Origin of the sequence: Streptomyces cylindrosporus (assembly GCF_022698165.1) — a bacterium.
Classification (GTDB): domain Bacteria; phylum Actinomycetota; class Actinomycetes; order Streptomycetales; family Streptomycetaceae; genus Streptomyces; species Streptomyces cylindrosporus.
Map to the genome: position 1 here is coordinate 449805 of NZ_JALDAY010000007.1, position 111043 is coordinate 560847.

Here is a 111043-nt window from a genome sequence, read left to right on the forward strand (position 1 = left end):
CGGGCTGATCGCGCTGCTGTGCAAGACCGACCCGGCCGCCGAGCCGCGCCACGCGGGCATCTCCGTACTGCTGGCCGAGCACGGGCCGGGCCTGGTCGTCTCCCGCGACCTGCCCAAGCTCGGCTACAAGGGCGTGGAGAGCTGCGAGTTGTCCTTCGAGGACTACCGCGTGCCGCTCGACGCACTGCTGGGCGGCGCGGAGGGCCAGGGCTTCGCCCAGATGATGAAGGGGCTGGAGACCGGGCGGCTCCAGGTCGCCGCCCGGGCCCTGGGTGTCGGGCGCGCGGCCCTCGACGACTCCCTGCGCTACGCCCAGGAGCGCGAGAGCTTCGGCAAGCCGATCTGGCGCCACCAGGCCATCGGCAACTACCTCGCCGACATGGCGACCAAGCTCACGGCGGCCCGCCAACTCGTGCTGTACGCGGCCCGCGAGGCCGACGCCGGGCGCCGGGTCGACATGGAGGCCGGCATGGCCAAGCTGTTCGCCTCGGAGACGGCCATGGAGATCGCGCTCAACGCCGTCCGCATTCACGGCGGTTACGGCTACTCGACCGAGTTCGACGTCGAGCGGTACTTCCGGGACGCGCCGCTGATGATCGTCGGCGAGGGCACGAACGAGATCCAACGGAACGTGATCGCGGCCCAGTTGGTGGCAAGAGGCGGTCTCGATGCCTGAGCAGGCACAGCGGGAGAGCACGTACTTCCGGCTCGCCCGGGAGCTGCGGGCGGCGATCCTGCGGCAGGACTACCCGGACGGGGTGCGGCTGCCGACCGAGGCCGAGCTGGCCGAGCGGTACGCGGTGAGCCGGCAGACCGTGCGGCGGGCGTTCCAGGATCTGGTCGCCGAGGGACTGGTCTACCGGGTGCCGGGGCGCGGCACCTTCGCCACGCCCCGCGAGGAGCAGTATCTGCGCCAGTTCGGCTCGGTGGACGACCTCATGGGGCTGTCCATCGACACCCGCATGGACGTCGTCACCCCGCTGCACCGGCGGGTCGACGTCGACGCGGCCGGGCGGCTCGGCCTGCACACCGACCGGGTGCACAAGCTGGCCTTCCTGCGGCTGCACGAGGACGTGGCGTTCTGCCACACGTCGGTGTGGCTCCCGCCCACCGTCGGCCGACTGCTCGAATCCGTCCAGGAGTTGATGCTGCCCGGCACGCCCAACGCCTTCACCGTCATCGGGCTCCTCGACCAGCGGCTGCCCGAGCCGATCGCCGAGGCCGAGCAGAGCATCACCGTCGCCGAGGCCACCCCGGAACTCGCCAAACACCTGGGCTGCGAACCTGGCCGTGCGCTGCTGCGCATCGACCGCGTCTACCAGACGGTCTCCGGACAGCTCGTCGAGCTGGCCATCAGCCACTTCCTGCCCGAGCACTACTCGTATCGCGTGCGGCTCCGGCGCAGCGGCCAGTGATCGCACGTAGTGATTTCCATGAACTCATGTAAGGAGAAAGAGTCTTGAGCTTGAGGATCGTTGTCACTGTGAAGTACGTGCCCGACGCCACTGGCGACCGGCACTTCGCCGATGACCTGACCGTCGACCGGGACGACGTGGACGGTCTGCTCTCCGAGCTCGACGAGTACGCGGTCGAGCAGGCGCTGCAGATCGCCGAGAACTCCGACGACGACGTCGAGGTCACGGTGCTGACCGTCGGCCCGGAGGACGCCAAGGACGCGCTGCGCAAGGCGCTGTCGATGGGCGCCGACAAGGCGATCCACGTGGAGGACGACGAGCTGCACGGCACGGACGCCATCGGCACCTCGCTGGTGTTGGCGAAGGCGGTCGAGAAGGCCGGCTTCGACCTGGTGGTCTCCGGGATGGCCTCCACCGACGGCACGATGGGTGTGGTGCCGGCGCTGCTGGCGGAGCGGCTGGGGGTGCCGCAGGTCACGCTGCTGTCCGAGGTCTCCGTCGAGGACGGCACCGTGAAGGGCCGCCGGGACGGGGACGCCGCCTCCGAGCAGTTGGAAGCCTCGCTGCCGGCGGTGGTGTCGGTGACCGACCAGTCGGGTGAGGCGCGGTATCCGTCGTTCAAGGGGATCATGGCGGCCAAGAAGAAGCCGGTGGAGTCCTGGGACCTGTCGGACCTGGAGATCGACGCCGACGAGGTCGGTCTGGCCGGTGCCTGGACGGCCGTGGACTCGGCGGCCGAGCGTCCGGCGCGTACCGCGGGCACGATCGTCAAGGACGAGGGCGAGGGCGGCAAGCAGCTCGCCGAGTTCCTCGCGAGCCAGAAGTTCATCTGAGAAAGGGTGCATGGAGTCATGGCTGAAGTTCTCGTCTTCGTCGATCACGTGGACGGTGCCGTCCGCAAGCCCACCCTGGAGCTGCTGACCCTCGCCCGCCGTATCGGTGAGCCGGTCGCCGTGGCGCTGGGCAACGGCGCCGGTGACACCGCCGCCACGCTGGCCGAGCACGGTGCGACCCGTGTGCTGACGCACGAGGCCGCCGAGTACGCCGACTACCTGGTCGTGCCGAAGGTGGACGCCCTGCAGGCCGCCGTGTCCGCCGTGTCCCCGGCCGCGGTGCTGGTGCCGTCCTCCGCGGAGGGCAAGGAGATCGCCGCCCGTCTCGCGCTGCGCATCGGCTCCGGCATCATCACCGACGCCGTCGACCTGGAGGCCGGCGAGGAGGGCCCCATCGCGACCCAGTCGGTGTTCGCCGCGTCCTTCACCACCAAGACCCGCGTGTCCCAGGGAACCCCGGTCATCACCGTCAAGCCCAACTCCGCGGCCGTGGAGGCCGCCCCGGCCGCCGGCGCCGTCGAGGCGCTGAGCGTCGCGTTCTCCGCGGCGGCGACCGGCACCAAGGTGACCGCGCGTACCCCGCGCGAGTCGACCGGGCGTCCGGAGCTGACGGAGGCGGCGATCGTGGTCTCCGGCGGCCGCGGGGTCAACGGCTCGGAGAACTTCGCGATCATCGAGGCTCTCGCCGACTCCCTGGGCGCGGCCGTGGGTGCCTCGCGGGCGGCGGTGGACGCGGGCTGGTACCCGCACACCAACCAGGTCGGCCAGACCGGCAAGTCCGTCTCGCCGCAGCTGTACATCGCCAACGGCATCTCCGGCGCCATCCAGCACCGCGCGGGCATGCAGACCTCCAAGACCATCGTCGCGGTCAACAAGGACGCCGAGGCCCCCATCTTCGACCTCGTCGACTACGGCGTCGTCGGCGACCTCTTCGACGTCGTCCCCCAGCTCACCGAGGAGATCAACACCCGCAAGGGATAGGTGTGTTGCCGGGCTGCTCAGTACGACCTGGGCAGCCCCAGCACATGCTGGGACACGTAGTTCAGCACCATCTCCTGGCTGATCGGCGCGAGCCGCAGCAGCCGTGACTCGCGGAAGTACCGTTCCACGTGGTACTCGCGGGCGTATCCCATGCCGCCCAGCGTCTGCACGGCCCGGTCCGCGGCCTGGAAACCGGCGTCGGCGCACAGGAACTTGGCCATGTTGGCCTCGCGGCCGCACTCCAGCCCCCGGTCGTAGCGCCAGGCGGCGTTGCGGGCCATCAGCCGGGCGGCGTCGAGGCGGGTGAGGGCCTCGGCGAGCGGGAAGGCAACGCCCTGGTTCTGGCCGATGGGGCGGCCGAAGACGACGCGGTCGCGGGCGTAGCGGGTGGCCGCGTCGAGGGCGGCCCGGCCCAGGCCCAGTGCCTCGTGGGCGAGGAGGATGCGCTCGGGGTTGAGGCCGTCGAGGAGGTAGCGGAAGCCCTCGCCCTCCGCGCCGATCCGGGCGCTCGCCGGGACGCGCAGGCCGTCGATGAAGATCTCGTTGGACGCGACGGCGTTGCGGCCCATCTTGGGGATCGGCCGGATGTCCATCGCCGTGCGGTCGACGTCGACCAGGAAGACCGAGATGCCCTTGGTGGGCCTGTCGACCTGGTCGCGGGGGGTCGTACGGGCGAGGAGGACCATCTTCTGGGAGTCGCCGGCCTTGGTGATCCAGATCTTGCGGCCGTCGATGACGTAGTGGTCGCCGTCGCGGCGGGCGAAGGTGGAGATGCTGGTGGTGTCGGTGCCCGCGTCGGGTTCGGTGACGCCGAAGCAGACGTGCAGGTCGCCGGAGGCGGCGTGCGGGAGGACCTCGCGGCGCAGTTCCTCGCTGCCGTGCCGGGCCAGGACGTTGAGGCCGAAGATGGTCAGGTGCATGGTGCTGCACCCGTTCATGCCGGCGCCCGAGGCGGCGACCTCCTCCAGCAGGAGCGAGGCCTCCAGCACGCCCAGTCCGCCGCCGCCGTACTCCTCGGGGACGGCGATGCCCAGCCAGCCGGCCTTGGCGAAGGCGTCGTAGAAGCTCCACGGGAACTCGGCCTTCTCGTCCTGTTCGGCCCAGTACTCGGGGCCGAAGGAGGACGCCAGCTCGCGGACGCCCCGGCGGATGTCCTGCTGCTGCTCGGTCAACTCGAAATCCACGGCGCCTCCCTGGAGAATGAGGTTTCCCTGTACGTAGAATAGCGTTCGCGTACGTCGAGAAAGGAAGACCGCCTTGAACATCGCGACGCTGCTCGACATGGCCGCGGCCGGTGACCCCGACCGGGTGGCGATCGGCCCACGCGCCTCCGGTACGACCTGTGCGCTGCTGCGCCGGACGGCGGCCGGGGTCGCCGCCGTCGTCCACGCCTCCGGTGCGCGGGAGTTGGTGTTCGCCGGGCTCAACGGTCCGGCGTTCCCCGTGATGTTGTTCGGCGCGGCCCTGGCCGGTGTGCCCCTGGTGCCGGTCAACTACCGCCTGTCGGCGGAGGCGTTGGCCGCGCTGCTGGCGCACACCGAGAAGCCGTTGGTGGTGGCCGACCAGGCCTTCGCGGACGGATTCGAGGGGTTCGACGTGCGCACGCCCGAGGCACTGCTGGCGGAAGCCGGGTCCGTCGAGCCGGCGTCCGGCCTGGAGGCGTCGCCGGACGATCCCGCGGTGCTGCTGTTCACCAGCGGGACGACGGCGGCCCCCAAGGCGGCCGTGCTGCGTCACCGGCATCTGGCCAGCTACATCCTCCAGACCGTGGAGTTCGCCTCCGCGGACCCCGCCGACGCGGTCCTCACCAGCGTGCCGCCGTACCACGTCGCCGGTGTCGGGTCGGTGCTCAGCAATGTGTACGCCGGGCGCCGCATGGTGCATCTCGGCGCCTTCACTCCGGAGGCGTGGCTGGAGCTGGTGCGTGCCGAGGAGGTCACCTCGGCGATGGTGGTGCCGACGATGCTGGCGCGGATCGTGGAGCACCTGGACGGGCGGCCCGCCGAGGTGCCGACGCTGCGGGCGCTGGCGTACGGGGGCGCGCGGATGCCGCGGACCGTGCTGGAGGCGGCGCTGCGGGCGTTCCCGGACACCGGGTTCACCAACGCGTACGGGCTGACGGAGACCAGTTCCACGATCGCGTTGCTCGGGCCGGAGGACCATCGGGCGGCGCTGGCCTCGGAGGATCCGGAGGTGCGGGCGCGGCTGGGCTCGGCCGGACGGATGGTCCCCGGGGTCGAGGCGGAGATCCGGAACGCACACGCACCGGGAGCGCCGGGTGAGCTGTGGGTGCGCGGGCCGCAGGTGTCCGGCGAGTACAAGGGCGCCGCCACGCTGCTGGACGCGGACGGCTGGTTCCACACCCGCGATCTGGCCCACTTCGACTCCGAGGGCTATCTGTTCATCGCCGGCCGGGCCGACGACACGATCATCCGCGGCGGGGAGAACATCGCCCCCGCGGAGGTGGAGGACGTGCTGCTGCGGCATGCCGCGGTGCGCGAGGCCGCGGTGGTGGGGGTGCCGGACGAGGAGTGGGGCGAGCGGATCGCCGCGTTCGTGGTCACCCACGAGGGCAGTGCCGTGGACGCCGAGTCGCTGCGTGGCTGGGTGCGCGGTCATCTGCGCGGTTCCAGGACGCCGGACGTGGTCGTCTTCCGGGACGAACTGCCGTACACGCCGACGGGAAAGCTGCTGCGGCGCGAGCTGCTGACGACGATACGGAAAGGCTGACGCAGGTGACGTCCTTCGCGGAGCTTCACGATCTGACGGGCAAGGTGGCCGTGGTCACCGGCGGTTCGCGCGGTATCGGGCGGGCCATCGTGCGGACGCTGGCCGAGGCCGGCGCCGATGTGGTGATCGCCTCGCGGAAGGCGGAGGCGTGCGCGGCGGTGGCCGAGGAGGTACGTGCGTCGACCGGCCGGCGGGCGGTGGGCATCGCCTGCCATGTCGGCCGCTGGGCCGACTGCGAGCGGCTGGTCGCGGAGACGGTGGAGCGGCTCGGCGGGCTGGACGTGCTGGTCAACAACGCGGGCATGTCACCGACTTACGAGAGTCTCGACGCGGTGAGCGAGGAGCTCTACGACAAGACACTCGCCGTGAACCTCAAGGGCCCCTTCCGCCTTGCAGTCCTGGCCGCCAAGCACATGGCGGACCACGGCGGCGGCTCGATCATCAACATCGGCACCGCGGGCTCCCTGATGGCCAGCGTCCACGAACTCCCGTACGCCTGCGCCAAGGCGGGCCTGAACGCCCTCACGGTGGGCCTCGCGGAGGCGTACGCGCCGAAGGTGCGGGTGAACGCGATCCTCCCGGGCCCGGTCCTGACGGACGCTCACCAGGCGTGGGCGGCCGAGGACTTCGACGCGTCGTTCGTCCCGCTGGGCCGGATCGGCCGCCCCGACGACGTGGGTCCCCTCGCCCTGCACTTCGCGAGCGAGGCGTCCAGCTTCACCACCGGCGCCATCGTCCGGGTGGACGGCGGGATCACGCGCAAGGTGTGAGCACGCACGAAAGGGCCCTCCCGGTGGAGGGCCCCTTTTCCGCTGTTCAGCCGGTCTCGTGCCGGTACACCTCTCCGCCCTTCATCACGAACCGCACGTCCTGCGTGACCCCGATGTCCGTCAGCGGGTCGCCGGGGACGGCGATGATGTCGGCCAGCAGGCCCGGTTCCAGGCGGGCCCGGTCGGCGGTGTCGATCAGGTCGGCGGCGACCACGGTCGCGGCGCGCAGCGCGTCGATCGGTCGCATGCCGCGGTCGACGAGGGCCAGCAGCTCCTTGGCGCCCCGGCCGTGCGGGATGGCGGGCGCGTCGGTGCCGAGGGCGACCTTGACGCCGCGCCGGATCGCGCGGGCGGTGGACTCGCGGGCTCGTGGGAAGACCTCGGCGGCCTTGGCCTGGAGTTCCGGGTCCGCGTGGGCGGTGTTCATGCCCTCGGTGAGATAGGTCGTCGCGACGAGGAACGTGCCTCGTTCGGCCATCAGGTCGAGCGTGGCGTCGCCTGCGAGGAAGCCGTGCTCGATGCAGTCGATGCCCGCCTCGACGGCCGCCCGGATCGCGCTGTCCCCCATGCAGTGCGCGGCGACCTTGACTCCGGCCCGGTGCGCCTCGTCCACGATGGCCCGCAGCTCCTCGTCCGAGTACTGCTGGGCGCCGGCCGGCCCGGTGTGCGACATGACCCCGTTGGAGGCGCACACCTTGATCACCCGGGCGCCGTACTTGAGCTGGTATCGGACCGCTTTGCGCACCTCGGCCACGCCGTTGGCGATGCCCTCCTCGACGGTGAGGGGCAGCACGCCCGGCGCGAACGCCTGGAACATCGTCGGGTCGAGGTGGCCGCCGGTGGGTGCTATGGCGTGTCCGGCGGGCACGATCCGCGGGCCGTCGACCCAGCCGAGGTCGATCGCCTTCTTCAGCGCCACGTCGAGCAGCACGCCCCCGGTCTGCACGAACAGACCGAGGTTGCGTACGGTCGTCCAGCCGTACCGGAGGGTGCGGCCGGCGTTGGCGACCGCGCGCAGGGTCCGCACCGCCGGGTCCTCCTGGACGGGGATGAGCGGACTGCGGTGGTCGGGCCCGCCCAGGAAGAGGTTGACCTCCATGTCCATCAGCCCCGGCAACAGGGTCACGTCGCCGAGGTCGATCACCACCGCGTCGGAAGGGACGGTGGCCGGGCCGACCGCGGCGATGCGCTCGCCCTCGATCAACAGGTCGCCCGGCTCGACCAGTTCGCCCTTGTCGATGTCGAGCAGCCGGGCGGCACGGAGGTGGACGGGGGGTTTCGGGGTGCGGGGACGCGGCATCAGACGGCCGGTTCGAAGACGGCGTCGATACTCGCCGCCCCCGTGTCCGGGACCCTGGGCTGACGCCAGGCCTCGACCGAGAAGGCGACGGTCACCAGCGCGCAGAACAGCCACAGCAGATGCTTGTCGGGTTCCGAGATGTCCGCCATGGACACGCCCTGGAGGTACTCCGTGCCGTCCCTCAGCAGCGGGAACGCCGTGTTGTAGAAGGCGTCGAGCTCGTCCATGGTCGAGGCGATCCGCTTGGCGTAGCGGGCCTTCTCGGTGGGCACCGCCCAGTCGGCGAACGGCTCCAGGGCGGCGAACTCGGGGGGAAAGACAGTGGCCATGCTCGGGTCCTCCTAGGCCGTGCGCTGCTCGTGGTCGCGGACGTACTGGCGGGCGGTCTGGTGCAGATGGCGCAGCAGGACCTCCTGGTCGTTGAGCGGGAACTCCCCCACCGCCCGCGACTCCAGCATGGCCTGCGTCGCCTCCAGGGTGTTGCCGTCCTGCAGGCCGTACTCCTTGAACGACACGACGGCCAGCTCCTGCTGGAGCCGCTGGAAGGCGTTCTCCGGCGGCACGAAGTAGCAGGTCGCCTCGAAGACGTGCGTGTTGTACGAGGTGGGCCAGTAGTGGTACGTCAGCACCCAGTTGGGCCGCCAGATCAGCAGCATGAAGTTGGGGAAGAACACGAAGGAGTCCATGCCCCAGCGCTTGTCGCGGGTCGGGTTGATGGCCGGCGGCAGGTCGTCGGTGGACACGCCGATGTCCGGGAACTCCCAGGGGCCGAACAGGCCGCTGCGCAGGGCGCCTTCGATGGGCTTGACCATCGAGCGGTCGTGCGGCGGGGCGATGCCGCCCCAGGAGGAGACCATGCTGTGCGGGCCGTCGATGTCGTAGTGCAGCGCCTCGTACCCGTACTTCTGGATCTTGCGGGCCTCGTCGGAGACGTACTGGCCGGCGTGCAGGATCGGCGCGTGGTAGAACTCGGCGAACGCGTCGATGAACAGCTTCCAGTTGGCGCCGATCTCCGCACGGTACTTGTGCGCCTGGGTCATCTTGTGGAACGGGTAGCCCTCGATGCCCTTGGCGAACTCGCCCAGGTACTCCCGCAGCGGGACGGTGTTCTCGTCGTCGAGGTTCACGAAGACGAACCCCTCCCAGACGTCGGTCTGCACGCCCTTGAGGCCGTACCGCTCCTTGTCCAGGTCGAAGAACTCCTGCTCCTGCTGTACGAAGGTGAGCTTGCCCTCCAGGTCGTAGCGCCAGGCGTGGTACTTGCAGGTGAACTGGCGGCAGACCCCGCCGGTCTCCTCGCGCGGGAAGTCGTTCCACACCAGCTTGTTGCCGCGGTGCCGGCACACGTTGTGGAAGGCGCGCACCTCGTCGTCCATGCCGCGCGCCACGATGATCGAGGTGCCCGCCGCGTCCAGCTCCTTGGTGAAGTAGCTGCCCCGCTTGGGGAGTTGCTCGACGCGGCCGACGTTCAGCCAGGTCCGCCGGAAGATCGCGTCCCGCTCCCGTTCGTAGTGCCCGGGGGAGATCGAGTCCTCGTACGACACCGGTTCCGTGCCGATCTTGAGGTGTTCGGTCCAGCTGCCCGCCTCGGGCTTCTTGAAGTGCGCCATGGGGTCTGGCCTCCAGTCGCTTGTACGGAGGGCACTCACGATAATCTCAGTCTCTCCGAATGAGAATGCTATTCTCGCGGAAGTTCGGCCGTCAAGGCGGTGGTTGGGTCAGGAGCCGCGCACGAAGGGGAAGATCCGGGTGAAGTCGACCCCCGGCTCGGCCGCGGCGAACCGCTGCCACAGGTCGCCGATCACCTCGCCGACCGACACCGGCCCACCGTGCTCACCGGCCTCGCGCAGATAGAGCCGTACGTCCTTGTCCATCAGGGAGTTGGTGAATCCGGCGGCGTAGCGGCCGGTCAGGACATGCTGCGGGAACTTGTCGGCGGTCGCCGCGCTGCGGCCGCTGGACTCGTCGAGCACGGCGAGCATGGTGGCCATGTCGAGTCCGGCGGCGAGCCCGAAGGCGACGGCCTCACTGGTGGCCGCGAGGGTGGTCGCGGACAGGAAGTTGTTGGCCAGCTTGAGGGCCTGAGCCAGGCCGGGGCGGTCACCGACCCGGCGGCGCCGGTCGCTGAGGCCGGCCAGCACCGGTTCGACGCGAGCGCAGGCCTCGTCGTCCCCGGCGTACATGACGGTGAGGGTACGGGCGCGGGCTCCGGCGACACCGCCGGACACGGGGGCGTCGACGTATCCGACCTTGCCGTCGGCCAGGAGTCCGGCGACCGTCCGGGCGGCGTCCACGCCGATCGTCGAGGTGTCGACGACGCAGCGGACGCTCCGGTCGGGGGCGTCCAGGACGGCGCGGGCCACCTGCTCGGACGCGGTCCCGTCGGGGAGGCTGAGCACCAGCACCTCGGTGCGGCGCGCGACTTCGGCGACCTCGGGGACGTGCACGGCGCCCGCGGGCGACCTCTCCGGACCGGCGACGTCGTGCGTGACGACCTCATGTCCCGCTCCCACGAGGTTGGCGGCGAGGACACTGCCCATATTGCCGAGCCCGACGAATCCGACGCTCCCGGCGCTCACCGCCCCGCCTCCCGCTCGGTACGCACGCTCTGCACGGCGCGCCGGGCCGCGCTGCCGGCGGGGACCCCGCAGTAGGCGGCGATCTGGAAGAGCAGCTCGTCGATCTCGGCGTCGGTGACACCGGTGCGGGGCGTGGTGCCCGCATGGATGCGGAACTCGTCCATGCGGCCGAGCGCGGCGGTCATCGCGAGCACCAGGAGGCTGCGGTCGCGGGGGCTGAGGGCGCCCTCGCGGGCCCAGACGCCCCAGGCCGTCGCGGTGAGGTAGTCCTGGAACTCGACGGCGGCGGGGGCGGGGTCGGCGGTCGCGGCGTCGACGTAGGCGTCGCCGAGGATCCGGCGGCGGACACCGCGCGCGGCGCGGAGCTGTTCTGTCTCTTCCATGGGTCTCCCTGGACGGTCGACTGCTGGCCACATGAGGTGAGAATGCCCCTCTCCAGCAGGCAAGCCAGCATTCCAGCAGCGGGAGAATTGTGCTACCGTCCCTGATCGTCGGGGCGCTGACCGAGAGGGAGCCGAGCAGACCGTGGACGACTTCGAGGCGATCGACTTCTTCCGGGACGAGGCCCTCGTCGCGGACCCCTACCCCTACTTCGAGGCCCTGCGCGGACGGTGCCCGGTGCAGCGCGAGAACCATCACGACGTGATGATGGTGACGGGCTACGACGAGGCGGTGCAGGTCTACAACGACACCGACGCGTTCTCCTCCTGCATCTCGGTCACCGGCCCCTTCCCCGGGTTCCCGGTGCCCCTGGAGGGCGACGACGTCAGCGAGTTGATCGCGCTGCACCGCGACGAGCTGCCGATGAGCGACCAGTTGCCCACGATGGACCCGCCGACGCACACGGACCACCGCGCGCTGCTGATGCGGCTGATCACGCCGAAGCGCCTCAAGGAGAACGAGGCGTCCATGTGGCACCTCGCGGACGGGCTGCTGGACGACTATCTCGCCCCGGGCGAGGGGGAGTTCATCGGCGGGTTCGCCGGGCCCTTCACCCTGCTCGTCATCGCCGACCTGCTCGGCGTGCCCGAGGAGGACCGCCAGGAGTTCATGGACACGCTCCAGCGCCGACCCGCGGCCGAGGCCGGCGTCGGCAGCACCGGCGACGACACGCTGCACCACTCGCCGCTGGAGTACCTGTACGGCCGCTTCACCACGTACATCGAGGAGCGGCGGCGCGAGCCGCGCGAGGACGTGCTGACGGGCCTGGCGACCGCGACCTTCCCCGACGGGTCGCCCCCCGAGGTCATCGACGTCGTGCGCGTCGCCGCCAACCTCTTCGCCGCCGGCCAGGAGACCACCGTCCGGCTGCTGAGCTCCGCGCTCAAGATCCTCGCCGAACAGCCGGAACTCCAGCGCCTGTTGCGCACCGAGCGGGACCGCATCCCGAACTTCATCGAGGAGACACTGCGCGCCGAGAGCCCCGTCAAGGGCGACTTCCGGCTGTCGAAGGTGGCGACCTCGGTGGGCGGCGTCGACATCCCGCCCGGGACCACGGTGATGGTGCTGAACAGCGCGGCCAACCGCGACCCCCGCCAGTTCGAGGACCCGGCGGCCTTCGACGTCGGCCGCGCGAACGTCCGCCGCCACCTCGCCTTCGGCCGCGGCGTGCACACCTGCCCGGGCGCCCCGCTGGCCCGCGCCGAGGCCCGCGTGACCCTGGAACGCCTCCTGGAGCGCACCTCGGACATCCGCATCGCCGAGCGGGCGCACGGCCCCGCCGGTGCCCGCCGCTATGACTACGTCCCCACCTTCATCCTCCGCGGGCTCACCAACCTCAACCTGGAGTGGAGCGAGGCCCGGTGAAGGTCACCGTCGACGACGACCGCTGCCGCGGGCACGGCGTGTGCTGCACGTACTGCCCCGAGGTCTTCGACCTGGGCGACGATGGCTACGCTGTGGTCGAGACGCCGGACGTCCCCGCCGAGTACGAGGACGCGGTGCGCCAGGCCGCCGCCATGTGCCCCGAGCGCGCCATCACCGTGAGCTGAACGACGAGGAGAACCATGCCCAAGGGGTACGTCATCCTGACCGAGGCCATCAACGACCCGGACGGTATGGCCGCTTACGGCAAGGCGGCCGGGCTCTCGATCGCGGAGAGCGGTGCGTCCATCCTCGCCGTCGATCCCAACCCGCAGCTCCTGGAAGGTGATTGGCACGGCAGCCAGACCGTCGTCCTCGAATTCGAGTCGGTCGAGGCGGCGCGCACCTGGTACGAGTCGGCCGCCTACGAGAAGGCCAAGCCGCTGCGGCAGGCGGCGGCCGAGACGAACGCCGTGATCGTGTCGGGCTTCGAGATGCCGTCGGTGTCCGAGTGAGCGCCGTGGAGCTGTCCTGCGGCCTGCCGCCCGGCCCGGACTTCACCGAACTGACCGTGCTGGCGGAGGAGTTGGGCTACAGCCGGGTCTGGATCCACGACTCGGCCCCGCTGTGGGAGGACCCGTTCGTCCACCTCGCCCTGGCCGCGGCGCGCACGACCCGTATCGGTCTGTCCACCGCCGTCCTGATCCCCCAGCAGCGGTCGCCCATGGCCATGGCCTCCGGCATCGCGACGCTCGCCCGCCTCTCCGAGGGGCGTTTCCGCGCCTGCTTCGGCACGGGCTTCACCGCCCGGGTGACCATGGGGCAGCGCCCGATGACGCTGAGCGCGCTCGCCACGTACATGACCGCCGTACGCCGGCTACTGGCCGGTGAAACGGTGTCGGTCGACGGCAGTCCGGCCCGGATGCTGCACGCGGACGGCCTGACCGCCGCGCGGCCGGTGGACGCACCGCTGTGGCTGAGCGCGTTCGGGCCGAAGGGTGCCGCGCTGGCCGGGGAGCTCGCGGACGGGATCGTAGGACTGCCGCATCCTTCCCTGCCGACCGCCACCATGGTCTCCGGCACGGTGCTCGACGACGGCGAGGATCCGGGCTCGCAGCGGGTGCGGGAGGCGATCGGGCCGTGGCGGGTGGTCGACTGGCACACCGCGTACGCGGGCGGGGGCGCGGCGGCCGTCGACGCGCTGCCCGGCGGGAAGGAGTGGCGGGCGACGGTGGAGGCCCTGGCGCCGGAGGGCGAGCGGCACCTGGTGGCCTTCGAAGGACACGTCACCCATCTCCCGGAACGTGACCGCCAGTTGCTCGACCACATCGACGTCAAGACGATGGTCGGCGACGCGGCCACCATCGGCACCGGGCTCGCGCACCTCGGCGGCCTCGGGTACCGGGAGGTCATCTACACCCCCAGCGGGCCGGACGTGGCACGTGAACTGCGGACGTTCGCGGCGGCGCACCGACAGCACGCGTGACGGTGCTGTCGGCACGGCCGGCCGCCGTCACGCCCGCGCGGCCAGCCCCGCCCGCACCCCGCCGTCGACCAGGACGTCCACGCCGGTGAGGAAGGACGCCTCGTCCGACAGCAGGAAGGCGACCACGGCCGCGAGTTCCTCGGGTCGGCCCTCGCGGCCGAGCGCCGACCGCTCCACGAGCGCCTTCATGGACGGGTGGTGCTCGGCCTCCTGCTTCCCCTGCGGGGTGGCGACGATGCCGGGCGAGACCGAGCAGACCCGGGCGCCGACGGGACCCACCCGGACGGCCTCCCGCTGAACGAAGCGGTGGACGCCACGCTTGGCCCAGGTGTACGCGATGCCCTGGTCCTCGATCTCCGGTCCGACGGCCTCACGGATGCGCTCCACGAAGTGCCCGTCGAGGGGATCGGCCAGGACCGCCTCCACCTCGGGCCGTGGCTCGGTGTCCCCGAACATCGCCGCCATCGAGGCGAAGCACACCATCGCCGTCCCCCGGGTCGCGAGCGGCCGCAACGCCTCGGCCAGCAGCGCCGTACCGACGAGGTCGACCGTGAGGATGCGGCGCCAGCCGGCCATGGTCGGCGAGATACCGGCGGCATGGGCCACGGCGCGCAGGGTGCCCAGCTCGCGGGCGCGGGCGGCGAGCCGGGCCAGTCCGTCGCGGTCGGTGATGTCGAGCACGAACGGCTCGACGAGCGCCCCGCGTCCGGCGAGTTCCCCGGCGGCCCCGGTCACCGTCCTCTCGTCGAGGTCGACCAGCAGCAGCCGGTCCACCCTTCCGACCAGGCTGCGCGCACACTCCAGCCCCATCCCGCGCCCGGCGCCCGTCACGATCCCCACGGTCGTCACGAGGGCCTCTTCCCGGTCGCCCAGTACTGCTCCAGGAGCGGCTGCAGCGCCCGCGCCACCAGTTCGATCCGGGGGCCCGTGCCGCTGCGGTGGAAGGCCCAGTACGGCGTCCCGTCCGGCCGCTTGCCGAGTGCCTCGACCTCGTGGCCGCGGCGGGCCAGTTCGGCGGAATCGGCGGCCACGTCGTCGGACCAGTAACCGAGGTGGTGGACGCCGGAGCCGGCGGCCGGTTCCCAGAGGGTGCCGGGGACGCGCTTGACGAGTTCGAGGCGGGGCACGGACATTGAGTACGTCGACCGCAGATCGAGCACGGCGTCGCCGCCGGGCAGGGTCACCCGGGCCGGCGCGCCGAGTTCCTCGCACCACTGGTAGCCGAACACCGCCGACAGCTCGGCCGCGGCAGCCGCGATGTCGACGACGACGAGCCCGACGTGGAACTGATCACTGCTCTTCACTGGTCCCCTCCCTGGGTGTGACCGTGCGCAGACAGAACCGGGTGACGTGCTCGACGTCGGCGCCCGTCGGGGGCACCCGCCGCCACAGGTGGTCGGCGAGCTTCCCGACCGTCGCGTGGGCGGCGAGGGAGGCGTCCGACTCCGCGTCCGCGCTGCCGAGTTCGGCGTACGGCGCGCGCAGCAGGTCCGCCAGCAGGCCGGCGATGGTGGGCGGCCCGGCCAGGAACCCCTCCCCCACGCTCTGCGCGTTCCACATGACGGCCAGCGTGGTCGCCGCCGTGTCCTCGTCCATGGCCTGGGCGAGGACCCCCTCGACCCAGCGCCGCACCTTGCCCTCGGGCGTCGGCTCCTTGGCCATCTGGTGGGCGAGGTAGCCGCACAGCCGCCCGGCGCCGTCCTCCATGATCGCGGCGACCAGGGCGTCCTTCGACCGGAAGTGCCGGTAGAAGGCCTCGTTCGAGAGTCCCGCCGCCGTGACGATGTCGGCGACGCGCGGGCGTGAGCCGGTCCCGCAGCGGCGCATGACCTCGCGTGCGGCGTCGAGGAGCGCGCGTACCTCGCTCGCGTAGTGGGCGCCGCGGCGGGCGAGCGCACGCCGGGCGATGCGGTCGGCGACCTCGTCCGGCGGCTTCCCGGGAGGCCGGTCGGAAACATCGTTCCGAGACTGGGGAATTGTGTTCTCTTTCATGAGAACGCTATTCTGGCAGGCGCCGGAAGGAGACACAATGCCGTGGGACTTCGAGACCGAGCCGGACTACCAAGCACAGTTGGACTGGGCGGACCAGTTCGTGCGGGAGGAGGTCGAACCCCTCGACCTGCTGTGGGACGGCCTGCAGTTCACCCCGCCCGACGCGAACCTCCGCCGCGTCCTCGACCCGCTCAAGAAGGAGGTGCGGGCCCACGGGCTGTGGGCGACCCACCTCGGGCCCGAGCTGGGCGGTGAGGGGCACGGACAGGTCAAGCTGTGCCTGCTGAACGAGATCCTGGGCCGCTCCTCCTGGGCCCCGATCGTCTTCGGCTGCCAGGCCCCGGACACGGGCAACGCCGAGATCCTCGCCCACTACGGGACCGAGGCGCAGAAGGAGCGGTACCTGCGCCCGCTCCTGGAGGGCGAGATCTTCTCCTGCTACTCGATGACCGAGCCCCAGGCCGGCTCCGACCCCAAGGAGTTCACCACCCGGGCGGTCCGGGACGGGGACGAGTGGGTGATCAACGGCTGGAAGTACTTCTCGTCCAACGCCAAGACGGCCGCCTTCTTCATCGTGATGGCCGTGACCGACCCGGACGGGGACCCGTACAAGAGCATGTCGATGCTCCTGGTCCCGGCCGAGACGCCCGGCATCCGCATCGAGCGGAACGTGGCTCTCGCCGGTGAGCCGGAGGAGAAGGGCACGCACGCGCTGGTGCACTACGAGGACGTCCGGGTGCCCGCGGACGCGCTGCTCGGCGGTGAGGGCCAGGCGTTCGTGATCGCGCAGACCCGGCTGGGCGGCGGGCGCATCCACCACGCGATGCGCACGATCGGCCTGGCGACCAAGGCCTTCGACATGATGTGCGAGCGGGCGCTGAGCCGGCACACGCAGGGCACGGTCCTCGCCGACAAGCAGTTCGTGCAGGGGCACATCGCCGACTCGTGGGCGCAGATCCAGCAGTTCCGGCTGGCCGTGCTGCACACCGCGTGGAAGATCGACAAGTACAACGACTACCGCAAGGTCCGCAAGGACATCGCGATGATCAAGGTCGTGCTGCCGAGCGTGCTGCACGACGTCGCCCACCGCGCGATCCAGGTGCACGGCGCGCTCGGCGTGAGCGGCGACATGCCGCTGTTCCGGATGCTGCTGGGCGCCAGCGTCCTCGGCATCGCCGACGGCCCGACCGAGGCGCACAAGGTGACCGTCGCCCGGCAGGTGCTGCGCGACCACAAGGCAAGCGACGACCTGTGGCCGAGCGGCTATCTGCCCAAGCGGCGCGCGGCGGCACGCGCCAAGTACGCGGAGTTCCTGGAGCCGGAGGCGGAGGCCCGATGATCGACGTCGAACGGCTGGCGGGCTGGCTGGACGAGTCCGGACTGCCGGGGAAGGGCGAGCCGATCGAGCACCGATACGTCTCCGGCGGCGCCCAGAACGAGATCTACGAGGTCCGGCGCGGCGAGCTCCACTGCGCGCTGCGGATACCGCCGCCCACCGCGCCGGCCGCCCGCGACGAGGGCATTCTGCGCGAGTGGCGGATCACCGAGGCGCTGAACGGCACGGACGTCCCGCACACCGAGGCGATCGCCGTGTGCACGGACACGGCCGTACTGGGCCGGACGTTCTATCTGATGGAGTTCGTCGACGGCTGGTCGCCCATGGCCCACACGGGCGAGGGCGGCTGGCCGGCCCCCTTCGGCACGGACCTGGAGGCCCGCGCGGGGCTCGCCTACCAGCTGACCGAGGGGGTGGCCCTGCTCGGCCGGGTGGACTGGAAGGCGAAGGGACTGCGGGACCTCGGGCGCCCCGACGGCTTCCACGAGCGACAGGTCGACCGCTGGACCCGCTACCTGGAGCGGGTGAAGACCCGTGAGCTGCCCGGCTTCGAGGTCGCGGCGGACTGGCTGCGCACCCACCGGCCGCTCGACTACGTCCCGGGTCTCATGCACGGCGACTACCAGTTCGCCAACGTCATGTTCCGGCACGGCGCCCCGGCGCGGCTCGCGGCGATCGTCGACTGGGAGATGGGCACGGTCGGCGACCCCAAGCTGGACCTGGCCTGGATGCTCCGCGGCTGGCCCGAGGACACCGCGGCGCCGGAGGCGGCCACCGCCTCCTATGTCGACCTGCGCGGCATGCCCTCGCGGGAGGCGCTCATCCAGCACTACGCCGAGGTGTCGGGCCGCCAGGTCGACGACATGGACTACTACGACGTGCTCGCCCAGTGGAAGCTGGGCGTCGTCCTGGAACAGGGCTTCCAACGGGCCGGGGACAACGAGAAGCTCCAGGCCTTCGGGCCCATGGTCCTCCAACTCATGAAGAGCGCCGCCGAGTTGGCGGAGACGACCCGGTACGGGACCTGACCCGCCTCACAGCCCGAGCGACTTGGCGATGATCACCTTCATCACCTCGCTCGTGCCGGCGTAGATCCGGGTGATCCGCGCGTCGGCGTACAGCCGGGCTATCGGGTACTCCGCCATGTACCCGTAGCCTCCGAAGAGTTGCAGGCACCGGTCCACGGCCCGGGCCTGCATCTCGGTGCAGAACAGCTTCACCTTCGCGGCGTCGGCGCCGGAGAGCTCGCCGTCCACCAGATCGAGGACCGCGCGGTCCAGCATGGTCTGCGCGGCCTCGATCTCGGCCGCCACGGCGGCCAGTTCGAACTTGGTGTTCTGAAAGGACGCCACCGTCTGGCCGAACACCTCGCGCTCCTTGACGTAGGCGACGGTCGTCTCCAGGGCGGCCCGCGCCTGTGCGACCGAGCCGACGGCCACCGTCATCCGTTCCTGCGGGAGGTTGTGGCCGAGGTAGCCGAAGGCGGCGCCCTCCTCCCCCAGCCGGTTCGGCACCGGCACGCGCACGTCGTCGAAGGCCAGCTCGACGGTGTCCTGCACCTTGATGCCCATCTTGTCGAGCACCCGCCCCCGGGTGAACCCGGGCATGCCGTCCTCCACGACCAGCAGCGTGAGGCCCGCGCGCCGGTCGTCGGGGTCGCTGGAGGTGCGGGCCACCACGATCACCAGGTCGGCGAGCAGACCGCCGGTGATGAAGGTCTTGGCGCCGTTGAGGATGTAGGTGCCCCCGTCACGCACGGCCGTGGTGCGGATGCCCGCGAGGTCGGAGCCCGTGCCGGGTTCGGTCATGGCGACGGCGGTGAGCAGCTTGCCGGCCGCGAGGCCGGGGAACCAGCGCTGCCGCTGGTCCTCGTCGGCGTATGCGAGGAAGTACGGGAGCACGACGTCGAGTTGGGTGCGTACGGTGCCCAGCGTGACCAGCGCCCTGGCCGCCTCCTCCTGGAGGACGACGTTGTAGCGGTAGTCGGCGAGGCCGGCACCGCCGTACTCCTCGGGGATCGCCATGCCCAACAGGCCCAGTGAGCCCAGCTGTTCGAAGATCTCGCGGGGCAGGCGGCCCGCCTTCTCCCAGTCGCCGTAGTTCGGGACGACTTCCTTGGCGACGAACTCCCGTGCCAGCTTGCGGAATTCCTCGTGGTCGGCGGTGAAGATCTGTCGGCGCAAGGCAACCCCCGGTCAGGAGATGAGTTCGACGAGGGTGGCGTTGGCCGTGCCGCCGCCCTCGCACATGGTCTGCAGGCCGTAGCGGATCCCGTGGTCGCGCATGTGGTGGATCATGCGGGTGGTCAGGACCGCGCCGGACGCCCCGAGCGGATGGCCCAGGGCGATCGCGCCGCCCAGGGGGTTGAGCAGCGCCGGGTCGGCTCCGGTCTCCGCGAGCCAGGCGAGCGGGATCGGCGCGAAGGCCTCGTTGACCTCGAAGACACCGATCTCGGGGAGGCCGACGCCGGCCTTGGCGAGCACCTTCTCGGTCGCCGGGATCGGGCCGGTCAGCATCAGCACGGGGTCGGCGCCGACCACCGCACCGGCGCGGTGGCGCACGATCGGCGTCAGGCCCAGCTCGCGCGCCTTCTCCGGTGTCGTCACCAGCAGGGCGGCCGCGCCGTCGGAGATCTGGGAGGAGTTGCCGGCGTGGATCATCCCGTCGTCGAGGAAGGCGGGCTCGAGCGCGGCCAGCTTCTCGACCGTGCTGGTCCGCCGTACGCCCTCGTCTTCCGTCACCGCACCCACGGGCACGATCTGCGCGTCGAAGGCGCCGACGTCCTGCGCGGCGGCGGCCCGCTCGTGCGAGAGCACCGCGAACTCGTCCAACTCCCCCCGCGTGAAACCCCACTTCTGCGCGATCTTCTCGGCGGAGATCCCCTGGTTGAAGGAGAAGCCGTCGTAGCGGGCGAGCACCTTCGGCCCGTACGGCATTCCGGTCGCCCGTGCCGAGCCGAGCGGCACCCGGCTCATCACCTCGACGCCGCCCGCGACGACGACGTCCTGCCGGCCCGACATGACCGCCTGGGCGGCGAAGTCGAGGGCCTGCTGGCTCGATCCGCAGGCGCGGTTCACCGTGGTCCCCGGGATCGTCTCGGGCCAGCCCGCGGCGAGGACGGCGTAGCGGCCGATGTTGCTGGACTGGTCGCCGACCTGGGAGACGCAGCCCCACACGACGTCGTCGACGAGCGCAGGGTCGATGCCGGTGCGCTCGGCGAGTGCGCCGAGCACGACGGCTGACAGGTCGGCCGCGTGCATGTCGGACAGGCCGCCGCCGCGTCTGCCCACCGGGGTCCGGACGGCCTCGACGATCACTGCTTCGCGCATGAAGGGTCCTCCCCGGGGGCCTGTCGGTACCAGCGGCCGGTGAAGCGCGGCTCGCGCTTCTCGGCGAAGGCGGCGTACGCCTCCGTCACGTCCGTCGAGGCGAAGTTGACGCTCTGGGCGCGGGCCTCACCGGCGAGGGCCTCGCGCAGGGTGCTGCCTGTGCCCTCGTTGAGGAGCGCCTTGGTCTGGGCGAGGGCGACCGGTGGGCCCGCTGCGAGCCGGTCGGCCAGGTCGGTGACGTACTTGTCGATCTCCTCGGCGGGCACCACCCAGGTCACGAGGCCCAGCGACCGCGCCTCCTCGGCGTCGACGGTCTCGGCCAACAGGGCGAGCCGCTTGGCCTGTTGGAGTCCGGCGAGCCTGGGCAGCAGCCAGCTGCCGCCGCAGTCCGGGGAGAGTCCGCGCCGGGTGAAGATCTGCGAGAAGCGGGCCTGCGGGGTGGCCACGACCAGGTCGCAGCCGAGGGCGAGGTTCCAGCCGGCGCCGACCGCGACACCGGTGACCTTGGCGATGGTCGGGACGGGCAACTCGTGCAGGAGCAGGGCGACTTCGTTGAGGTCGCGCACCTTGTCCAGGGGGTGCCGGGTGTCGTCCACGGCGGCGGTGAGGTCGGCGCCCGAGGAGAACGCTCCACCGGCGCCGGTGAGGACGAGGGCCCGTACCCCGTCGTGGGCGGCCTGGGTGAGCGCGTCCCGCAGCGCCGACCACAGCGCTCGGTCGACCGCGTTCCTCCGGTGCGGCCTGTTCAGGGTCAGGGTCCGTACGCCGCCCCGGTCGTGGGTCAGCAGTGCGGGGCCGTCGGTCACGCGTCACCCCGCAACTCCGGCTCGGTGACACCGAGTTCGGCCAGGACCCGCGCCGTGTGCTCGCCCAGTCCGGGTACGGCGCCCATCGGGGGGTCGTAGCCGGAGATGACCGGCGGCGGCAGCAGCGCCGGTACCGGTCCGGCCGGTGTGTCGACGCTGCGCCAGCGGTCGCGGGCCGCGAGGTGGGGGTGGGCGAGGACGTCCTTCGGGGTGTTGTAGCGGGAGTTGCCGATGCCGGTCTCGTCGGCGCGCCGCTGGATGTGCGCCAGGTCGTGCCGGGCGCACCAGGCCCCGATCTCGGCGTCGAGGAGGGCCCGGTGCTCGACGCGTTCGGGGTTGGTCCGGAAGCGTTCGTCGGCGGCGAGGTCGGGGCGGTTCAGCAACTCCCTTGCCAGGCGCTGCCATTCGCGGTCGTTGATGGTGCCGAGGACGACGGTGTGCCCGTCGGCGGTGCGGTAGGCGCCGTAAGGGGCGACGGCGGGTGAGCTCATGCCGATCGGGTCCGGCTCCTCACCCGAGTGCCGGGTGTACGTCAGGGGATAGCCCATGAGCTCGGTCATGGTGTCGAACAGACTCACCGCGACGGCACCGCCGCGCGCGCCCCGGCGCTCACCGGCGTACAGCAGCGCCACGATGGACAGCGCGGTGTACAGGCCGGTGCTCGCGTCCGCGATGGGCGGGCCCGGTTTGGCCGGGGCGCCGGGGTGGCCGGTGATGGCGCAGACCCCGGACTCGGCCTGGACGAGGAGGTCGTAGGCGCGTTTGTGGGAGAGCGGGCCGCCCTGTCCGTAGCCGTCGATCTCCACCGCGATCAGGTCCGGGTGACGGGTCGTCAGGTCGTCGGGGGCGATGCCGAGTTTGGCCGTCGTGCCCGGGGTGAGGTTGGAGACCAGGACGTCGGCGCGGTCGAGGAGGCGGTGCAGGATCGCCATCCCCGTCTCGGTCTTGAGGTCGAGGGCGACGGACTCCTTGCCGCGGTTGGTCCACACGAAGTGGGCGGCGAGGCCGTTCACCACGTCGTCGATGTGCCGGGCGGAGTCGCCGCCGTCCGGGTTCTCCACCTTGACGACCCTGGCGCCCAGGTCGCACAGGACCCGGGTGCACAGGGGCGCGGAGACGGCCTGTTCCAGGGCCACCACCGTCACTCCGGAAAGGGGTCCCGGCCGGTTCGAGGGGGTCATCAGATCACCAGGCCGCCGTCGACCGGCAGCACCTGGCCGGTGACGAAGGAGGCCGCGTCCGAGGCGAGGAAGACGAAGGCGCCGGCGACCTCCTCGGGCTCGGCCCAGCGGCCGAGGGGGATGCGGGCGAGCATGGTGGCGGCGAACTTCTCGTTGGTGCGGATGGTCTCGGTCATCGGGGTCGCGGCCAGCGGTGCCAGGGCGTTGACCTTGATCTGCTTGCGGGCGAACTCGCGGGCCATCGACTTGGTCATGCCGATGACCGCGGCCTTGGCGGCCGAGTAGTTGACCTGGCCGAGCGTGCCGGTGAGGCCCGCCGAGGAGGTGACGTTGATGATGCGTCCGGTGCCGTCGGTGGGCAGGAACGGCAGGGCGGCCTGCGAGCAGGTGAAGGTGCCCAGGACGTGGATGTCGAGCAGCCGGCGGAAGGTGTCCTCGTCCAGGTCGGCGAACATGGCCGGCGCGGTGACGCCGGCGTTGTTCACCAGGACGTGCAGCGTCCCGTCGGCCAGGGCGGCGGCCCGGGACACCGCGGCCTCGGCGGCGCCCCGGTCCCGTACGTCGAGCCCGGCGCTGTCGGCGATGCCCCCGGCCGCGCCGATCTTGCCGGCGACGGCCGCGGCTGCCGTCGCGTCGACGTCCGTGACCAGGACGGCCGCGCCGGCCCGCGCGAGGGCGTGCGCGACGGCGGCGCCGATGCCGCCCGCGGCCCCGGTGACCAGCGCGGACCGTCCCGTCAGGTCGAACAGCCCGTTGTCGTGGACCACTACTTGCTCGCCGCCGCTACGGCCGCGCGGGCCCGCTGCCGGAAGGCCTCCAGCTTGTCGACGGGCTCGGTGAGCTGACGGCTGCGCGGGCGGATGCTGACGTCGTGGCCCGCGGCGGCCTTGCGCAGGGCGCCGACCGTGGCCTGCTCGCGCGGGATGTGCGAGAACGGGTCGAAGGAGTACCAGCGCATCGCGTTCTCGTGGGTCATCTTCACGATGTCGGCGTCCGGGACCTCGCACTCGGTCAGCACCCCGTGCAGCTGCTCGGGGGCGTCCGGCCACAGCGAGTCGCTGTGCGGGTAGTCGCCCTCCCAGCAGATGTTGTCGATGCCGATGTCGTTGCGCAGCTTCACGCCGAGTTTGTCGGTGATGAAGCAGGTCAGGAAGTGCTCGCGGAAGACCTCGGAAGGCAGCTTGCCGCCGAAGTCCTGGAGGGTCCAGGCGGCGTGCATCTCGAAGGTGCGGTCCACGCGCTCCAGGAAGTACGGGATCCAGCCGGTGCCGCCCTCGGACAGGGCGATCTTCAGGTCGGGGTACTCCTTGATGGTGCGCGACCACAGCAGGTCGGCGGCGGCCTGGACGAGGTTGATGGGCTGGAGGGTGATCATCACGTCGGGCGGCGAGTCGACGGCCGGGATGGCGAGCCGGCCGGAGGAGCCGATGTGCACCGACAGCACGGTGCCCGTGTCGCAGGCGGCCTGCCACACCGGGTTCCAGTACGGGTCATGGAAGCTCGGGTAGCCGAGGGCCGCCGGGTTCTCCGGGAAGGTCATGGAGTGGCAGCCCTTGGCGGCGACGCGGCGGATCTCGGCGGCGGTGAGCTCGGCGCTCCAGATGGCGGGCAGGGCCATGGGGATGAAGCGGCCCGGGTAGGCGCCGCACCACTCGTCGATGTGCCAGTCGTTGTACGCCCGTACCAGCGCGAGGGAGAAGTCGGAGTCCTCGGTGGCGAACATACGGGCCGAGAAGCCCGGGAAGGACGGGAAGTTCATCTGGGCGAGGACGCCGCCCGCGTTCATGTCCTTGACGCGCTCGTGGACGTCGTAGCAGCCGGGCCGGATCTCGTCCATGCCCTGCGGGTCGAGGCCGTACTCCTCCTTGGGCCGTCCGGCGACCGCGTTGAGCGCGGCGTTGCCGACGCTGTTGTCGCGGAAGTGCCAGCGGTCGCTGCCGTCCTCGCGGTGGACGAGTTTGGGCGCGTCGTCCAGGTACTTCTTCGGCAGGTGGTTCACGAAGATGTCCGGCGGCTCGATGATGTGGTCGTCGACGCTGATGAGGATCAAGTCGTCCTTGTTCATGCGAGGTCCCTTTCGCTGAGGGGGGTCAGTCGGAGGCCGGGAGGGGTTTGGCGGCCTTGATGGTCATGGGGACGCCGTCGCAGGCGAGTTCGCCGGCTCCGGGACTGGTGCAGAGCAGCTCCAGGGCACCCTCGGCGTCGACGTAGCGCTTGCCGAGGAGGGTGACCGGGTCCGCGCCCGTGGCGGGTGCGGGCGGTGCGGTGGCGGCGGGCACCATGGGGGCGCCGCCGCAGGTCAGGGCGGGCTGCCGGCCGGCCGGGGCGCGCACCACGACCACACGGGTGGTGCACACCGTACTGGCGAGCTGGTCACCGGGGCGCGGCGTCGGTGCTGGTGAGGTCATGGTTCAGGTCCCTTTCCGACAGGCGGTCGGCGAGCACGGCGAGGTCGTAGGACTGGCGGGCCATCCAGAAGCGGAGGAAGCCGGTGAGCGAGTAGCGCAGGAAGAGGGCCGCGCCGACGACCGTCCCCGCGATGCCGCCGAGGCCTAGCGCGAGCCCGTCGCGCTGGTCGAGCGGGTTCTGGGTGTTGTGCGAGACGAAGTACGCCGACACCGCGAGGACCAGGCCGACGACCATCAGGGCGGCGCCGAGGCGCAGCCAGAGTCCGGCCCGGGCGGCGGCCGGGTCGGGGATCTTCAGGTCGGCGAGCTCACGGACGAAGCGGTCAGCGCGGGAGTCCGGGAGGCGCCCGCCGGCTGTCGTGTCCGGCTCGCGCGCGTCCGTGTGCGGCTCGGTCGGTGTCATGCGGAACTCCCCAGATAGAGGGCGGACAGTTCGTCGCGCAGCCCGCCGTCGGGGCGGCCCTGGCGTTCGATGCGGCCGCGCACGAGGACGGCCGCGTGGTCGGCGATGCCGAGGACGGCCGCCGCGAACTGCTCGACGACGAGGACCGCGACGCCCTGCCGGGCGATCTCGGCGACCTGCTCGTAGAGCCGGGAGACCACCAACGGGGCGAGTCCCATGGACAGTTCGTCGAGGAGCAGTACGGCGGGGTCGGTGGCCAGGCCGCGGGCGAGGGCGAGCATCTGCTGCTCGCCGCCGGAGAGGGTGCCCGCGATCTGTCCGGCGCGCCTGCCCAGCACCGGGAAGCGGTCGAAGGCGAGCTCCTCGATCTCCTCGCGGGTGCGGCCCGTGAAGGTCATCATCAGGAGGTTGTCGCGCACCGAGAGGTTGGGGAACACCCCGCGCCCCTCGGGGATCAGGCAGACGCCGGCCCGGGCCAGGGCGCGGGGGTCGGCGCCGGTCATCTCCCGCCCGCCGAGCACGAGTCGGCCCGACTGGACCGGATGCAGTCCGGCCGCGACGTGCAAAGTGGTCGTCTTCCCGGCGCCGTTGGGGCCGAGCAGCGCGACGACCTGCCCGGCGCCGACGCGGAGGTCGACGCCGTGCAGGACGGTGATGCCCTCGTGGGCCGCGCGCACGGCGCGCAGTTCGAGCAGAGCGTTCACACGTCCCCCAGGTAGGCCGCCAGCACCGTCTCGTCGTTCCGGATGACCTCGGGCGGTCCCACGGCGATGACCTTCCCGAGGTCGAGCACGTACACCTCGTCGCACACGCCCATCACCAGGCCCATGTCGTGCTCGACCAGGACGACCGCGGTGCCGTCCGCCGCGAGGGAGCGCAGCAGCGCCGCGAACCGCTCGGTCTCCTCCCCGTCCTGTCCGGCCGCGGGCTCGTCGAGCAGCAGCAGTTCGGGGCGTACGGCCATGGCGCGGCCGACCTCGACGAGGCGGGCGACGCCGGTGGGCAGGTTGTCGGCGCGGGTGTCGGCGATGCCGGTCAGTTCGAGCCGGTCGAGGAGGCCGTCGGCCATCTGTCGCGCCCTGCGCCGCTCGGGGCCGAGTTCCGCGGCGACCAGGAGGTTGTCGCGGACGCTCAACCGGCCGAAGAGCTCCAGGCGTTGGAAGGTGCGCGCGAGCCCGTGCCGGCAGCGCCGGGCGGGCCCGAGCCGGGTGACGTCCCGGCCGCCGAGCACCACCCGCCCGGCCTGCGGCCTGCGCAGCCCCGACACGACGTCGAACAGGGTGCTCTTGCCGGCCCCGTTGGGTCCGATGAGGCCGGTGACCGCGCCGCGCTCGGCGCTCATCCCGACGCCGTCCAGGGCACGGTTGCCGCCGTAGGAGACGGTCACCGCGCTAACTTCCAGCAGTGGCACGGACCAGCACCTCCCCGTCCTCAGGACGCCATGGGCGCCGTACACCCCACCACTCGACAGGAACGTCCGGCTCGGTCCTCGGGGCCTCGCGTGCGGCGGCCCAGGCGCGGAGCGCGAACGCGGCCACCAGGGAACCGATCAGGAAGGTCCAGCCGTTGATCGCGTCCGTCAGCCGCAGCACCCAGCCCAGGGCGAGCAGGCCCAGCAGGGCGGGCAGGGCGATCAGGTCGCGGCCGAGCGGCTCCCATTCGCGGCGGAAGCGGGCGACGATGCCCTCGGGGCTGTGGCCGAGCCCCATGCCCGCGAGGGCGGGCAGGACGGTGACGATGTTCTGGGTCCAGGAGGCCACGCCGATCAGGATGTTCGGGCCGAGGTAGGCGGTCCCGGCGAACAGGCCGTTGCCGACCGCGCCGAGACCGCCGATGACGGCGACCAGGAAGATCGGCAGTCCCGCGACCAGGTTGAACTGCTCGGCGGTGATGGTGCGTTGCTGCATGCCGTAGAGGGCGCCGCCGAGTCCGGCGATGCCCGCCGACAGGGCGAACACCAGCACCTTGGTCACCAGCAGGTTCCCGCCGAGCGTGGCGTACGCCGCCTCGCTGTCCCGCAGGGCGATCAGCCGCCGTCCGAAGCCGCCGCGCCGCAGCCAGGCGACGGACAGCGAGGCGAGGCCGAGGAACACGGCGGCGAGAACGGTCAGTTCGGCGGTGGAGTCCAGGTGCAGTCCGAACAGGTTCGGCCCGGTCATCTCCACCGAGCCCTGGTCGAAGAGGGAGACGCGGACGCCGAACAGGTGGAAGGAGGGCAGCGTGAAGATCCACCGGTCGAGGATCACCGCGAACGCCGCCGTGCCGAGGGCCAGGTACACGCCGGAGAACCGCAGCGCGGGCACCGCGATCAGCGCCCCTGCCGCCCCGGACACGGCGACCGCGGCGAGCAGCGCCCACAGCTCGCCGTGCGCGCCGAGGTGTCCCCACACGACGGCACCGATACCGGCCATGCTGAGCTGGCACAGGGAGATCTGCCCGGCGTACCCGGCGAGCGGGACGTACGACAGGGCGACGATGCCCAGAGAGAAGATGGGCCCGTAGGTGACCAGGTCGGCCTCGTCCAGCACCGTGGCCAGGACCACGCCGAACAGGACGGTCGACGCGGCGAAGACGGCCGTGCCGCGCAGACTGGGCGCCGGGACCTGCACCAGCCGCCGGTCGCGGCCGCGCAGGCGCGGGTGGCGGAACAGCAGCAGGGCGAGGAAGAGGAGCAGGGCGGGGGCAGCCAGGCGCAGACCGGGCAGGTACTGGTTCTGCGGGAGGTAGCCGGTCAGGTAGCTCTCCAGGCAGCCGACCACGATCGCGCCGGCGAAGGTGAGCGGCAGGCTGCGCAGCCGGCCGAAGACGGCGGCGGTGTAGGCGCTGACGATCAGCAGGGAGAGCTGGGAGGCGTCGAGGGCGACGGTCGGGGCGATGAGGATGCCGCCGATCGCGGCGAGCTGCGTGCCGAGGATCCAGGCGACGCGTCCGGCCCGGACCGGGTCGGCGCCGGTGAGCCGGACCAGGGCGCGGTCGTCGACGGTGGCCCGCATCTCGGCGCCCGTACGGGTGCGGTTGAGCAGGAACCACAGGCCGGCCGCGACCGCCACCGCGACCGTCATGGTGATCGCCTGGTGCCAGGTGATCGTGGCCGGGCCGAGGTGGAAGGGCTTCTTGTCGGCGAGGAACACGGAGAGCGGGCGGGGGACGTCGGGGTCCCAGATCCAGCGGGCGGCGGCGATGGCGCCGCTGAGCAGCGCCACCGTCATCACCAGCCGTTCGGCCTCGCCGAGCCGCTGCACGGGCCGCATGAGGACCCGTTCGACGACGAGGCCGAACCCCGGCGCGATTACCAGGAGCACCACCGCCAGGGCCACCGGGACCGGCCAGCCCCAGCCGACGGTGAACTGCCAGTAGCAGAACGCCGCCAGCATGCCCGCCGCGCCGTGCGCGAAGTTGAACACGCCGGTGGTGACGTAGGTGAGCACCAGGCCACTGCCGATGACCGCGTAGATGGCGGCGGTGCTCAGGCCGACGATCCCGAAGGTCAGGAACTGCTCCATCTACTTCACATCGCTCATGCTCTTGCCGACGTCGGCGAGGGTGAGGGGCTTGCCGTAGTTCCCCTTGAACTTGTACGGGGACTCGTTGCAGCGGTAGGCGCCGTCATTGGGCTGGAAGTCGGCCGGCACCCACCCCTTCGAGGTCGCCTTCTCGACGTTGAAGCAGGTCAGCGGGGCGTCGGCCTTGGACAGGTCGACGGGGGCGAGCAGTCCGCCGCCGGTCCACGCGGTCTCCTTGCGGGCCGCGTTGTACAGGCAGGTGCGGGTCAGCTGGTCGCCGCAGGAGGAGGCGGCCTTGGCGAAGAGCAGCCAGGACGCGAAGCCCCGTACGCCGGGCAGCGTCGGCTGGGCGTTGGGCGCGTACTTCTTGAAGAGGGTGACGAGTTGCTCGGTCGCCGGGTTGTCGGCGGCCTTCTCCAGCGGGTACACGCCGCTGAGGTCGGCGAAGTTGTTCTGGTAGTCGAGGGACTTGCCGGCCAGCTGGAGGAAGGCGGGACCGTACGCGTTGTTGTTGGCGTCGATCCAGTCCAGCTTGTAGTTCATGCCGGTCAGCACCTGCTCCAGCTTGGACAGACTCGCGAAGTCCCCGAGGAAGACCAGGCCCTTGACGCCCTTGCTCTTGATGGACTGCGCGTACGGCGTCCAGTCGGAGACTCCGGCGGCCGGGTAGAGATCGTGGTACGTGATCTTGGCGCCGGCGGCCTTGAGGCTCTCCTGGGCGCGCGCGTCGATGACCTTGCTGACCGCGGCGTCGCCCGCGATGGTGCCGACGGCTGAGGCGGACTTGGGGTAGGCGGTCTTCAGGAGCCACTGGTAGTAGCCGGGGTAGCGGTCGTACGAGGCGCCGCCGGTGGCGTTGAGCTGCAGGTCGGAGCCCTGGTTCTGGATCTGGCTGACCTGGGCCGGGAAGTCGGGCAGCAGACACTTCAGCCGGTCCTGGACGCCCAGGGCGTCAAGGGCGGAGCCGCCGCCGACCAGCGCGAAGTCCGACTTGCAGGCCTCCAGCATCCGCTGGCGGACCTCCATCAGCTTGGAGTCGTGGACGGTGGCCTCGATCTTGCGGCCGTTGATGCCGCCGGCCGCGTTGCACCAGGAGGTGAACACCTTGGCGGTGTCGCCGAATTCGGAGTTCTTGGTGAAGCCGACGTCGGACATGACACCGAGCTTGATCGTGTCGGCGGTGACGCCCTGGGCGGTCGCGCTCTTCGCGTCCCCCGGTCCGCAGACCTTCTTCAGGTCGCCGAAGTCGCCGCTCGTGGCCTGCTGTGCGGCCTTGGTGGGGGACGCGTCGCCGTCGCTCGCGTCACCCGCGCTGTCGTGACCGCCGCATCCGGCGACGGCCAGCAGCGCGGCCGCCGCCAGGGCGGCCGGTATTGCCTGGACTCTCACGGGGTGCCTCCTCGGTGGTGTTCCCCGGACTGCCGCGCGCTCGGTCAGCCGACCGGCACGGCAAAGGTCTTGAGCTCGAGGAACTCCTCCAGCCCCGCCACACCCATCTCGCGTCCGATACCGGACTCCTTGAACCCGCCGAACGGGGCGTCGGCGGCGAAGTAGTTGCCCCCGTTGATGCTGAACGTGCCGCTGCGGATCCGCCGGGCCACCGCGGTCGCCCGCTCCTCGTCGGCGCCCATCACCCCGCCGGACAGCCCGTACGCGGTGCCGTTGGCGATCCGGACGGCGTCGTCATCGTCGTCGTACGCGATGACGGCGAGCACCGGCCCGAAGACCTCCTCCTGGGCGATCTCGGAGTCCGGGTCGACGCCCGCGAGCAGCGTCGGCTCGTAGAAGAAGCCCTCGCGCTCGGCGGGCCGCCCGCCGGTCACCAGGCGGGCCCCGGCGGCGACCGCCCGCTCGACCATGCCGTGCACCTTGGCGCGCTGCTTCTCGCTGATCAGCGGGCCCATGTTGGTCTTCGGGTCGGCCGGGTCGCCGTAGCGCACCTTGCCGAGCATCGCCGCGACCAGGCCGACGATCTCGTCGTGCTTGTCGCGCGGGACCAGCAGCCGTGAGGTGAGCGCGCAGCCTTGTCCGGAGTGGGAGCAGATGGTGAACGCGGTGAACATGGCGGCGGTCGCGAAGTCGGCGTCGTCCAGGACGATCATCGCGGACTTGCCGCCGAGCTCCAGGAACACCCGCTTCAGGCTCGCCGAGGCCGCCGCCATGATCGCCTTGCCGACCGGGGTCGACCCGGTGAAGGTGATCATGTCGATGCCGGGATGCGTGGTGAGCAGCTGCCCGGTCTCCGGTCCCGCGGAGGTGAGGATGTTGACGACCCCTGCGGGGATGTCGGTCTCCTCGGCGATGATCCGGCCGAGCGCGAGGGTCGTCCACGGCGTGTCGGGGGCGCCCTTGAGCACCACCGTGCAGCCGGCGGCGAGCGCGGGGGCGAGCTTGGCGATGGCCAGCTGGTTGGGGAAGTTGTACGGCAGGATGGCCGCGACGACCCCGGAGGCCTCCTTCTCCACCCAGCGGCGGTGGGTCAGGCCCCGGCTCTCCAGCTCGGGCAACTCCTCGCGGAACTCGTAGCGTTCGAGCAGGGAGGCGTAGTACTTGACCATCTCGATCGGCTCGTCGAGCTGGGGACCGTGGGTGAGCTGACGGGGCGCGCCCACCTCGGCGATGGTCAACTCCCGCAGTTCCTCGCGGTGTTCGTGCAGCGCGTCGTAGAACTGGCGCAGGCAGCGCAGCCGCAGTTCGCGGTCGCGCATCCAGTCGGTCGTGTCGAAGGCCCGGCGGGCGGCCGCGACGGCCGCCTCGACATGGCCGGCCTCCGCGTCGGACGCCGTCCCCAGCACCTTCCCGGTGGACGGATCGACGGTCTCGAAGCTGCGCCCCGCAGCCACGAGCTCCCCGTCGATCAACAGCCGGTCCTCATGGAAAAGACTCACGGCTCCCCATCTCTTCTGGGTGTCACAGGCTCTGCTTGCCATGGCCCTGCCTGCGGTGGAAAGTAGCTTCTCACTAGATGAGAAGCAACCTGTCGCGCAGGAGAATTAGGCATTCACACGAGAGCGGGAGGAATCATGCCCGGTCAACGCAGGGGTACCGCCATCGCCATGTCCGGCGAAGAACAGGACACTTTTCTGCGCAGCCGACCCATCTGCCGCGTGGCCACCGTCGGCCCCGGCGGGCATCCGCATGCCGGCGCGCTCTGGTTCGTCTGGGACGGAACCGCGCTCTGGCTCAACTCCCTCACCCGCAGCCAGCGTTGGACCGACCTGGGGCGCGATCCGCGGCTCAGCGTGCTGGTCGACGACGGGGGGTTCGAGTTCCTCCAGCTGCGGGGCGTCGAGCTGCTCGGGAGCGCGGAGGTGGTCGGGGAGGTGCCGCGGAAGGGTGCGGCGGTGACGGAGCTCGCCGAGCCGGAGCGGCTCTTCGCCGAGAAGTACATGGGCGGCGGCGACTTCCGGTACGACGGCCGGCACGGGTGGCTGCGACTGCGGCCGGAGAAGGTCGTCAGCTGGGACTTCGGGAAGCTGCGGGCGTGATGGTTGACGGGGTGGCGGCGGGGGTGAAAATCTGACAGTCGGAAATGAGAATGCCATTCTCAGTGCTATGTGACATAGCACTGATCCACACCGAGGGAGCCCGCATGCCGCCCCGCCTCCCCCCACTCCCGGCCGACCAGTGGACCGACCGCACCCGTGACGTCCTCTCCGCCCTGCTCCCCCGCAGCATGCGCAACGCCGAGGCGGCTGGCAGCATGCTCTCCACGCTGGTCCGCCATCCCGACCTGACCGGGGCGTTCCTCCCGTTCAGTACGTACTTCCTGGTCCACTCGACGCTGCCGGACCGCCTGCGCGAGCTGGTGGTCCTGCGGGTCGCCAGGCGCCGCGACTGCGCCTACGAGTGGACCCACCACTTCCACGCGGCCCAGCAGCTGGGCCTGACCGAGGCGGAGATCGAGGCGGCCGGGCAGGGCAAGGCGGCGGATCCGCTGGAGAGCCTGGTCCTGGGCGCCGTCGACGAGCTGGAGGACGGCCACGACGTCTCGGACGCCACCTGGGCCGCCCTCGCCGAGCGGCTGTCCGAGCACCAGCTGATGGACCTGGTGTTCACCGTGGGGGCGTACGGCCTGATGGCGACGGCCTTCAACACCTTCGGCATCCGGCCCGAACACGACGCGCGCGAGCGTGCGGAGAGAAGGAGTGCCCGTGGCAAGTGACGCCACCACCGACGACCTCGTGGAGATCCAGCAGCTCCTCGCCCGTTACGCGGTGACCATCACCCGGGGCGACATCGACGGGCTCCTCACGGTCTTCACCCCGGACGGAACGTACAGCGCGTTCGGCGACACCTATCCGCTCACCGACTTCCCCGACCTGGTGGCCGCCGCCCCCAAGGGCCTGTTCCTCACCGGCACACCGCTCGTCGAGCTGTCCGGGGACACCGCGAGCGGCACCCAGCCGCTGTGCTTCGTCGACCACGCCACGCACGACATGCGCATCGGCTACTACGACGACACCTACGTCCGCACCGCCGACGGCTGGCGGCTGCGCACACGGGCCATGACCTTCATCCGCCGCAGCGGCGCGCACGACTCGGGGCGCCCGCACGCGTTCGAACTCCCCGGCGTATGAGCGCCTTCACCACGGCGGCGGAGTTCCGCACCGCCGTCCAGGCCTGGCTCGACGAGCACGACCTCGCCCCGGGCCCCGATCGCTCGCTGGACGCGCAGGTCGCCCAACTGGCCCGGGTGCGCCGGGCGTTGTTCGACGCGGACTGGATGCGGTACGGCTGGCCGGAGCGGGTCGGCGGGCTCGGCGGCCCCGCCGTCCTCCGGGCGGTGCTCGGCGAGGAGGTCGCCACCCGCGGCCTCGCGGAGCCCGGCATATACTCCATGGTCGAGGTCCTCACCCCGACGCTCATCTCCTACGCCAGTCCCGATCTGGCCGCCGAAATGGTCCCGTTGCTGCTGAGCGGCCGGGAGCAGTGGTGCCAGGGCTTCTCCGAGCCGGGCTCGGGCAGCGATCTCGCCTCCCTCACCACCCGCGCCGTCCCGCAGGGCGACCACTGGGTGGTCAACGGCCAGAAGGTGTGGACGAGCCTCGCCCAGTACGCGGCCCGCTGCGTCCTGCTCACCCGCACCGCGCCCGGGCACGACGGCATCACCGCCTTCTTCGTCGACATGGACACCCCGGGCATCACCGTCCGTCCGCTGCGCACGATGCACGGCGTGGACGAGTTCGCCGAGGTCTTCTTCGACGACGTGATCGTGCCCGCCGACCGGATGCTCGGCCGCCCCGGCGACGGCTGGCGCCTGGCGATGGACCTGCTTCCGCACGAGCGCTCCACCTGCTTCTGGCACCGCGTCGCCCACCTCTACACCCGCCTCGACCGCCTGCTCGACCAGACCGAGGCCCCGGACGACGCGGCCCTCGGCGCCGCCTACCTCGCCCTGCACACGGTCCGCTGCCGCTCGCACGCGACCCAGCGGCGGCTGGCGGACGGGGCCGCGCTGGGCCCGGAGACCTCCGTCGACAAGGTGCTGCTGGCCACCGCGGAGCAACAACTCTTCGAGACGGTACGGGACTTGCTGCCCGGGGTCGTGGAGCTGACCGGGTCGCCCTGGCGCTCGGAGTACCTCTACGCGCGGGCGGCCACCATCTACGGCGGCACCGCCGAGATCCAGCGCAACATCATCGCCCGCCGCCTGCTCGACCTGGGGAGGGACTGACCATGGACCCCGCCGAGGTGGAGCTCCTCACCGAGACGCTCCGCAAGACGATGACCACGGTGGCCTCCGGCCCCGCCCTGGACACCGCCCTCCTGGAGCTGGGATGGCGGGAGCTGCTCGCCGAGTATCCGGAGGTGGCGGTACCGACCGTGTTCCGGCTGCTCGGCGAGACGGGAGCGCATGCCTCGGTGCTCACCGATGTGGTCGGCGCGGTGCCCCTGCCGTATGCGGGCGGCCGGTGGGTGGAGTGGGGACAGGGCGCTACGGCGCCCGGCGCCGGGCTGGACGAGGAGCTGCCCCTGCGGCTCCTGCCGGCCGGCCGTCCCGTGCCCGTGGCCGCGGGCCGCCGTGCCGTCGGCTGGTGGCTCCTCGGCACCGGGCGGGCCATGCTGACGCTCGCCCGCGGGCACGCCCTGGACCGCGTCCAGTTCGGCCGGCCCCTCGCCTCGTTCCAGGCGGTACGGCACCGGCTCGCGGAGACCCTTGTGGCGCTGGAGGGCGCCGAGGCCGTCCTCGCGGTCGCCGAGGACGGCCTGGGTTCGCTGCTGGCCAAGGCGGCGGCCGGGCAGGCGGCGCTGACGGCGGCCCGGCACTGCCAGCAGGTGCTGGGCGGGATCGGGTTCACCGCCGAGCACCCGCTGCACCGGCATGTGCGCCGGGCCGTCGTACTGGACGGACTGCTGGGCAGCGCACGGGAGTTGACGCGGGAGGCCGGGGCGCTGCTGCGCGCGGAGGGCGCGGCGCCCCGGCTGGTCCAGCTGTGAGTCACCAGGGCAGCGGGCCGTTGATGTCGAAGAAGCCGCCGGTCGGGCCGTCGGGCGCGACCTGCGCCATCCGGACGATGATCTCGGCGGCCTCCTCGACGGTCTGGGTGCCTGTGTTGCCGTTCAGGTCCGTCCTGGTGAAGCCGGGCTCGACGGAGTTGATCCGCATGCCCGGGAAGGCCTTGGCGTACTGCACGGTGAGCATGTTGACCGCGGCCTTCGAGGTCGGGTAGGCGATGCCCGGGTAGAAGTGCGCGGGGTGGTCGGGGTCGGAGAGGTGGGTCAGCGAGGCGAGGCCGCTGCTGACGTTGACCACGACGGGCGCGGCCGAGCGCTCCAGCAGGGGCAGGAAGGCGTGCAGCACGCGGACGACGCCGAAGACGTTCGTCTCGAAGGTGTTCCGCATCTGGTCGCCGGTGACGGTCGCGGCGACCGGCACGCCGTTGTCCTCGGTCCTGGTCTCGATGCCGGCGTTGTTGATCAGTACGTCGAGGCCGCCGGCGGCCTCGACGGTCTTGGCCGCGGCCTCGACGGTGGCGTCGTCGGTGACGTCGAGGAGGACGAACCGTGCGCCCAGTTCCTCGGCGGCCCGCCGTCCGCGTTCGGCGTCGCGGGCGCCGACGTACACGGTGTGACCTGCTTCGACGAGTCGGCGGGCGGTCTCGCGGCCGATGCCCTTGTTCGCTCCGGTGATCAGTGTTGTCGTCATGCGTCCAGCCTGCGTCGCGCCGCCGCGGGCAGCCAGAAGTCCCTTCTTCCTGGGACCGGCGGTACCAGGCACCGGGGCGGCCGGCGGTGTTCACTGGAGGCATGGCTGCCACGGAACTGGGACAGGCGCTGCGGCGCTGGCGCGACCGGGTCTCCCCGGACGCGGCGGGGCTGCCCTCGGGCGGTCAGCGGCGCGCGGCGGGGCTGCGGCGCGAGGAGCTGGCCCTGCTGGCCGGGATCTCGGTCGACTACGTCACGCGGCTCGAACAGGGCCGTGCGGTGAACCCGTCCGTGCAGGTCGTCGAGGCGCTGGCGCGGGCGCTGCGGCTGTCCGGGGACGAGCGGGAGTATCTGTTCCGGCTGGCGGAGCTGGTGCCTCCCGGTCCCGACGTGGTGCCGGGGTATCTGTCGCCGAGTGTGCAGCGGCTGCTGGACCGGCTGGTGGACACGCCCGTCGGCGTCTCCGACGCGGCGATGAACCTGCTGGTGGCCAATCCGATGTACGCGGCGCTGATGGGCGATCCGTCCGGCCTGCGCGGCTTCGAACGCAACGGTGTGTGGCGCAACTTCACGGGCTGGCCGACCCGGGTCCGGCACACGCCGGAGGAGCACCGCGCCTTCGAGGTGGGCCTGGTCGCGGAACTTCGGGCGACGCACGCGCACTATCCCGCGGACCGCCAACTCCAGCGCCTGATCGCTGAGTTGCGCACGAAGAGCGAGCGGTTCGCCGAGCTCTGGGACGAGGGGGTGGTCGGCCGCCTGGAGGCCTCCCGCAAGACGATCGAGCATCCCCAGGTGGGCCTGCTGACCCTGGACTGCGACCTGCTCCGCGTGGACGGCAACGACCTCCACATCCTCGTCTACTCGGCCGAACCCGGCACGGAGGCCGCGGAGAAGCTGCAGCTGATCTCGGTGCTGGGCACACAGAGCTTGGTGGGGCAGGGCTAGGCGTACTGCCCTGTGAGGCTGGGAACTCGACCCGACGCTCTGTTTCTGATGGGTAGGGGCGGGCTTAGGCCCACTCGTCGAGCAAGGTGCGCTCGGCCTACGGGTTCCCGGGCGCGGACGTGGTGGAGCTGATCGCCACGCGGGACTGGTGAGGGAGCGGCGGGGCTAGCGGAGCTTCTCCTTCATTTCGTCCAGTTTCGCCAGGACCGGATAGCCGCTGACGCTCAGCGCGTTGCCGTGGCCGGTCTGGTGGATGTCGAAGACGGACTGGATGGCGGCGTAGAAGCCCTGTACGTCCTGGGTCTGGTTGACGGCGCGCTTGGCCTGGCGCAGTCCGAAGGCCGGCATCGCGGCGATCTGCTCGGCGAGTTCACGCGCCGCGTCGTCCAGTTCGGCGCGCGGTACGACCCGGTTGACCATGCCGACCTTCTCGGCTTCCTCGGCGGTCAGCGGGCGCCCGGTGAAGAGGATCTCCTTGGCCTTGCGCGGCCCCAACTCCCAGGTGTGGCCGTGGTATTCGACGCCGCCGATGCCCATGGTGACGACGGGGTCGGAGAACAGGGCGTCCTCGGCGGCCACGATCAGGTCGCACGGCCAGCACAGCATCAGCCCGCCGGCGATGCAGCGGCCCTGGACCGCGGCGACGGACGGCTTCGGCACGTTGCGCCAGCGCAGCGTGTATTCCAGATACCGGCGGTTCTCGGCCCGGTAGATCCACTCCAGCGTGATCTCCTTGGGCGCCGGCCAGCGGTCCTTGAGGTCGTGCCCAGCGGAGAAGTGCTTCCCCTCGGCGCGCAGCACGATCACCTTCACCTCCTCGTCCTCGGCGGCCCGCGTCCACGCGGCGTCGAGTTCGTCGAGCAGGTCCATGTTCTGGGCGTTGGCGACCTCGGGGCGGTTCAGGGTGATGGTGGCGATACGGTCCTTGACCTCGTACAGGATGTGCACGGGTGTCTCCTCAGCGTCGGGGCAGACCGAGCACCCGCTCGGCGATGATCGTGCGCTGGATCTCGGACGTGCCGCCGGCGATGGTGCCGCCGAAGCTGCGGGCGTAGCGGTGGAACCAGCTGGCGGAGTCGTCGTCGAAGGCCATGTGGTGGTACGGCGCGGTCGGCGCCGGATGGTCGAGGCCGTCCGCGCCGGCCGCGTCCAGGACGTGTTCCAGGGCCTGTTGCGCGGCCTCGGACCCGAACACCTTCAGCACGGACAGCGCCGGTACGTCCTGTTCGCCGCGGGCGGCGCGGGCGAGCGCGGCCGAGCCGAGCAGCCGTAGCGCCTGGAGGTCCATGACGAGGGTGGCGTACCAGTCCTTGTCCAGGGCGTTGGTCGGCCGGAAGTCGCGTACCGCTGCCTCCAGCCGCTCCGCCTCGCCCAGCCACATCAGGGTGCGTTCGTGCCCGAGCGAGCCGTTCGCCACCCGCCAGCCCTGGTTGAGGGGGCCGACGAGGTTCTCGGCCGGGACACGGACGTTCTCGAAGAAGACCTCGTTGAAGTCCTTGTGGTCGGGGCCGGTGTAGGAGGCGAAGGGGCGGCGGGTCACGCCCGGGGTGTCGGTGGGGACGATCAGGACGCTGATGCCCTTGTGCTTGGGCGCGTCCGGGTCGGTGCGGACGAAGGTGAGCAGCACGTCGGCGTCGTGCGCGCCGGACGTCCAGACCTTCTGCCCGTTGACGGTGAAGTGGTCGCCGTCGAGTTCGGCGCGGGTGCGCAGGGAGGCGAGGTCGGATCCCGCGCCGGGTTCGCTCATGCCGAGGGCGGCGGTGAGCTCGGCGCGCAGGATGGGCACGGCCCAGCGGTGTTTCTGCTCCTCGGTGCCGAAGGAGAGCAGCGAGGCGGCGATGATGCCGACGCCCTGCGGGTTGAAGCTGTGGCAGATACGGCGCCGGGACAGCTCCTCGCGATGGACGAACTGCTGGATGACGCCCGCGTTGCGGCCGCCGAACTCGGGCGGGTTGCCGGGCAGCAGCCAGCCCTCGTCGAACTGGAGGCGCTGCCAGCGGCGGGCCCACTCGGGGAGGTGGGCGGTGGAGCGGGACCGTTCGGCGGCCTCGGCCTCGGTGGGCAGGTTGGCGTCGAGGAAGGCGGCGAACTCGGCGCGGAACTCCTCGACCTCGGTGTCGAAGGACAGCTTCATGACACCTCCCCCGCGAGCTGTGCCTCGGTGATCAGTGCCCGGTGCTCGGCGGCGCCGCCCAGCATCAGCTCACCCGCCTTGGCCCGTTTGACGGCGAACTGCAGATCGTTCTCCCAGGTGTGCCCCATCGCGCCGAACAGCTGCACGGCGTTGCGGAACACCACGGACTGGCACTCCCCCGCCGACGCCTTCGCCATGGACGCGGCGATACGGCGGCGGGGGTCGTCCTCGGCGACGGTCAGCGCGGCGAAGTAGGCGAGGGCGCGGGCCCGTTCGAGGGCGACGTGCATGTCGGCCGCCTTGTGCTGCACGGCCTGGAAGGAGCCGATCGGGGCGTCGAACTGGTGCCGGGTGCGGACGTGGTCGAGAACCAGGTCGAGGGCCCGCCGGCAGGCGCCCACCATGGTCAGGGCCATGCCGGTGAGGGCGATGTGCCGGGCCCTTTCCGGGTCCGCCGCGGTCCGGGCGCCGGCCCCGACCCGCACCTGCGCGAGGGTGACGTCGGCGAGGTGCAGGACCGGGTCGAAGGCAGGAGTGCGCACGGCGGTCGCCTCGCTGGCGGGGACCACGAAGACGCCGGCGTCGGTGACCACGGCGAGCAGGTCGGCCCGGTCCCCGTCGAGGACATGCCGGGCGGTGCCGTCCAGCACCCAGCCGTCGCCCTCGGGGGTGGCGGTGATCCCGGTGTGGACGGCGGCGCCGGACTGGTCGGGGTCGGCGTACCCGGGGGCGAGCGGGCCGAACTGGGTGAGCGTGGCCAGGTAGGGCGTCGGGTCGGTGGCCCGGCCGAGCTCCTCCAGGACGATCGCCAGCTCGACCGCGTCGGCGGGGTCGGTCAGCTCGGTCCAGCCCAGATCGGCGTAGACCCGCCACAGCGGCGACGGGTCGGCGCCCGCGTCGGCGACGGCGCGCACCAGCGTCGGCGGGCACTCCTTGAGGACGGCCTTGTGCACGGTGTCCTGCCACAGCCGCTGTTCGGCATCGAACTCAAACAGCATCCGGGCCCCCGAGCACGAAGACCCCGGCCAGCACCGCTCCGACCAGCACGGCTCCGGTGAGGAGAGCCCCGACGAGCAGGCCCTCGACCACCGGCCTCAACTGCCCGACCCCGTGGTCGGTCCGCACGTCCCTCGCCACGAACGGCCTCCTCGCTGGAGAACATGGAGTACATGGAGAACATGATGGAAAACCTGGTGGAGAATATGATTCTCGCTATTGGGAATCCACAGTCTCCTCCACATCGTCGGAGGTGTCCAGCATGGACGCAGGATGCTGCCGCTAGACTGCAGTAATGTTCTCCCCATGGCACAGAAGGCGGACCAGCCCGTGAGCACCCCGACCGAGGAACCGGCCTGGAAGCAGCGCGCGGTGGAGCGCTCGACCCAGGCGGCGAAACGTCGGGCCGAGCAGAGGGTCGAGCGCTTCCTCGACGCGGCCCAGGCGATCATGGCGGAGAAGGGCACGACGGACTTCACCGTGCAGGAGGTGGTCGACCGGTCGAAGCAGTCGCTGCGCAGCTTCTACCAGCACTTCGACGGCAAGCACGAGCTCCTGCTCGCGCTGTTCGAGGACGCAATGAGCAAGTCGGCCGACCAGCTGCGCGCGAGCGCGGCCGAGCAGTCGAACCCGCTGGAGCGGGTGCGGGTCGTCGTCCAGGAGCTGTTCGACAGCTCGCGTCCGGACCCGTCCGGCCGGCAGGGACCGCTGTTCAGCGACTTCGCGCTGCGCCTGCTGGTCTCGCACCCGGCCGAGATGCGGGTGGCGAACGCTCCGCTGCTCGCGCTGTTCACCGAGCTGATGACGGAGCTGGAGGAGGCCGGGCTGCTGCGTCCGGGCTTCAAGGCCCGTCGGGTGGCGGCGCTGACCATGCAGACCGTCATGTTCAACGCCCAGTCCAGCGGCCAGGACGGCGCCCATCCGCTCACCGCGGAGGAGATCTGGGACTTCTGCGCGAAGGGCTTCACGCTCAGCTAGGGCGCGCCCGGCGGGCGGTCAGACCGCCAGTCCGTGCAGGAGGTCGATCACGCGGGTGGGGTCCTCGGGGCCGAGGTGTCCCGCCCCGGGCACGTTGTGGACGGTGAAGCGGTTGTCCGGCGTCAGGGCGTCGGCCTCCGCGATCATGCGGTCCTGGAGCGCGGTGGCGACCGTGCGGTCCTTGCCGAACCGCAGATAGGTGCGCGGGATCCGCCCCCAGGTGTCGGCGCGCCCGACGGCCCGGTTGTCGTAGACGGTCATCGACTCGTCCGTCTGCAGGCCCTCCAGCACCCGCAGGAACGCGACGTCGGAGTAGTCCGCGCAGATCATCTCCTTGAACACCGCGAGCGCCTTGCGGTCGGAGGTACGCCAGTTCAGGCGCAGCACGCCGAGCTTCTCCGGGTCGCCGATCATGTGGTCCACCGGTGTCACGGCCTGCCTCCCCTCGGGGGAGTCGGAGCAGGCGTTGACGGAGGGCATGCTGCGGCTCGGGCAGAAGGCGGCCATGTAGCAGATGTGCGCGAGGAGTTCGGGTACGGCGTCGCCGACCCGGCTCACCGAGGCGCCGCCCAGACTGTGCCCGACGAGCACCACGGGCCCGCCCAGCCGTGCGGCACGGCGGACGACTCCGGTGACGCGTCGCTCGAAGTCGTCCAGGGTGAGGGCGGCGACCGGGGACGGCTCGGTGGCGAGGGCGCGCAGGTCCTGGGTCTGGTACGACGCGGGCACGAACCGCTGCTCCCCGTGCAGGGGTTGGTCCACGGTGACGACACGGTGGCCGCGCAGCGTCAGCTCCCGCCCGATGGCGGTCCAGAAGGCGCCGGCGCTGTGGGTGCCGTGGACCAGGACGTACGTACGGGTCCCGGGCCGCCCGTGCCGCCGGCTCCCGGCGCGTTCGTCCGCCCGGGCGACCGGCACACCGAGACCGGCGGCGAGTCCGACGCCGCCGACCCCGGCCCCGAGGCGCAGCGCCTGCCGCCGCGAGGGCGTAGCGGCAGAGGACTTGGTTCCACTGATGTTCTCGTTGTCAGCCATGTCCACGACGCTACGGAGGCCCCGATCGCCTCGACATGGCCCTGCACACCCGACCGACGGTGTACCTACCGCCACCCGAATCCCCTGTGAGAGTGACATTCTCGTGCACGAAGATTTCCATTACCCTCGCTGTCATGCCACTTGCCGTGAGTGAACTCTGGGACGATCTCCTCGACTGCCTCGACCTTCGGGCGAAGGACGAGGGAACCGGCCTCGTCTACGAGGCGCGCAACCAACGACTCGGCTATCACCGCGTGTTCGGCGGGCAGTTGCTGGCCCAGTTCGTCCGGGCGGCGCAGCTGAGCTGCCCGGACAAGGGCGTCAAATCGCTGCACGCCCTGTTCGCGCGGGCCGGCCGGCCCGAGGAGCCCGTGCGTTACGAGGTGGAGCGCCATCACGACGGCGGGTCCTTCGCCGCGCTGACGGTGGTGGCCCGGCAGCCGAAGGGCGCGGTGGCGACGGCGTCGGTCTCGCTGCACGCCGCGGAGGACGGTCCCGACCACCAGGCGGCCCCGGACGTACCGGGCCTTCCCGGCCCGGAACACCGCACCGACCTGCCCCCGATCCCGTGGGAGACGCGCACCACCGCCGACCTGGACACCGCGCTGCCGGAGCCGCCCGAGTTCGACGTGTGGATGCGCACGCCGGCGGCGGAGCCGGAACTGGCGCCGGCCCTCGTCTCGTACGCCACCGATCTGACCCTCATCGGCACCGCCCTGCGCCCTGTCGCGGGCGTCACCCAGCACGACTCCGGGAAGGCGTTCGCCTCGGCCGTCACCTCGCACACGGTGTGGTTCCACCGGCCCTTCCCGGCCGACGAGTGGCTGCTGCTGCGCCAGCACAGCCCGGTCCTGGCCCACGGCCGCTGCTTCGGCCGCGGCGACGTCCTCACGGAGCGGGGTTCGCTCGTCGCGTCCTACGCCCAGGAGGCGCTGCTGCGCTTCACCCGGGAGGCGGCGTCATGACGGCGGCGCTCCGGGTCGCGCAGTGGGCGACGGGCACGATCGGTGCGCGGTCGCTGCGGGCCGTCATCGAGCATCCCGGCCTCGAACTGGCAGGGGTGTACGTGCACTCCGCCGCCAAGGAGGGCCTGGACGCGGGCGAGTTGTGCGGGACGGATCCGACGGGTGTCACGGCCACCGCCGACATCGAACGGGTCCTGGAACTGGGCGCGGACTGCGTGCTGTACATGCCGCTCGAATGCGATGCCGACGAGGTGTGCAGGCTGCTGGAGTCGGGCGCGAACGTCGTGACGACACGGGGCGAGTTCCACCACCCGGGCAGCATGGATGCCGACCTGCGCAAGAGGGTGGAGACGGCGTGCGAGCGCGGCGGCACCTCGATCCACAGCACGGGCAGCAGCCCCGGCTTCATCACCGAGGCGGTCCCACTGGTCCTGACGTCGATCGCGCGACGCGTCGACTCCCTGACCATCGAGGAGTACGCCGACCTGTCCCAACGCACCTCCCCCGAGCTGCTGTTCGGCGTGATGGGCTACGGACTCGCACCGGCCGCGTTCGCCGAGGAGCGGCTTTCCCAGGCACGGACCAGCTTCGGCCCCTCGCTGCGCCTGATCGCCGAGGAACTGGGCATACCTCTCGACTCGTTGGAGGCGACGGGAGAGTTGGCGACGGCCCGCGGCCAAGTCCGCATAGCCGCAGGCGAATTGGCCCCCGGCACGGTGGCCGCGCAACGCCTCACGGTCACCGGCCTGCGCGCGGGCCGCCCCCTGCTCCGCTTCCGCGCCACCTGGTACTGCACGACCGACCTCGACCCGGCCTGGGACCTCCACGACACCGGCTGGCACATCTCGATCGAGGGCGACGCGCCCCTCGACGTCGGCCTGCGCCTGCCGGTCCCCCTGGACCGCATGGCCGAGATCTCACCGTCGTACACGGCGAACCGGGCGGTCAACGCGGTGCCGTTGGTGTGCGCGGCCACACCGGGAATCCGAACGACGATCGATCTACCACAGGTCGTGGCCAAGCTGGCTTGACCGACTCCGGGTGACGACCGGACACCGAGGCGATCTGGGCCGCGGACCTCGAAGCCGCGAAACGGCACAGTCGGCGTCTCGAACCCCTCCATGTCCGGTTCAACGACACCGCCGGCAGGATCTTCGCTTCGCTCTTCTGAGCCGGGCCCCTCCCTACGGCGCCGCCACCTCCACCACCATAGCCGACCCCATCCCCCCGCCCGCGCACATCGACGCGACCCCAATTCCCCCGCCCCGGCGGCGCAGTTCGTGTGTCAGGGTGACGAGCATGCGGGCGCCGGTGGCGGCGACCGGGTGGCCCAGGGAGCAGCCGCTGCCGTTGACGTTGACGTGGTCGGGGTCGAGGTCGAGGCGGCGGATCGCGGCCACGGTGACGGAGGCGAAGGCCTCGTTGATCTCGTAGAGGTCGACGTCGGCGGTGGTGAGGCCGGCCCGGGCGAGGGCCTTGGGGATCGCCTTGACCGGCGAGAGCCCGGTCTCCGCGGGGTCGACGCCGACGGAGGACCAGGATCGGACGGTGGCCAGCACGGGCAGGCCCTCGGCCGCCGCCGTGCCGTCGCTCGCCACCACCAGGGCCGCCGCCCCGTCGTTGCCGCCGCAGGCGTTGCCCGCGGTGATGCTGAAGCCCTCGATCTCGGGGTGCAGCGGCTTGAGCGCGGCGAGCTTCTCCAACGACGTGTCCCGGCGCGGGTGTTCGTCGACGGAGAAGAGCCCGTACGGGGTCTCGACGGGCACGAGTTCGGCGTCGAAGCGGCCCTCGTCGATGGCGCGTACGGCGTTGCGGTGCGAGCGCAGGGCCCAGGCGTCCATGTCGGCGCGGGAGATGTCGGCGCGTCGGGCCACGTTCCAGCCGATGGTGATCGACATGTCGTTGCCGGGGGCGTCCGGCTGCTCCGGATGGGTGGGCGGCATCCAGGGTTCGACCCATTCGCCGTCCACCCGGAAGGCGGACTTCGGTGCCGTGGAGGCCGAGTTGACGCCTCCCGCGATGACGAGGTCGTCCATGCCGGAACGGACGGAGGCGGCGGCGCCGGCGACGGCGGAGAGGCCGGCGGCGCAGTGCCGGTTGAGGGCGAGGCCGGGGACCGAGGTGAGCCCCGCGGTCAGGGCCGCGTGCCGGGCGAGGACCCCGCCGCCGTAGAGGCCCTCGCCGAGGATCACGTCGTCCACGCGGTCGGGGTCGAGCCCGTCCGCGGCGGCGCCGACGATGTGACGGGCCAGGTCGAAGGCGCTGGTGTCGCGCAGGGTGCCCTTGAACGCGGTGCCGACGGGGGTGCGCAGGGCGGACACGATGACTGCCTCGGGCATGAGGGTCTCCAACTCGGCGGGCCGGACGGGATCACAGCAGAGAGCGAGAATGCTACTCTCGCAATACTAGAACCATGTATCCCTGGGAGGGGAGTCGCGATGCAGGTTCAGGGGACGTCCGCGCTCGTGGTGGGTGGGGCCGGCGGCCTGGGCGAGGCCACGGTCCGCCGGCTGCACGCGGCGGGCGCGGCCGTGGTCGTCGCCGACCTCGCCGACGAGAAGGGCAAGGCCCTGGAGGCGGAGCTGGGGATCCGGTACGTCCGAGCCGACGCCACCGAGGAGGCCGACGTACAGGCCGCCGTCGCCGAGGCGGAGACCCTCGGCCCGCTGCGCGTCTCGGTGGACACCCACGGCGGCCCCGCGACCGGCGGGCGCCTGATCGGCCGCGACGGCGAGCCCCTCGACCTGGCCGGCTTCCGCCGCACTGTCGACATCTACCTGACCGGCGTCTTCAACGTCATGCGCTTGACCGCGGCGGCGATGGCCCGCCGCGAGCCGGTCGACGAGGACGGCAACCGGGGCGTCATCGTCAACACGGCGTCCATCGCGGCGTACGAGGGCCAGATCGGTCAACTCCCGTACGCCGCGGCCAAGGGCGGGGTCGTCGGCATGACCCTGGTCGCCGCACGCGACCTGTCCCCCCTGGGCATCCGCGTGGTCACGATCGCCCCCGGCACCTTCCTCACCCCGGCCTACGGCAAGGCGGGCGACCAACTGGAAGCGTACTGGGGCCCGCGGATCCCCCACCCCCGCCGCATGGGCCGCTCCCCCGAGTACGCGGCCCTGGTCCAGCACATCTGCGAGAACGACTACCTCAACGGCGAGACCATCCGCCTGGACGGGGCGCTGCGGTTCCCGCCGAAGTGACCCTCGACCGGCCCCCGGCGCCTCACGTCGACTCCCGCACCACCAGCCGACACGGCACCGTGTGCACCCCCGCCACCGGCCCCTCGTCGATGGCCTCCAGCAGTTTCAGCGCGGCGATGCGGCCGATCTCGCCGAGGCTCATGTCGATCGTGGTGAGGGGCGGGCGGCAGGCCAGGGCCATGGTGTCCCAGTTGTCGTAGCCGACGACCGCGATCCGGCCGGGCACGTCGACGCCCCGTTCGCGCAAGGCGTCGGCCACGCCTCGGGCGATCTGGTCGTTGCCGCAGAAGACGGCGTCCGTGTCGGGCGCCGTACGCAGGACCGCGTCGGCGGCCCGGCGGCCCCAGGCCTCGCTCCACTCGCCGAAGTGGACGCGCCCGGTGGCGAGTTGGAGTGACGAGCGCTCCAGCAGGTCCACGGCGTGGCGGGCCCGGTCGCGGGCGGCCGCGTGGTGTTCCGGGCCGGTGACGTGGGCGATCCGGGTGCGGCCCGTGGCTATCAGGTGCTCCACGGCGAGATGGGCGCCACCCCGGTCGTCCGAGGCCACCGAGGTGTCGGACGGGTCGGTCGAGGGGGACAGCGCGTAGACGATCGGGATGCCGTCGACGCCCTGGAGGGGCGGGCGCGGGTCGGTCCGGCGGCCGGTGACGATGATGCCGTCGACCCGGCGGTCCATGAGGTTGCGCAGGTGGTGCTGCTCGCGAATGGTGTCGCCCCGGGTGTCGCAGAGGAGCACCGAGATCTTTCCGGCGCCCAGCGCGTCCTCGGCGCCCAGCAGGACGGGCGTGCTGAAGCGGCCGATGCCGTCCGTCGTCATCAGTCCGACCGTCCAGCTGCGGCCCGTGTGCAGGCTCTGCGCGTGCTGGTTGGGCCGGAAGCCGAGAGCCTCCACGGCGTCCAGCACCCGCTGCCGGGTCTCCGGGCGCATCCGGCCGCTGCCGCTCAGCGCCTTGGAGGCCGTGCCCACGCTGACGCCGGCGAGCGCGGCGACATCGGCGAGCTTCGCGCGACCGGCGGGGGCGGAGGCGGCAGAGGGAGCTGCGGGGGAACGCGGCGCGGCTTCGGTCACGGGCAATCCTTTTCTCAATCCGGCTGCGTGATGTCCCGTTGCGGTTGTTCGACGGGTCGACCCGTCCATGGTCGCAGGCGGTCACGGTAAGCACCAGACCCTCAGCGAGGCAAGAAATCTTCTGCACCACCCTTGACCGTGATTCCCCGCTTCCCCTCTACTCGTCGGCGAGGAAAACGATTGCCCATTTGGTTGCTCACACCCCCGGAGAGCCATGCCCCGCACCAGCTCCCTCCCGCCCTCCCCCGGCCCCGTCCACCCGGGCCCCGACGCCCATGTCGCCCTGCGCCCCGCCGTCGCCGAGGTGACCGACGGCTTCTGGCACAGCCGCCGGGACGTCAACGCCCGTACCTCCATCCCGCAGGGCCCCGGTCTGCTGGAGTCCGCGGGCAATCTGCACAACCTGCGCCTGGCGGCGGGTGCGGCCGAGGGCGAGTTCCAGGGCGCGTACCCGTTCGTCGACACGGACGTCTACAAGTGGCTGGAGGCGGCGGCCTGGCAGCTGGCCCAGGGGCCCTCGGCGCGGCTGGAGTCCGACGTCCACCGGATCGTCTCGCTGGTCGCCGCCGCCCAGCAGCCCGACGGGTATCTCAACACCTGGTTCCAGCTGGTCAAGGGCGGCGAGCGCTACCAGGACCTGCGCTGGGGCCACGAGCTGTACTGCGCGGGCCATCTCATCCAGGCGGCCGTGGCCCATCACCGGGCCACCGGACGCACCGAACTCCTCGACGTGGCCCGCAGGTTCGCCGACCACGTCGACTCCGTCTTCGGGCCGCCGGGCAGCGGCAAGGCGATCGACGGCATCGACGGCCACCCGGAGATCGAGACCGCCCTGGTCGAGCTGTACCGGGAGACCGGCGAGCGCCGCTACCTCGACCTCGCCGGGTACTTCGTGGACCGGCACGGCCACGGCCTGCTCGGCGGCGAGGCCTACTGCCAGGACCGCGTCCCGGTGCGCGAGGCGACGAACGTCGAGGGCCACGCCGTACGGCAGTTGTATCTGCTGGCCGCGGTCGCCGACCTCGCCACCGAGACCGGGGAGGCCGAACTGCGGTCCGCGGCCGAGCGGTTGTGGCGGGCCATGACCACCACCAAGACCCACATCACCGGCGGCCTGGGCGCGCACCACGACTGGGAGGACTTCGGCGACCCGTACGAACTGCCCAACGAGCGCGCCTACTGCGAGACCTGTGCCGCCATCGCCTCGGTCCAGTGGAGCTGGCGGATGGCCCTGCTCACCGGCGAGGCCCGCTACTCCGACCTGATCGAGCGCACCCTCTTCAACGGCTTCCTCGCGGGCGTCTCCCTCGACGGGGAGAGCTGGCTGTACGTCAATCCGCTCCAGGTCCGTGACGGCCACACCGACCCCGGCGGCGACCAGTCGGCCCGCCGCACCCGCTGGTTCCGCTGCGCCTGCTGCCCGCCCAACGTCATGCGCCTGCTGGCCGGCCTGGAGCACTACCTCGCCACGAGCGACGACGACGGCCTGCAGATCCACCAGTACGCAAGCGGGCGTTACATCTCCGGCCCCGTCGCCGTGCGCGCCGAGACCGACTACCCCTGGCACGGCACGATCGCCCTCGCCGTCGAGGACACCCCGGCCGACCGCCCCTGGACGCTGTCCCTGCGCATCCCGCAGTGGTGCCGCCACTTCCGGGTCCGGTGCGGGGACGAGACGTACGACTCACCCGTCGTCGAGGACGGCTGGCTGCGGCTGGAGCGGACCTGGGCGCCGGGCGACCGGGTCGTGCTGGAGCTCGCCCTCGAACCCCGGCTCACCGCGGCCGACCCGCGGGTGGACGCCGTGCGCGGGTGCGTGGCGATCGAGCGGGGGCCGCTGGTCTTCTGCCTGGAGCAGGTCGACCACCCCGGCGGCGGCCTGGACGACATCGTCCTGGACACCACCCGCCCGCTCGCCGTGAAGCACCGCCCCGACCTGCTCGGCGGGGTCACGACGGTCGTGGCGGCCGGGCGGCGGCGCGCCGTCCCGGACGCGGGCTGGTGGCCGTACACCACCGCCGACCGGGCCCCGCGGCAGGACGGCGATCCCGTCGAGCTGACCGCCATCCCCTACTACGCCTGGGCGAACCGCCAGGACGGCGCGATGCGCGTCTGGCTGCCCACCTCCTGAGCCCCTCCCTCTACGACAACGAGGTCACCCCGTGATACCCACCCGCCTTACCCTCCTCGCGGCCGTCGCCGCCGTCGGCACCCTCGCATCGCTCACCGCCTGCGGGGGCGGCTCCAGTTCCTCCGACTCCTCCGGCTCCGCCGGCGGGTCGTACACCTTCTGGGACCCGTATCCGCAGTTCGACGCCTCGTCGGCCTGGGGGAAGCTCGTCACCTCGTGCGGGACCAAGGCGGGGGTGAAGCTGAAGCGGACCGCGTACGACACCACCGACCTCGGCAACAAGGCCCTGCTGGCCGCCCAGCAGGGCAACGCGCCGGACGTCATGCTCGTCGACAACCCGGTCGTCTCCACGCTGGTGGAGGCGGGGATCCTCAACAAGACCAGCGACCTCGGTCTGGACACGTCGTCGATCCAGAAGAACATCATCGGCGCGGGGACGATCGACAACGCCTCGTACGGAGTGCCGATCGGCGCCAACACGCTTGCGCTCTACTACAACAAGAAGATCCTGACCGCGGCGGGCGTCGACCCCGCCTCCGTCAAGGACTGGAACTCCCTGACCGCCGCGCTGAAGAAGGTCGAGTCTGCCGGGAAGAAGGGGATCACCTTCTCCGCGATCAACACCGAGGAGGGCAGCTTCCAGTTCCTGCCCTGGTTCTGGGGCGCGGGCGGGGATCTTACAAAGCTCAACTCCGCCAAGGGAGTTGCCGCCCTGTCGCTGTGGAAGCAGTGGGTCGACGAGGGGTACGCGCCCAAGGACGTGCTGCAGAACACGCAGACGACCAGCTGGCAGGAGTTCGCGACCGGGGACTACGCGTTTGGCGAGAACGGCACCTGGCAGCTGGGCAACGCGGACAAGGCCGGCTTCGACTACGGCATCATCAACATCCCCGGGCAGAACGGCGGTTCGGCGCCGGTACCGACGGGCGGGGAGTTCGTGACCGTGCCCGTGCAGAAGGACACCGGGCGCTACGACGTCAGCAAGAAGATCGTCACGTGTCTGACGAGCGACGCGAATCTGCTGCCGACCGACACGACGTTGCAGTACGTCGCGCCGACGGCTGCGGTGCAGGCCGAGCAGGTGAAGCAGAACCCGAAGCTGAAGCCGTGGGTGTCTGCGGTTGCGGCTGCGCGGGGGCGGACCAGTGGGGGGCTGGGGACCAAGTACCCGACGATCTCGCAGCCGATGTGGACGGCTGTGCAGGCGGCGTTGTCGGGGAGCAAGAGTCCGCAGGATGCGATGGATGCGGCGCAGGATGCGGCGGGGAAGGGGTGAAACGGTGGCTGTGAATCTGCGGGCCGGTGGGGGCTTGTCGCGCAGTTCCCCGCGCCCCTATCGGGGCGCTGTGCAGCAGGGAGTTGGCTTGTCCCCCTCTCTTCGGCGTCGACTGACCGCGCTTGCCTTCCTTCTCCCTCTCCTCGGCTATCTCGGCGCCTTCTACCTCTATCCGCTCTACCGCAATCTCGACCTGAGCCTGCGTGACTACACCGTGCGGTCCTTCGTGGCCGGGGACGCGCCCTTCTCCGGATGGGACAACTTCCGGACGGTGCTGGACGATCCGACCTTCGGGCCCGCCATGCGGCACACGATGGTGTTCACCTTCGTTTCGATCGCCTTCCAGTACGTCATCGGGCTCGCCCTCGCGGTCTTCTTCAACCGGCACTTCCGGCTCGCGCCGACCCTGCGCGCGCTGTTCCTGATTCCGTGGCTGCTGCCGCTGATCGTGTCGGCGTCGACGTGGTCGTGGATGTTCAACAGCGAGTCGGGGGTGGTGAACTACTTCCTGCACTTCTTCGGCGTCGATCCGGTCGGCTGGCTCACCTCGCCGGACTGGGCGCTGACCTCGGTGATCGTCGCGAACATCTGGATCGGCATCCCGTTCAACCTGGTCATCATCTACAGCGGGCTGCAGAACATCCCGGGCGAGCTGTACGAGGCGGCGGCGCTGGACGGGGCGGGCGCCTGGCAGCAGTTCCGGCGGATCACCTTCCCGCTGCTGCGGCCGGTGTCCGCGATCACCCTGCTGCTCGGGCTGGTCTACACGCTCAAGGTGTTCGACCTGATCTGGATCATGACCAAGGGCGGCCCGGGGGACTCCTCGTCGACGCTCGCGACCTGGTCGTACCAGCTCGGATTCGGCACGCTGCTGCCGAAGTTCGGCCCCGGGGCGGCGGTCGGCAACATCCTCATCCTCATCGCGCTCGTCTTCGGGCTGCTGTACATCCGGGTGCAGAGGAGGCAGGAGGCGTGAAGTCACGTGGCTACACCCTGACCGGGCTCGTCCTCACCGCGCTGATGCTGTTCCCGGTGTACTGGATGCTGAACGTGTCCCTGACCCCGCAGCAGGACATGCGCAAGGATCCGCCGGATCTGCTGCCCTTGCATCCCACCTTCGAGGGCTACCGGGCCGTCCTCGACGACCAACTCCCCTACCTGGGCACCAGCCTGCTCATCGGCCTCGGCACGGTCGCCCTCACCCTCCTGATCGCGGCCCCGGCCGGCTACGCCCTGGCCAAGCTCCGCCCGCGCGGCGGCGGCGCGCTCGGCCTGGCCCTTCTCGTCGCGCAGATGATCCCCGGGATCGTCATGGCGATGGGCTTCTACGGCATCTTCCTCGACCTCGGCCTGCTCAACTCCTGGTGGGGGCTGATCATCGCGGACTCGACCATCGCCGTGCCGTTCGGCGTCATGATCTTCACCGCGTTCATGTCGGGCATCCCCGGCGAGCTGATCTCGGCCGCCCGGATCGACGGCGCCGGCAGCTGGCGCACGTTCCGGTCGGTCGTCCTCCCGCTGAGCCGCAACGCCCTCGTCACCGTCTCGCTGTTCAGCTTCCTGTGGGCCTGGTCCGACTTCGTCTTCGCCACCACCCTCGACGGCGGCGGCGATCTGCGGCCGATCACCCTCGGCATCTACAAGTACATCGGCAACAACAACCAGGAGTGGAACGCGATCATGGCCACCGCCGTCGTCGCGTCCGTCCCCGCGGCCGTCCTGCTCGTGCTCGCCCAGCGCTATGTCGCGGCAGGCGTGACGGCAGGCGCCGTAAAGGACTGAACCCCCGGTCCGACACCGCTCAGTCCCCCCTTCCCTCTCGTGAGGAGAACCCCTTCATGAGCCGCATCCCCCTGCCCGGACGCCGACGGCAGCGCGCCAGAGCGACCGCCGCGTTCGGTGCCGTCGTGCTCGCCGCCGCCCTCGGCACCGCGGTCCCGGCGCACGCCTCCCCGACCTCCGCGACCACCCTGGTCGTGAACGCCGACCAGACCCTTCGCCCGGTCACCCATGTCGCCACCGGCAGCCTCTACGGCCTGGACACGGCGAGCGTGCCGACCGACAGTCTCGTGCAGCCGCTGAAGCCGAACACCTTCGTGCAGATGGCGCCGGGCGGCAGCCAGCTGCCCAACGGCGAGCCCGCCCCGGGCGGGGACGCCCTCGTGGTCGCGCCCGAGGCGGCCAGGGCCGGCGCCAAGGTGGTCGTGCGGATGCCGGACTGGTATCCGAACTTCCCCTACAAGTGGGTCAGTTGGAGCGACTGGCTGTCGGCCGTGGACAAGCAGATCGCGTCCGTGAAGTCGTCCGGCGCCACGAACATCGCCGCGTACGAGCTGTGGAACGAGCCCGACTGGACCTGGGACACCACCAACGCGGGTGCCTTTGACGCGGGTTGGGCACGGACGTACAAGGAAGTGCGGGCGAAGGACACCAGCACACCGATCCAGGGCCCGAGTTACTCGGCCTGGAACCAGTCCTGGATGACCACCTTCCTCACCGACGCCAAGGCGAGCGGCACGGTCCCCGACATCATCGCCTGGCACGAGTTGCAGGGCAGCCAGGGCATTGCCGCGCACGTCTCCGCGTACCGCGCGCTGGAAAGCAGCCTCGGCATCAGCCCGCGTCCGATCGCGATCGAGGAGTACGGCACCACGAGCGAGGTCGGCGTGCCCGGGCCGCTGGTCGGCTATGTCGCCAAGTTCGAGCGGGCCGGCGTGCACGACGCGGAACTCGCCTTCTGGAACCACTACGGCACCCTCGGCGACACCCTGACCGACACGGGCGGATCGCCCAACGGCTCGTACTGGCTGTACAAGTGGTACGGCGACATGTCCGGGAACATGCTGGTCACCACGCCTCCGGCGCAGACCGGCATCGACGGCTTCGCCGCGCGCAACGCGGCCGGCAACCAGATCAGTGTCGTCACCGGCGGCTGCACCGGCTCCTGCGCCGTCACCGTCAACGGGCTGTCCTCGCTGTCGGCGTTCGGCGGCACCGTGCACGTGAGACTGGAGTACACGCCCTCCAAGGGCCGTACGACGGCGGTCTCCGGGCCGGTCACCGTCTCGGACGCCGACTACACCGTCAGCGGCGGGTCCATCACCGTCCCCGTCACCATGAACGCCTCCGACGGCTACCACCTCACCATCACGCCGAGTGGCAGCTCCACGTCGCTCGCCGGGCGGTATCAGATCACCAACAAGAACAGCGGGCTCGCGCTGGACACCAGTGGCGCGGGCACCGCTCAGGGAACGGCGGTCGTGCAGGCGACCTCGACCACCGGCACCGACCAGAACTGGACCCTGGTGTCCGCCGGGAACGGCCTCTACAAGATCCAGCAGCAGGCGAGCGGCCTGCTCCTCGGCATCAACGGCATGAGCACCAGTGACGGCGGCACCGCTCTGATCTGGGGCGACAACGGCACGGCCGACCACCTCTGGCAGCTGATCCCGGACGGCAGCGGGTACTACAAGATCGCCAACTACAACAGCGGTCTTCTGCTGGGTGTCAACGGCATGAGTACGTCCTCCGGCGCCCAGGTCCTGCAGTGGGACGACAACGGCACGGCGGACCACCTGTGGAAGCTCACTTCTCGGTGAGCCTGGCCAGGGTGTCGCGGAAGTCGTCGGTCTGGAAGGACTGTTCTTCGGCGCTCGTCGCGTAGTCGAGGGTGGCGAGCACCGCGCGTTCCAGGTGCATGTTGAGGACGCGTTTGGTGCTCTCCGCCGCCTGCCTCGGCAGCCCGGCGATCCGTTTCGCGCAGGCCGTCGCCTCGGCCAGCGGGTCGGCCACCACGTGGTTGGCCAGCCCCAGGGCGACGGCCTTCTCGGCCGGGATGCGGGCGCCGGTGAGGGCGTACTCCTTGGCGAGCAGCAGACTGGTGTGCAGCGGCCAGGTGAGCGGGCCGCCGTCGGCGGCGACCAGGCCGACCTGGACGTGCGGGTCGGCGAGGTGGGCGGACTCGGCCATGTAGACGATGTCGCTCAACGCCACCAGGCTGCAACCCAGGCCCACGGCGGGTCCGTTGACGGCGGCGACGACGGGGACACGGCAGCGGACCATGCCGAGGACGATGTCCCGGCCGTCGGCGATGGTCTTCGAGCGCAGGTCGGGGTCCTGCCTGATCTCGTCCAGGTAGGCGAAGTCACCGCCCGCCGAGAACGCCTTGCCCGCCCCGGTCAGCACGGCCGCGCGGGCCTCCCGGTCGGCGGCGAGCCGCGGCCAGAGCCGGGCGAGGCCGGTGTGCAGCGGGTCGTTGACGGCGTTGAAGACGGCGGGCCGGTTCAGGGTGATGATCCGCAGGGGGCCGTCCGCGCGGACGTCGATCTCCTCGGGCATGCCGTACAGGTTCTGATCGTCCGTCATGTCAGGCTCCCAGTCCGAGGATTCGGGCGGCGACGATGTTCTTCTGGATCTGTGAGGTGCCGCCCATGACGCTCTGCGCGCGGCTGTAGAGGTAGGCGTGCAGGAGGTCGGGGTCGCCGGTGCCGCCGACGGCCAGGGCGGCGTGGCCGACGGTCTGTTCCGTCCAGGTCATGAGCAGTTTGTCGAGGGAGCCCTCGGGGCCGTGCGAGACGCCGTCGAGCTGCTCGGACAGGCGTCGGCGTACGTGCAGGCGCAGCATCTCCGTCTCGACGATCGCCCAGGAGAGTTCGGGCGGCGGGGTGCCGTCGGTGCGGGCCAGGAGTTCCCGGACGAGTTTGCCGTAGCGGGCGGTGAAGCCGAGGGTGGAGGGTTCGCGTTCGTGGCCGACGACCGTCATGGCCAGCGCCCAGCCCTCGCCGGGTGCGCCGACCATCTGGTCGGCGGGTACGGTCGCGCCGTCGAGGACGACCTGCCCGAACTCCTTGGTCACCCCGCTCATCATCTTCAACGGCCGCTGTTCGATGCCCGGTTGGTCCATGGCGACGATGAACGCGGAGATGCCCTTGTGGCGGGGGGCGTCCGGGTCGGTGCGGGCGAGCAGGAGGCACCAGTCGGCGACGTCGGAGTAGCTGGTCCAGATCTTGTGGCCGTGCAGGACGTAGGTGTCGCCGTCGCGGGTGGCGCTGGTGGTGAGGGAGGCGAGGTCGGAGCCGGCGCCGGGTTCGCTGAAGCCCTGGCACCAGCGTTCGGTGCCGTCGATCATGCCGGGCAGGAAGCGGCGGCGCAGTTCCTCGCTGCCGTGCCGGCCCAGCCCTTGGACGAGGTAGCCGAGGCTGGGGCGGGCGGGAGCGCCGGCGCGGGCGAGTTCCTCGTCGAGGATGACGTCGTAGACAGGCGGGAGTTCGTGACCGCCGTACGCCTTGGGCCAGGACAGGCCGAAGAAGCCGGCCGCGTGCAGGGCGCGGTGCCAGTCGCCCTGGCGGGCCCAGTACTCGTCGCCGGAGGTGGGGAAGGCGCCGGCCTGCTCGGTCAGCCAGCCGCGCAGGCGGTCGCGGAAGGCGGCCTCCTCGGGCGAGTCACGAAAGTCCACGGTCGATCTCCTCCAGGCGCACGGGGAACAGCTCGGCGGACGCCAGCGCCCGGCGCAGGCGTACGTGGGCGAGGCACTCCCAGGTGTTGCCGATGCCGCCGTGCACCTGGACGGCGGTCTCGCAGACGGTGCGGGCGGCTCGGGCGCAGTAGAGCTTGGCGATGCGGGCGGCGTGCAGCGCCTCGTCGGGCGGCAGTTCGTCGACGGCCCAGGCCGCGTGCCGCAGCACGCTGATCGAGCCCTCGATCAGGGCCAGTCCTTCGGCGAGGAGGTGGGCGACGGCCTGGTAGGAGCCGATGGTACGGCCGTACTGCTCGCGGATCTTGGCGTAGTCGACGGCGAGGGCATGGGCGCCGCGGGCCGTGCCGAGGAGGTCGGCGGAGGTGGCGACGAGGGCCAACGTCCGCCAGCGGACGGCGGCTTCGTCGGTCAGGGTGGCGATCTGCTCCCGGTTGCCGCGCAGTTCGGCGTCGCGGCGGGTCAGGTCGACGCCGGAGGTGAGCGGGCCGACCTCGGTGGCGAGCACCCGGCCGCCCTCCGGCTCCACCGCCTGCCGCATGCCGCGCGCGTCCCGCGCCGCGCCGGCCACGGCGACGGTCGCCGAGGAGGCACCCGGGGCCAGGTCGTCGGCGAGCACGGGTCCGAGCAGCGGTACGTCGACCAGTCCGCGCCCGAACTCCTCGACGACCAGGGCCACTTCGACGCCGGAGGCGCCGTCGGACCGCAGGGCCCGCCAGCCGGTCGCCTCGACCGCCTTCTCCAGCCGCGCGATCCGGTCGGCGTCGTCCAGGTCCAGGACGGCACCGGGCCCGAGGTCGTTCGCCAACCGGGCGGCCGCGTCGCGGAGTTGGCGCTGCTCAGCTGTGAGACGTACGTCCATCGCGCTCCTTGAGTGCCTGTTCCTTGAGGACCCGCCGCAGCACCTTCCCCGAGGGCAGGCGCGGGATCCCGCTCACGAACTCGATGTGTCGCGGCCTCTTGTAGGAGGCCAGGCGGCTGCCGATCAGCTCGATCAGTTCCTCGGCCTCGACGGGCGCGGCCCGCTGCACGGCCGCGATCACGGCCTCGCCGTCGGCGCCGTCGGGGATGCCGAACACCGCGCAGTCGGCGACCGCCGGATGCCCGTGCAGCACGGCCTCCACCTCGGCGGGGGCGACCTGGAAGGCCCGTACCTTGATCATCTCTTTGGACCGGTCGGTGAGGTGCACCCAGCCGTCCGCGTCGAGGCTGCCGACGTCGCCGGTGCGGTACCACCCGTCGTGCAGGGCGTCCGCGGTGGCCTCGGCGGGCAGGTACCCGGCCATCAGGGACTGCGAGCGCACCTCGATCTCACCCGTCTCGCCCGGCCCGAGTTCCTCCCCGGTCTCCAGCGAGACGACGCGCATGCTCACCCCGGGCACGGGCCGGCCGGGTGTGTCCAGGCGGGCGCCGTCGAGCGGGTTGCAGGCGATGACGGGCAGCTCGCTGGCTCCGTAGGCGGGCACCCAACCCACTCCCGTGCGCCGGGTCACCGTCTCGGCGATGCTCGGGGTCACCGGGGTCGCGCCCCACATGATGTAGCGCAGCGAGGAGAGGTCGTAGCGCTCCAGCTTCGGGTGGGAGGCGATGGCGAGCGCGATCGGGGCGACGGCCATCTCGACGGTGATGCGGTCGAGTTCGATGTGGTGCAGCAGCCGGTCGAGGTCGAAGCGGCGGTGCAGCCGCAGCCAGGCACCGGCTTCCAGGGCCGTGACGATGTTGAGCAGCCCCAGGATGTGCGAGGGCGGGGTGGCGATCTGGATGCGGTCGGCGGAGGTGAGACCGAGAGCGTCCCGCCAGTGGCGTACGGCCGCGGCGAGCGAGCCGTGCGTGTGCCGGACCGCCTTGGGCATGCCGGTGGTGCCGGAGCTGAAGACCAGGACGGCGTCGGCCCGCGGGTCGTAGCGGACCTCGTCGCCGCGGCCCGGCTCGATCGGCTCGTCGAGGTGCAGCATCGGCATGAGCCCCCTGAGCACCGGATGGTCGCCGATCGCGTGCGCGGGCCGCGTGATCTCCAGGGCGTGCTCCACCTCGCCCCTCCTCCACGCCGGACTGAGCAGTACGACCGCGGCGCCGAGCCGCCAGACGGCCAGCACCGCGAGCACGAACTCCGGCCGGTTCGACGACATCAGCGCGACCCGGTCCCCCGCCCCGACGCCCCGCCGGGCAAGCCGCCCGGCCAGGCCGTCGGCGAGTGCCGTCAGCTCCGTCCGGCCGTACTCGCGGTCCTCGAAGACCAGCGCGGCCCGTTCGGTCATATCCCGCCCCCGCCCGTTGAGAGGGTCCCATCTACTGAGCGAGAATAGTATTCTCGCTTTGTTAGAACCTTGATACCAGAGGTAGAGGAGGGCGTCCATGGCGAGCCCCGCCCTGTTCCGGCGTGCGACCGTCGTCAAGATCGTGGAGGAGACCGCCGACGCCCGGACGTTCGTGCTGGACCCGCACGGCGGGCGATTCACCTACCAGGCAGGGCAGTTCTGCGTCTTCCGGGTGCGCGTCGACGGCCGGCACCTGCTGCGCTCGTACTCGATGTCCAGCGCCCCGGAGACCGACGCGGAGCTGATGACCACGGTCAAGCGCGTCCCGGACGGCAAGGTCTCCAACTGGCTGCTCGACCACGTGTCGGAGGGTGACGAGCTCGAACTCACCGAGCCGCGCGGCCTGTTCTGCCTCCGCCCGGCCGACTCGCCGCTGCTCGGCTTCAGCGGCGGCAGCGGCATCACGCCGATCCTCTCCCTGGCCAAGAGCACGCTGGCCGCCACCGACCGCAGCGTCCGGCTGCTGTGCGCCGACCGGGACCGCGACGCGGCGATCTTCCGGTCGGTGCTGGAGGACCTGGCCGCGCGGCACCCGGGGCGGCTGACGGTCGTACGGCATCTCGATGCCGAGCGGGGATTCCTGGACCCGGCCGCCGTACGGGAGTTCGTCGGCGCGGACGGCGACGGGGACGCGTATGTGTGCGGGCCCGAGCCCTTCATGGAGCTGGTGGAGTCGGCGCTGCCCGGGCCCGGACGGGTGTTCAGCGAGCGGTTCGGCGGCGATGCGCCCGCGCCCGTGGTGAACGGGAGCAGCGCCCCCGAGGTCTCCGGCACCGTCACGATCCTGCTCGGCAACAAGCGGGTCTCGGTGCCCAAGCACCCGAACGAGACGCTGCTGCAGAGCGCCCGCCGGGCCGGGCTCACCCCGCCGTTCTCCTGCGAGGCGGGCAACTGCGCCAGCTGCATGGCCAAGTTGACCGAGGGCAGCGCCACCATGCGCGTGAACGACGCCCTGACCGAGGAGGAGGTGGCCGAGGGCTACGTCCTCACCTGCCAGGGCGTCCCGGACGAGGGGTCAGTCACCGTCCACTACGAGTGAGCCGTGCTCGCCCAGGCGCGGCGGCGGCCGGTACTCGGGCTCGTGTCCGGCGATCCGGACCGGGCCCGCGACCAGCCGGAAGTCACCGGCCCGCACGACCATCTCCGGGGTGGCGTCCAGCGCTTCGGGCAGGGTGCGCACGGCCGCCGCCGGGACGCCGAGGGGACGCAGGCGCACCTCCCAGCCGCGGGCGGTGTCCGCGGCGAGGGCCCGGGTGACGGCGGCCAGCACCTCCTCGCGGCGCGCGGCGCGCTCGGCCATCGTCGGGAAGCCGTCGATCCCGGCTTCGGCGGCGAAGCTCTTCCAGAAGCCGTCGTGCGTGACGAAGAGCGCCAAGTGCCCTTCCGCCGTGGGGAAGAGCTGGGCGGGCACGTAGTAGGAGTGTGCGCCGTTGGGCATCCGGCGTGGCTCGACCCCGTCGTTGAGGTAGGCGGCGGCCCGGTAGTTGAGCTGGGCGAGCATCACGTCCCGCAGCGCGACGTCGACCTGACCGCCGCGCCCGGACACGATCTGCGCGAGGAGCCCCAACGCGGCCGTGAGAGCGGCGGAGTTGTCGACGGACGAGTACCCGGGCAGGGTCGGCGGGCCCTCCGGGTCGCCGGTGAGCGCGGCGACGCCGGTGGCGGCCTGGATGACGTAGTCGAAGGCCGGGTCGTCACCGCCGTCCAGGCCGTAACCGGTGACGGCGACGCAGACGATCCGCTCGTTGAAGCGGCGCATGCTGTCGTACGTCAGCCCGAGCCGCCGTATGACCGACGGCTTGAGGTTGACCAGGAGCGCGTGCGCGTCGGCGGCCAACTTCCCCAGTTCCGCCCGCCCTTGCTCACTGCCGAGGTCCAGGCAGATGCTGCGTTTGTTGCGGTTGATGCTGGCGAAGTAGGCGTCGCCCACCTGGCGGGAGAGGTCGCCGCCCGGTGGTTCGACCTTGGTGACCTCGGCGCCGAGGTCGGCGAGGAGCATGGTGGCGAACGGGCCCGCGAGGATGTGGCCGACCTCCAGGACGCGCAGACCGGCGAGGGGGCCCGCGGTCACCTGAACTCCGCGGCGAGGTGGGCGATCATCTCGCGGGTGCGGCGCTTGGAGGCGACGAGTTCGTCGCGGCCCTCGCCGATCGGCAGGAGTCGTACGGACAGGTCGGTGACGCCCGCGTCCGCGAACCGTTCGAAGCGGGCCGCGATGGCCCTCTCGTCGCCCGCCGCGCACAGGTCGCCGATGTCCTCGGCGTCGCCGTGGTCGAGCAGGCGCTGGTAGTTGGGCGAGATCTCGGCCTCGCCGAGGATCCGGTTGGCGCGTTCGCGGGCCGCGTCGACCTCGGAGGGGCCGCACAGGCAGACCGGGATGCCGGCGACGACGCGCGGGGCCGGGCGCCCGGCCGACTCGGCGGCCTTGGTGATGCGCGGGACGACGTGCTCGGCGACGGCGCGTTCGTCGGCCATCCACAGGATGGTTCCGTCGGCCCGCTCGCCCGCCAGCTGGAGCATGACCGGGCCCAGGGCCGCCAGCAGGACGGGCAGTTGGGCGACGGGGGCGAGGTCGAGGGGGTTGTGCACGGTGTAGGTGCGGTTCTCGACGTCGATGGGGCCGGGGCCCCGGCGGGCCGCGTCCAGGATGTCGAGGTAGTCGCGGGTGAGGCCCGCCGGGCGCTCGTAGGGCAGGCCGAGCATGTCCTGGATGATCCAGTGGTGCGAGGGCCCCACGCCCAGCGCCAGCCGTCCGCCCGTCGCGGCCTGCGCGGACAGCGCCTGGCGGGCGAGGGCGATCGGGTGCTGGGCCTGGAGCGGTACGACGGCGGTACCGAGCTCGATCCGCGAGGTGCGCGCGCCCATCAGGGCGACGGCCGTCAACGCGTCGAAGTCCGTGGGTATCTGGGGAATCCAGGCGGTGTCCATGCCCGCCGACTCGGCCCACTCCACGTCCGCGATCATCCGTGAGACCTTGCGGGCCGAGTCGCCCCGCTCGGGCCCGATCATGACGCCGATCCGCACGTTCCCTCCAGGGGTCAGGGTTTCGAAGACTCCGCGCCCGCGGCGGGCCGGGACGAGGTGAGGGCGCGTACGTCCGCCACCACGACGTCGAGCGGTGTTCCGGTGGGGAACACCGCGGCCGCCCCCGCCTCCTTCAGCCGGGGCACGTCCGCCGGGGGGATCGTGCCGCCGACGACGACGGTGATGTCACCGGCGTCGGCGGCCCGCAGCCCCTCGACGGTCCGGGCCGTCAGCGCGAGGTGCGCGCCGGAGAGCATGCTGAGGCCGACCAGCGCCACGTCCTCCTGGACGGCGGTCGCCACGATGTCCTCGACCCGCCTGCGGATGCCGGTGAAGACGACCTCGAAGCCGGCGTCGCGCAGCGCCCGCGCCACGATCTTGGCGCCCCGGTCGTGTCCGTCCAGGCCGGGTTTGGCGATCAGGATCCTGGTTCCCATCAGAGCACCACCGTCGCCCTCATCAGAACACCACCGGTTGCCGGAACTCGCCCCACACGTCCTTCAGCGCCGTGACCATCTCGCCGACCGTGCAGTAGGCGTTCGCGCAGTCGACGAGGGGGCCCATGAGGTTGTCGCTGCCCTCGGCGGCGCGCGAGAGGGCGGCGAGCCGGTCTCGTACGGCGGCCGGATCGCGCTCGGCCTTGACCCGGGCGAGCCGCTCCAGCTGGGTCTCGCGGCCCTTGGCGTCGAGCTCGTAGCCGGCGACGTCCGGCGCCGGCTCGTTCTCGTCGACGTACCGGTTGACCCCGACGACGGGCCGGGTACCGGCCTCGACGTCCCGGTGCACGCGGTAGGCCTCGTCGGCGATGAGCCCCTGCAGATAGCCGTCCTCGATCGCCCGGACCATGCCGCCGTGCGCCTCCAGGTCGGCCATGATCTCGACGATCCGCTCCTCGGTGGCGTCGGTGAGCGCCTCGACGAAGTACGAGCCGCCGAGCGGGTCCGCCACCCGGGCCACGCCGGTCTCGTGGGCGAGGATCTGCTGGGTGCGCAGGGCGAGTGTCGCCGACTCCTCGCTGGGCAGCGCGAAGGGCTCGTCCCAGGCGGCGGTGAACATGGACTGGACGCCGCCGAGCACCGAGGCGAGTGCCTCGTAGGCGACCCGGACGGTGTTGTTGCGGGCCTGCGGGGCGTACAGCGATGCGCCGCCGGCCACGCAGCCGAAGCGGAACATGGCGGCCTTGTCGGACGCCGCGCCGTACCGATCCCGCACGATCGTCGCCCAACGCCTGCGCCCGGCACGGTACTTGGCGATCTCCTCGAAGAAGTCGCCGTGCGTGTAGAAGAAGAAGGAGACCTGCGGGGCGAACTGATCGATCGTCATACGGCCGCGTGCCAGCACGGTGTCGCAGTACGTCACCCCGTCGGCGAGCGTGAACGCCATCTCCTGCACGGCGTTGGCGCCCGCGTCCCGGAAGTGCGCGCCGGCCACGGAGATCGCGTTGAACTTCGGCACCTCGGCCGCGCAGAACTCGATGGTGTCGGCGATCAGCCTGAGCGACGGCTCCGGCGGCCAGATCCAGGTGCCGCGGGAGGCGTACTCCTTGAGGATGTCGTTCTGGATGGTGCCGGTGAGCTTCGCCCGGGGCACGCCCCTGCGCTCGGCCGCGGCCACGTAGAAGGCGAGCAGGATCGCCGCCGTGCCGTTGATGGTGAAGCTGGTGCTGATCCGGTCCAGCGGGATGCCCTCGAACAGCACCTCGGCGTCCGCGAGGGTGTCGACGGCGACGCCGACCCGGCCGACCTCCTCGCCGACCTCCGGGTCGTCGGAGTCGTAGCCGCACTGGGTGGGCAGGTCGAGCGCCACCGAGAGGCCGGTGCCGCCCTGCTCCAGCAGATAGCGGTAGCGCCGGTTCGACTCCTCCGCGGTGCCGAAGCCGGAGTACTGCCGGAGCGTCCACAGCCGCCCCCGGTAGCCGGAGGCGTAATTGCCGCGCGTGAACGGGAACGCGCCCGGTTCGGGCGGCTCGGCAGCCCGGTCGGCCGGTCCGTAGACCGGCTTGAGCGGGATGCCCGACGAGGTCTGGGCGAAGTCATTCATCGCCGGATACGGTACTTGCGAAAAATGAGAATGCCAATACCAGCAGAGAGAATCGACTACGCTGGGCGAATGGAACGGACCGGCGTCGACGAAGGGCTGCGGCTGGCTGCCGACGGACGCCCACAGGCCCCGATCCGCCGCCTCGATCTCGACGACTGGCAGGGCGAGGACCCGGCGGCCGCCGCGGAGCAGGTGCGCGAGTCCCTGTCGCTCACGATCGGGGTGGCGACCCGCCGGCCACCCGAGCGTCTGCGCCCCCTGCTGGACGCCCTCACGCTGACCCTCGCCGGCCCTCAAGTGGCGCCGGACGAACGGGCGTTGGTGCCTGTGGAAGCCCCGGAGCAGGCGTACGCCACACTGACCCGGGCCGTCGGCCGAAACCCGCGGGCGGCCCTGGCCCTGGGCCAGCTCCTGCGGCAGACCCCGTCCCTCGGCACCCTCCAGGCACTGGCGGCCGAGGCGGCGGCGTACTCGATGCTGCTCGGCGGAATCGAGTTCGCGGCCTGGCGGGTCGGCCGAAAGACCACGCCCACCCCGTGCGACCGGCCCCTCGTCCGCGCCGACCGGAACGGCGATCGCCTGTCGATCCTCCTCGACCGGCCGGAGCGACGGAACGCGTTCAGCTTCCGCATGCGCGAGGAACTGTACGAGGCCCTTGAGCTCGCGCTCCTCGACGACACGATCGACGAGGTCGAACTCACCGGTGCCGGGCCGGTGTTCAGCAGCGGCGGCGATCTCGCCGAGTTCGGGAGCGCCCGGGACCTGGTGGCCGCGTACCTGGTCCGTCTGGACCGGGGGCCGTGGCGGCTGATCCACCGGCTGCGGGACCGGACGACGGTCCGCGTCCAGGGCGCGGCGGTCGGCGCGGGCATCGAGATGGCCGCGTTCGCCGGCCGGGTGGTCGCCTCGCCGGACGCGTTCTTCCTGCTGCCCGAGGTGGCGATGGGCCTGGTGCCGGGCGCGGGCGGCACGGTGAGCGTGCCGCGGCGGATCGGGCGGTGGCGGGCGGCCTGGATGATGCTGAGCGGGGCCCGGATCGACGCCACGACCGCGCTCCGGTGGGGGCTGATCGACGAGATCGACGAGCTCGACGACCATGACCGGTGAGGCGCTGCTCCTGCGCGCAGTGGAGCGCTACCCGGCCAAGGAGTTGGTCGACGTCCGGATCCGGGCGGGGGTGGTGACGGAGATCGGCCCTCAACTCCCCTCCCTGCCTGACGAGTTGGTCGTACGAGGTGATGGTGGCGCTCTGCTGCCGGGGCTGGCCGATCACCACCTGCACCTCGCGGCGATGGCGGCGGCCGAGGCCTCGGTCGATCTGGCCGGTGTCCGACGGGAGCGTCTGGCGCCGGTGTTCGCGGCGGCGCGGACGGCCGAGGACGGGTGGGTGCGAGCGGTCGGGTACGACGACGTGGTGCACGGTGAGTTGGACCGGGATGTGCTGGACGGGTTCGGCGGCGGGGTGCCGGTGCGGGTGCAGCACCGTTCCGGGGCGCTGTGGGTGGTGAACTCGGCCGGGCTGGCGCGGCTCGGGGAGCATGCGGGCGTGGAGCGGGACGCCGCCGGGCGGCCGACGGGTCGGTTGTGGCGGGCGGACGCGTGGTTGCGAGCGGCGATCGGGGGGCGCCCGCCGTCGCTGCGGGCGGTGGGGGCGCGGCTGGCGGCGTTCGGGGTGACGCATGTCGCGGATGCCACGCCGGACGCGGGTGCGGCCGGGGTCGTCGCCGACGCGGTACGGCGGGACGAACTGCCCCAGCACGTCATGGTGATGGCCGCGGACTCGGGCCCCTCCGCGCACCCCCGCCTGACCGTCGGCCCGGTGAAGCTGGTCGTCGCCGATCACGCCCTCCCCGACCTGGCCGACCTCACCGACCGCGTCCGCCGGGCGCATGCCGACGGTCGTCCTGTTGCCGTGCACTGCGTCACCCGCACGGCCCTGGCCCTGACGCTCGCGGCGCTGGAGGCGGCGGGCGGGGTCGAGGGCGACCGGGTGGAGCACTGCGCCGTCGCCGACCCGGCCGCCGCGAAGGAGCTGGCGGCGCGGGGAGTCCGGGTGGTCACCCAGCCGACGCTCGTCGCCCGGCGCGGCGACGACTACTGGAGCCGCGTGGAGCCCGAGGACCGGCCCGACCTGTGGCGGTACGGCGGCCTGCTGCGGGCGGGCGTCCGGGTGGCACCGAGCAGCGACGCACCGTACGGGGACCCGGATCCCTGGACCTGCCTGCGGGCGGCGACCGGGCGGAGGACGCCCTCGGGGCGGGTGCTCGGTCCCGAGGAGCGGGTGCCCGCGGAGACGGTTCTGCGCGGCCTGCTGTCGCCACTGGACGACCCCGGGGGCGCCGCCCGGCGGATCGTCGAGGGCGGGGCGGCTGACCTCGTGCTGCTGGACCGGCCACTCGCCGAGGCGTTGCGGGCGCCGGACGCCGGTCAGGTGCGGGGGACGTTCATCGGGGGGCGGGTCGTGTACGGCGACCTCGGGTGACGGCCACTTCCGCCAGCACCCGGCGGGTGTCGACGCCCATCACCGGGGCCCGACCCGACGGTTCGGGTATGCGCGGCGGGCGTACCGGCGCGGTCCGGCCGAGCGCCGGGCACTCCACCTCGCCCGCACTCACCGTGTGCGGCCCGTGCCCGACCGGGCCCACCCCCGCGAACCCCGCCGCCACATCCCGCATCGACACGTCGATCAGCTGTCCCCCGCCCCCAGCGACGGACCCCATCACCCCCGTCGCGGCCACCAGTCCGGTCAGCGGATCGGCCACCGCGTCCGCGCAGAACACCGGCTCCCCGCCGGACCGGCCCACCAACCCGCCCGCGACAGCCGCGTCGTCGCCGAAGGCCACCCGCTCGGCGTGCCCGCGCCCATACCCCGTGATGCTCACCCACACCTTGCCCGCCCGATGCCCGAGCCGCTCCGGCGCCAGCCCCAACTGGCCCAGCGCGCGTGGCCGCGAGGCCTCGATCACCACGTCGGCGGCGCGCACCAACTCGGCGAGGGCGGCTCGCCCTTCGCCGGTGGTGAAGTCGACGGCGACGCTCTCGTGCCCGGCGTGGAGCCAGTCGTAGAAGCTCCGGCTGCCGGACCGTGCGCCGTCAGGCCGCCGCGTGCTCTCGACCTTCACGATCCGGGCGCCGGCCCGGCCCAGCAGGTGGGCGCAGAGCGGGCCGGCCCAGAGGGAGGAGAGGTCCACGACGAGGGAGTGATCGAGGCGCAGGCCGGGGACCGGTGGGGCGATGCGGGTGACCCGCCAGGGGGCTTCGGCGGGCGCCGGCTCGGGCGGCAGCGCCGCGACCGGTAGCCCGAACTGCCGTACATGCGCGGCGAATTGGTCCGCCTCCGTGTCCCGCACGGCCATGGTGAGGGCCACCCAGGGGTCGGGGACCTCGGACCGGCCCAGGATCGCGGGGACGAGTTCGAGGTCGTCGGGGCGGCTGAGGGTCAGCGCGCACCAGCCGTCGGAGGCCCTCAGCAGCCTGGTCGCACCGCCCGCCGATGTACGCCCCCGGCGAGTCAGGTTCCGGGCGCCGGCCCGTCCGGTCAGCAGGAGAGCCGGGTCGGGGTCGACGGGCGTGCCGATCCGAGCGCTCAGCCAGGTCAGGGCGCTTCCGGTCTCGCGCAGCAGGGACCACATCGAGCCGGGCGTGACCACGGGCGGTCCGTCCCCATGGCCGGTGAGGGCCATGGCCCCGGAGGCGGCCCAGTCGACGATCGGGCATCCGTCGTCCGGGACCGGCGGAGGCGCCGACTCGCCCACGGCCCGCAGCCACCGCCGCACACTCACCGCTCCCGCCTCCTGCCCCGAATCTCCGGCAGCAGACAGCGACCCGACCTTCCCCGAACCGCCCCCGCCCACACCCCCGCCCCATAGGCGAGGTCGTCCACCCGTCGCGCGAGGACGAAACGTACGCGGTCCAACTCCGGTGCGCAGCGCCGGTGTTCGAGGAATCCGTCGACCACGGCCGCCAGCGCCGTCGCCCGCCGCACCCGCCGGGACACCAGGCACCCGGCCGCCGTCAACGGCCACCAGTGCCGCAGCAGCAGAGCCGCCGTCTGCTCCGCCGTGGCCGCGAGGCCGAGCCCGGTGAGGGAGGCCGCGAGGCGCCGCGGATCGGCGGTTCCGGCCGTGATGTCCCGGGCGTAGCCCCGGGTCACCCCGATGGCCACCGCAGCGGCGACCGGCACCGACCAGGGGCGTTGCGCGAGCAGGGCTGCGGCGGTCACGGCGGCCCAGGGAGTGAGCGTGGCCGGGGCGATCGCGGAGCCGTGGCGTTCGGCGAGTGCGTGCGCGCCGGTGCCGTAATAGGCCTTGCGTGCAAGCCAGTTGGTGAATCGGGTGCGGTGGTCGTGCCGGGCGGTCACCGTGGGGTCGTAGCGGATACGTCGTCCCTCGGCGGCCAGCCGCCAGACCAGGTCGACGTCCTCGCCGACCCGCAGGCGCTCGTCGAATCCGGTGCCGAGCGCGTCGACCCGGGCTACCAGGCAGGCGCTGGGGATCCAGGCGACGCGGGAGCGGGGGTGGACGAGGGCGGGGTGCGGGCCGAGGTCGAGGGAGGAGCGGGCGGCTTCGTAGCGCGACAGCCAGCCGGGGGCCGGGGTGTCGAGGCCCAGGACGCGGGGTGCGACGGCGGCCAGTCGGGGGTCGTTGAAGTGGCGCAGGAGGGTGGGCAGGGTGTCGGGGGCGAGGACGACGTCCGAGTCGGTGAAGGCGACATAGGGCGTACGGACCTGGCGCAGGCCCGCGTTGCGGGCCGCCGCCGGGCCGCGGTTCTCGGCGAGGGCGATCAGCCGGGCGCCGTGGCGGGCGGCGACGCGGGCCACGGCGAGGGGGGCGCGGGAGCCGTCGTCGACGACGATGACCGGTGTTCCGTCGCCGATGCCGGCGAGCAGCCGGTCCAACTCCTGGGCGCGGTCACGGACCGGGACGACGACGGTGACCGACGCCGTCTCCAGGGGCGGGAGTTCGGCCACGACGGGGTGGGCCAGGCCCAGGGCGACGAGACGTTCCGCGAGCCGGGCGGCGAGTGGGGTGTCGAGGCGGATGCGGCCGTTCTTCAGCAGGGGCCCGGCGGCGGCAGCGAGGCGGACGAGTCGGGGCGGCGCCCCGCCGACGAGGACGCGCCCGCCGTCGTACTGCCGTACCTGGGAGCCGAGTTCGACGACGGAGCCGGGCGGCAGGCCCGGCCCGGCGGTGGTCGTGCCCGGTGTCGTCATCCGCGGAACCCTCCCTCCGCGCTCATGACGGCGCCGTTGGCGACGCCTCCGTGGGGTGAGCAGCAGTAGGCGATGAGGGAGGCGACCTCCTCCGGCTCGACGAGGCGGCCCTGGAGCTGCGAGTCGGTGAAGGCCTCGACGTCGTCCAAGTCGTAGAGCGCGGCCGTCGCCCGCAGCATGTCGGTGCGGGTGGAGCCCGGGGACACGGCGACCGCCGTCACGCCGGTGTTGACGAGGTCGGCGGCCAGGCCGCGGACCAGCCCGACGACAGCGTGCTTGGCGGCGCCGTACCCGCTGAGGTGGAACAGTCCGCGGGTGCCGGCGGCCGAGGCGACGGCGACGAACCGGCAGCCGCTCGGGGCGGGCCCGGCGAGGAAGTGCGGGACGCAGACGGCCGCGGTGTGCCAGACGCCGAGGACGTCGACCTCCCACAGGGTGCGCAGGTCGGCCTCGGGGGTCTCCCACAGGGGCCGGCCGCCGTTGATGACCGCCGCCGCGGCGACGGCCGCGTCGAGCCGGCCGAACCGCTCGACGGCCTTGGCCGCGGCCCGCTCCAGTGCGGCCCGGTCGCGTACGTCGGCCACCTCGGCCAGCACCCGGCCGGGGTGTTCCGCGGCGAGTTTCTCCAGGTCCTCGCGGCCGGCGAGGCTGTAGTTCACGCCGTGGCCGCGGTCCGGGCCGTCTCCCGCGCAGCTGTCCAGGGCGAGGACCGAGTACCCGTCGGCACAGAGGGCGCGGACCGTCGCCGCGCCGATGCCGCGGGCCGCGCCGGTCACGAGTGCAACGCGTCCGGTCATCGTCACGCCCCCTCGGTCCGGAGGCGGGCGGCGACGTCGGCGACCAGGGCGTCAAAGAGGCGTGCGCCTTCCGCGGCGGTCGCGGTCGTCGGATCGCCGAGCACCCCGGAGGCCGACACGGCAGCGACGCCTCCGGCGACGAGGGCGGGCATCAACTCCCTGATGGGCGTGGGGTTTCCGCGCCAGGCCCGGTCCATGTGGACCAGTTCCGGGGCCAGATGGAGCATGAGGGAGGTCTCGGTGTGTCCGGCGTGTGCGTCGCCGCCCGCGGGAGAGCACGGCACGTGTACGACGTCCTGGCCCTCGGCCACCAGGCGACGGACCGCGTCGGCCAGACAACCGGCGTTGCCGCCATGGCCGTTGAGGAGGACGACCCGCCCGGACCAGAGCGTGAGCGAGCGGACGAGCTCCACGAGGACGAGCCGCAGCGCCTCGTTGCCGATGGACACGGTCCCGGGGAAGCCCTGGTGCTCCCCGCTGGCCGCGTACACGACGGGCGGGGCCACGACGACCTCCCCCGGCAGCCGTGCCGCCACCGCGTGCGCGACGGCGTCCGCGATGCGGGTGTCCGTGTCCAACGGCAGGTGCGGGCCGTGCTGTTCGAAGGAGCCGAGCGGCACCAGGACGAGCGGCCCGTCCGGTACGTCGGTCCAGGTGAGCCGTGCCAGGTCGGGCGTCATCCCCGCTCCGGGGCGGTGCGGGTGAAGCCCGGTGGGATCAGTACGTCGTCCGGCGTGAGGTCGTGGATCGAGCCGCGGCCGAGGCCGCGCAGGGCCGAGTCGATGCCGCCCGCCAGGACGTCGAGGACGTTCTCGACACCCGCCTGTCCCCCGGCCGCGAGCCCCCACAGGTAGGCGCGCCCGATGAGGACCGCGCGAGCGCCCAGGGCCAGCGCCTTGACGACGTCACTGCCGCGTCGGACGCCGCCGTCCAGCAGGACCTCGATGCGGTCGCCGACGGCCTCCGCCACCGCGGGCAGCAGACGGATCGGCGCGGGCGTGGTGTCGAGGTTGTTGCCGCCGTGGTTGGAGACGGACAGCGCGGTGGCGCCGATGTCGACGGCCCGGCGGGCGTCGTCGACGCGCGAGATGCCCTTGACGAGGAAGGGGCCCTGCCACTCGTCACGCATCCAGCGCACGTCGTCCCAGCTGGGCGGCGGGGTGCCCATCCACTGCCCGTACGCGCCGAAGAAGGCGGGGGCGACGCCGTTCTCGTCGGCCAGGTTGGGGGTGGTCAGGTCGGGGAGGCTGCCGGAGCGGGCGTAGTCGAGCAGCCAGCCGGGCCGGGACAGTCCCTGCGGGGCGAGCTTGGCCATCGCCTTGAGGTCGAGGCGTTCGGGGATCCAGGGGCTGCCCCAGTCGCGGCCGTGCGAGAAGGACCAGTCGAGGGTGACGATCAGCCCGGCCGCCCCTGCGGCGCGGGCCCGCTCCATCGAGCGGAGCATCGAGTCCTTGGAGCCCATCCAGTACATCTGGAAGAAGGTCTTCGGGTTCGCCGCGACGACCTCCTCGACCGGTTTGCTCGCGAACGAGCTGAGCCCCATCGCGGTGCCCCGCGCGGCGGCGGCCCGCGCGACCGCCAACTCGCCCTCGGGATGGACGGCTTGGACGCCGGTCGGCGAGATCACCACGGGCAGCGCGATCTCCTGGCCCATCACCGTCGTGGCCGTGGCCCGCTCGGCGGCGAGGTCGGCCACGTGCGGCGCGAAGCCCAGCTCCTGGAACGCGGCGGTGTTGTCCCGGTAGGACACGCCCGCCTCGGACCCGGCGAGCAGGGCGCTGTAGACGGACTTGGGGAGCCGCTGCTTCGCCCGCTGCTGGGCGTGCGCGACGGTCTCGAACCAACGGTGGCCCATGGGTGCCTCTCACAAGGGGTTACGGGAGTTCGGCGGGCCGGAAGCCGGCCAGCGGGTGTTCCTCGCACGGGGAGACGGGCGGGGTGCGGGAGTCGTCCGGGCGCCCGCCGATCGAGACGAACACGGGCTTGCGGCCGCGGTGCGAGTGGTCCTGGCCCTGGGCGGGGACAGTACGGTCCGGATCCGCCAACGCCCTTTCGCCGTGACCCTGTACGCATTCGGGGTCGGGGCCGTCGAGCGGCAGCCCGGTGAAGAACTTGGCCGCCATGCAGCCGCCGCGGCAGGAGTCGTAGGCCGAGCAGCTGGTGCACGCGCCGCCGGTCTGCGGGCGGCGCAGGTCGGTGAAGAGGTCCGACTCGCGCCAGACCCGGGTGAAGCCGCCCTCGTCGCGGACGTTGCCGGCCTTGAAGGTGTCGTGGATGGCGAACGGGCAGGCGTAGACGTCCCCGACCGGGTCGATCAGGCACACGACCCGTCCGGCGCCGCACAGGTTGAGGCCGGGCAGCGCGCCGCCGTAGGCGGACAGGTGGAAGAAGGAGTCCCCGGTGAGGACGTCCTCGCCGTGCGCCGACAGCCAGTCGTAGAGCTGCCGTTGCTGGGCCGCGGTCGGGTGGAGCTCGTCCCACACGTCGGCGCCGCGGCCGGACGGGCGCAGCCGGGTGAGGCGGAGCTGGGCGCCGTAGCGGTCGGCGATGGCCTTGAACTCGTCGAGCTGGCAGATGTTGTGGCGGGTGGCGACGACCGAGATCTTGAAGCCCCGGAAGCCGGCCGCCCGCAGGTTCACCATGGCGCGCAGGGCCGTGTCGTACGAACCCCTGCCGCGCACCGCGTCGTTGACCTCGGCGGTGGCGCCGTCCAGGGAGAGCTGTACGTCGACGTAGTCGGAGGCCGCGAGACGGCGGGCCGCCTCCGGGGTGATCCTGACGCCGTTGGTGGAGAACTTCACGCCGACGCGGTGGGCCGTGGCGTAGTCGACGAGTTCCCAGAAGTCGGGGCGGACGGTGGGTTCGCCGCCGCCGATGTTGACGTAGAAGACCTGCATGCGGGCGAGCTCGTCGATGACGGCCTTGCACTCGTCGGTGCTCAGCTCGTGCGGGTCGCGGCGGCCCGAGCTGGACAGGCAGTGGACGCAGGACAGGTTGCAGGCGTAGGTGAGTTCCCAGGTCAGGCAGATCGGCGCGTCGAGGCCGTACTGGAAGTGGTCCACCAGCCGGGCGGGACGCGGGGGTGCGGGGGTCGTCATGGGGCCTCTCCGGGCCGAGGGGGCGTACGTCGCACGATCATGTGGGAGGTCGCCAGCGTCTCCAACGCGGCCCGGTAGCGGGCCAGTTCGTGGTCGTGGATGCCGGCGGTGCGGCAGGCGTCCGCGGCGCTGGGCTCGTCGGTCAGGAGGCGGACGGCGGCGAGGAGCCGGAGGTCCTTGAGGAACGACAGACGGCGCGTGCCGAAGTGGTAGAGCAGGGCCCCGAAGGGTTCCGGGCGGACCGCGACCTGGGGGTGCAGGGTCCAGGTCCCGGCCATGTCGAAGGACGGCATCGGACGGCCGGCTCAGTACACGCCGCACATGCCGTCGATGGAGACCTCCTCGACGAGCAGGTCCTCCTCGACGAGTTCCTGCCCGGCCGGTTCCTGCTCGGCCGTACGCTCTTCGGTCTGCACGTCAACAGCCATGAGAAGCTCCCTCTCACTGCGAGATATGCAAGTTCTGTACCCCTCGGACCATAATGGCACCCGGTGCCGAAAGGAAGAGCGCGTGCTGAAATCCTCGGAGTCCCCCTCCGCCGAGCCGCCCTCCCGTGTGGGGCGGCGGCCGTCGACGTCCCGCGCGGAGCTGGAGCGGCACGCCCTGCGGCTGTTCGCCGAGCGCGGTTTCGACGAGGTGACCGTCGAGGACATCGCAGCCGCGGCCGGCATCGGCCGCCGTACCTTCTTCCGCTACTACAAGTCGAAGAACGACGCCGTGTGGGGCGACTTCGCGGGCGAGCTGCGGCGGATGCGGGAGGTCCTCGACGGCTGTCCGCCCGGGATGCCGATGATGGACGCGCTGCGCGAGGCGGTCGTCGACTTCAACCGGCTGGACGCCGCCCAGATCCCCTGGCACCGGCTGCGCATGCGGCTGATCCTCGAAGTGCCCGCCCTCCAGGCGCACTCGACCCTGATGTACGCCGAATGGCGGGCCGTGGTCGCCGAGTTCGCCGCCCGGCGGCTGGGCGAGCCGGCGGACGCCCTGCTGCCGCAGGTGATCGCGTACGCCTGCCTGGGCGCGGCCGTGGCCGCCTATGAGCAGTGGCTGCGCCAGGACGGCTCCGACCTCGCCGGTTTCCTGGACGAGGCGCTGCGGGCGCTCGCCTCCGGATTCGGCGAGCCGCCCCGGCGGGACTGACCGCCCTCGGCCCGCCGAACGGTGCGTCAGCCCAGCTTCTTCAGCAGCTCGGTGGCGAGCGGCGCGGAGGAGGCCGGGTTCTGGCCGGTGACGAGGTTGTCGTCGACGACGACGTTGGGGGCCCAGGGCTCGCCGACCTGGACCTGCACGCCGGCCTCGGTCAGCCGGTCCTGGAGCAGCCACTTGGCCTTGTCGGCGAAGCCGGACTGGGTCTCCTCGGCGTTGGTGAAGGCGGCGACCCGGCGTCCGGCGAAGCTGTTGGCCCCGTCGGCCCGGGTGGCGGCGAGGAGCGCGGCCGGGGCGTGGCAGACGACGCCGAGGGGCTTGCCGGAGTCGAGGGCGCGGGTGAGCAGCGCGCCGGAGTCCGCGTCGACGGCCAGGTCCTCCATGGGGCCGTGGCCGCCGGGGTAGAAGACGGCGGCGTAGTCGTCGAGGTTCACGTCCTCCAGCCGGACCGGGTGCTGCAGCTCGGTCGCCGCGGCGAGCACACCCGCGATCCGGTCGGCGTTCTCCTGCCCGCCGTTGACCTCGGCGGCGAGGCTGCCCCTGTCGACGGTCGGGACGACACCGCCCGGGGTGGCGACGACGACCTCGTGGCCTGCGGCCTTGAACGCCTCGTAGGGGGCGACGGCCTCCTCGGCCCAGAAGCCGGTCGGATGCTTGGTGCCGTCGGCCAGGGTCCAGTGGTCGGCGCCGGTCATCACGAAAAGGATCTTCGACATGGGGTCTCTTTCGCACGCGGATCGTCGGGAAGGTGACGCCTTCGACCGTATCCCCGCCCATCCATAGGAATCCAATAGGCTCAGCCATATGAGGAATAGGGAAACCAATGCCCGCGAGGCCGGCGGACAAGCCACCGGTGCACCCGCGCTGGACCTGAACCTGCTGCGTACGTTCCTCGCCGTGTACCGCACGGGTTCCTTCACGGCCGCGGCGCGGCTGCTCGGGCTGTCGCAGCCCACGGTCACCACGCAGGTGCGGGCGCTGGAGCGGCAGCTGGGCCGGGAGCTGTTCGAGCGGCAGGCGCGCGGAGTCTCCCCCGCTCCGTACGCCGACGAGCTCGCCGCCCGCATCGTGCAGCCCCTGGACTCCCTGGCCATGGTCACGGGCGAGTCCGCCGACGACCGTCCGCCGGAGCCGGTGCACCTGGCGGGCCCGAACGAGCTGCTGACCCGCCGGATCCTGCCCGGTCTCGCGCCCCTGGTGGAGCGTGGTGTACGACTGCGCATCACGCCGGGTCTGACCGAGCCGCTCCTGGACGACCTGCGCGCGGGCCGTCACGACCTGGTGATCGCCACCTTCCGCCCGCGGGGCCGCGCCCTGACCGCCGTACCGCTCTCGGACGAGGAGTTCGTGCTGGTCGCCTCCCCCGCCTGGGCCGAGCGCAGCGGGGGTCCGGCGCGGATCGCGGCCGACGGTCCCGCCGCCCTGCACGGCGTCCCGCTGGTCGCCTATGCCGAGGACCTGCCGATCGTCCGCCGCTACTGGCGGCACGTCTTCGGGCGGCGCCTGGTGCGGCAGGCCGCGGTCACCATGCCCGACCTGAACGCGGTCAAGGCGGCGGTCCTCGGCGGTACGGGCTTCAGCGTCCTCCCTCGCTACTTGTGCGCGGACGAGCTGTCCTCGGGCGCGCTGGTCCTGCTGCACGACCCGGACGACCCGCCGATCAACACCGGTTTCCTCGTGCAGCGGCCGGGCGCCTCCGCCAACCCGCATGTGGCGCTCGTACGGGATCATCTGCTCGAAGCCCTGCGCGACCGGTAGCGGCGGGCAGCCGGGCCCGCCGGTGAGCGCGGAAAACCCGCATGCGCCGTTCGACGGCCTCTGCGACCATTCCGGAATGTCCCACCGACTCGAACCGCTGGTCGTCCGGCACACCCGTCGTCTTCCCCTGCCCACCGGCCCGTCCGGGCAAGGGGACGTCGCGGCGCGCCAGTTCGACGCCGTGCTGATGTCGGCGGGCTTCAAGCTCTCGGCGGAGCTGCTTCGGCGGCTGTCGGGGCTGTCCGAGGGCACGGTCGTCGACATCGCCGTCCGCACGCTGCGCACCGTGCGGGAGCTGGTCGGCGACCATGTGCGGCACAACGTCTACTTCGTCGACTTCCCGGCGAACGTGCCGGACACCTTCGACTTCTGGACGCGCTGCATCACCGAGGTCCTCGCCGAGGACGAGACGCGCGAGCGCACCCTCGCCCAGCTGGCGAGCGGTGTGGTGAACCTGCTCACCCTGCCCTCCTACGGCAACTACCGGCACACGTACGCCGAAATGCTCGCCCACCACGGCGAGTTGATCGCCGCGGCCGGTGACCGCCTGACCGTCCTGCACCTCGGCGGCAAGGCCGAGGACGAGATCAGCGCGCTGTACCTGGCGCTCGCCGGCAGCGGCACGCCGCTCGGCGAGGACGGGCTGCACGACCTCCGGCTGCTCGCCGGGCACTGCGTGGACGGCCCGCAGCCGGAGGCGATACCGGTCCGGGAGAACCGCGCCGTGGTCAACGAGGCGCGTCTGTCGGCCGGTTCGGGCCTGCTCCTCGACACCGTGACCGACGTGCTGCGGCTGGCCTGCGCGCTGTCGGGCGGTGACGTGACGCTCCAGGAGCCCACCCGTTTCCGCACCCTGCCGCGTCCGGTCCGCCGGGCGCTGCTGGCCGGCCTGGACTCGGTCGTCGCGGCGGCCCCCGGCAAGCTCGCCGACGTGGCCGTACACCGCGAGCCGTGGAAGCGGCTCGGTGAGCGGCTGCACCCGCACGAGTACCCGCGGTGGCCGCACGCCGCCGAGGTGTTCGCCGTCGCGCGCGGCGAGCGGGAGGCGCGCTCCTTCGACAGCCGTGTCGAGGAACTGCTCGGCATGAACGACGTGGTCGGGGCGACGGAACTGCTCACCTCCGCGCCGGGAAAGCTGTTCCGTTCGCTGGACCGGCTGCTGCGCACGGCGCTCGACCAGGACGAGCGGGACACCGTGGTGGCCGCCGCCGAGCTGGTCGCGCCGGAGGTGTCCGGCCGGGTCGTGCTGTCGGTGCGCGAGCACCTCCACAACCGTCCCGAGGCGACCGGCGAGCGCCGCGTCTTCGTCAACCGGCTCGGCCGCGCCTGGGTCACCGACGACACCCGGCCGACCGTGCCGCCGATGGAGCGCAAGCGGCTGATCGCCGCCCTCGACGCGGAGATCGGCCGCCGACTCCCGCGCGTGGAGCGCGTGTTGGTCGACCCGGCCGTCCTCGACGTCGCGCTCCCGCTGAGCGGCCGGGCGACCGCGGCGGGCCTCGGCGTGCTGCCGCGCGGCTCCGTCACCCCGGTCGACGGCGAGCTGCTGCGGTTCTTCGTGTACTGGAAGCAGGCCGAACAGCGCACGGACTACGACCTGTCGGGGCTGCTGCTGGACGCCGAGTACAACACCGTCTCCTGGCTGTCGTACACGTCCCTGAGCCGGTTCGAGGGCGAGCACTCCGGTGACATCACCGAAGCGCCCGACGGGGCCTCGGAGTTCATCAACCTGCGGCTGGGCGCGGTGCGCAGCACGTTCATCGTGCCGCAGGTCAACATCTTCGCGGGCGAGGGCTTCGAGGAGTGCGAGGAGTCCTTCTTCGGTTTCATGCTGCGCGAGGGCGAGCAGCAGGGCCGGCCGTTCGAGCCGCGCACGGTGCGCATGAAGTCGGAGCTGCGCGGTCCGGGCCGGGTCGCGCTGCCGCTGGCGTTCCGGCGCGCGCGGGACGGCCGTTGGACCGCGAAGTGGCTGCACCTGTATCTGCGGGGCACCCCGTCGGCCAACCGGGTCGAGGGGAACCAGGTGACGGTGGCGACGCTGCTGCGGGGCATCGCCGACCGCGAGTTCGTCAGCGTCCGGTACATCACCGGCCTGCTGGCCGGCCGCGGTACGACGGTGACGCCGTGGGACGGCCGGTCGGTCCCGGAGGGCCCGGTCACCTACATCGGCCTGGAACGGCCCGAGGGGCTGCACGCGGACTCCCGGATCATCACCCCGGAAAATCTGCGCGACCTGATCCCGGAGTGACTGTTAGGGTCGGCGCAGGCGAGGCCATGAACGGGCTTCCTTCTCAAACTCCTTCTGAAGTAAGTAGCCCGTTCGCTTTCCTCGCCGCCTCCTTGCCACGGTTCTTGGCGCGGTTCAGCGGGCGAGTGCCGCCCGCGCCGCCGCCAGCGCCTGCTCGGCGTAACCGCGCCCGAAGAGCACGGCGTGCACCAGCAGCGGGAACAGCTGGTGCAGCCCGATCCGCTCCCGCCACCCGTCGGCGAGCGGCGCCACGTCCCGGTAGCCGTCGAGCACGGTCTCCAGGTGCGGGCAGCCGAAGAGTTCGAGCATCGCCAGATCGGTCTCCCGGTGCCCGCCGTGCGCAGCCGGGTCGATCAGCCAGGCGTGTCCGTCGGCGCCCCACAGCACGTTGCCGTTCCACAGGTCGCCGTGCAGCCGGGCCGGCGGCTCGGCGGGCCCGGCCAGTTCGGGCAGCCGCTCGCAGACCCGCTCGACGACGGCCGTCTCGGCGGGGCGGACGGTGCCGCGGTCCGCGGCGGCACGCAGATACGGCAGCACACGGTGGTCGGCGTACCAGCGGGGCCAGTCGGCGCCGGGATGATTGCCCATCGGCGCCATCCCGATGTACGCCTCCACGGGACCGCCGGGCGGTGGCGCCCCGAACGCGGGCGCACCGGCGGCGTGCAGCGCGGCCAGCTCACGCCCGAACGCCTCCGCGGCCCGCGCCGAAGCCCTCCCTTGCCGCACCAGGTCGGTGACGAGCCAACGCCCGTCCTGGCCGAGCACGTTGGGCACGGGGACCGCTCGGGCATCGGCCAGCCACCGAAGCCCCGCCGCCTCCGCCCGCACCGCACCGGGCTCGTCCGCGCGCTTCACGATCACCGATCGGCCGTCATCGAGGGCGACTTCGGACACCGCGCCGGAAACCCGCCGCTCGCCGCGCACCGTACGCCCCGTGATCCGCGCGGCGACCGCACCGGGCCCCTCGACGCCCTGGGCGGTCATCCGGCGCCCCACGGCCGGGGCGACAAAAACACACTGCTGATACGACGGAGACGCACGAGCCCCAGCGTACGACCGCCCGGACACCAGGACGCTCAATCACCGGCCGTGGCATGGAGCACCCGCATGACCTCCTCGTCGGTCAGCTGCTCGAACTCCTCGTAGCAGAGGCCCACGGCCATGAAGGAGGCCGGCTGCCACAGGCAGAGCACCTCGTCGGCCTCGGCCCGCATCAGCTCCGCCGCCTCCGGGGAGGACACCGGTACGGCCAGGACGACCCGCCCGGGGTTGCGGCGGCGCACGGCGCGCAGTGCGGCGCGGGCGGTGGAGCCGGTGGCGAGTCCGTCGTCGACGACGATGACGGTGCGGCCCGCGAGGTCGGGGGCGGGGCGGCCCTGCCGGTAGTGCCGCTCACGGCGGCGCAGCTCCGCGCGCTCCCGTTCGACCACGGGGGCGAGCTCCGTCTCGCCGAGGCCCAGCCGGGCCAGGGCCCACTCGTCGAACACCGGGTCGTCCTCGCCCGCGATCGCGCCGACGCCGAGCTCCTCCTGGAAGGGGGCGCCGATCTTCCGTACCACCAGCACGTCGAGCGGGGCGTGCAGCGCCCGCGCCACCTCCCGTGCCACGGCGACGCCACCGCGTGGCAGGGCGAGGACGACGGGATCGGGAAGGTTCCCCTTCTCCTGTTCGGTGCGCAGCCGCTCGGCCAGCTCCCGGCCGGCCTGCCCGCGGTCATGGAACTGCATCGCGCTCACCTCTCCTCGCTGCGTGCCCCGTATGCCCTTGCGGGGCGGGGGTACCCGTGGTGGTGAAGACCTCTTTCGAGGAGATGACTCGGATGCTGTTCATCGGACTGCTCCTCCTCGGGGCGACAGGCGCGTTCACCGCCCTGGCGATCGCCGACAACCTGTCCGGGGGCCCCGAGTACACCGTGTCGGTGCTCGATCACCCGATCGCCACCATGAACACGCTCGCCGTCTTCAGCTCGGGGCTCGCGCTGGCGCTGATCTTCTGCCTGGCGCTGGCCATGGCCGTGCGCGGTGCGGCGCATCGCCGTCATCGCGGGCCGCGGGCGTACGACACGACGGAGACCGCGCGCACCCACAGGATCACCGGCCGGGACGCGCACGCCTGACCGGCGCTTCTCAGTGATTGGGCGCCGCCCTGCCGATGCCCGCCAGCGCGGAGTGCGGGTCCTCGTTCGTCGCGAGGTCGCCGATGGTGACGATGCCGACCGGGCAGCCGCCGCGTTCGACGACCGGGAGGCGGCGCACGGCGAACCGGGCCATCAGCTCGACGGCCAGGTCGGTCGTGTCGTCCGGCGTCAGCGTGGCCACCGGCGGCGGCGTGCACACCTGGCCCACGGTGGTGACCTCGGGATCGAGGCCGCCTGCGAGGACCCGGACGACGATGTCGCGGTCGGTGAGCACGCCGAACAGGTCGCAGTCGTACGCGACCAGGACGTCGCCGATGTCCTGCTCACGCATCACACGCGCCGCACGCGCCACTGTGGTCATGGGTTCGACGGCGGCGGTACCGGTCGACATCACGTCGCGGATCTTCCGGCTCATGGGGCACCTCCCGGATGCGGGGACGGCGGCGATCTGCAGCTGCCTGCCAGCCGCGTAGCCCGTCCCGGTCCCGGTAAACCGGCCCCCGGACCGGCGCCTGAGCGAAAACCCGTTGGCGGACCTCGGCGGCCACTGCTAGCTTTCCGGTGGCCGTGCCGGAGAACGAGGAGGTGGTACCCGTGAACACAGTATCGACATGGGTGCTCCCCTCCGGGGTCGCGGTCGGGCGATAGGTCGTCCGGGAGCGCCGTTCGCAGCGCACTCCCGAAAGGCACGACCATGCGATTCACTTCCGAACAGCACCTCGAAGACGGCGTCCTCGAGCGCGAGTTCACCCTCGGCGAGATCCCCGGCACCTTGTGGACGACCCCTGGTTCCGCACCTGCCCCGCTCCTTCTGATGCCCCACAACAACGGCCTGCCCAAGGCGGACCCCCGCCTCGTGGCCCGGGGCCGGCACGCCGCGGCGCGTGGTTACGCGGTGGCCAGCATCGACGCGGCCGGGTGCGGGGAGCGGCCCCGTTCCGCCGCCGCCGAGCAGGCCCGGGCCGAGCTGCGGCGGGCGATGCGGGCGGGTGAGCCGGTCGACGAGATCTTCGAGTCCTTCATCGGCCCGCTCGTCGAGAACGCGGCCCCGGAATGGCGGACCACGCTGGACGCCCTCCTCGAACTGCCCGAGGTCGGCGGTCCGGTCGGGTACGCGGGCGGCTGGACCGCCCTCGGCATCCGGCTCGCGGTGACCGAGCCGCGCATCGTGGCCGCCGGCTTCTTCGCCGGGGGTTACGTGCCCCGCGCCCAGCGCGAGGAGGCCCGCCAGGTCACCGTTCCGCTGCTGTTCCTGCTGCAGTGGGACGACGAGGGCAACCCCCGGCAACGGGCCCTGGACCTGTTCGACGCCTTCGGCAGCAAGGAGAAGACCCTGCACGCCAATCTGGGCGGACACCTCGGCACCCCGGCCTTCGAGGCGGAGGACGCGGGCCGGTTCTACGACCGGCACCTGAAGTAGGTCCGGCCGACCGCCACCGTCAGCCCGCGTGACCGTTGCCCGGCTCGCCCTCCCCGCGCCAGGGTCGGGCCAGCGCGACCAGGGCAACTCCCGCCGCCGCCACGGCGATCAGCATGATCAGCGCCATCGGCAGTGAACTGGCCTCGCCGAACAGACCGACCAACGGCGAGGCCAGCGCACCGAGGAGGAACTGGAAGCCGCCGAGCAGCGCCGAGGCGGCGCCGGGGGCGGACCGGCCGAGGGTCTGGCCGATACTCATGGCCGCCGGGAAGACCAGGCCGATGGCGCCGACGGTCACGAAGAGGGTGGCCCAGGTGCCGGCGAGGGTCTCGCCGACGGTGAGCACGAGCAGCACCTGGGCCAGCGCGCCGAGCCCGGCGAGCGCGATCCCGGCGGTGAGCAGGGTGTTCAGCCGCGTCCCTCGCCCCACCAGCCGCGAGAAGGTCGCACCGGCGATGAGCATGCCGACGGCGTTGGTGGCGAAGATGAGGGAGTACGTCGTCGACGACACGCCGTGCAGGTTCTCGAAGACGAAGCTGGAACCGCTGATGTAGGTGAACAGCGCCGCCGCGGCGAGGGCGAGCGCGAGGACGTACCCCATGAAGGCGCGGCGGGCGAGCAGTCCGCCCATGGCCCGGAAGGTGCCCGCGACACCGCCGCCGTGGCGCCGCTCCGGCGGCAGGGACTCCGGGACCGCCCGCACCACGGCCGGCAGGAGCAGGACGCCCAGCACGGTCAGTACGGCGAACACCGCGCGCCAGGTCGACACGGACAGGATCGCACCGCCGAGCACCGGCGCGGCGATCGGCGCCACACCCATGACCTGGGACAACACCGCGAAGTAGCGCGGGAGTCGGGGGCCGTGGAAGCGGTCGGTGAGCACCGCCCGGGCCAGCACCATGCCCGCCGCGCCGGCGACGCCCTGCAGGAAGCGCGCGCCGGTCAGCAGGCCGATGTTCGGGGCGAACGCGCAGGCCAGGGAGAAGACGGCGAAACCGGTGACCCCGCCGATGAGCAGCCTGCGCCGCCCGAGCCCGTCGCTGAGCGGCCCGATCAGCAGCTGTCCCACGACGAGTCCGGCCAGGAACGCGGTCATCGTCAGCTGCACGGCCGAACTGCTCGCGCCGAGCGCCTCTCCCATCGCGGGGAAGCCGGGCACGTACATGTCGGTGGCGAGCGGGGCCACGGCCGTGAGGGCACCGAGGACGGCGATCAGGGCGACGGCGGGACGAGGCGGGCCGCCGGGGACGGTGTCCGCGTCGGTGGGGTGCGATGCGGTGGAGCGGGAAGGGGACGGGGATATCATGAGCAGAACGATAACCGATAGTTCACTGGTTAACAAAGAGCATTCCGAGCATGAGAAGGCGAGCCGCATGACCTCCACCCCCGGCGACGTCCGCGCGCAGTGGGCCGAGCACAACCCCGGCCTGGACACCTCCCCCATGGAGCTGGTGGGTCTGCTCAAGCACGCCACCGGTCTGCTGAACGCCGCCGTCGAACCCCTCTACGCGGGCGCCCCGCTCACCGCCCCCGAGGTCGACATGCTCATCCCCCTGCGGCATGCCACCGACCCGGTCATCGCCCGCACCCTCGCCCATCGGATGGGCCTGTCCCGGGCGGGCGTCAGCAAGACGCTCGCGAAGCTGGAGCGCCGCGGCTACATCGCCCGCACCCCCAACCCCGCTGACCGCCGCGCCGCCCTGGTCACCATCACACCGGAGGGCGCGAACGCCGTCGACGAGCTCTTCCCCCGCCAACTCGCCGCCGAGGTGGACCTGTTGTCGGGCCTCGGCGAGGACCGCGAGTGGGTACTCAAGGCCCTGAGCCGCCTGGTGCAGGCCATGGAGGGCGGGACGCCCCGCGACTGACCGGGAGATCGACGGGGACAGCGGCGGCGTGGCCCCACGTCTCGATCATGGCCCGATTTCGACTCGCCCCGTGTGCGCAGTGACATTTATCTGTCACTGTGCGCTTCTAGCAGTGGGGAGGGTCTTCGGCAGCGTATGGGGAGGACGCTTGTGCTGAGACGTGAGGCTTTCCGGGTGCCCCGGCATCCGGCTTCGGTGGGGTTCGCACGGCACCGGGTACGACAGCATCTGGCCACCTGGGGGCACGGCAAGGACGACGCGATCACGCAGGACGTCGTCCTGCTGGCGTCCGAGCTGGCGGCGAACGTCGTCCGGCACGGCCCCATCCTGGAGCGGGAGTTCGAGATCGCGGTGACGGCACGGGCGGACGGCTCCTGCTTCATCGCCGTCTCCGACGAGAGCTCCGCCCAGCCCGTCCTCCAGACCGCGCAGAACACGGACGACGAGCGGGGCCGCGGCCTGCACCTGGTCGACCAGCTGGCGCACACCTGGGGCGTGCGGCACCGCGGGCGCAACGGCAAGACGGTGTGGGCCCTGGTCGCCACCCCCGCCCACGGCACGGCACCGGCCCGCCGCCACCGGGATCAGTGACGGCGAAGGCCCGGACCCCGTCCGGCTACTGCGCGAGCTGCGGGTAGAGGGCCGAGAGGTCGGCGGACAGTCCCGCCTTCACCTGGCGTGAGATGTCGTCGGCCAGCACCTCGGGCGCACCGGCCTCGATGCCGTCCAGCGCCAGCGCGGCGACGGTACGGGCGTCGATCTTGGGCGCGTCGATCCGCGCGGTCAGGTCGGTGTCGACGTACCCGACGTGCAGACCCGTGACGTCGATGCCGCGTTCGAGCAGTTCCAGGCGCAGGGAGTTGGTCTGCTGCCACAGGGCGGCCTTGGAGGCGCTGTAGGAACCGGCGTTGCCCAGCCAGGACAGCACGGAGTGGACGTTCAGGATGTGTCCGCCGCCGTTGCGCTCGATGACCGGGACGAAGGCGCGGGCGACCAGCAGGGGCCCGTAGAAGTTGATCTCGAACTCCCGGCGCACGTCGTCGACCGGGGTATCGAGGAAGGACCCGCCGACCGAGGCTCCGGCGTTGTTGATCAGCACGGTGACGTCCCGCGCCCGCGCCGCGGCGGCCGCCACCGAGTCCGGGTCGGTGACCTCCAGCGCCAGCGGTACGGCGTCGGGGTGCGTGACCGTCCGCGGGTCGCGGGCGGTGGCGTACACCTTGCCCGCGCCACGCGCGTACAGCTCCTCCACCAGCGCCTTGCCGATGCCCCGGCTGCCGCCGGTGACGAGGACCACGGCGTCCTTGATCGCGGTCATGGTGTGCTCCCATCGCAGTAAACCGATCGGTTTCCATCACTGTAAACCGATCGGTTTCCTCGCTCAAGGGCAGACGGATGAGCCGGGCGTCACACCTCCGGCTTCGCGAGAGCCGCGGCGCGCTGGTCGAGCCGCTTCAGGGCCATCTCGCCCCAGCGGAGGTTCCCGCGCTCCAGCGCCAGGCCGCCCAGCAGGGTGAGGTACGGGCCGATGCGCTCGGCGCTGGTGAAGTACTCGTCCTCGGTGCGCCCGTCGAGCAGCCGCTCCTGAAGGCGCTCGTAGCGGGCGAGCTTGGCGGCGGACCGCTCCACGCGTTCGGCGACGGCGGCCCGCACGGCCGAGATCTCGCCGATGTCGAGGCACTGGACCTTGACCATCAGCTCGTCGCGGATCGCGAGGGGCTTGGCCGGGGTCTCCAGGACGTAGTCGCGCAGGACCTCCAGGCCGGCCTCGGTGAGGGAGAAGAGCCGTTTGTTGGGCCGCCGTTCCTGCTGGACGACCCGGGCGGAGACGAGCCCCTCGCCCTCCATGCGTTCCAACTCGCGGTAGAGCTGCTGGGGCGTGGCCATCCAGAAGTTGGCGACCGAGGCCTCGAATCCCTTGGCGAGGTCGTAGCCGGACGCCTCGCCCTCCAGAAGCGCGGCCATCACCGCGTTGCGCAATGCCATTCGCTCAAATTAACACCGTGTTGACTAGTCAATACGGTGACTACGTGCCGTCGGCGAGCACGGTCACCGGGAGCAGCGCGGGCCGCTTGGCCTGGCGTCCGTCGCCGGAGGAACGGCCGCGCACCCGGCGCACGAGCCAGGGGCCCAGGAAGGCGCCGGCCCAGCGGAGTTCGGCGCGGGCGGCCCGCAGGCCCGAGAGTGCCGCCGGGTCGGGCGGCAGGGGCCGGGTCCAGCTGTCGTCGCTGCCGGGGAGGGCGAGGGCGTGCGCGACCGCGGCGGCGATACGGGCGTGCCCGTCGGGGCTCGCGTGCAGCCGGTCGGCGCTCCACAGCCGCGGGTCGGTCACCGCGGGGTACGGCTCCGAGTCGGCCACGATGACGTCGTGCCGCCGGGCCGCCTCGCGGATACGGGCGTTGAGGGCGAGGACGCGGGGCACCAGCGGGCGGGCCGGCGGGGCGATCCGGCCGATGTCGGGGAAGGTGAGCGTGGCGACGCGGGCGCCCTGCGCGGTGAGCGCGGCGAACATCGCCTCCAGGTGTCCGGCCACCTCGTCCGGGTCGAAGCGGGGCCGCAGCACGTCGTTGACCCCGGCGACCACCGTGGCGAGGTCGGGCTTCAGCGCGAGGGCGGGGGCGAGCTGCTCGGCCCGCACCTGTCCGGCGAGCCGGCCGCGCACCGCGAGGTTGGCGTACCGGACGTCGGGGTTGTCGCGGGCGAGCTGCTCGGCGAGCCGGTCCGCCCACCCGCGCAGCCCGCGCACCTCGTCGCCGTCGCCGAGCCCCTCGGTCTGACTGTCGCCCAGGGCGACGTACCGCAGATATCCGCTGCCCGCCACGAGCCCCCACCGCCTTCCGCCCCACCGCGTAAGCCAACTAAGCACCTACTCGCTTTGTTGACTATAGCTGTTCGGCCAAGCGCGCGGGAACGGTACGCGCAAGGTCGCCGCGTCGACCGGCGTGTGCTCGGCGGCGGCGTGCAGGCGGCCCGCGCGCAGGACGATCGCGCCGCTGCGGAGCATGGTGTCGATCAGTTCGGCGGCGAGCGTCTCGGGGGTGCGGCGCAGCAGCCCGGCCGCGTCCGTGAGCCAGGAACGGGCGTGGAGATAGGGCTCGGCGTCGGTCGCGGGGATGCCGTCGCGGATCATCAGGGCGTAGGCGAAGATGCGGCGGGCGCCGTACCAGACCGCGCCGTCGGGGTCGTCGACGAGGCGTTGGGCGCGGCGCAGTGCGGTGGCGAAGGCGGCGCCCGGGTCGGCGGGGAGCGGGCCGTGCCCGGGCAGCAGCACGCGCGGGGCGAGGTCGGCCAGTCGTTGCAGGGAGGCCAGTGCGGTGGCGGCGACATCGGGGCCGTCGAGGGCGAGGTCGACCCAGCCGACGTCGTAGTCGGACAGGGCGTCGCCGACCGCGAGCAGCCGTTCCTCCGGCTGCCACAGGGCCAGGTGGCCGGGGGTGTGCCCGGGCGTCGACACGACCGTCCAGTCGGCGTCGCCGAGGCGCAGGAGGCGGTCGTCGTGGAGGGGCTCGTCGACGGTGTAGGGGGCGACCGGCTGGTCGAGGTGCTCCGCCGAGCAGCAGCCGGGGTCGCGGCGGGCGACGGCGGCGGCTTCGGGCGCGCCGGCCGCGATGGCCGAACCGCCCGCCTGAAGCAGCGCGTTGCCGCCGACGTGGTCGGAGTGCCAGTGGGTGTTGACGACCAACTCGATGTGCCCGGCATGGGCTTGGGCCCACTCGGCCGTCTCCTCGGCGTGGCCGACGAAGCCGCTGTCGACGAGGGCCGGCCGACCGCCGTGCAGCAGAAGCAGGTTGGCGTCCGGGAAGGCCCGCTGCCGCCAGGTCACCCAGGCCGGCAGCCGCTCGTCGTCGGCCGCGCTCACCACGGCGCCGGACTGCCCTTGAGCTCCTGCCAGTGGCGTCTGTGCGCGTGCCAGGCGTGCTCGCTCGTCATCCCGGCGGGCAGCTCCCTGTCGAGGGGATCGGACAGTTCGGCGATGTCCCGCAGGGCGGCCGCCTGGGCGGCCCGCTTGGTGAAGGCGTACTGCTCGACGCGGTCCGCCGGTGCGTACCGCGCGCCCTCCGGCACCGACACGCGGTGGTCGCACACGGCCGCGGTGATCAACCCCCCGGCGAAGGCATGCCCGTTGACCGCCGCGACCGTCGGCCGCGGATACGTGAACAGCCGCATGCTGGTGGCCCGGTACCCCTGGAACCAGGACGCGACGGCCGCCTCGTCACCGGCGAACAACGGGAAGTGCTCCTCCAGGTCGAGCCCGGCGGAGAAGCGCGTGCCCGTGCCGGTCAGCACCACGGGACTCTCGACCGTCCAGCTCATGCTCGGCCCTCCGTCGCGACCGCGGTCTGCGTTCGGGTGCGGATCTCCAGTGCGTGCAGTACGGCAATCATGTCCTCGTGCCCGTACCCGTGGGCGACGGTCTCGCCGAAGAGGGCGTGGCAGATGTCGAGGAGGGGCGAGGCGAGTCCGGCTCGGCGGGCGGCCTCCGCGATCAGCCGGTTGTTCTTCAGTACGTCCACCGCGCCCGCCTGCACGGTGAAGTCCCGGGTCAGCAGCTTCGGTGCCTTCATGCGCGAGACGGCGCTGGCCATCGGCCCCGCGTCCAGCACGTCCAGGAAGAGGCGGCGGTCGAGACCGTGCCGGTCGGCGAAGTGGAAGGCCTCGGTCAGACCGGTCACCTGGGTGATCAGGAACAGGTTCACCGACAGCTTCATCAGCAGGGCGTCCGGCACGGGACCGCAGACGAACGCCTCCCGGCACATGGGCGCGAGCAGCGGCCGTACCGCCCGAACGGCCTCCTCCTCGCCCGCCAGCATCGCCACCAACTGCCCCTGCTCGGCCGGGATCCGGGAGCCGGACACCGGCGCCTCGACATATCGTCCGCCCACGGACCGGATCTCGTCCCGCAGAGCGGCCGAGTACTCCGGCGAGGTCGTCCCCATGTGAACCACGACGTGTCCGGCAGCCCGCGCGGCGAAGTCCGGTGTGCCGCGGCCCAGGACCGCGTCGATGGCGCTCTCGTCGGCCAGCATCAGGAACACGACCCCCGCCCGCTCGAAGACCCCGTCGGCGCTCGCCGCGACCTCGGCTCCGGCGGCACGCAGGGGCGCGCAGCGCTCCGGGGTGCGGTTCCACACGACGAGGGGCGTGCCCGCACGGGCGAGATTGAGGGCCATGGGCTGACCCATGACACCCAGGCCGATGAAACCCACGTACACGACGCACCGCCGTTTCCGGCCCGCGAGGAGTTCGGGCCGCCGGTCTTCGGGATTATGACCGTGGTCATAGTAGCTGCCGCTATGACAGCGGTCATAGGGTGGGCTCCGGAACGTCCACGACACGGGAGGTCCGGGATGACGGCGGCCGAGCACGGGCCGCGCGAGCGCATGGTCTTCAGCGCGGCCCAACTGATCCGGCGCGACGGGGTCGCGTCCACGGGGATGCGCGAGGTCGCTGCGCACGCCGGGGCGCCGCGCGGCTCGCTCCAGCACTACTTCCCCGGCGGCAAGGAACAGCTGGTCAACGAGGCAGTGGGGTGGGCGGGCCGGTACGCGGGCAAGCGGGTCGCGCGCTTCCTGGCCGCGCTGCCCGAGCCGACGCCGAGCGGGCTGTTCGCCGAGATGGTGCGCCAGTGGACCGACGAGTACGAGGCGGCCGGATTCGCCGGCGGCTGCCCAGTGGCCGCCGCCACGGTGGACTGCGCGGAGTCCACCGCGTCCACCCGGGAAGCCGCGGCGGCCGCCTTCGCCACCTGGACCGGTCCGGTGGCCCGGGCGCTGACCGACATGGGCGTGCCCGAGGAGCGCTCGACGGCGCTCGCCACGCTCATGATCAGCAGCCTGGAGGGCGCGATCCTCATCGCCCGCGCCGAACAGGACACCCGCGCGCTGACGACGGTGACCCGCGAGCTCGGTCCGCTTCTCGACGCGGCGGCCGGTCCGGCCGGCTGACCTCGCGCCAACTGCCCCGTGCATCACAGGCGTTGACCGGAACCCCACCCCGCAGCAGAATGAGCGCACCTTCTTGAGAGCGCTCTCAAGAACGCCCTGCCTCCGCTTCCCGCCCCTCCCGAGGAGACACATGACCGGCAGCCAAGGCCCGGTAGTCAGCCGGCGCGCGCTCATCGGGACCGGGGTCGGCGTCGGCGCCGCCGTCCTCACCGGCGCCGGGACCGCGACGGCCCGGGCGGCGGAGGCGCGGTCCTCGGCGCCTACCCGCGCGGCGGGCTTCCTCGCAGCCGCCATGGACGCCTACCCGGAGTGCGGGCCGGTCCGGCTGGCGCAGAGCTACACCGACCAGGCCGGACTGTTCAGCACCGCGTTCACGTACGACAACGCCCTTGCGGTCCTTGCCCACTTGGCGTCGGGCACGGCGGACGGGCAGGCGCGGGCCGTGGTGCTCGGTGACGCGCTGCTGTACGCGCAGGCCCACGATCCCGGCCACGACGACGGGCGTCTGCGGCAGGCGTACAACGTCGGTCCGTACACCTTCTACGACGGCTCCGCCCAGCCGGACGGCTTCGTGCGGGCGGACGGCACGGCGAACGTCGGGACGCAGTTCGGCTTCACCGGTACCGCGGTGGGCGACATGGCCTGGGCCGGCATCGCGCTGGCCGCCCTCGCCGGGCGGACCGGTGAGCGGCGCTTCTTGACCGGTGCCGTGCGCATCGGGGAGTGGATCGAGCGCACGGGACGTACCGACGAGCCTCTGGGCGGCTACAAGTTCGGGGTGAACGGCGCCGACGAGAAGCTGCCGTTCACCTCGACCGAGCACAACACCGATCTGCTCGGCCTGTTCGGGCGGCTGGCGCGGCTGACCGGGGACCGGGTGTGGCTGGAGCGGCGGGCGCGGGCCGAGGCCTTCGTCAAGAAGATGTGGGAGCCGTCCGGGGGCTTCTTCTACACCGGCACCAATGACGGGGTGACGATCAACAGGTCGCCGGTCCCCGAGGACACGCAGACCTGGACCTATCTGGCCCTCAACTCCCCCGCCCACGCACGGTCGTTGGACTGGGCCGCGGAACAACTCGCCGTCCTGGACACGGCCGAGCGGCGCAACAGCACCGTGCCCGCGGGGCAGTCGTACGAAGGTGTCACCTTCAGCTCGGCCGGCCTGCTGGCGAACGAGGACGCGCCGATCGCCGACGGGCAGCCGAAGCCGGACCGCAACGGTGTGTGGTTCGAGGGGACGGCCCATCTGGCGCTCGCGCTGCGCACCCGGCGGGCCCGCGGTGACGAGGCACGCGCCCGGCGGCTGCTGGCCTCCGTCGAGAGAGCCCAGGAACTGCTCGGCGGTGCGCAGACGCTGGGTTCCAGGGCGGTTCCCGAGCGGTCCGGTGTCGTGTCGGCGAGCAGTCCGCTCGACACCGGGTTCGGCTTCGGCTACTACCCGTACCGGCACACCGGGGCCACCGCCTGGTATCTGCTGGCCGTCTCACGCGCAAATCCGCTGCGGGGCCGGACGGGCTGACCGTCACCGTTCAGCTGCCGGTCGGCCAACCGGCGGGCGGCTGCCGGAAGATCTTGGCCCGTATGCTCTCGCACATGGTTGAGCATCGGATGATCGACGTCAACGGGATACGGCTGCACATCGCCGAGGAGGGCGAGGGGCCGCTGGTCGTGCTGCTGCACGGCTTTCCCGAGTCCTGGCACTCCTGGCACCACCAGTTCGGCCCGCTGGCCACCGCGGGCTTCCGGGTGGTCGCGCCCGACCAGCGCGGTTACGGCCGCAGCGACCGTCCCGACGACGTGGCCGCGTACAGCATCCTGCACCTGGTCGGGGATGTCGTCGGGCTGATCCGGGCGCTCGGCGAGGAGCAGGCGTACGTCGTCGGGCACGACTGGGGTGCGCCGGTCGCCTGGCACACGGCGCTGCTGCGGCCGGACGTCGTGCTCGGGGTGGCGGGGCTGAGCGTGCCGCCGCCGTTCCGGGGCTCGGCGCCGCCGCTGGAAGTGATGGAGGAGCGGTTCGACGGCCGTTTCTACTGGAACTACTTCAATCTGCCCGGGGTCGCCGACGCCGAGTTCGCGCGGGACACCCGCACCACGCTGCGGAAGTTCTTCTACATGGCCTCCGGCGACGCCCCGGGCGCGGACGAGGGCAGGCAGCCGCTGGTCGACCCCGAGCGGGGCTGGCTCGCCGACCTGACCGACCCCGAGGTGCTGCCCGAGTGGTTCACCGAGGACGATCTCGACGCACTGACCGAGAGCTTCTCCGGCGGCTTCACCGGGGCTCTCAACTGGTACCGCAACCTCGACCGCAACTGGGAGCTCACCGCCCCCTGGCAGGGCGCCGTCGTCAGCACGCCCGCGCTGTACGTCTACGGCGACCGGGACCTGGTCCCCGCCTTCCCCGGCACGCCCGAACTCATCGAGAAACTCCCCGAGTTGATGCCCAGCCTGCGGCGCAAGCCGATCAGGCTCGCCGGGTGCGGACACTGGACGCAGCAGGAGCGGCCGGCCGAGGTGAACGCGGCGCTGATCGACTTCCTCACCGAGCTCAGGGGATGAGCGGACCTCGCTGAGCGGACCTCGCTGCGCGACGCGGAGCGGGGCGGGAGAATGGCCGTATGGGTGTCGAGATCGTGGACGAGGGCGTACGGGTCGCTCCCGCGCCGCCCCTGCGCGGGCTGGTCGGCTGGTACAGCGGCTACCGCCAGCGCGGAGTCCCGGCGGGCCTGCACCGGGGGCTGCCCTCGCCGTGGCTCACGCTGATCCTCACCCTCGACGAGCCGCTCACCATCACCGCCCACCCGAACCCGGGCGACGCGCCCGGCGACTACCTCACCCTGCTGGGCGGCCTGCATCTGACGCCCGCCCTGATCGACATGCCCGGACGGCAGTCCGGCGTCCAGGTGGCGCTGAGCCCGCTGGGCGCCCGTGTCCTGCTGGGGCTGCCCGCCGGGGAGCTGGCCGGGATCGACGTCCACGCCGACGAGGTCCTGGGCGCGGGTGTGCGCGAGGTCCACGAGCGGCTGCGGGCGGCCGGTGACTGGACGGCACGGTTCCGTGTCGTCGACGACTGGCTGCTGCGCCGTACGACCCGCGACGAGAGGGCGGCCGTCCCGACGCAGGTCGCCGGTGCGTGGCGGCGGCTGCTCGCCTCCGGCGGGCGTCTGCGGGTCGAACGGCTGGCCGCCGAGAGCGGGTTCAGCGACCGGCATCTGCGCAACCGTTTCCGTGCGGAGATCGGCCTCACGCCCAAGGCCGCCGCCCGGGTCATCCGCTTCGACCTGGCCCGCCGCCGCCTCGCCGCCCGCCCCGCGCGGCCCGATCTGGCGGGGCTGGCCGCCGACTGCGGTTACGCGGACCAGTCGCACCTCGACCGCGAGTTCGCCGCGCTGGCCTCCTGCACGCCGAGCGGCTGGCTCGCGCAGGAGTTCCGAAACATCCAATCCGGGCACCACCCGCCGGCCCGACCCTGATGGTGTCAGCCGGCCTTGGGGCCGGACACCGCGAGACGGAGGCCTATCGCCATGCCCAGCACACCCGACACCGACCGGCAGCCGCCCGCCCCGCAGGTCTGGCCGACCCTGCGCGCGCACGACGCCCGCGCCCTGATCCGCTTCCTCGTCGAGGCCTTCGGTTTCGAGGAGACGGTGGTCTACGGCGACGACGACCTGGTCCAGCACGCGCAGCTCAGCTGGCCCGAGGGCGGGGGCGTCATGCTCGGCTCGGTGCGCGAAGACCAGAAACCGGGCAGCGGTCCGACGCCGCCCGGTGCCTTCAGCGCGTACGTCGTCACCGCCGACCCGGACGCCGTGCACGCCCGCGCGAAGGCCGCCGGCGCCGACATCACCGACGACCTGCACGTCACCGACTACGGCTCCCGCGACTTCGCCGCCCGCGACCCCGAGGGCAACCGCTGGTACTTCGGCACTTACCGCGGCGAGCCACGCTGAGCCACCGACAACCGACCCGAGGCTCACGCCGACTCCCGCGGTGCCCTGCTGACGGGATCGCCGGGGACTCCCCGAGCGGTGGGATGCACACCGGCGACCTGGCCCCGGTCGCGGTCCTCCACGTACCGGACTCCCTCGCGCCCCGCCGGAGGAGCCGCTCGGCCGTATCACGGTGCCGGCACCCGCGCCGCGGTAGTTCAGGGCGTCAGTGACGGACTCCCTGGCAGCCCGAGGACACTGCTCCCGGCCCCCACTCCCCTGCTGGCCCGATGCCGCGGCTCCTGATTCAGCTCTTGGCGGCCCGATGCCGCGGCTCCTGCTTCCGCTCCTGCCGACCTGATGCCCCGCTAGGTGTATTGCCCACGAGCGTTGTTGACAAAGACCAGGACTCCGGCGACGGGGCACGTGGTCGCGCCCGGTGAGGTTGCGAGCAGGGTTCCTTGTCACACAGCGTGCTCCGGCGGCCGTAGTCCGGGCCGTGCCGTCAATCGGCCCGAAGTCCTGTGAGGTGGATGCGGAGGAAACGGCGCCATGGAGCATCATCGCCGTCCGGTGAAGCGGCCACCACTCCTCGTAGCGCGACGATCAGGGCTTTGATGTCATCAGCCGTGACGCCTTGGGTGAGGTACCCCGCGTCGACCGCCTTCTGCGTGAGCCGCAGGACCCGGTCTGCTGTCCGTGCGCTCACGGCGTCATCGTCGGCGACGCGGTCGGTCAGGGCGGCCGCGTAGCGGCGCTTCTCCGCGTGGAAGGCTCCGACGAACTCGAGGAATCGTTCGAGCCCGGCGCCGGGGTCCGGGTCCTCAAGCGCGGCAGCGGCGGCCTGGTCGATCTCCTCGGTCAACAGTCGCGCGATGGCGTCGAGGAGGGCGTCCTTGCCGGGGAACCGCCGGTAGATCGTGCCGACGCCCAGCCCGGCGCGGGTTGCGATGGTCTCCATGCTCGCCTGTGGTCCCAACTCGGCGAAGACGGCGCGCGCCGCGTTGATGACGATCGCGTCGTTGCGCAGCGCGTCGCGGCGCGGAGCGCGAGGAGCGGTCTGGGGCTTCGGCTGTCGGATCGGCTGTGAGGTCACCGTCGCCAGTGTACGCAAAGCGGAATAAGGATTCACCTTCATGTTAAGGTGAATATGGATTCCGCTTTGGAGGGATGGACTGAGCATGAGGACCACGACCGGCTGGCAGAGCCTCGACCCGACCGGCAACACGCTGACCCGCGTCACCATCGAGCGCCGCGACCTGCGCCCGGACGACATCGCCGTGCGGATCGACTACTGCGGCGTCTGCCACAGCGACCTGCACCGCATCCACGGCATGCTCGGCGAGAAAGACCTCGTTCCCGGGCACGAGGCGACGGGCGTCGTCGTCGCCGTCGGCCAGGAGGTCACCGACTTCGCCGTCGGCGAGCGGGTCGCCATCGGCACGATCATCGACTCGTGCGGCGAGTGCACCATGTGCCAGGTCGGGCAGGAGAACTACTGCTACAGCCGCCCGACCACCACCTACGGCGGCACCGACCGCGTCGACGGCACCGTGACCCAGGGGGCCTACAGCCGCGAGTACGTCTTGCGCGCGAAATTCGCGTTCCACCTGCCCGACGGACTTGATCCGGCCGCCGCAGCACCGCTCATGTGCGCCGGCGTGAGCGTCTGGGAGCCCTTGCGGGCGGCCGGCGTCGGCCCGGGCAGCCGGGTGGCCGTCGCCGGGCTCGGCGGGCTTGGGCACCTCGCGGTCAAGCTCGCCGCCGCGCTGGGCGCCGAGGTCACCGTCCTCAGCCGCAGCACAGACAAGGAAGCCGACGCCCGTGAGCTCGGGGCATCCGGCCTGCTCGTGACCACGGACGCCACCCAGGTCGCGGCCGCGAGGGGTCGCTTCGACCTCATCCTCGACGTCATTCCGGCCGAGCACGACCTCTCACCGCTGATCGCCATGCTCGACCTGGACGGCACCCTGTGCGTCCTGGGCAACCCGCTGCTGACGGGCCCGAGGCTTGTGGAACTCGGAGCCGGACGCAAGAAGCTCACGTCCTCCGGTACAGGAGGACGGCGCCAGACCGTGGAGATGCTCGAGTTCTGCGCCGCGCATGGGATCACAGCAGATGTCGAAACACTGCCCTCGACCGAGGTCGAATCCGCCCTGAACCGCCTCGCTGACGGCGACGTCCGCTACCGGCTCGTACTGGACATGTCCGACCTCGACACGTAGCTGTCCCCCGCGAGACCAGGGCCCGAAGGCGCAGCGCGCGTCCGGGTCCCGGCTGACTGTCCACGGCAGACGCCTCTTGATGGAGCGGGTCCGCGCGGGCAGGCCCGTCGCCCATGTCGCCGACGAGATGGGCATCTCCCGTGCCACTGCTCACAAGTGGGTCCGGCACCGGCGAGCGGAGGGCGACGCCGGGCTGCATGATCGCTCCAGTCGGCCCCTGACCGCACCGCATCGCACGCCCGCCGACGTGGAGAAACGCATCTGCGAGCTGCGGCGCGAACGCAAGCTCGGCCCAGCACGGTTTGGGCCGATCCTGGACGTGCCCGCTCGACCGTCCACGTGTCCTGACCCGCCACCAGCTGAACCGCCTGCGCTGGATGGACCGGCCCACGGACCAAGTCATCCGCCGCTACGAGCGGGAGCGTCCCGGCGAACTGATCCACGTCGGCATCAAGAAGCTCGGCAACATCCCCGACGGCGGCGGCGATCGGGGCATGCCCGGCCAGCAGGGCCACCGGCAACCGTCAGGCCACGACCGATACGCGCAAGGGCGGCAACCCCGTGATCGGGTACAGCTTCGTCCACACAGCCGTCGATGATCACTCCGGGCTTGCCTGCAGCGAAGCCTTGAGCGACGAGCGCAAGGAGACCGCAGCCGCCCGTACCCCAGCAGCGCCGAACGCACCGAAGCTCTTACGGACTTCCTCCACACCTGCAACTGCCACCGGTGCCACACCGCACTCGACGGCCAACCACCCACCAGCCGCGTCAACAACCCTGCGGGTCAGTACGGCTAGGCTGCCGGTCCGATCCCCCGCCTCTCCGACCCGCTGCTGACGGCCCACCGACCTCCCGGCCCCGCCCTCACGTGGCCGTGTAGCCCAGCTGGCGTCTCATGTACGGCGTCATCAGCTTCTTCGCCTTGGCCAGTACCGACGTGCGGGTGCCCAGGATCGCGCTCTCGCCGCCCGGTACCGGTACCACGGTCACGCCGTCGGCCGGGCCGAAGGGCACGATCAGTGGGGTGCGCTGGACCGGGCGGTAGTGGCGGGGTTCCTTGCGGTGCCGGCCGGCGCTGTTGAGGTGGGCGCGGATGTTCCAGGCGGCGAGGTCGGCCTGGGCGAGCGCGGCCGGGGTGATCTTGTGCTCGGTCGCGTCGTTGACGTCGCCGACCGCGAAGACGTCCGGCCGGCCCTCGACCCGCAGCGAGCGGTCGACCTTGATGTGCCCGCTGCCGTTGAGCCAGTCGCCGTGGCCGCCGAGCCGCAGCCAGAGCGTGTTGGGCGTGGTGCCGGTCGCCCAGAAGGAGAGGTCGGCGGCGATGGTGTTGCCGCGCGCGTCGCGGTAGGTGCCGAAGTCGTGGCCGGGCGACATGAACGAGTCCAGCCGTACCTCCACGTCGTGGGACTCCAGCCAGGCCTGCGCCCGGCGTCCGGCCCGCTCGACGCCCGTGGAGCTGAGCAGCGACCGCCCGGAGTGCGCGAGCGTGACCCGGGCGTCCGGGCGGGCCAGCCGGATCTCGGCGCTGAGTTCGACGCCGGAGGGGCCGCCGCCGACGACCAGGATGTGCTCGGCGTGGGCGATCTTCTGCTGGTGCCCGGCGAACGACTTGAGCGCCTCGTCGGTGGTGGTGCCGGTGAAACGGGCCGGTTCCGGGTAGTCGGCGCCGGTGGCGATCACGACGACGTCGTACGGGAGCCGTTCGCCCGTCGCCAGGACGACCTCGCGCCCGGTGGTGTCGACGCGCAGGGCCTTGCCGACCACCACCCGGCCGTTGCGCAGGAGCCGGTCGTACGGGATGAACGGCGTCACCGACCAGTCGGGGCGCACTCCGGCGCGCAGGGAGGCGATGCGGTGGAAGAAGACGTCCTTGCGGTCGACGAGCGTGACCCGGGCCGTCTCGTCCAGTCGTTTCGCCAGGCGGACGCCCGCGTAGCCGCCGCCGATCACCACTATCTCGCCGTCGCGCACAACGTTCTCCAGGGCCGTGTGGGGGGATGCGAGCGCCATGGCGCGTGGGGCTCCCTCGGCCACTCGACTGCCGACGACCCTATCTCTTGAACTCTAAAGCTGATGTGAGCATGCGTGGGTTTTCTGTGAAGTGTGGTGCGAGTGTTGCCGGTTGCCCCGGTCCGATCACACGCCCGCACGACGAAGAGACCGGTCCCGCGCTCTGCGGCGCGGGCCGGCCTCTTCGTCGTGCGGGCGGTGCGGGGTCAGTCGGTGCCGGACTCCATCGCGGCGCGGTCCAGCAGCGCCTCGTCCTCGGAGACCTCGCCGCGGGAGGCGATGGCCTCGGCGCCGCCCTCGGGCAGCTCCGGCATGGTGCCGATGAGCCCGGTCGCGGCGGCCTGGGAGGCGCCGATGGTGGGGCTGCCGGTGCCGATCAGGCCGAGGCCGACGTACTGCTCCAGCTTGGCGCGCGAGTCGGCGATGTCGAGGTTGCGCATGGTCAGCTGGCCGATCCGGTCGACCGGGCCGAACGCGGAGTCCTCGGTGCGCTCCATCGACAGCTTGTCGGGGTGGTAGCTGAACGCCGGGCCGGTGGTGTCGAGGATCGAGTAGTCCTCGCCGCGCCGCAGCCGCAGGGTGACCTCGCCGGTGATCGCCGAGCCGACCCAGCGCTGCAGCGACTCGCGGATCATCAGGGCCTGCGGGTCCAGCCAGCGGCCCTCGTACATCAGGCGGCCCAGACGCCGGCCCTCGTTGTGGTACTGGGCGACGGTGTCCTCGTTGTGGATCGCGTTCACCAGGCGCTCGTACGCGGCGAACAGCAGGGCCATGCCCGGGGCCTCGTAGATGCCGCGGCTCTTGGCCTCGATGATGCGGTTCTCGATCTGGTCGGACATGCCCAGGCCGTGCCGGCCGCCGATGGCGTTGGCCTCCATCACCAGGTCTACGGCGGTGGCGAACTCCTTGCCGTTGATCGTCACCGGGCGGCCCTGGTCGAAGCCGATCGTCACGTCCTCGGTGATGATCTCGACCTCGGGGTCCCAGAACCGTACGCCCATGATGGGTTCGACGGTCTCGATGCCGGTGTCCAGGTGCTCCAGGGTCTTGGCCTCGTGGGTGGCGCCCCAGATGTTGGCGTCCGTGGAGTACGCCTTCTCGGTGCTGTCCCGGTAGGGCAGGTCGTGGGCGACCAGCCACTCCGACATCTCCTTGCGGCCGCCGAGCTCGGTCACGAAGTCCGCGTCGAGCCACGGCTTGTAGATCCGCAGGTTCGGGTTGGCGAGCAGGCCGTAGCGGTAGAACCGCTCGATGTCGTTGCCCTTGAAGGTCGAGCCGTCGCCCCAGATCTGGACGTTGTCCTCCAGCATCGCCCGCACCAGGAGCGTGCCGGTGACGGCACGGCCTAGCGGCGTGGTGTTGAAGTAGGCCCGCCCACCGGAACGGATGTGGAACGCGCCGCAGGTGAGCGCGGCCAGGCCCTCCTCGACCAGCGCGGCCCGGCAGTCGACGAGACGCGCGACCTCGGCACCGTAGGTCTTCGCACGGCCGGGCACCGAGGCGATGTCGGGTTCGTCGTACTGACCGATGTCGGCGGTGTAGGTGCACGGGACGGCGCCCTTGTCGCGCATCCACGCGACCGCGACGGAGGTGTCGAGGCCGCCCGAGAAGGCGATGCCGACGCGCTCGCCGGCGGGCAGGGAGGTGAGGACCTTGGACATAGGAAGAGTATGCACGATTACGCATGACCATGCAAAGCCCCTGGGCGGATCTCTGGCGCCCCCGGTTCAGCGCACGAGGCAGGGGCGTTTGGCGTCGAAGGTCCAGTCCTTGATCAGGTAGCGCATGCCGGTCGTGTCGTCGCGGCCCGACAGCGCCTTCGACCGGTACAGCTCGTGCGCCGCGAGCAGCCGGTCCCGGTCGAGGCGGACGCCCAGGCCTGGCGTCTCCGGCACGGCGACCTCGCCGCCGATGATGCGGGGCGGGTCGACGGTGAGGCGTTCCGCGCCCTCCTGCCAGATCCAGTGCGTGTCGAGGGCGTTGTACTCGCCCGGGGCCGCGGCACCGCAGTGCGCCATCATCGCGAGGGAGATGTCGAAGTGGTTGTTGGAGTGGCAGCCCCAGGTCAGGCCGAGGGAGTTGCACAGCTGGGCGACCCGGACGGAGCCCTGCATGGTCCAGAAGTGCGGGTCCGCAAGGGGGATGGAGACGGACTGCAGGGCCAGCGCGTGGGTGAGCTGCCGCCAGTCGGTGGCGATCATGTTGGTGGCCGTGGGCAGTCCGGTGGCGCGGCGGAACTCCGCGAGGATCTCGCGGCCCGAGTAGCCGTCCTCGGCCCCGCAGGGGTCCTCGGCGTAGGCGAGGGTGCCGACGAGGGGGCGGCACAGCTCGACGGCCTCGCGCAGCGACCAGGCGCCGTTGGGGTCGAGCGTGACGCGGGCCTCGGGGAAGCGGTCCTTCAGCGCCCGTACGGCCCTGACCTCCTCGGTGCCCGCGAGGACCCCGCCCTTGAGCTTGAAGTCCCGGAAGCCGTACCGGTCGTGGGCGGCCTCGGCCTGGCGGACGATCGCCTCCGGGGTCAGCGCCTCCTCACGCCGGACGCGGTACCACGGCACGTCCGAGTCCGGTTCGCGCACGTAGTCCAGGTCGGTGCGGTCCGGATCGCCGACAAAGAAGAGGTAGCCGAGGACCCGTACGGCGTCGCGCTGCCTGCCGTCGCCGAGCAGGGCGGCGACCGGGACCTCCAGGTGCTGCCCGAGCAGGTCGAGGAGGGCCGACTCGACGGCGGTGACGGCGTGCACGGTGGTGCGCTGGTCGAAGGTCTGGGCGCCGCGGCCGCCCGTGTCGCGGTCGGCGAACGTCGCCTGAAGGGTGCGCAGGACGCGCTTGTAGTCACCGACGCGGGCGCCGAGGACGAGGGGTTCGGCCTCGCGCAGGGTCCGCGTGATCTTCTCGCCGCCGGGCACCTCGCCGAGACCGGTGCGTCCCTCGGAGTCCTCGATGACGACGACGTTGCGGGTGAAGTACGGGGCGTGGGCGCCGGAGAGGTTGAGGAGCATGGAGTCGCGGCCGGCGACCGGGTAGACCGAGAACGTGGTGACGACGGGCTGGCTCATGGCGGTAAGTGCCGTTCCTGTGAGGGGGGTTGAGGCGGTCGGATGAAGGAGGTCGAGGCGGTCAGACGTTCAGGGCGTCCAGTACCTGTTCCATGACCAGTACTCCGCCCAGGCCCAGGACGGCGAGGACGGTCGTGTAGGTCGTGCGGGCCTTGATGGCGTCGATGACCGAAAGGTTGAAGTACTCCTTGAACATCCAGAAGCCCGGGTCGTTCACATGGGAGAACGCGATGGAGCCGCAGGAGACCGCGAGCACCATCACCTCGGGGTGGACTCCGCTGCCGGCGAGCAGCGGGAGCGCGACGCCGGAGGCGGTGACGACGGCGACGGTCGCCGAGCCGAGGGCCACCCGCAGGATGGCCGCGATCAGCCAGGCCAGGATGATCGGCGAGACGGACCAGTGCTCGGTGGTGTCCTTGATGTAGTCGGAGATGCCGCCCTCGACGAGGACGTTCTTGAAGGCTCCGCCGGCGCCGATGACGAGCAGGATCATCGCCATCGCCTGGGCGGCCTCGCGGCACGACGTGGCCACCTCGGCGAGGCTGCGGCCGATGCGCGGGCCGAGCGCCCAGACGGCGAGAAGCAGGGTGAGCAGCAGGGCGATCGGGGCGGAGCCGATGAAGGCCACGAAGTGCAGGAACGGCGTGGACGAGGAGGTCGCCAGGTCGGTGACCGCCGCGCCCGCGATCAGCACCACGGGCAGCAGGGCGACGGCCAGGGACCAGCCCATGCCGGGCATCTCGTCGTCCTCGAAGACCCGCTCACCGACCAGGCCCTTGGGGATCTCGGGGTTCATCGCGCGCACGAAGGGCAGCCGGGGCCAGGTCAGGGCGATGAGCGCGCCGACCGGGACGGCGATGAACAGGCCGTAGAACAGGGTGAGTCCGGCGGAGGCGTGGAAGGTGGCGGCCACCGCGGTCGGGCCGGGGTGCGGCGGCAGGAAGCTGTGCATCGTGGACAGGGTGATGGACATGGGCAGGCCCACCCACAGCAGGTTGGAGCGGGTGACCCGGACCAGGGTGAACGCGACCGGCACGATGATGACGAAGGCCACCTCGTAGAACATGGTCACGCCGATCAGCATCGCGGTCAGCACCATCGCGACCTGCACCCGGCGCGGACCGCAGAGGTCGAGCAGCCGGGTGGCCATGCGCTGGGCGGCACCGGAGTCCGCCATCACCCGGCCGACCATGGCTCCGAGGCCGATGGTGAGCATCGTGTCGCCGATCTGGCCGCCGATGCCCTCGGCGAGGACGTCCGAGATCTTCTCCAGGGGTATGCCCCGGGCCAGGGCGACGCCCACGGCCACCAGCAGCAGGGCCGCGAAGCCGTTCAGCCGGAACTTCGTCATCAACAGGAGCAGGACCAGCACGCTGATCCCCACCACCACGAGCGGCATGTGTCAGTTCTCCTTTGAACTGCCGTTCACACTCTCGAATTACCGTCCCCGCATGAGGACGCCGTCTACATATGAGGACGGAGGCTAGGTTGATCGACACGGCCGGGTCAATGGGTGTGCGGCGGTCGGTCCGAAAGCGTTCGACGCGGTCAGCCGGCCCGCAGCCACAGCGAGACGGCCAGCCCCAGGCCGGCCAGCGCGATGGCGATCCGCAGCGGCTTCTCGGGCAGCCGCCGCACCAGGACGGGCCCCACCCGGCTGCCGACCAGGCATCCCACGCCGAGCGCCGCCGCGGCACGCCAGTCGACCGGGGCGAGGAAGGCGTACGCGATCGCGGCAGTGACGTTGGCCGCTCCGGTGGCGACGTTCTTCACGGCGTTGGTCACGCGCAAGGGCTCGTCGGCGGACAGGGACAGCACCGCGAGCATCAACACGCCCGCCGCGGCACCGAAGTAGCCGCCGTAGAGCCCCACCAGAAGAACCGCGCCGACCAGGGGGAGGGTCAGGCGTGGGCCCCGGTCGTCGCCCGGGGTCGGCCGCTCGGTCAGCCGCCGCAGCGGTTCACGTACGAGAATCAGCACCGAGCCCAGGGCGATCAGCCAGGGCACGACACGCTCGAACGTCGACGAGGGCGTGCCGAGCAGCAGGGCCGCGCCGATCGAACCGCCGACGGCGGCCAGGGCCGCCAGCCGGCCCAGGCGACGCCCCTGCCCTCTCAGCTCCTCGCGCGAACCGGCCGCGGTTCCGGCGGTGTTGGCGAACAGCGCCACGGTGTTCGTGACGTTGGCGGCCACCGGCGGCAGCCCCGCGGCGAGCAGCGCCGGATAGCTGAACAGCGAGGCCAGGCCGGCGATCGACCCCGCGAGCCCGGAGGCGACACCGGCCAGGACGAGCAGCGGCACGGACTCGCCTGCCACGCGGACCCCCTTCGTGCTGTGCACGGTTCTGTGCACGAAGGACCCATCCTGCACGGCGGGCGTCCCGCATGTAAGACGGTGTCTACATAGGGAGACAGGTGAGGGCAGTGGTCAGGCGGCCGGGCTGTCCAGTGGCCGCAGTTCGTCCGCGTACGAGACGGAGACACGGCGCATCAGCCCGTCCCCGGTGATGTCGTACTGGCCGAGCCGCCACAGCGGCGGCGAGTAGGCGTGGATGGAGACCGCGTCGTCGGTCGCGCCGGTGAGCCGGTGGATGTGGTCCGGGCCGAAGCAGAAGGACTCGCCGGTCTCGAAGGTGTGGGAGAGATGGGTGCCGCCGATGCGCAGGGCGGACTCGTTCAGCGCGCCCTGGACGACGGTGACGGCGCCGGCGGACAGGTCGTGGTCGTGCCAGCCGGTGTCGTTGCGCCGGGTCCAGCACAGCAGCCAGACGTCGACGTACTCGTCGCGGTACAGCGACGCGTAGTGCCGCTCCCGGTCGGAGAAGGCCACGTGTTCGCGCCAGGCCTCGGGACGGGCGGCGAGGTCGGCGACGAGCGCCTGGAGTTCACGCTTGTCGAGGGTGCGCTCGGGCAGAGACTCGTAGGTCATGGGTGGCTCCTTTCGGGACGGGGTCCGACGGGCACGGCTCAGGTACGGCCGTGGAGCAGTCGCGCCGGGTTGGCGGCGCGCAGGGCGTGCACGGCGGCGGGCGCGCCGAGGTCCGGGACGACGAGGGGCGCGTAGGGGCGGTCGCTGCCGCTGACGACCACGTCGATGCCGACGGCGCGGACGAGCGCGTCGACCGCCTTGGTGCCGTAGGAGGAGGTCTCGTAGAACACGTCGAAATCGATCTCGCCGCGTCCGCCGCCGCGGGCGGTGAGCCGCTCGCCGTGCAGCGGCGCGAGGCCGGCCAGGGCGGCGAAGCAGACGCGCAGCCGCGGGTGGCGGGGGCGGCCGTGGGCACGGAAGGCGAACCAGGACGCGTGCAGTTGTTGCAGGTACGGGACCAGGGCGGGCCACCACGGCGGGGCGCCCGGGGCGGCCGGCGCCGGCCCCGGGTGGACGAAGAGGGGTTTGTCGTGGCGGGTGAGGACGTCGAGGAGGGGTGCGCAGCGCTCCCATCCTTCGGCGTCCACGACGGCGGTGGCGGGGAGTTGGAGGCCGACGCAGCCGCGGCCGAGCTCACGGTCGACGGCCTCGGGGTCCGGTGCGGAGAGGCAGGGCGCGGCCCAGACACCGAACGGCGCCGGGAGGGCGAGGGCGCCGTCGTGGAAGGCGGCGAGGAGCGGGGCGGCCTCGGCGGGCGGTAGGTACTCGATGCCGAGGGGGCTGGAGAGCGAGACCAGGGCGAGGCCGAGTCCGTCGGCGGCGGCGAGCCGGGCGCGGGCGGCGGGGTCGTGGTCGGCCGGGTCGACGTCGTAGGGCGGTTCGCCGTCCAGGTGCAGGGTCCAGCCGTCCAGGTACGGCGGTGTCGTGCGGGAGCGCAGCAGCTCGGTGAAGGCGGGCGGCCAGATGTGCTGGTGGACGTCGGTGAGCACGCGGGCGTTCCTCTGACAGGTTAAGCGGTTCACTTATGCGGTTAACTTAAGCGCTTAACAAGCAGCGGTGTCAAGACCGGCCCCACGGGACACGGGGGTGTCGGCGGGCCGTGCGCCCCCGGCTCGCCGCCGTCCCGGTAGGCTGCCCGGCATGGCCAGGCCCAACAAGCGCACCACCCTTCGGGAGGTGGCCGAGGCCACGGGCCTCTCCACCGCGGCGGTGTCGTACGCCCTGCGCGGCAAACACGTCTCGAAGGAGACCGAGGAGCGCGTGCGCAAGGCCGCGGCCGAACTCGGCTACGAGGCCGATCCGATCGCCCGCGCCCTCGCCAGCGGCCGCACCAGCATGGTCGGGGTCCTCGCGGGCGACCTCCAGGACCTGTGGCAGCAGCAGCTGATGGCGGCCATCGGCCGGGAGCTGCTGGCCGGCGACCGCTACGCGCTGATCCTGGACGCGGGCGGCGATCCCGACCGCGAGCTGGCCCTCGCCAAGCAGCTGCGCGACCAGCGGGTGGACGCGCTGCTGGTGTCCCCGGTGAACCCGTCGGCCGAGGGCTGGGCGGCGATCGCCGAGGCGCTGCCGGTGGTGGCCGTCGGCGACTCGCTGAGCCGGGCCCGCACGGCCGGGCAGGTCATCTTCGACAACCGGGCCGGCATCGACGCCGTACTGGAGTATCTGCACGCGCTCGGACACCGCCGGGTGACCGTGCTGACGCCGACGCGGCCGAGCACTCCGGACCGGCCGGCCGACGTGTACGTCCGCGAGGCGGCCGACCGGCTCGGGCTGCTGGCCGAACTTGTGCCGTGTCCGCAGGAGTTGGGCGAGGCGACGGCGGTGGCGCGGCGGGTGCTGGACGGGGCGCGTTCGGCGACGGCCGTGTTCTGCTTCTCGGACTCCCTCGCCTACGGGGTGTACGCGGCCGCGGCGGAGGCCTCGCTGACGGTGGGCCGGGACGTGTCGGTGGTCGGCTTCGACGACCACCCGGTGTCGAGGGTCCTCACGCCGCCGCTGACCACGGTGGACTGGGGGCTGAGCGAGATCGCGGCGGAGGCGGCGAGGTTGACGGTCGCGGCGATCGAGGGGAAACGGGTGCGGAAGAAGCGGGTGCTGTGTGCGCCGCGGATGAGTGAGCGGGGGTCCGCGGTGCGGGTGTGAAGCAGGGCGGGGTCGGCTGTACGGGTGTGAGGGGCGTCGGCGCCGTCTACGGCTTCTTCTCGTCCAGCACGTCGACCGCCCACTCCGTGGCCACCGGCCAGAACCTGTGCTCGGCCGCGTGCGCCGCCATCCGTGCGTTGCGGGCCCGGGCCTCCGGGCCGTCCGGCAGGTGGAACTCCTCGCCCGCCCGCACGGAGCGGGCCTGCATGCCGGTGGCGGCACCAAGTCGCCGGCGTACATAGCGTTCCAGCGCCTCGGGTACGGCGTCCGGTGTCACGTCGGTGAGGCAGTCGCCGAGCACCGCCGCGTCCAGGATCGCCTGGGCCGCGCCCTGCGCCTGGAACGGGACCATCGCGTGGGCGCTGTCGCCGAGCAGCGTCACGCGGCCGGTGTTCCAGCGGGCGAGCGGGGCGCGGGTGTGGATGCCGTAGCTGAAGACCTGGCCGGCGCGTTCCAGGACGGTCAGCACGAGGGCGGCCCAGCCCTCGAACTCGCGCAGCGGCTCCCCCGGTTCGGCCCGCGCGGTCCACGACTCCCGCATCGGCGCCCGGGTGCTGAACACCGCGACGACGTTGAGCAGTTCGCCCCGGCGCACCCAGTAGTGGACGAAGTGCCGGCCCGGTCCGAGCCAGATGCCGGTGTCGGGGAGGTCCAGGTCGGCGACCTCTTCGGCCGGGAGCAGTGCCCGGTACGCGGCGGTCTTCGAGAAGATCGCCGCGTCCGCGCCGAAGAGCCACTGGCGGGCGGCGGAGCGTATCCCGTCCGCGGCCACCACCAGGTCCGCGCCCAGCCGTTCGCCGTTCGCCGTCGTCACCCAGGCGGACGCGTCGTCCTGCCCGATGCCCACGACCTGCGTGTCCAGACGGACGGCCGCGGACGGCACCGCGGCGGCCAACGCCGCCTGCAGATCGGCACGGTGGACCTGGAGATACGGCGCCCCGAAGGCCTCCTCGGCCTCCCGCCCGAGCGCGTAGTGGCAGATCTCGGTCCCGTCGGACCAGGTGCGGAAGCTGATGCCGGCCGGCCGGGTGGACTGGGCGGCCACCGCGTCGAGCCGGTCGAGGCGGCGCAGTTCGCGCGTGGCGTTGGGCGCGAGCTGGATCCCGGCGCCGGTCTCGGTGAGCCTCGGGGTCTGTTCGACCAGGGTGACCTCGTGCCCGGCCCGGCGCAGGCTCAGCGTCGCGGCCAGTCCCCCGATACCCGCCCCCACGACGATCGCCCGCATGCACGGCCCCCATTCGTCCACGCGCGAGGCTAGCGAAGACGATTACGGGACTCCACAGGGTATTCGGGACACGAACTTGGTATTCGGGACACGATGAGCGCTACCGCCGTGCCCCGAGCGCCGTGGCGTCCCCCGGCGCCTGATGGGGCAGCCGCTCCAGCGTCGCGGCGATGCCCGCCCGGTCGACGACGTCGATCAGGGCCTGGCCGATGACGGGCACCGGCTCACGGGCCGGGAGGACCAGGCCGATGCGTTCCGTGCGGACCGGGCGGACCAGCGGGACGGCGTGCATGCCCGCGGGGACACCGAAGACGTGCAGCCAGGCGTACGGCACGACGCTCGCCCACTGGCCGGCCCTGACCTGCGCGAACAGGGAGGCGATCGAGTCGGTCTCCACGCGCGGGGTCACCGAGACGCCGACGGCCTCGAACACCGCGTCGAGCACCTGGCGGCCCTGCATCATCGGGTGCAGCAGGCACAGGGGGTACTGGGCCGCGTCCTCCCAGGAGATCTCGGCGGGACCGGCGTCGGGGGCGGACCGCTGGGTCAGCAGGACATAGCGCTCCTGGTACAGCGGCACGAACCTGAAGTCGTGCGCCGCGACGGAACTGTGGTAGGTGACGGCGGCGTCGAGTTCGTACGTCCGGAGCCTGCCCACGATGTCCTCGGCCCGCAGGTCGGCGAAGACCTGGACGGTGGCCAGCGGGTTGGCGGCGCAGAAGGGCTGGGTGAGGAGGGCGACCGCGGTGGAGGCGGTGGGGACGGTGCCGATGCGCAGGCGGCCGGTCAGGCCTGCCCGCAGTGCCTGGATCTCGCTCTCCATCGCGTCCCGGTCGGCGAGGATGCGCTGCGCCCAGACGACGACCCGCTCGCCCTCCGGGGTCAGTCCGTCGAACCTGCGGCCCCGCTGGACCAGCGGGATGCCCAGCTCCTCCTCCAGCTTGCGGATGCCCTCGGACAGGGCCGGCTGGGAGACGTAGCAGGCCTGCGCCGCCTTCGCGAAGTGGCGGGCGCGGGCGAGGGCGACGAGGTACTCGAGTTGGCGCAGCAGCACGCCTCCATGATCCCCCGGATCGGGACGCCCGGCACCGACGGCCCGCCCCCGCTGTCCGGCGCTGATCGGCGTTGCTTCTCAAACGATCGGAAACTCCGCTTTGACCTGCCCCGACGCACTGCCGAAGAGTGGGCCTGTTCAGAGCTGACGGAGAGGGCGGGGCACTCGATGCGGGACCTGGAAGAACCGGACGAGGCCGAGTTGTCCGTGACGGCGCCCAGGACATGGGCCACCGGCGCCCCCGCGGTCGTGCACGCGCTCCGGTACGCGCTCGGGCAGACCTCCCCGAAGCGCACCGCCCTGACGCTGCTCAACATCAACCAGACCAAGGGCTTCGACTGCCCCGGGTGTGCCTGGCCGGAGCCCGCGCCGGGCAAGCGGCACCGCAACGAGTACTGCGAGAACGGCGCCAAGCACATCGCCGACGAGGCCACCTCCCGGCGGGTGACCGCCGACTTCTTCCGCCGTCACTCGGTCGACGAGCTGAACCGCAGGTCGGACTACTGGCTCAACCAGCAGGGCCGGCTGACCGAGCCGATGGTGCTGCGCGAGGGCGCCGAGTACTACGAGCCGATCGGCTGGGACGAGGCCCTGGACCTGCTGGCCGAGGAGCTGCGTGCCCTCGACCACCCGGACGAGGCGCTGTTCTACACCTCCGGGCGGCTGGCGAACGAACCCGCCTTCCTGCTCCAGCTGTTCGCGCGGGCCTTCGGCACCAACAACCTGCCGGACTGCTCCAACATGTGCCACGAGTCCAGCGGTTCGGCCCTCAACGAGACCCTGGGCATCGGCAAGGGCAGTGTCTCCCTCGACGACCTCCACGACTCGGACCTGGTCTTCGTCGTGGGCCAGAACCCCGGCACCAACCACCCGCGCATGCTCTCCGCGCTGGAGGAGACCAAGCGCCGCGGCGGCCAGGTGATCGCCGTCAACCCGCTCCCCGAGGCGGGGCTGCTGCGCTTCAAGCATCCGCAGAAGGCCCGCGGGATCGTCGGCCGCGGCACCGAGATCGCCGACCAGTTCCTGCAGATCCGCCCCGGCGGCGACCTCGCCCTGTTCCAGGCGCTGAACCTGCTGCTGTTGGAGGCGGAGGACAGGGAGCCGGGCACCGTCCTGGACCGGGAGTTCATCGAGGCGCACACGACGGGTTACGAGGCCTTCGCCGAGCACATCCGCAAGACGTCCTGGGACGAGGTCCTGGAGGCCACCGGGCTGAGCCGGGACGAGATCGAGCGGGTGCACGCGCGCGTGCTGGCCAGCCGCAGCGTCATCGTCTGCTGGGCGATGGGCCTGACCCAGCACAAGCACGGCGTCCCCACGATCAGGGAGGTCGTCAACTTCCTTCTGCTGCGCGGGAACATCGGCCGTCCGGGCGCGGGCGTCTGCCCGGTGCGGGGGCACAGCAACGTGCAGGGCGACCGCACGATGGGCGTCTGGGAGCGCATGCCGCAGGCGTTCCTGGACCGGCTGGGCGACGAGTTCGGCTTCACCGCGCCGACCGCCCACGGCCTGGACTCGGTCGACTCGATCCGCGCCATGCGCGACGGGCGCGCCAAGGTCTTCGTCGGCGTCGCGGGCAACTTCGTACGGGCCACCCCGGACAGCGACGTCACCGAGCGCGCCCTGCGCAACTGCCGTCTGACGGTGCACATCTCGACCAAGCTGAACCGCTCGCACGCCGTGTGCGGCCGCAGGGCGCTGATCCTGCCGACGCTCGGCCGCAGCGACCGTGACGTGCAGGCGGGCGGCGAGCAGTTCATGACGGTCGAGGACTCGATGAGCGAGGTCCACGCCACCCGCGGCCGCCTGGCCCCGGCCTCCGAGCACCTGCTGAGTGAGGTTTCCATCATCAGCCGCCTGGCCCGCAAGGTGCTGGGCCCTCAACCCGCCATCCCCTGGGCGGAGTTCGAGGCCGACTACGACCGCGTCCGCGACCGGATCGCCCGGGTCGTCGACGGCTTCCAGGACTTCAACGAGCGGGTCCGCCGGCCCGGCGGCTTCCGCCTCCCCAACCCGGTCAACAGCAAGGTGTTCCGCACGCCGTCCGGCAAGGCGGTCTTCACCGCCAACGACTTCACGCTGCTCCAGGCGCCCAAGGGCCACCTGATCCTGCAGACTCTGCGCTCGCACGACCAGTGGAACACCGTCCCGTACGCGATGGACGACCGCTACCGGGGCATCGAGGGAGGCCGCCGCGTCGTCCTCGTCAACCGGGCCGACCTCGACGAACTCGGCCTGGAGGACGGCGAGATGGTCGACCTCGTCAGCATCTGGACCGACGGCACCGAGCGCCGCGCCGACGACTTCCGCCTCGTCGCCTACCCGACGCCCCGGGGCTCGGCCGCCGCCTACTACCCGGAGACCAACGTCCTGGTCCCGCTCGACAGCGTCGCCGACATCAGTAACACACCGACGTCGAAGAGCGTGATCGTCCGCCTGGAGCGGCCGAGCGACCGCACTACGACGTGACTCGTCACCGCTTGAGGACGTCGCGGGCCTTCTCGGCGGCGTCCTCGTTCCAGCGCCGCTCCTTCTCCAGCTTCGAGCGGTTCGCGGCGATGAGCTGGTTCTGGACGCGTACGTCGATGGCGTGCACGGTGCGCACGTAACCGGTCTGCCGCTTGCAGCGGGCGTCGGCGGTGGCGGTCCTCTTCTCCAGCGCGGACGGCTTCGTCGGGTCGTACGGCGCTCCGGTCAACGAGTCCTCCAGCTCCTGGTGTCGGCGGTCCTCGCCGAGTTCCGCGTCGCCAGGGGTGTCGTACCGATAGCCCGCCTTCCGCATGCAGGCCGACCACTTCCTGTCCGCCTGTTTCCAGACGGGGTCCCGCTTGCCCTGCTTCAGGCTCCGGGACTCCAGGTCCAGGATCGGGTCCTTGCGGTCCTGCGGGTCCTCGCCGTAGATCGCGCGGGCCGCCTCGCCGAGACAGCCGCGTTTCGGAATGCCGTGCCCGTGCACGGTCCTCGGGTCGTCGTCACGGACGAACTGCCCGGTGAGCGCGAGATATTCGGACAGGGTCCACTTCTTCTCGGGGTAGCGGCGCTCGTAGGCGGCCTGCGCCGCGTGATAGCCGTATCGCGCGGCCTCGCCGGGGTCGTCGATGCCGTAGCGGTAGTCGTCTCCGGCATACAGCACCGACGTCACCACCCCGGTGTCGGCGGGGCGTTCGGGCCAGGCCGGCACCGGGTCGACGTCGAGCTTCTTCAGGTCGTCGAGCCCGAGGCGGACCATGCACTCCTTGGCGAGCGTCCATCGGGCCTCGCCCGCGACACGGCTGTCCGCTTCGGACATGTCGTACGCGGCCAGC

General features: G+C 72.0%; 113 protein-coding genes and 1 pseudogene (2 of these 114 only partly in view). 46 read left to right on the forward strand and 68 right to left on the reverse strand.

Annotation, left to right across the window (positions count from 1 at the left end; all coding sequences use genetic code 11):
• The 4 genes in view from MQP27_RS24740 to MQP27_RS24755 are tightly spaced (at most 44 nt apart) and all read left to right on the forward strand, a layout consistent with a single transcriptional unit that may run on beyond the window.
• On the forward strand, positions 1 to 676 hold the 3' portion of the coding sequence (locus tag MQP27_RS24740) for an acyl-CoA dehydrogenase family protein (protein WP_242767583.1). Its footprint begins 491 nt before the window's first position; 676 of the gene's 1167 nt are visible here — the last part of the coding sequence; its start codon lies beyond the left edge, outside the window; its stop codon occupies positions 674 to 676.
• A complete protein-coding gene (locus MQP27_RS24745) occupies positions 669 to 1415 on the forward strand; it encodes a GntR family transcriptional regulator (RefSeq protein ID WP_242767584.1) in 747 nt (248 codons plus the stop codon). The genes MQP27_RS24740 and MQP27_RS24745 overlap by 8 nt, the downstream gene beginning before the upstream one ends.
• Before the next feature lie 44 nt (positions 1416 to 1459).
• Positions 1460 to 2248, forward strand: a complete 789-nt coding sequence (locus tag MQP27_RS24750; protein ID WP_242767585.1) for an electron transfer flavoprotein subunit beta/FixA family protein — start codon at positions 1460 to 1462, stop codon at positions 2246 to 2248.
• Positions 2249 to 2266: 18 nt separating this feature from the next.
• Complete coding sequence (locus MQP27_RS24755; protein ID WP_242767586.1) at positions 2267 to 3229, forward strand: electron transfer flavoprotein subunit alpha/FixB family protein; 963 nt, start codon at positions 2267 to 2269, stop codon at positions 3227 to 3229.
• A 17-nt stretch (positions 3230 to 3246) separates the two neighbouring features.
• Here the strand turns inward: MQP27_RS24755 and MQP27_RS24760 are convergent, their stop codons facing one another.
• Positions 3247 to 4413, reverse strand: coding sequence for an acyl-CoA dehydrogenase family protein (locus MQP27_RS24760; protein WP_242767587.1), 1167 nt, complete (start codon positions 4411 to 4413; stop codon positions 3247 to 3249).
• A 73-nt stretch (positions 4414 to 4486) separates the two neighbouring features.
• Between MQP27_RS24760 and MQP27_RS24765 the strand changes: the two genes are divergently transcribed.
• Both MQP27_RS24765 and MQP27_RS24770 read left to right on the forward strand, forming a co-directional pair.
• Positions 4487 to 5959 (forward strand): class I adenylate-forming enzyme family protein, encoded by a 1473-nt coding sequence (locus MQP27_RS24765; protein ID WP_242767588.1) that lies wholly within the window; start codon positions 4487 to 4489, stop codon positions 5957 to 5959.
• A 5-nt stretch (positions 5960 to 5964) separates the two neighbouring features.
• Positions 5965 to 6729, forward strand: coding sequence for an SDR family NAD(P)-dependent oxidoreductase (locus MQP27_RS24770; RefSeq protein WP_242767589.1), 765 nt, complete (start codon positions 5965 to 5967; stop codon positions 6727 to 6729).
• A 46-nt stretch (positions 6730 to 6775) separates the two neighbouring features.
• Here MQP27_RS24770 and MQP27_RS24775 read toward each other — a convergent pair whose 3' ends face one another.
• The 5 genes from MQP27_RS24775 to MQP27_RS24795 form a co-directional block, all read right to left on the reverse strand.
• Positions 6776 to 8029: a metal-dependent hydrolase family protein gene (locus MQP27_RS24775; RefSeq protein WP_242767590.1), complete on the reverse strand. Its 1254-nt coding sequence runs from the start codon at positions 8027 to 8029 to the stop codon at positions 6776 to 6778.
• Positions 8029 to 8358: a hypothetical protein gene (locus MQP27_RS24780; RefSeq protein ID WP_242767591.1), complete on the reverse strand. Its 330-nt coding sequence runs from the start codon at positions 8356 to 8358 to the stop codon at positions 8029 to 8031. Before MQP27_RS24780 ends, MQP27_RS24775 begins: the two co-directional genes overlap by 1 nt.
• Before the next feature lie 12 nt (positions 8359 to 8370).
• Entirely contained in the window at positions 8371 to 9639 is a 1269-nt protein-coding gene (locus MQP27_RS24785) for an aromatic ring-hydroxylating oxygenase subunit alpha (protein ID WP_242767592.1), read from the reverse strand.
• A gap of 108 nt (positions 9640 to 9747) precedes the next feature.
• Complete coding sequence (locus MQP27_RS24790) at positions 9748 to 10608, reverse strand: NAD(P)-dependent oxidoreductase (protein ID WP_242767593.1); 861 nt, start codon at positions 10606 to 10608, stop codon at positions 9748 to 9750.
• Positions 10605 to 10991 carry a carboxymuconolactone decarboxylase family protein gene (locus MQP27_RS24795; protein ID WP_242767594.1) on the reverse strand — a complete coding sequence of 129 codons (387 nt, stop codon included), beginning with the start codon at positions 10989 to 10991 and terminating at the stop codon, positions 10605 to 10607. The genes MQP27_RS24790 and MQP27_RS24795 overlap by 4 nt, the downstream gene beginning before the upstream one ends.
• A gap of 142 nt (positions 10992 to 11133) precedes the next feature.
• On the opposite strand from MQP27_RS24795, the gene MQP27_RS51430 reads away from it, so the two are divergent.
• Genes MQP27_RS51430 through MQP27_RS24815 form a run of 4 tightly spaced genes read left to right on the forward strand, consistent with a single transcriptional unit; the run spans position 11134 to position 13897 of the window.
• Positions 11134 to 12414: a cytochrome P450 gene (locus MQP27_RS51430; protein WP_242767595.1), complete on the forward strand. Its 1281-nt coding sequence runs from the start codon at positions 11134 to 11136 to the stop codon at positions 12412 to 12414.
• Entirely contained in the window at positions 12411 to 12599 is a 189-nt protein-coding gene (locus MQP27_RS24805; RefSeq protein WP_242767596.1) for a ferredoxin, read from the forward strand. Before MQP27_RS51430 ends, MQP27_RS24805 begins: the two co-directional genes overlap by 4 nt.
• 15 nt (positions 12600 to 12614) lie before the next feature.
• A complete protein-coding gene (locus tag MQP27_RS24810) occupies positions 12615 to 12926 on the forward strand; it encodes a DUF1330 domain-containing protein (RefSeq protein WP_242767597.1) in 312 nt (103 codons plus the stop codon).
• Positions 12923 to 13897, forward strand: coding sequence for an LLM class flavin-dependent oxidoreductase (locus MQP27_RS24815; RefSeq protein WP_242767598.1), 975 nt, complete (start codon positions 12923 to 12925; stop codon positions 13895 to 13897). Before MQP27_RS24810 ends, MQP27_RS24815 begins: the two co-directional genes overlap by 4 nt.
• A 27-nt stretch (positions 13898 to 13924) precedes the next feature.
• On the opposite strand, the gene MQP27_RS24820 is transcribed toward MQP27_RS24815, so the two are convergent.
• Genes MQP27_RS24820 through MQP27_RS24830 form a run of 3 tightly spaced genes read right to left on the reverse strand, consistent with a single transcriptional unit; the run spans position 13925 to position 15889 of the window.
• A complete protein-coding gene (locus MQP27_RS24820) occupies positions 13925 to 14746 on the reverse strand; it encodes an SDR family oxidoreductase (protein ID WP_242767599.1) in 822 nt (273 codons plus the stop codon).
• On the reverse strand, positions 14743 to 15201 hold the full coding sequence (locus MQP27_RS24825) for a VOC family protein (RefSeq protein ID WP_242767600.1): 459 nt from the start codon (positions 15199 to 15201) through the stop codon (positions 14743 to 14745). Before MQP27_RS24825 ends, MQP27_RS24820 begins: the two co-directional genes overlap by 4 nt.
• On the reverse strand, positions 15188 to 15889 hold the full coding sequence (locus tag MQP27_RS24830) for a TetR/AcrR family transcriptional regulator (protein ID WP_242767601.1): 702 nt from the start codon (positions 15887 to 15889) through the stop codon (positions 15188 to 15190). The genes MQP27_RS24825 and MQP27_RS24830 overlap by 14 nt, the downstream gene beginning before the upstream one ends.
• A gap of 37 nt (positions 15890 to 15926) precedes the next feature.
• Here MQP27_RS24830 and MQP27_RS24835 point away from each other — a divergent pair, with 37 nt between their 5' ends.
• Complete coding sequence (locus MQP27_RS24835; RefSeq protein ID WP_242767604.1) at positions 15927 to 17228, forward strand: acyl-CoA dehydrogenase family protein; 1302 nt, start codon at positions 15927 to 15929, stop codon at positions 17226 to 17228.
• The gene (locus tag MQP27_RS24840; protein WP_242767605.1) at positions 17225 to 18253 is read left to right on the forward strand and encodes a phosphotransferase family protein; all 1029 of its coding nucleotides are present in this window, start codon (positions 17225 to 17227) and stop codon (positions 18251 to 18253) included. The genes MQP27_RS24835 and MQP27_RS24840 overlap by 4 nt, the downstream gene beginning before the upstream one ends.
• A 6-nt stretch (positions 18254 to 18259) precedes the next feature.
• On the opposite strand, the gene MQP27_RS24845 is transcribed toward MQP27_RS24840, so the two are convergent.
• Genes MQP27_RS24845 through MQP27_RS24905 form a run of 13 tightly spaced genes read right to left on the reverse strand, consistent with a single transcriptional unit; the run spans position 18260 to position 31743 of the window.
• Positions 18260 to 19408, reverse strand: coding sequence for an acyl-CoA dehydrogenase family protein (locus MQP27_RS24845; RefSeq protein WP_242767606.1), 1149 nt, complete (start codon positions 19406 to 19408; stop codon positions 18260 to 18262).
• A 12-nt stretch (positions 19409 to 19420) separates the two neighbouring features.
• Positions 19421 to 20554: a thiolase family protein gene (locus tag MQP27_RS24850; RefSeq protein WP_242767607.1), complete on the reverse strand. Its 1134-nt coding sequence runs from the start codon at positions 20552 to 20554 to the stop codon at positions 19421 to 19423.
• Positions 20539 to 21360 carry an enoyl-CoA hydratase/isomerase family protein gene (locus MQP27_RS24855; RefSeq protein ID WP_242767608.1) on the reverse strand — a complete coding sequence of 274 codons (822 nt, stop codon included), beginning with the start codon at positions 21358 to 21360 and terminating at the stop codon, positions 20539 to 20541. Before MQP27_RS24855 ends, MQP27_RS24850 begins: the two co-directional genes overlap by 16 nt.
• A complete protein-coding gene (locus MQP27_RS24860; RefSeq protein ID WP_242767609.1) occupies positions 21357 to 22541 on the reverse strand; it encodes a CaiB/BaiF CoA transferase family protein in 1185 nt (394 codons plus the stop codon). The genes MQP27_RS24855 and MQP27_RS24860 overlap by 4 nt, the downstream gene beginning before the upstream one ends.
• On the reverse strand, positions 22541 to 23308 hold the full coding sequence (locus tag MQP27_RS24865) for an SDR family NAD(P)-dependent oxidoreductase (RefSeq protein ID WP_242767610.1): 768 nt from the start codon (positions 23306 to 23308) through the stop codon (positions 22541 to 22543). Before MQP27_RS24865 ends, MQP27_RS24860 begins: the two co-directional genes overlap by 1 nt.
• Positions 23308 to 24606, reverse strand: coding sequence for an amidohydrolase family protein (locus MQP27_RS24870; protein WP_242767611.1), 1299 nt, complete (start codon positions 24604 to 24606; stop codon positions 23308 to 23310). Before MQP27_RS24870 ends, MQP27_RS24865 begins: the two co-directional genes overlap by 1 nt.
• A 25-nt stretch (positions 24607 to 24631) precedes the next feature.
• Positions 24632 to 24949, reverse strand: coding sequence for a hypothetical protein (locus MQP27_RS24875; protein ID WP_242767613.1), 318 nt, complete (start codon positions 24947 to 24949; stop codon positions 24632 to 24634).
• Entirely contained in the window at positions 24915 to 25352 is a 438-nt protein-coding gene (locus tag MQP27_RS24880) for a hypothetical protein (protein WP_242767616.1), read from the reverse strand. Before MQP27_RS24880 ends, MQP27_RS24875 begins: the two co-directional genes overlap by 35 nt.
• Positions 25349 to 26056, reverse strand: coding sequence for an ABC transporter ATP-binding protein (locus tag MQP27_RS24885; RefSeq protein WP_242767618.1), 708 nt, complete (start codon positions 26054 to 26056; stop codon positions 25349 to 25351). The genes MQP27_RS24880 and MQP27_RS24885 overlap by 4 nt, the downstream gene beginning before the upstream one ends.
• Positions 26053 to 26763: an ABC transporter ATP-binding protein gene (locus MQP27_RS24890; RefSeq protein ID WP_242767620.1), complete on the reverse strand. Its 711-nt coding sequence runs from the start codon at positions 26761 to 26763 to the stop codon at positions 26053 to 26055. The genes MQP27_RS24885 and MQP27_RS24890 overlap by 4 nt, the downstream gene beginning before the upstream one ends.
• Positions 26744 to 28855 carry a branched-chain amino acid ABC transporter permease gene (locus tag MQP27_RS24895; protein ID WP_242767621.1) on the reverse strand — a complete coding sequence of 704 codons (2112 nt, stop codon included), beginning with the start codon at positions 28853 to 28855 and terminating at the stop codon, positions 26744 to 26746. Before MQP27_RS24895 ends, MQP27_RS24890 begins: the two co-directional genes overlap by 20 nt.
• Entirely contained in the window at positions 28856 to 30244 is a 1389-nt protein-coding gene (locus tag MQP27_RS24900) for an ABC transporter substrate-binding protein (protein WP_242767623.1), read from the reverse strand.
• A 44-nt stretch (positions 30245 to 30288) separates the two neighbouring features.
• Positions 30289 to 31743 carry an aldehyde dehydrogenase family protein gene (locus tag MQP27_RS24905; RefSeq protein ID WP_242767624.1) on the reverse strand — a complete coding sequence of 485 codons (1455 nt, stop codon included), beginning with the start codon at positions 31741 to 31743 and terminating at the stop codon, positions 30289 to 30291.
• Positions 31744 to 31911: 168 nt separating this feature from the next.
• On the opposite strand from MQP27_RS24905, the gene MQP27_RS24910 reads away from it, so the two are divergent.
• The 5 genes from MQP27_RS24910 (at position 31912) to MQP27_RS24930 (ending at position 35296) form a co-directional block, all read left to right on the forward strand.
• On the forward strand, positions 31912 to 32343 hold the full coding sequence (locus MQP27_RS24910) for a pyridoxamine 5'-phosphate oxidase family protein (protein ID WP_242767625.1): 432 nt from the start codon (positions 31912 to 31914) through the stop codon (positions 32341 to 32343).
• Between the two features lie 104 nt (positions 32344 to 32447).
• A complete protein-coding gene (locus MQP27_RS24915) occupies positions 32448 to 33020 on the forward strand; it encodes a carboxymuconolactone decarboxylase family protein (protein WP_242767626.1) in 573 nt (190 codons plus the stop codon).
• Positions 33010 to 33435 carry a nuclear transport factor 2 family protein gene (locus tag MQP27_RS24920; protein ID WP_242767627.1) on the forward strand — a complete coding sequence of 142 codons (426 nt, stop codon included), beginning with the start codon at positions 33010 to 33012 and terminating at the stop codon, positions 33433 to 33435. The genes MQP27_RS24915 and MQP27_RS24920 overlap by 11 nt, the downstream gene beginning before the upstream one ends.
• Positions 33432 to 34532: an acyl-CoA dehydrogenase family protein gene (locus tag MQP27_RS24925; RefSeq protein ID WP_242767629.1), complete on the forward strand. Its 1101-nt coding sequence runs from the start codon at positions 33432 to 33434 to the stop codon at positions 34530 to 34532. Before MQP27_RS24920 ends, MQP27_RS24925 begins: the two co-directional genes overlap by 4 nt.
• Positions 34533 to 34534: 2 nt before the next feature.
• Positions 34535 to 35296 (forward strand): acyl-CoA dehydrogenase family protein, encoded by a 762-nt coding sequence (locus MQP27_RS24930; protein ID WP_242767632.1) that lies wholly within the window; start codon positions 34535 to 34537, stop codon positions 35294 to 35296.
• Between the two features lies 1 nt (position 35297).
• Here the strand turns inward: MQP27_RS24930 and MQP27_RS24935 are convergent, their stop codons facing one another.
• Positions 35298 to 36005, reverse strand: a complete 708-nt coding sequence (locus tag MQP27_RS24935; protein ID WP_242767634.1) for an SDR family oxidoreductase — start codon at positions 36003 to 36005, stop codon at positions 35298 to 35300.
• Positions 36006 to 36106: 101 nt separating this feature from the next.
• On the opposite strand from MQP27_RS24935, the gene MQP27_RS24940 reads away from it, so the two are divergent.
• Positions 36107 to 36952, forward strand: coding sequence for a helix-turn-helix transcriptional regulator (locus MQP27_RS24940; protein WP_242767635.1), 846 nt, complete (start codon positions 36107 to 36109; stop codon positions 36950 to 36952).
• A 165-nt stretch (positions 36953 to 37117) separates the two neighbouring features.
• Here the strand turns inward: MQP27_RS24940 and MQP27_RS24945 are convergent, their stop codons facing one another.
• The 4 genes from MQP27_RS24945 to MQP27_RS24960 are packed head-to-tail and all read right to left on the reverse strand — an operon-like array spanning position 37118 to position 40223.
• Complete coding sequence (locus MQP27_RS24945) at positions 37118 to 37900, reverse strand: enoyl-CoA hydratase (RefSeq protein WP_242767636.1); 783 nt, start codon at positions 37898 to 37900, stop codon at positions 37118 to 37120.
• 10 nt (positions 37901 to 37910) lie between these two features.
• Positions 37911 to 39086 (reverse strand): acyl-CoA dehydrogenase family protein, encoded by a 1176-nt coding sequence (locus MQP27_RS24950; protein ID WP_242767637.1) that lies wholly within the window; start codon positions 39084 to 39086, stop codon positions 37911 to 37913.
• Positions 39083 to 40084 carry an acyl-CoA dehydrogenase family protein gene (locus tag MQP27_RS24955; protein ID WP_242767638.1) on the reverse strand — a complete coding sequence of 334 codons (1002 nt, stop codon included), beginning with the start codon at positions 40082 to 40084 and terminating at the stop codon, positions 39083 to 39085. Before MQP27_RS24955 ends, MQP27_RS24950 begins: the two co-directional genes overlap by 4 nt.
• Positions 40074 to 40223 (reverse strand): hypothetical protein, encoded by a 150-nt coding sequence (locus tag MQP27_RS24960; RefSeq protein WP_242767639.1) that lies wholly within the window; start codon positions 40221 to 40223, stop codon positions 40074 to 40076. The genes MQP27_RS24955 and MQP27_RS24960 overlap by 11 nt, the downstream gene beginning before the upstream one ends.
• 165 nt (positions 40224 to 40388) lie before the next feature.
• Here MQP27_RS24960 and MQP27_RS24965 point away from each other — a divergent pair, with 165 nt between their 5' ends.
• Entirely contained in the window at positions 40389 to 41060 is a 672-nt protein-coding gene (locus MQP27_RS24965) for a TetR/AcrR family transcriptional regulator (protein WP_242767641.1), read from the forward strand.
• Between the two features lie 18 nt (positions 41061 to 41078).
• Here MQP27_RS24965 and MQP27_RS24970 read toward each other — a convergent pair whose 3' ends face one another.
• Positions 41079 to 42101 carry an alpha/beta hydrolase gene (locus MQP27_RS24970; RefSeq protein ID WP_372511298.1) on the reverse strand — a complete coding sequence of 341 codons (1023 nt, stop codon included), beginning with the start codon at positions 42099 to 42101 and terminating at the stop codon, positions 41079 to 41081.
• A 128-nt stretch (positions 42102 to 42229) separates the two neighbouring features.
• Between MQP27_RS24970 and MQP27_RS24975 the strand changes: the two genes are divergently transcribed.
• Both MQP27_RS24975 and MQP27_RS24980 read left to right on the forward strand, forming a co-directional pair.
• Positions 42230 to 43060, forward strand: coding sequence for an acyl-CoA thioesterase (locus MQP27_RS24975; RefSeq protein ID WP_242767644.1), 831 nt, complete (start codon positions 42230 to 42232; stop codon positions 43058 to 43060).
• Positions 43057 to 44091: an NAD(P)H-dependent amine dehydrogenase family protein gene (locus MQP27_RS24980; RefSeq protein WP_242767645.1), complete on the forward strand. Its 1035-nt coding sequence runs from the start codon at positions 43057 to 43059 to the stop codon at positions 44089 to 44091. Before MQP27_RS24975 ends, MQP27_RS24980 begins: the two co-directional genes overlap by 4 nt.
• A gap of 153 nt (positions 44092 to 44244) precedes the next feature.
• Here MQP27_RS24980 and MQP27_RS24985 read toward each other — a convergent pair whose 3' ends face one another.
• Positions 44245 to 45399 carry a thiolase family protein gene (locus tag MQP27_RS24985; RefSeq protein WP_242767646.1) on the reverse strand — a complete coding sequence of 385 codons (1155 nt, stop codon included), beginning with the start codon at positions 45397 to 45399 and terminating at the stop codon, positions 44245 to 44247.
• Positions 45400 to 45498: 99 nt separating this feature from the next.
• Here MQP27_RS24985 and MQP27_RS24990 point away from each other — a divergent pair, with 99 nt between their 5' ends.
• Positions 45499 to 46266 (forward strand): SDR family NAD(P)-dependent oxidoreductase, encoded by a 768-nt coding sequence (locus MQP27_RS24990; RefSeq protein ID WP_242767648.1) that lies wholly within the window; start codon positions 45499 to 45501, stop codon positions 46264 to 46266.
• Between the two features lie 22 nt (positions 46267 to 46288).
• Here MQP27_RS24990 and MQP27_RS24995 read toward each other — a convergent pair whose 3' ends face one another.
• Positions 46289 to 47335, reverse strand: coding sequence for a LacI family DNA-binding transcriptional regulator (locus tag MQP27_RS24995; RefSeq protein ID WP_242767649.1), 1047 nt, complete (start codon positions 47333 to 47335; stop codon positions 46289 to 46291).
• 214 nt (positions 47336 to 47549) lie between these two features.
• On the opposite strand from MQP27_RS24995, the gene MQP27_RS25000 reads away from it, so the two are divergent.
• From MQP27_RS25000 to MQP27_RS25020, 5 genes are read left to right on the forward strand one after another with little or no spacing between them, the layout of a single operon-like run.
• On the forward strand, positions 47550 to 49466 hold the full coding sequence (locus MQP27_RS25000; protein ID WP_242767650.1) for a glycoside hydrolase family 127 protein: 1917 nt from the start codon (positions 47550 to 47552) through the stop codon (positions 49464 to 49466).
• A gap of 31 nt (positions 49467 to 49497) precedes the next feature.
• A complete protein-coding gene (locus MQP27_RS25005) occupies positions 49498 to 50742 on the forward strand; it encodes a sugar ABC transporter substrate-binding protein (protein WP_242767651.1) in 1245 nt (414 codons plus the stop codon).
• Positions 50723 to 51718, forward strand: coding sequence for a carbohydrate ABC transporter permease (locus MQP27_RS25010; RefSeq protein WP_372511304.1), 996 nt, complete (start codon positions 50723 to 50725; stop codon positions 51716 to 51718). The genes MQP27_RS25005 and MQP27_RS25010 overlap by 20 nt, the downstream gene beginning before the upstream one ends.
• Before the next feature lie 44 nt (positions 51719 to 51762).
• Complete coding sequence (locus MQP27_RS25015; protein ID WP_242767826.1) at positions 51763 to 52524, forward strand: carbohydrate ABC transporter permease; 762 nt, start codon at positions 51763 to 51765, stop codon at positions 52522 to 52524.
• 56 nt (positions 52525 to 52580) lie between these two features.
• A complete protein-coding gene (locus MQP27_RS25020; protein WP_242767654.1) occupies positions 52581 to 54341 on the forward strand; it encodes an RICIN domain-containing protein in 1761 nt (586 codons plus the stop codon).
• On the opposite strand, the gene MQP27_RS25025 is transcribed toward MQP27_RS25020, so the two are convergent.
• Genes MQP27_RS25025 through MQP27_RS25040 form a run of 4 tightly spaced genes read right to left on the reverse strand, consistent with a single transcriptional unit; the run spans position 54328 to position 58473 of the window.
• A complete protein-coding gene (locus MQP27_RS25025) occupies positions 54328 to 55107 on the reverse strand; it encodes an enoyl-CoA hydratase/isomerase family protein (RefSeq protein WP_242767656.1) in 780 nt (259 codons plus the stop codon). The two genes, MQP27_RS25020 and MQP27_RS25025, sit on opposite strands and share 14 nt — an antisense overlap.
• Position 55108: 1 nt before the next feature.
• Positions 55109 to 56197, reverse strand: coding sequence for an acyl-CoA dehydrogenase family protein (locus MQP27_RS25030; protein ID WP_242767657.1), 1089 nt, complete (start codon positions 56195 to 56197; stop codon positions 55109 to 55111).
• Complete coding sequence (locus tag MQP27_RS25035) at positions 56184 to 57077, reverse strand: acyl-CoA dehydrogenase family protein (RefSeq protein WP_242767658.1); 894 nt, start codon at positions 57075 to 57077, stop codon at positions 56184 to 56186. The genes MQP27_RS25030 and MQP27_RS25035 overlap by 14 nt, the downstream gene beginning before the upstream one ends.
• Positions 57055 to 58473, reverse strand: a complete 1419-nt coding sequence (locus MQP27_RS25040; RefSeq protein ID WP_242767660.1) for a class I adenylate-forming enzyme family protein — start codon at positions 58471 to 58473, stop codon at positions 57055 to 57057. The genes MQP27_RS25035 and MQP27_RS25040 overlap by 23 nt, the downstream gene beginning before the upstream one ends.
• Positions 58474 to 58570: 97 nt before the next feature.
• On the opposite strand from MQP27_RS25040, the gene MQP27_RS25045 reads away from it, so the two are divergent.
• A complete protein-coding gene (locus MQP27_RS25045; protein WP_242767661.1) occupies positions 58571 to 59572 on the forward strand; it encodes a ferredoxin--NADP reductase in 1002 nt (333 codons plus the stop codon).
• Here MQP27_RS25045 and MQP27_RS25050 read toward each other — a convergent pair.
• Genes MQP27_RS25050 through MQP27_RS25065 form a run of 4 tightly spaced genes read right to left on the reverse strand, consistent with a single transcriptional unit; the run spans position 59549 to position 63597 of the window.
• Positions 59549 to 60604 (reverse strand): CaiB/BaiF CoA transferase family protein, encoded by a 1056-nt coding sequence (locus MQP27_RS25050; protein WP_242767662.1) that lies wholly within the window; start codon positions 60602 to 60604, stop codon positions 59549 to 59551. The two genes, MQP27_RS25045 and MQP27_RS25050, sit on opposite strands and share 24 nt — an antisense overlap.
• Positions 60601 to 61557, reverse strand: coding sequence for an LLM class F420-dependent oxidoreductase (locus tag MQP27_RS25055; RefSeq protein WP_242767663.1), 957 nt, complete (start codon positions 61555 to 61557; stop codon positions 60601 to 60603). The genes MQP27_RS25050 and MQP27_RS25055 overlap by 4 nt, the downstream gene beginning before the upstream one ends.
• Positions 61558 to 61571: 14 nt before the next feature.
• Positions 61572 to 61994, reverse strand: coding sequence for a cobalamin B12-binding domain-containing protein (locus MQP27_RS25060; RefSeq protein ID WP_242767664.1), 423 nt, complete (start codon positions 61992 to 61994; stop codon positions 61572 to 61574).
• Between the two features lie 22 nt (positions 61995 to 62016).
• A complete protein-coding gene (locus MQP27_RS25065; RefSeq protein WP_242767666.1) occupies positions 62017 to 63597 on the reverse strand; it encodes a methylmalonyl-CoA mutase family protein in 1581 nt (526 codons plus the stop codon).
• A gap of 69 nt (positions 63598 to 63666) precedes the next feature.
• On the opposite strand from MQP27_RS25065, the gene MQP27_RS25070 reads away from it, so the two are divergent.
• Together MQP27_RS25070 and MQP27_RS25075 are read left to right on the forward strand one after the other, a co-directional pair.
• Positions 63667 to 64704 (forward strand): enoyl-CoA hydratase/isomerase family protein, encoded by a 1038-nt coding sequence (locus MQP27_RS25070; protein ID WP_242767667.1) that lies wholly within the window; start codon positions 63667 to 63669, stop codon positions 64702 to 64704.
• The gene (locus tag MQP27_RS25075; protein WP_242767668.1) at positions 64694 to 66079 is read left to right on the forward strand and encodes an amidohydrolase family protein; all 1386 of its coding nucleotides are present in this window, start codon (positions 64694 to 64696) and stop codon (positions 66077 to 66079) included. The genes MQP27_RS25070 and MQP27_RS25075 overlap by 11 nt, the downstream gene beginning before the upstream one ends.
• Here the strand turns inward: MQP27_RS25075 and MQP27_RS25080 are convergent.
• Genes MQP27_RS25080 through mftA form a run of 8 tightly spaced genes read right to left on the reverse strand, consistent with a single transcriptional unit; the run spans position 66042 to position 73132 of the window.
• The gene (locus MQP27_RS25080) at positions 66042 to 67379 is read right to left on the reverse strand and encodes a CoA transferase (protein ID WP_308289984.1); all 1338 of its coding nucleotides are present in this window, start codon (positions 67377 to 67379) and stop codon (positions 66042 to 66044) included. The two genes, MQP27_RS25075 and MQP27_RS25080, sit on opposite strands and share 38 nt — an antisense overlap.
• Positions 67376 to 68809 (reverse strand): mycofactocin biosynthesis glycosyltransferase MftF, encoded by a 1434-nt coding sequence (gene mftF, locus MQP27_RS25085; RefSeq protein ID WP_242767669.1) that lies wholly within the window; start codon positions 68807 to 68809, stop codon positions 67376 to 67378. Before mftF ends, MQP27_RS25080 begins: the two co-directional genes overlap by 4 nt.
• Positions 68806 to 69606: a mycofactocin-coupled SDR family oxidoreductase gene (locus tag MQP27_RS25090; RefSeq protein ID WP_242767671.1), complete on the reverse strand. Its 801-nt coding sequence runs from the start codon at positions 69604 to 69606 to the stop codon at positions 68806 to 68808. The genes mftF and MQP27_RS25090 overlap by 4 nt, the downstream gene beginning before the upstream one ends.
• Before the next feature lie 2 nt (positions 69607 to 69608).
• Positions 69609 to 70286: a mycofactocin biosynthesis peptidyl-dipeptidase MftE gene (mftE, locus tag MQP27_RS25095; RefSeq protein ID WP_242767673.1), complete on the reverse strand. Its 678-nt coding sequence runs from the start codon at positions 70284 to 70286 to the stop codon at positions 69609 to 69611.
• Entirely contained in the window at positions 70283 to 71461 is a 1179-nt protein-coding gene (mftD, locus tag MQP27_RS25100) for a pre-mycofactocin synthase MftD (protein ID WP_242767674.1), read from the reverse strand. Before mftD ends, mftE begins: the two co-directional genes overlap by 4 nt.
• Positions 71462 to 71480: 19 nt before the next feature.
• Entirely contained in the window at positions 71481 to 72704 is a 1224-nt protein-coding gene (mftC, locus tag MQP27_RS25105) for a mycofactocin radical SAM maturase (protein WP_242767676.1), read from the reverse strand.
• Positions 72701 to 72997 (reverse strand): mycofactocin biosynthesis chaperone MftB, encoded by a 297-nt coding sequence (gene mftB / locus MQP27_RS25110; protein WP_242767677.1) that lies wholly within the window; start codon positions 72995 to 72997, stop codon positions 72701 to 72703. Before mftB ends, mftC begins: the two co-directional genes overlap by 4 nt.
• A 12-nt stretch (positions 72998 to 73009) precedes the next feature.
• On the reverse strand, positions 73010 to 73132 hold the full coding sequence (gene mftA, locus MQP27_RS25115; protein WP_242767678.1) for a mycofactocin precursor MftA: 123 nt from the start codon (positions 73130 to 73132) through the stop codon (positions 73010 to 73012).
• Between the two features lie 82 nt (positions 73133 to 73214).
• Here mftA and mftR point away from each other — a divergent pair, with 82 nt between their 5' ends.
• Positions 73215 to 73844, forward strand: a complete 630-nt coding sequence (gene mftR / locus MQP27_RS25120; RefSeq protein ID WP_242767680.1) for a mycofactocin system transcriptional regulator MftR — start codon at positions 73215 to 73217, stop codon at positions 73842 to 73844.
• 26 nt (positions 73845 to 73870) lie between these two features.
• Here the strand turns inward: mftR and MQP27_RS25125 are convergent, their stop codons facing one another.
• Positions 73871 to 74566 (reverse strand): type 1 glutamine amidotransferase domain-containing protein, encoded by a 696-nt coding sequence (locus MQP27_RS25125; protein ID WP_242767681.1) that lies wholly within the window; start codon positions 74564 to 74566, stop codon positions 73871 to 73873.
• 88 nt (positions 74567 to 74654) lie between these two features.
• On the opposite strand from MQP27_RS25125, the gene MQP27_RS25130 reads away from it, so the two are divergent.
• Together MQP27_RS25130 and MQP27_RS25135 are read left to right on the forward strand one after the other, a co-directional pair.
• The gene (locus tag MQP27_RS25130; protein WP_242767682.1) at positions 74655 to 75608 is read left to right on the forward strand and encodes a LysR family transcriptional regulator; all 954 of its coding nucleotides are present in this window, start codon (positions 74655 to 74657) and stop codon (positions 75606 to 75608) included.
• A gap of 76 nt (positions 75609 to 75684) precedes the next feature.
• Positions 75685 to 77856 (forward strand): TerD family protein, encoded by a 2172-nt coding sequence (locus MQP27_RS25135; RefSeq protein WP_242767683.1) that lies wholly within the window; start codon positions 75685 to 75687, stop codon positions 77854 to 77856.
• A gap of 114 nt (positions 77857 to 77970) precedes the next feature.
• On the opposite strand, the gene MQP27_RS25140 is transcribed toward MQP27_RS25135, so the two are convergent.
• Positions 77971 to 78840, reverse strand: a complete 870-nt coding sequence (locus MQP27_RS25140; RefSeq protein ID WP_242767685.1) for a fructosamine kinase family protein — start codon at positions 78838 to 78840, stop codon at positions 77971 to 77973.
• Positions 78841 to 78932: 92 nt separating this feature from the next.
• On the reverse strand, positions 78933 to 79583 hold the full coding sequence (locus tag MQP27_RS25145) for a phosphoribosyltransferase (RefSeq protein ID WP_242767686.1): 651 nt from the start codon (positions 79581 to 79583) through the stop codon (positions 78933 to 78935).
• A gap of 92 nt (positions 79584 to 79675) precedes the next feature.
• Here MQP27_RS25145 and MQP27_RS25150 point away from each other — a divergent pair, with 92 nt between their 5' ends.
• Positions 79676 to 79972, forward strand: a complete 297-nt coding sequence (locus MQP27_RS25150; RefSeq protein WP_242767687.1) for a hypothetical protein — start codon at positions 79676 to 79678, stop codon at positions 79970 to 79972.
• Between the two features lie 10 nt (positions 79973 to 79982).
• Here MQP27_RS25150 and MQP27_RS25155 read toward each other — a convergent pair whose 3' ends face one another.
• Positions 79983 to 80408 (reverse strand): CBS domain-containing protein, encoded by a 426-nt coding sequence (locus MQP27_RS25155; RefSeq protein WP_242767688.1) that lies wholly within the window; start codon positions 80406 to 80408, stop codon positions 79983 to 79985.
• A gap of 279 nt (positions 80409 to 80687) precedes the next feature.
• Between MQP27_RS25155 and MQP27_RS25160 the strand changes: the two genes are divergently transcribed.
• Positions 80688 to 81413 (forward strand): dienelactone hydrolase family protein, encoded by a 726-nt coding sequence (locus MQP27_RS25160; RefSeq protein ID WP_242767689.1) that lies wholly within the window; start codon positions 80688 to 80690, stop codon positions 81411 to 81413.
• 19 nt (positions 81414 to 81432) lie between these two features.
• Here MQP27_RS25160 and MQP27_RS25165 read toward each other — a convergent pair whose 3' ends face one another.
• Positions 81433 to 82719: a multidrug effflux MFS transporter gene (locus MQP27_RS25165; protein WP_242767691.1), complete on the reverse strand. Its 1287-nt coding sequence runs from the start codon at positions 82717 to 82719 to the stop codon at positions 81433 to 81435.
• A gap of 67 nt (positions 82720 to 82786) precedes the next feature.
• Between MQP27_RS25165 and MQP27_RS25170 the strand changes: the two genes are divergently transcribed.
• Together MQP27_RS25170 and MQP27_RS25175 are read left to right on the forward strand one after the other, a co-directional pair.
• Complete coding sequence (locus MQP27_RS25170; RefSeq protein ID WP_242767692.1) at positions 82787 to 83281, forward strand: MarR family winged helix-turn-helix transcriptional regulator; 495 nt, start codon at positions 82787 to 82789, stop codon at positions 83279 to 83281.
• Positions 83282 to 83431: 150 nt separating this feature from the next.
• Entirely contained in the window at positions 83432 to 83872 is a 441-nt protein-coding gene (locus tag MQP27_RS25175) for an ATP-binding protein (RefSeq protein WP_242767693.1), read from the forward strand.
• Positions 83873 to 83897: 25 nt separating this feature from the next.
• Here the strand turns inward: MQP27_RS25175 and MQP27_RS25180 are convergent, their stop codons facing one another.
• From MQP27_RS25180 to MQP27_RS25205, 6 genes are all read right to left on the reverse strand, one after another.
• A complete protein-coding gene (locus MQP27_RS25180) occupies positions 83898 to 84599 on the reverse strand; it encodes an SDR family oxidoreductase (protein ID WP_242767694.1) in 702 nt (233 codons plus the stop codon).
• Positions 84600 to 84688: 89 nt separating this feature from the next.
• A complete protein-coding gene (locus MQP27_RS25185; RefSeq protein ID WP_242767696.1) occupies positions 84689 to 85267 on the reverse strand; it encodes a PadR family transcriptional regulator in 579 nt (192 codons plus the stop codon).
• A 40-nt stretch (positions 85268 to 85307) separates the two neighbouring features.
• Entirely contained in the window at positions 85308 to 86102 is a 795-nt protein-coding gene (locus tag MQP27_RS25190; RefSeq protein WP_242767697.1) for an SGNH/GDSL hydrolase family protein, read from the reverse strand.
• A gap of 45 nt (positions 86103 to 86147) precedes the next feature.
• On the reverse strand, positions 86148 to 87140 hold the full coding sequence (locus MQP27_RS25195; protein ID WP_242767698.1) for an MBL fold metallo-hydrolase: 993 nt from the start codon (positions 87138 to 87140) through the stop codon (positions 86148 to 86150).
• Complete coding sequence (locus MQP27_RS25200; protein ID WP_242767699.1) at positions 87137 to 87595, reverse strand: enoyl-CoA hydratase/isomerase family protein; 459 nt, start codon at positions 87593 to 87595, stop codon at positions 87137 to 87139. The genes MQP27_RS25195 and MQP27_RS25200 overlap by 4 nt, the downstream gene beginning before the upstream one ends.
• Positions 87592 to 88494 carry an NAD(P)-dependent oxidoreductase gene (locus MQP27_RS25205; RefSeq protein WP_242767700.1) on the reverse strand — a complete coding sequence of 301 codons (903 nt, stop codon included), beginning with the start codon at positions 88492 to 88494 and terminating at the stop codon, positions 87592 to 87594. Before MQP27_RS25205 ends, MQP27_RS25200 begins: the two co-directional genes overlap by 4 nt.
• Positions 88495 to 88629: 135 nt before the next feature.
• Between MQP27_RS25205 and MQP27_RS25210 the strand changes: the two genes are divergently transcribed.
• From MQP27_RS25210 to MQP27_RS25230, 5 genes are all read left to right on the forward strand, one after another.
• On the forward strand, positions 88630 to 89226 hold the full coding sequence (locus MQP27_RS25210) for a TetR/AcrR family transcriptional regulator (protein ID WP_242767702.1): 597 nt from the start codon (positions 88630 to 88632) through the stop codon (positions 89224 to 89226).
• A 130-nt stretch (positions 89227 to 89356) separates the two neighbouring features.
• Positions 89357 to 90745: a Tat pathway signal sequence domain protein gene (locus MQP27_RS25215; protein WP_242767703.1), complete on the forward strand. Its 1389-nt coding sequence runs from the start codon at positions 89357 to 89359 to the stop codon at positions 90743 to 90745.
• A gap of 74 nt (positions 90746 to 90819) precedes the next feature.
• Entirely contained in the window at positions 90820 to 91785 is a 966-nt protein-coding gene (locus MQP27_RS25220) for an alpha/beta fold hydrolase (protein WP_242767704.1), read from the forward strand.
• 59 nt (positions 91786 to 91844) lie between these two features.
• Positions 91845 to 92699 carry an AraC family transcriptional regulator gene (locus MQP27_RS25225; RefSeq protein WP_242767705.1) on the forward strand — a complete coding sequence of 285 codons (855 nt, stop codon included), beginning with the start codon at positions 91845 to 91847 and terminating at the stop codon, positions 92697 to 92699.
• A gap of 51 nt (positions 92700 to 92750) precedes the next feature.
• Complete coding sequence (locus MQP27_RS25230) at positions 92751 to 93176, forward strand: VOC family protein (RefSeq protein ID WP_242767706.1); 426 nt, start codon at positions 92751 to 92753, stop codon at positions 93174 to 93176.
• Positions 93177 to 93660: 484 nt separating this feature from the next.
• Here the strand turns inward: MQP27_RS25230 and MQP27_RS25235 are convergent, their stop codons facing one another.
• A complete protein-coding gene (locus tag MQP27_RS25235) occupies positions 93661 to 94293 on the reverse strand; it encodes a TetR/AcrR family transcriptional regulator (RefSeq protein WP_242767707.1) in 633 nt (210 codons plus the stop codon).
• Between the two features lie 43 nt (positions 94294 to 94336).
• On the opposite strand from MQP27_RS25235, the gene MQP27_RS25240 reads away from it, so the two are divergent.
• A complete protein-coding gene (locus MQP27_RS25240) occupies positions 94337 to 95380 on the forward strand; it encodes an NAD(P)-dependent alcohol dehydrogenase (protein WP_242767708.1) in 1044 nt (347 codons plus the stop codon).
• Between the two features lie 79 nt (positions 95381 to 95459).
• Positions 95460 to 96177 (forward strand): annotated as a pseudogene (locus MQP27_RS25245) (helix-turn-helix domain-containing protein).
• Positions 96178 to 96244: 67 nt separating this feature from the next.
• Here the strand turns inward: MQP27_RS25245 and MQP27_RS25250 are convergent.
• The 7 genes from MQP27_RS25250 to MQP27_RS25280 form a co-directional block, all read right to left on the reverse strand.
• Positions 96245 to 97351 (reverse strand): NAD(P)/FAD-dependent oxidoreductase, encoded by a 1107-nt coding sequence (locus MQP27_RS25250; RefSeq protein WP_242767828.1) that lies wholly within the window; start codon positions 97349 to 97351, stop codon positions 96245 to 96247.
• A gap of 245 nt (positions 97352 to 97596) precedes the next feature.
• Complete coding sequence (argG, locus tag MQP27_RS25255) at positions 97597 to 99051, reverse strand: argininosuccinate synthase (protein ID WP_242767709.1); 1455 nt, start codon at positions 99049 to 99051, stop codon at positions 97597 to 97599.
• Positions 99052 to 99117: 66 nt separating this feature from the next.
• Complete coding sequence (locus MQP27_RS25260) at positions 99118 to 100446, reverse strand: enolase C-terminal domain-like protein (protein WP_242767711.1); 1329 nt, start codon at positions 100444 to 100446, stop codon at positions 99118 to 99120.
• Positions 100447 to 100507: 61 nt separating this feature from the next.
• Positions 100508 to 101845 carry a gluconate:H+ symporter gene (locus MQP27_RS25265; protein WP_242767712.1) on the reverse strand — a complete coding sequence of 446 codons (1338 nt, stop codon included), beginning with the start codon at positions 101843 to 101845 and terminating at the stop codon, positions 100508 to 100510.
• A gap of 149 nt (positions 101846 to 101994) precedes the next feature.
• Entirely contained in the window at positions 101995 to 102762 is a 768-nt protein-coding gene (locus MQP27_RS25270; RefSeq protein WP_242767713.1) for a sulfite exporter TauE/SafE family protein, read from the reverse strand.
• Positions 102763 to 102873: 111 nt separating this feature from the next.
• The gene (locus MQP27_RS25275) at positions 102874 to 103374 is read right to left on the reverse strand and encodes a cysteine dioxygenase (protein WP_242767714.1); all 501 of its coding nucleotides are present in this window, start codon (positions 103372 to 103374) and stop codon (positions 102874 to 102876) included.
• A 38-nt stretch (positions 103375 to 103412) separates the two neighbouring features.
• Positions 103413 to 104303, reverse strand: a complete 891-nt coding sequence (locus MQP27_RS25280) for an amidohydrolase family protein (RefSeq protein ID WP_242767715.1) — start codon at positions 104301 to 104303, stop codon at positions 103413 to 103415.
• Positions 104304 to 104454: 151 nt separating this feature from the next.
• On the opposite strand from MQP27_RS25280, the gene MQP27_RS25285 reads away from it, so the two are divergent.
• A complete protein-coding gene (locus MQP27_RS25285) occupies positions 104455 to 105459 on the forward strand; it encodes a LacI family DNA-binding transcriptional regulator (RefSeq protein ID WP_242767716.1) in 1005 nt (334 codons plus the stop codon).
• Between the two features lie 46 nt (positions 105460 to 105505).
• On the opposite strand, the gene MQP27_RS25290 is transcribed toward MQP27_RS25285, so the two are convergent.
• Both MQP27_RS25290 and MQP27_RS25295 read right to left on the reverse strand, forming a co-directional pair.
• Entirely contained in the window at positions 105506 to 106684 is a 1179-nt protein-coding gene (locus tag MQP27_RS25290) for an FAD-dependent monooxygenase (RefSeq protein ID WP_242767717.1), read from the reverse strand.
• Positions 106685 to 106784: 100 nt separating this feature from the next.
• Positions 106785 to 107738 carry a LysR family transcriptional regulator gene (locus MQP27_RS25295; RefSeq protein ID WP_242767718.1) on the reverse strand — a complete coding sequence of 318 codons (954 nt, stop codon included), beginning with the start codon at positions 107736 to 107738 and terminating at the stop codon, positions 106785 to 106787.
• Between the two features lie 168 nt (positions 107739 to 107906).
• Here MQP27_RS25295 and MQP27_RS25300 point away from each other — a divergent pair, with 168 nt between their 5' ends.
• Positions 107907 to 110207: an FdhF/YdeP family oxidoreductase gene (locus tag MQP27_RS25300; protein ID WP_242767719.1), complete on the forward strand. Its 2301-nt coding sequence runs from the start codon at positions 107907 to 107909 to the stop codon at positions 110205 to 110207.
• Positions 110208 to 110211: 4 nt separating this feature from the next.
• Here the strand turns inward: MQP27_RS25300 and MQP27_RS25305 are convergent, their stop codons facing one another.
• Positions 110212 to 111043, reverse strand: partial view of a hypothetical protein gene (locus tag MQP27_RS25305; RefSeq protein WP_242767720.1) — the 3' portion only. The gene runs 122 nt beyond the window's last position; 832 of the gene's 954 nt are visible here — the last part of the coding sequence; its start codon lies beyond the right edge, outside the window; its stop codon occupies positions 110212 to 110214.

Bases quoted from the DNA above. Each gene is read 5' to 3' on its own strand.
- MQP27_RS24745 (WP_242767584.1), top strand. From the start codon at position 669: ATGCCTGAGCAGGCACAGCGGGAGAGCACGTACTTCCGGCTCGCCCGG.
- MQP27_RS24755 (WP_242767586.1), top strand. From the start codon at position 2,267: ATGGCTGAAGTTCTCGTCTTCGTCGATCACGTGGACGGTGCCGTCCGC.
- MQP27_RS24775 (WP_242767590.1), bottom strand. From the start codon at position 8,029: ATGCCGCGTCCCCGCACCCCGAAACCCCCCGTCCACCTCCGTGCCGCC.
- MQP27_RS24780 (WP_242767591.1), bottom strand. From the start codon at position 8,358: ATGGCCACTGTCTTTCCCCCCGAGTTCGCCGCCCTGGAGCCGTTCGCC.
- MQP27_RS24785 (WP_242767592.1), bottom strand. From the start codon at position 9,639: ATGGCGCACTTCAAGAAGCCCGAGGCGGGCAGCTGGACCGAACACCTC.
- MQP27_RS24795 (WP_242767594.1), bottom strand. From the start codon at position 10,991: ATGGAAGAGACAGAACAGCTCCGCGCCGCGCGCGGTGTCCGCCGCCGG.
- MQP27_RS24810 (WP_242767597.1), top strand. From the start codon at position 12,615: ATGCCCAAGGGGTACGTCATCCTGACCGAGGCCATCAACGACCCGGAC.
- MQP27_RS24830 (WP_242767601.1), bottom strand. From the start codon at position 15,889: ATGAAAGAGAACACAATTCCCCAGTCTCGGAACGATGTTTCCGACCGG.
- MQP27_RS24835 (WP_242767604.1), top strand. From the start codon at position 15,927: ATGCCGTGGGACTTCGAGACCGAGCCGGACTACCAAGCACAGTTGGAC.
- MQP27_RS24840 (WP_242767605.1), top strand. From the start codon at position 17,225: ATGATCGACGTCGAACGGCTGGCGGGCTGGCTGGACGAGTCCGGACTG.
- MQP27_RS24850 (WP_242767607.1), bottom strand. From the start codon at position 20,554: ATGCGCGAAGCAGTGATCGTCGAGGCCGTCCGGACCCCGGTGGGCAGA.
- MQP27_RS24860 (WP_242767609.1), bottom strand. From the start codon at position 22,541: ATGACCCCCTCGAACCGGCCGGGACCCCTTTCCGGAGTGACGGTGGTG.
- MQP27_RS24870 (WP_242767611.1), bottom strand. From the start codon at position 24,606: ATGAACAAGGACGACTTGATCCTCATCAGCGTCGACGACCACATCATC.
- MQP27_RS24875 (WP_242767613.1), bottom strand. From the start codon at position 24,949: ATGACCTCACCAGCACCGACGCCGCGCCCCGGTGACCAGCTCGCCAGT.
- MQP27_RS24880 (WP_242767616.1), bottom strand. From the start codon at position 25,352: ATGACACCGACCGAGCCGCACACGGACGCGCGCGAGCCGGACACGACA.
- MQP27_RS24895 (WP_242767621.1), bottom strand. From the start codon at position 28,855: ATGGAGCAGTTCCTGACCTTCGGGATCGTCGGCCTGAGCACCGCCGCC.
- MQP27_RS24910 (WP_242767625.1), top strand. From the start codon at position 31,912: ATGTCCGGCGAAGAACAGGACACTTTTCTGCGCAGCCGACCCATCTGC.
- MQP27_RS24915 (WP_242767626.1), top strand. From the start codon at position 32,448: ATGCCGCCCCGCCTCCCCCCACTCCCGGCCGACCAGTGGACCGACCGC.
- MQP27_RS24925 (WP_242767629.1), top strand. From the start codon at position 33,432: ATGAGCGCCTTCACCACGGCGGCGGAGTTCCGCACCGCCGTCCAGGCC.
- MQP27_RS24930 (WP_242767632.1), top strand. From the start codon at position 34,535: ATGGACCCCGCCGAGGTGGAGCTCCTCACCGAGACGCTCCGCAAGACG.
- MQP27_RS24935 (WP_242767634.1), bottom strand. From the start codon at position 36,005: ATGACGACAACACTGATCACCGGAGCGAACAAGGGCATCGGCCGCGAG.
- MQP27_RS24940 (WP_242767635.1), top strand. From the start codon at position 36,107: ATGGCTGCCACGGAACTGGGACAGGCGCTGCGGCGCTGGCGCGACCGG.
- MQP27_RS24950 (WP_242767637.1), bottom strand. From the start codon at position 39,086: ATGAAGCTGTCCTTCGACACCGAGGTCGAGGAGTTCCGCGCCGAGTTC.
- MQP27_RS24955 (WP_242767638.1), bottom strand. From the start codon at position 40,084: ATGCTGTTTGAGTTCGATGCCGAACAGCGGCTGTGGCAGGACACCGTG.
- MQP27_RS24965 (WP_242767641.1), top strand. From the start codon at position 40,389: ATGGCACAGAAGGCGGACCAGCCCGTGAGCACCCCGACCGAGGAACCG.
- MQP27_RS24975 (WP_242767644.1), top strand. From the start codon at position 42,230: ATGCCACTTGCCGTGAGTGAACTCTGGGACGATCTCCTCGACTGCCTC.
- MQP27_RS24980 (WP_242767645.1), top strand. From the start codon at position 43,057: ATGACGGCGGCGCTCCGGGTCGCGCAGTGGGCGACGGGCACGATCGGT.
- MQP27_RS24985 (WP_242767646.1), bottom strand. From the start codon at position 45,399: ATGCCCGAGGCAGTCATCGTGTCCGCCCTGCGCACCCCCGTCGGCACC.
- MQP27_RS24990 (WP_242767648.1), top strand. From the start codon at position 45,499: ATGCAGGTTCAGGGGACGTCCGCGCTCGTGGTGGGTGGGGCCGGCGGC.
- MQP27_RS25000 (WP_242767650.1), top strand. From the start codon at position 47,550: ATGCCCCGCACCAGCTCCCTCCCGCCCTCCCCCGGCCCCGTCCACCCG.
- MQP27_RS25010 (WP_372511304.1), top strand. From the start codon at position 50,723: ATGCGGCGGGGAAGGGGTGAAACGGTGGCTGTGAATCTGCGGGCCGGT.
- MQP27_RS25015 (WP_242767826.1), top strand. From the start codon at position 51,763: ATGCTGTTCCCGGTGTACTGGATGCTGAACGTGTCCCTGACCCCGCAG.
- MQP27_RS25020 (WP_242767654.1), top strand. From the start codon at position 52,581: ATGAGCCGCATCCCCCTGCCCGGACGCCGACGGCAGCGCGCCAGAGCG.
- MQP27_RS25025 (WP_242767656.1), bottom strand. From the start codon at position 55,107: ATGACGGACGATCAGAACCTGTACGGCATGCCCGAGGAGATCGACGTC.
- MQP27_RS25035 (WP_242767658.1), bottom strand. From the start codon at position 57,077: ATGGACGTACGTCTCACAGCTGAGCAGCGCCAACTCCGCGACGCGGCC.
- MQP27_RS25040 (WP_242767660.1), bottom strand. From the start codon at position 58,473: ATGACCGAACGGGCCGCGCTGGTCTTCGAGGACCGCGAGTACGGCCGG.
- MQP27_RS25045 (WP_242767661.1), top strand. From the start codon at position 58,571: ATGGCGAGCCCCGCCCTGTTCCGGCGTGCGACCGTCGTCAAGATCGTG.
- MQP27_RS25060 (WP_242767664.1), bottom strand. From the start codon at position 61,994: ATGGGAACCAGGATCCTGATCGCCAAACCCGGCCTGGACGGACACGAC.
- MQP27_RS25065 (WP_242767666.1), bottom strand. From the start codon at position 63,597: ATGAATGACTTCGCCCAGACCTCGTCGGGCATCCCGCTCAAGCCGGTC.
- MQP27_RS25070 (WP_242767667.1), top strand. From the start codon at position 63,667: ATGGAACGGACCGGCGTCGACGAAGGGCTGCGGCTGGCTGCCGACGGA.
- MQP27_RS25075 (WP_242767668.1), top strand. From the start codon at position 64,694: ATGACCGGTGAGGCGCTGCTCCTGCGCGCAGTGGAGCGCTACCCGGCC.
- mftF (WP_242767669.1), bottom strand. From the start codon at position 68,809: ATGACGACACCGGGCACGACCACCGCCGGGCCGGGCCTGCCGCCCGGC.
- MQP27_RS25090 (WP_242767671.1), bottom strand. From the start codon at position 69,606: ATGACCGGACGCGTTGCACTCGTGACCGGCGCGGCCCGCGGCATCGGC.
- mftE (WP_242767673.1), bottom strand. From the start codon at position 70,286: ATGACGCCCGACCTGGCACGGCTCACCTGGACCGACGTACCGGACGGG.
- mftD (WP_242767674.1), bottom strand. From the start codon at position 71,461: ATGGGCCACCGTTGGTTCGAGACCGTCGCGCACGCCCAGCAGCGGGCG.
- mftC (WP_242767676.1), bottom strand. From the start codon at position 72,704: ATGACGACCCCCGCACCCCCGCGTCCCGCCCGGCTGGTGGACCACTTC.
- mftB (WP_242767677.1), bottom strand. From the start codon at position 72,997: ATGCCGTCCTTCGACATGGCCGGGACCTGGACCCTGCACCCCCAGGTC.
- mftA (WP_242767678.1), bottom strand. From the start codon at position 73,132: ATGGCTGTTGACGTGCAGACCGAAGAGCGTACGGCCGAGCAGGAACCG.
- MQP27_RS25125 (WP_242767681.1), bottom strand. From the start codon at position 74,566: ATGTCGAAGATCCTTTTCGTGATGACCGGCGCCGACCACTGGACCCTG.
- MQP27_RS25130 (WP_242767682.1), top strand. From the start codon at position 74,655: ATGAGGAATAGGGAAACCAATGCCCGCGAGGCCGGCGGACAAGCCACC.
- MQP27_RS25135 (WP_242767683.1), top strand. From the start codon at position 75,685: ATGTCCCACCGACTCGAACCGCTGGTCGTCCGGCACACCCGTCGTCTT.
- MQP27_RS25140 (WP_242767685.1), bottom strand. From the start codon at position 78,840: ATGACCGCCCAGGGCGTCGAGGGGCCCGGTGCGGTCGCCGCGCGGATC.
- MQP27_RS25145 (WP_242767686.1), bottom strand. From the start codon at position 79,583: ATGCAGTTCCATGACCGCGGGCAGGCCGGCCGGGAGCTGGCCGAGCGG.
- MQP27_RS25150 (WP_242767687.1), top strand. From the start codon at position 79,676: ATGCTGTTCATCGGACTGCTCCTCCTCGGGGCGACAGGCGCGTTCACC.
- MQP27_RS25155 (WP_242767688.1), bottom strand. From the start codon at position 80,408: ATGAGCCGGAAGATCCGCGACGTGATGTCGACCGGTACCGCCGCCGTC.
- MQP27_RS25160 (WP_242767689.1), top strand. From the start codon at position 80,688: ATGCGATTCACTTCCGAACAGCACCTCGAAGACGGCGTCCTCGAGCGC.
- MQP27_RS25165 (WP_242767691.1), bottom strand. From the start codon at position 82,719: ATGATATCCCCGTCCCCTTCCCGCTCCACCGCATCGCACCCCACCGAC.
- MQP27_RS25170 (WP_242767692.1), top strand. From the start codon at position 82,787: ATGACCTCCACCCCCGGCGACGTCCGCGCGCAGTGGGCCGAGCACAAC.
- MQP27_RS25180 (WP_242767694.1), bottom strand. From the start codon at position 84,599: ATGACCGCGATCAAGGACGCCGTGGTCCTCGTCACCGGCGGCAGCCGG.
- MQP27_RS25185 (WP_242767696.1), bottom strand. From the start codon at position 85,267: ATGGCATTGCGCAACGCGGTGATGGCCGCGCTTCTGGAGGGCGAGGCG.
- MQP27_RS25200 (WP_242767699.1), bottom strand. From the start codon at position 87,595: ATGAGCTGGACGGTCGAGAGTCCCGTGGTGCTGACCGGCACGGGCACG.
- MQP27_RS25210 (WP_242767702.1), top strand. From the start codon at position 88,630: ATGACGGCGGCCGAGCACGGGCCGCGCGAGCGCATGGTCTTCAGCGCG.
- MQP27_RS25215 (WP_242767703.1), top strand. From the start codon at position 89,357: ATGACCGGCAGCCAAGGCCCGGTAGTCAGCCGGCGCGCGCTCATCGGG.
- MQP27_RS25220 (WP_242767704.1), top strand. From the start codon at position 90,820: ATGGTTGAGCATCGGATGATCGACGTCAACGGGATACGGCTGCACATC.
- MQP27_RS25225 (WP_242767705.1), top strand. From the start codon at position 91,845: ATGGGTGTCGAGATCGTGGACGAGGGCGTACGGGTCGCTCCCGCGCCG.
- MQP27_RS25230 (WP_242767706.1), top strand. From the start codon at position 92,751: ATGCCCAGCACACCCGACACCGACCGGCAGCCGCCCGCCCCGCAGGTC.
- MQP27_RS25235 (WP_242767707.1), bottom strand. From the start codon at position 94,293: ATGAAGGTGAATCCTTATTCCGCTTTGCGTACACTGGCGACGGTGACC.
- MQP27_RS25240 (WP_242767708.1), top strand. From the start codon at position 94,337: ATGAGGACCACGACCGGCTGGCAGAGCCTCGACCCGACCGGCAACACG.
- argG (WP_242767709.1), bottom strand. From the start codon at position 99,051: ATGTCCAAGGTCCTCACCTCCCTGCCCGCCGGCGAGCGCGTCGGCATC.
- MQP27_RS25260 (WP_242767711.1), bottom strand. From the start codon at position 100,446: ATGAGCCAGCCCGTCGTCACCACGTTCTCGGTCTACCCGGTCGCCGGC.
- MQP27_RS25265 (WP_242767712.1), bottom strand. From the start codon at position 101,845: ATGCCGCTCGTGGTGGTGGGGATCAGCGTGCTGGTCCTGCTCCTGTTG.
- MQP27_RS25275 (WP_242767714.1), bottom strand. From the start codon at position 103,374: ATGACCTACGAGTCTCTGCCCGAGCGCACCCTCGACAAGCGTGAACTC.
- MQP27_RS25285 (WP_242767716.1), top strand. From the start codon at position 104,455: ATGGCCAGGCCCAACAAGCGCACCACCCTTCGGGAGGTGGCCGAGGCC.
- MQP27_RS25290 (WP_242767717.1), bottom strand. From the start codon at position 106,684: ATGCGGGCGATCGTCGTGGGGGCGGGTATCGGGGGACTGGCCGCGACG.
- MQP27_RS25300 (WP_242767719.1), top strand. From the start codon at position 107,907: ATGCGGGACCTGGAAGAACCGGACGAGGCCGAGTTGTCCGTGACGGCG.